Here is a 115,343-nt window from a genome sequence, read left to right on the forward strand (position 1 = left end):
CTGTCCTTGACAGTTCCAGGCGGCAGTGAATGGGTGCGGTGGCGGCCATTGCGATCGAGCAGCAAGCGCTCGAGCGCATCTGGCGCCACCTTCCTGTACCAGACCCAGTTGAAGCGCCGCTCGCCAGCATTCGTCGCCCCGTCCTCGCCCGGCACCAGGTACGCGAGCGCGGAATGTCCCGGGCTCTGCTGAAACGTGAAGCGCTCACGCAGCTTGTGCGCCGCTGCTTCCGGAAGTTCCGGTTCGGGCACGAGGCCTCGCCATGCCACGTATCCTGCATACGCAGGCGCCACTTCGGGCAATACGCTCTTGCGTACGGTCGAACTCGGACCATCGGCAGCAATCAGCAGATCTGCGCTTTCAGTGTGACCGCTCGAAAACCGCGCGATGACCTGTTCGCCATCGACTACATGACTCGTAAAGGCATCGCCTGATCGAATTGACTCGGGCGCCAGCGCATCTTTCAAGGTCGTGTAAAGCAGGTTCCACGACGTCTGCGTCTGCGGCATATGAAACTGTTCAAGCACGCGGCCGTCGCGGTCGAGGTACACGCGATCTTCGGAGTCAACGCCCAGCCTTTCGGGAGGCTTGATACCTGCAAAGCGAAAAGCGGCAAGGACATCCGGCTGCAGCACGATACCACCGCCGCGGCTATCTAGCTGGTTCGGTGACTGCTCAAAGACAGTGGCGTCCCAACCAATGGAACGAAGCGCGGCCGCTGTAAAAAGTCCACCCAGCGAGCCGCCAATCACAATCGCGCGACGTCTGTCAGGTGCTCTCATGATAGGGCTCCGGTGCGATTGGCTTTCAAGTTCGGATGACCGGCGAGGCACGCCGCACGATTGAAACTGGGAGCAACGAAACGCGACATCGCTTGCATTACGCCATCCTTGGAATAAGGTTGCCGCAAGCTTAAACGTTGCGCCCCTTAAGTAGAATAGGGTCCATTCGCAAGGCGGCGTTGCGCTGAGCGCAACCGACCACACTTGTCAGAGGGTTTAATGGATCAACTGCTAGCGCTGCGAATGCTGCTTGAAGTGGCCGAAACTGGCGGCTTCTCCAAGGCAGCGCAGCGTCTTGGCATTGCTACCTCGTCCGTGACCCGGACCATGGACGCCCTTGAGTCTTCGCTGGGCGCTGCGTTGCTGACGCGTACTTCCCGCCGTGTGACGTTGGCCGACACCGGCACGGCCAACGTTTAGCAAGTTTATAAGATCCTCGATGATCTCGCTGAAGCCGACTACGGCGGGTTCGACATCGGCATTCCCTTAAGTATTTTTAAGGGATGTGCCAAGGACTTTCAGTACTTGAACTCCTAAAGTCCAGTCTCGTTCTCAGCAAAGTCGCGCAAGCGGTCTTAGTCGAACTCCCATTCGATACCGCTTGAACGGCCGCTGTTTCTTTTCCCGGACACAGGAGTTTTTCCATGGCCTTCGAATTACTAACGCCCGATTCATGCGCTGTCGCCCTTATCGACTATCAGCCGCAAATGTTCTTTGGCACGGCATCGCATGAACGCACCACCATTCTGCACAACGTTCAGGCGATCGCGAAGGCTGCGAAACTCTTCCAGGTGCCGACGATCCTGAGCACGGTTGCAGCCAAGACGTTCAGCGGCGACATGGTTCCGGAAGTCCAGTCAGTGTTCCCTGAATACACGCCGATCGACCGCACGTCGATGAACTCGTGGGAAGACAGCAATTTCCGCAAGGCGATCGAGGCAACCGGCCGCAAGAAGATCGTGGTCGCCGGACTGTGGACGGAGGTCTGTGTCTCGTTCCCGACGATCCAGATGATCAACGACGGCTACGAAGTCTATGTGCCGACCGATGCCTGCGGCGACGTCTCGCACGAGGCGCATGAGCGCGCAGTGCAGCGCATCATCCAGGCAGGAGCGGTGCCCATGACGTCGCTTCAGTTCATGTTCGAACTGCAACGCGACTGGGGCCGCACGGCAACGTATGAAGGCTGCATGGACATTCTGAAAGAGCACAGCTCCTACGGCATCGGCGTGCGGTACGCAAAGTCGATCCTGGGCGCACACGCGAGCGAAGCGGGCTAATCCGTGTCACGGCACGCCGGTCACGAACCGGCGTGCCGTGACGAGTCACACGATTAAATAATAAGGATTACTGGTTAAAAGATCCGCCATTCGAGTCGCGGCCGGATGCGCCGCGCTCGTTCGAGTCGAGCGTTCGGCGATTAATGCGCTGGCGCGTGGCCGGTTCAGTGCCCATTCAAGGAATACCATGTCTACTTCAGCCGATAAGCCAACGCCTCCCGATTCAATTTTCTTTAACGGGAAGATTGCGACACAGGACGAGAAGCGCTCGTTCGCAGACTCGATAGCGGTTGCCAGCGGGCGCGTTATCGCGACCGGCTCCCGCGATGAAATCATGCGCCTTGCGACGGACGCGACTCGCTGCATCGACCTGCAGGGCCGCACGGTTATTCCGGGCCTGAACGATAGCCACCTCCACGTTATCCGCGGCGGTCTCAACTTCAATATGGAGTTGCGTTGGGACGGCGTGCCGTCACTGGCCGACGCGCTCGACATGCTGCGCAAGCAAGTTGCCCGTACGCCTGCGCCGCAATGGGTTCGCGTGGTAGGTGGATGGAACGAATTTCAGTTTGCCGAGAAGCGCGCCCCTACGCTCGATGAAATCAACGCCATCGCGCCGGACACGCCGGTGTTCATCCTGCATCTCTATGACAGCGCATTGCTCAACGCTGCCGCGTTGCGTGCGGTGGGCTATACCAAGGACACGCCGAATCCGCCGGGCGGCGAGATCCAGCGTGACAAGCGCGGCAATCCCACGGGCATGCTGATCGCGCGCCCGAACGCCGGCTTGCTCTATGCAACGCTGGCCAAGGGACCGAAGCTCGCCCACGACGACCAGGTGAATTCAACGCGCCATTTCATGCGCGAATTGAACCGGCTCGGCGTGACCAGCACTATAGATGCGGGCGGCGGCTATCAGGCTTATCCCGACGACTACGCGGTGATCATGGACCTGGCGAAGCGCGGCGAGCTCACCGTGCGTATCGCCTATAACCTGTTCACGCAGAATGCCAAGAAGGAAATCGACGACTTCGCCAAGTGGGTCAAGATGACGAAACCGGGCGAGGGCGACGACTTCCTGCGCGTGAACGGCGCGGGCGAAATGCTGGTGTTCTCGGCCGCCGATTTCGAAGACTTCCTCGAGCCGCGTCCGGACTTGCCCGATTCGCTTGAAGAAGAGCTGGAGGCGGTTGTCCGTCTGCTCGTGGCGAATCGCTGGCCGTTCCGGCTGCATGCCACCTACGATGAATCGATCAACCGGTTCCTCAACGTATTCGAGCGCGTCAACGCGGACATTCCCTTTAGTGGCCTCCGATGGTTCTTCGACCACTGCGAAACCGTGACGGACCGAAACATAGAGCGGATTCGTTTGCTTGGCGGTGGTATCGCGGTTCAGCACAGGATGGCGTTTCAGGGCGAATACTTTATGCATCAGTATGGCGAAGAAGCCGTCAGGCGCACGCCGCCGATCCGTCGCATGCTCGATATGGGCGTGCCGGTTGGCGCAGGCACCGACGCCACGCGCGTCGCCAGCTTCAACCCCTTTGTTTCGCTTTACTGGATGGTGTCGGGCAAGACTGTGGGCGGCACGCAGATGTACTCGGCCGAAAACCGCCTTGACCGTATGGAAGCGCTGCGCCGTTATACCGTCGGCAGCGCATGGTTCTCGAGCGAAGACGATCGCAAGGGCGCACTAGTCCCAGGCGCCTTCGCGGATTTCGTTGCACTTAGCGACGACTATTTCAGCGTCGACGAAACACAGATCAAGTATCTGAACTCGGTCATGACGGTGGTCAACGGTAGCGTGGTTTACGCCGATGAAGAATTCAAGCCGCTCGCACCGCCTGACTTGCCGGTCAGCCCGTCATGGTCGCCAGTCGCCGAATTCGGTGGTTATAGTCGCTTCAAGCCGACGGCCGTTGCGTGTGTTGATGGCTGCGTGAACCTGTGCGGTGTGCATGCTCACGCTCACGGATGGGCATGGCGAAAGAATGTTCCCGTCAGCGATGCCAACGGGTTCTGGGGCGCGTTGGGTTGCAGCTGCTTTGCGTTCTAGCGCGACCGGCGCAAACCGCAAGCCCGGCCCAACACGCATTATTCAAGAGGTAAAACTCGTGACAACGCTCACCACTTCCGACGGCACCCAGCTCTATTACAAGGATTGGGGCTCCGGTCAACCGATCATCTTGATTCATGCCTGGCCGCTCAACGCCGACATGTGGGAATACCAGATGCATTTTCTGGCATCGAATGGTTATCGCGTGATCGCGTATGACCGCCGGGGCTTCGGCCGTTCGAGCCAGCCGTGGGGCGGCTACGACTACGACTCGTTTGCCGACGACCTGAACGAACTGATTGAGGCGCTTGAGCTTCGTGACGTCATTCTCGCCGGCTTCTCCATGGGCGGCGGCGAAGTCGCGCGTTATATCGGACGGCATGGTTCAAGGCGTATCGCCAAGGCCGCATTGATCAGCTCAGTCACGCCATTGATGATTCGACGCGACGATCACCCCGAAGGCGCGCCGCCAGAAATATTCGATGGAATTCGTGCAGGTATCCTGACCGATCGCTCTGATTTCCTCGATAAATTCGGTCCGCTCTTGACTGGTAGCAATCAGGAAGGATCCACGGTCAGCAAGCCGATGCTCGACTGGACCCTGGCGATGGGACTTCAGGCGGGTATCAAGGGAACGCTCGATTGCATCGCTGCTTTTTCGGAAACGGACTTTCGCCCGGACCTGAAAAAATTCGATGTGCCCACGCTCGTGATTCACGGTAGCGGCGACGCAGTCGTCAGCTTCGAGGTCACCGGCAAAGCGGCTGCTGCCCTGATTACAGGCGCGCAATTCAAGGTCTATGAAGGCGCGCCGCACGCGCTCTACTTCACTCATAAAGATCGTCTCAACGAAGACTTGCTCGCCTTCGCCAGATCGTAAAAAAGGCACCGGACGCACGGAAAAGCCATCTGGATGGTTTTTCAGGAGACAAACGATGAGTAAGACCGTCGCGGGAATTGCGGTGCCCGACAGCCCGATGGCTCGAGCGGCGACCGAGCTGGTTCGCGACGTCGAGTCGGAACTGTTGTTCCATCACTCATCGCGCGTGTTTCTCTTCGGTGCGCTGAGCGGTGAGCAAAAGGCACTGAGGTTCGATTCGGAGCTTCTGTATATAGGTGCGATGTTTCATGACATCGGATTGACCGACGCGCATCGTCACTCGCACGACCGGTTCGAAGTCGATGGCGCGAATGCGGCCCGGCAATTCCTTCGCGGCTACTGCATCGCCGAGCAGGATATTGCGGATGTGTGGGACGCCATCGCGCTTCATACGACGCCGGGCATCGCGCAGCATAAGCAGCCGGTTGTGGCGCTGGTGACGAGGGGCGTGGAGGTGGATGTGCTCGGTCTGCACTTCGACGAGTTCACCGCGCAGCAGCGCGAGGAAGTCGTGAAAGCGCATCCGCGAGAGGAGGGGTTCAAGAGAAAGATCATCGAGTGTTTCGGGTTGGGCATGGCGCATCGGCCGGCATCGACATACGGAACCGTTCACGCCGATGTCATGGACCGCGTCGACCCGAAGTATCGGCGGCTTAATTATTGCGGGCTCATCCTGGGCTCGGACTGGCCGGATTAGCAAGAGAGACGGTCATTGTTATCACAAGGCGGCTGCTCGCAAGCCGCTTGCAAACTACAGGCACGATCATGTCTTATTTGATTTCATTGGGCGTCGGGTTCGCAGTTGGCCTGGTTTACTGGTTGTTGAAAGTCCAGTCGCCCGCACCGCCGCTCATAGCCCTTGCGGGTTTGCTCGGCATGGTGCTCGGTGAGCACACGATCCCGGTCGTCAAGGCGCAGTTCTTCACGACGGCATCGGCATCGGCCGCGCAAGCCACGCAGCCCGTTCAACTCGTGTCCGATAAACCCGGCGGCGATATTGCGGGTCGCAAAGAGACACAGTGATGCCTCCCGCATAGAGCCGCTTTCATTGCTTATCGGCGGCGCACAAGAGGTTTTTTATTTCAGGAAACGCAATGCCAAACCGATCACTTTCCCGCATCTTCCTGGCGACCAGTCTGGCCGCCGTTCTTCTTGGTAGCTTAAGCGCGGCGGAACCGGTGCTCGCTGCGGCGGAACTCGTCGAGTCGGCGAGCGACGTAAGCACGATCCGGGGCGCAACGCCGAATGTGGCGGTCGGATCGCAGTACGACACGACCCACGTCTATGTCGCATCGGAAAATCTAGATGCGTTCGTCAACAGTATCATTGCGACCTTTGGCGGCAAGGCATCGCAGCGAGCGGTCTTTACGGTGACGCCAACTCCAAGCAAAACCGCGTCGCAATATGTGCAGACGCCGGCGGGCATGCTGTCCGTATTCGGCTTCGAAACGCCGATCCCTTATCCGTTCGGCAGCGAGCGCACCGGGTACCTGGTAACCGACATCGACCAGGCGGTGAAGGCAGCGCGTGCTGCGGGCGCGGACGTGCTGGTGGATACGTTCAATGACCCCATCGGCAAGGACGCAGTGATCCAGTGGCCAGGCGGTCTCACCATGCAACTCTACTGGCATACGAGAGCGCCGGACTATGCGCCCTTGCATACGGTGCCGGACAACCGCGTGTACGTATCGCGATATGAGGCCAACAACTTTGTGCGTCGATGGCTGCATTTTTCGCACGGCAAGGTGGTCTCCGATAACCGTCATGCCGACGCTGGCGTGATTGGCCGCCCCGGCGAAACCGTGCGTGAGATTCGCATCAATTCAACGTTTGGCCGCATGCTGGTTTTCGTCACCGATGGCAAGCTGCCTTTCCCGTTCGGACGCGAGACGACCGGCTACGCAGTCGACGATCTTCCACAGACTCTGGAGAAGGCGCAGGCCTCGGGTGCGAAGGTGCTTTATCCCGCCTATAAGAGCTCGACGGGGCAGACAGCGATGGTCGAATTCCCCGGTGGATATATTGCTGAAATTCATGACGGCCAGCAATGAGGCAGCCGTGAAAACGACCGATCGAACAGCGCGGTGCAAGCGACTCCGGGCGTGGGCGTTGAGTACGGGATTGGCGATCTCTCTTCCCGTTTCAGCCGCCGAGACCGCTACTGGCGGCGCAGATGACACGAACGCGTCGGTCACGACCCCTACAGCCGCCGCATGTCAACGGCCCGAGATCAAGTTCAACAGATGGCAGGAGGACTGGTCGGTCCTCGCGAATCCGTGCGTCCCTAAAAAGCCGCTGGATTCGCTGAAATACATTCCGCTCTTCGGCAACCCTGAAGCGTATATCTCGTTGGGTGCGGTCATACGCGAACGCCTGGAGATCAACGACGCGCCGCTCTTCGGCACCGGCACGGGTCGCGACGATACGTATGTGTTGCAGCGTCTCGAAGTACATGCCGATGTCCACCTCGGCCCGCATGTCCAGTTTTTCACCCAGTTTGAAGATGCACGTCCATTCGGCAAGGACAGCGTTACGCCCGTCGATAAAAACCCGCTGGATCTGCGCCAGGCGTTCGTTGCTATTACCGAGCCGCTCGGTCCGGGTCAGGTCAAGTTTCGGGTCGGCCGCCAGGAGATGGCATTCGATTTGCAGCGGTTCATCTCCGTGCGTGACGGCCCGAACGTGCGACAGGCGTTCGACGCGGTCTGGGGCGACTATGAGACCGGTCCGTGGCGCTGGATAGCGTATGCGACCCAGCCGGTTCAGTATCGTGATGTCGATTCATTCGACGACGTGTCGAACCGCCACCTGACCTTCAGCGGTGTGCGCGTGGAGCGCCAGGGTGTCGGTCCCGGTGACCTGTCGGCGTATTACTCGCGCTACAACCGCACCAACGCGCGCTTTCTCGATGCCTCAGGCGATGAACATCGCGACGTCTTCGATGCTCGATACGCCGGCAATGTCCAGCCCTTCGACTGGGACGTCGAGGGCATGTATCAATCGGGTCATGTGGGCAACAGCACGATTGGCGCATGGGCGATCGGCTCGCTGGCCGGTTATACGTTGGCCGCACTACCATGGACGCCGCGAATTGGCATGCAGATCGATGCCGCTTCAGGCGACAAGCATCCCGGCGATGGCCGGGTCGGGACCTTCAATCCGCTGTTTCCCAACGGTTATTACTTCGCGCTGGCCGGCTACACCGGGTACTCGAACCTGATCCACATCAAGCCGTCGATCACGCTCAAGCCGAACAAGAAACTCACGCTGCTGGCTGCCGTCGGTCTTCAGTGGCGCGAGACGACCGCCGACGCAGTGTATGGACAAGCCTCAGCGGTCGTGCCGAATACGGCTGGACATGGCAACAGCTGGACGGGTTTCTACACGCAGGTGCGTGCCGATTGGCAAGTCGATGCCAACCTGGTCGCGTCCGTAGAAGCGGTGCATTTCCAGGTAGGCGACGCGATCCGCCAGGCTGGCGGAAGCAATGCCGATTACGTAGGCGTCGAAATGAAATTTGGCTGGTGAACGGCGCTTTTCAGGCAACCCGTTCGCAGCGGATGACTCGTGTCAGGCCCGGCCTAGCGGGTTGCTTCCAAAGCGAATCGACAACACCGCGTCAAAAGGCACCATTGCTCAAGCGTTTTCTCGAGTGCCAACTTAAATAGCTAACGTCATGGACAAGATGACTAAGCGGATTCAAAACTATTTTCGAGGGCTCGCGGCCGTATTAAGTCTTGATGACACGACTAGAACTAAGCATGCCTCTTCGAATAATCAACGCATTTATGTTCAAAATTTTTGGTGCTAATGTTCAAATCTATTGACGCATTAACATGGCGTCTAACTTAGACTATGGTCATAGATCAAACGATCAGCATTCGCGGAGGACGGATTCGTCTACCCAGGAGCCGGGCCACCATGCGCTCTTGATGGCGGCCCTGTCTGACGCGACGCGGGTTCCGGCCAGCAACCCGTGCATGATTCGCGCAACCCATTCTCTGGAGCCTTCCCGGTAATGATTCAGATCGGCGGACTTCGGGTGCATCTCGACAACAGGGAAATCTCGCGTGACGGAAAGCCTGTCAGGATCGGGAGTCGCGCGTTCGATATTCTCGAACTGCTGATCGCAGGTAACGGTGCGCTCGTCACCAAGAAGCAGATCCTTGATAGCGTGTGGCCAGACAGCGTGGTCGAAGAGAACAATCTGCAAGTGCATATGTCGGCCCTGCGCAAGCTTCTCGGCAACGAACGCGAACTGATCAAAACGGTTCCCGGCCGGGGGTATCGATTGGTTACCACGCAGTCGGCTTGCGAAGTGAATGCGGCTATAGCCGAAAGTTTCAGCGTCGACGTTCCCAATAATCTGCCCGCTTATTCGTCCACGCTGATCGGCCGCGACGAAGCCATTGCCGACATCTCCGCGGCGCTGCAGACAGCACGGCTCTTGACGCTCGTTGGCTCGGGCGGCATTGGCAAGACGCGGCTCAGCATAGAAGTGGCGCGCGGTTTGTCACGTCGATTTCCCGATGGTATCTACCTGGTGTCGCTGGCGTCCGCAACTGACGCCCAGTCCGTCATCGACCTGTTCTGCAAGGTGCTTGGCGTCAAGGCGACCAATGGCGGCGCTAGCCTTGCGAAAATTGCTGATGTACTTGGCGAACGCCGCGTACTGATCGTTCTGGACAATTGCGAGCATGTCCTGAAAGCCGCCGCGGAACTCGTCGAAACGATTCTCCAGGACAATGGCCAGACACATATCCTCGCCACTAGCCGCGAGGCGTTGCGCTTGCCACAGGAAAGCCAGTTCACCGTGGCAACGCTGCAATTCCCGACTCAATGCAGTCAGAGCCACGAGGTCTTGCAATGCAGCGCCGTCAAGCTCTTCATGGCGCGCGCCCGTGCAGTCGATCCGAATTTTTCGTCCGACGCGCAAAGCATCGCGTTGACCGGAACGGTATGCCGGCGGCTCGACGGGATCCCGCTTGCCATCGAACTAGCGGCGGCGCGGGCCGCCGTGCTGGGCATCCAGACGCTGGCCGCGCATCTGGACGACCGCTTCCGGATGCTGACCGGCGGCCACAGGACTGCGTTGCCACGCCATCAAACCTTGAAGGCGACGCTCGACTGGAGCTATGCGTTACTCGACGAAGACGAGAAGGTCATCTTGCGCCGGCTAGGTATCTTCGTGAACGGCTTCACGCTGTCGGGCGCCATCGCGGTCATGGGCGAAGACTGGTTGCAGGAAGGCAGGGTGATCGACGCGCTTAGCGGGCTGGCCGCCAAATCGCTGATCGTCTTCGACCACGATGTCTGCGAGCGGCGGTATTGGCTGCTCGAGACCACGCGTGCGTACGCGTTGCAGAAGCTCGATGACCACGGTGAATATCGGCTGGCCGCGCTGCATCACGTTCGTTACCTGTCAGGGCTTCTTGATCGCACCGATACGAACTGCGAGCGTGCAAGCGGGGAGTGGCCGGTGGCGTTGACCGACAAGCTCGACGATATCCGCGCCGGTCTGCGATGGGCTTTTTCGCCGAAAGGCGACAACGCGATAAGCGTCGAATTTGCGGCACGCGCCGTTTATTATTTTTTCGACGCGTCGCTTGTCGACGAGTGTTGCGAGTGGGCGCAACGCGGGTTGGCCGCACTCATTGCCAACCCGCGAACGAGCAGTTCGCTTGTCCATCAGCGGATGCGCCTTCTGGCTGCTTATGCCGCGGGACTGGTTTATATCAACGGTCCGGACAAGCGGACGCGCGACATCTGGTCGGAAGTCTTATCGACGGCGATCACGCTGGGGAATCGGGAGTATGAGGCGCGAGCGTTGTGGGGGTTGTGGAACGCAGCACAGTATTGCGGCGCAATTCGCGAGGCGACGGGGTTTGCGCAACGATTCCATGCACTTGCCGCCGACTTGGGGCATGCGACCAATACGATCCTCGGTGAGCGGTTGATTGGGATATCGAAGCATTATGCGGGATATCAGACGGAGGCCTTTGCTCACCTCAGCGAGATGCTAACGCGCTATGACCGCGCGCAACATCGGCTGGCGATGCTTGGGTCGTCGATCGATCACCGCGTCGTGACTCAGGCCACAATGGCGCGGATACTCTGGTTGCAGGGCGAGCGGGACACCGCGCTGGCGCTGTCGGAACAAGCGCTGTCGAGCGCGCGCGGTGAGGGTCATGACATGGCCGCGTGCTACGTGCTGGTCGAGTCTGCTATTCCGTTAGCGTTGCTCTCGGGCAAGCGCGAGCGTGCGAAGGTGGCGATCTCGTTGTTATCGGTGATTGCGAGCCGGGCCGGGCTCACGATCTGGCAGGTAAGCGCACGTTGTTATGACGCGTATCTATCGGCGGAAAGTGACGGAAGTCCGGCGCGCTTGCGTGAGTTTTGCAAGGCGCTACACGAACTGGAGAAGATCGGTCTCATGGCCCACGCCGGCATGCTTTACGGCGGTTACGCGATGGCTCTGGCTAAAGCGGGCCGTATTGCGGAAGGCCTTCAAGTGGTCGAGCGTGCGTTGGCCCATTGCGATGAAGTCGGCGAGCATTGGTACTGCGGCGAGCTTCGGCGGCTCCAGGGCGAATTGCTGCTCATGGAGCAAGAGTTTGGCAATGCCAAGGGCGACGCCCAGGCGTGCTTCAATGCGGCAATGGAAGAGGCGCTGCTGCAAGGATCGCGATCGTTCCAGTTGCGGGCAGCAACCAGCATTGCGAGCCTTTGGCAAGCGTCGGACCGGGCACGCGATATTGCCGATTTCTTGATGCCGGTCTGTTCGCAGATGTCGGAGGGGCTTGATTTCGATGACTACGACGTCGCGACTTCGTTGCTTAGCCAGGCCTCGGCAATTGAGCGCGACAGGGATGAGTCTAATTGCGAGTCTGTTTAAGCACTCGCACGAAGAGATTAATCAACTGCGTAAGAGCAGCTGCTGCGCGAGCTTGACGATCAGGTCGGGATGATCAAGTTGTTCGACCCACCAGCGTAGCGCGCTCCCCGCTTCGTCCTTGCGCCATGCGAGATAGAACTGCGTCACTTCGCGCATTCCTGTGACCTTTTTCCTGATCAGCTTGCCCCGGTTGATCGCCCCTGCAGCCAGGCACTCGGGAATGGTGCCGGCCGCGATGCCACGCAGTTGAGCGGTCAGTTTCGCGTCGAGCGTGGGAACGGTCAGCACTTCCTGATCCGGTGCAATGGCAATGCTACGCCGCGAGAGTTCTCTCGATGTATCACCAATCGCCACCGCCCTGTATTGCGCCACGGTTTCAAGGCTGAGGGGTTCCGGCATGGAGGCGAGCGGGTGGTTAGGTTCAACCACGAAAACATGGTGCAAGGACCCAATGGGCTTGGCGATCAGATTGGGGATATGTGGTGGATCGCCTGCTGCTCCAACAATCAGGTCCGCGCGGCGAGTGATCAATGCATCCCATGAGCCGCCTAGTACCTCCTTGGTCAGAAACAGCTTGGTATCCATATGCAGATCGTAGAATCCACTTACATGATCCCATAGAAAATCGAAGGGAATGATCTCGTCGATCCCCACGCGCAGTTCAGCTTCCCAGCCTTGTTGAATGCGTTTAGCCTTGCGTTCCAGATCGTCTGCTGCGCGCAACAGACGCCGGCCCTCTTCGACTACCACGCGCCCTGTATGCGTCAGTTGCGCACGGCGGTTGGTGCGATCGAACAATTCGACCCCAAGGTCTTCTTCGAGTTTTTGTACTAAGTAGGTAAGCGCCGAGGGTACGCGATGAAGCGTCTCGGCGGCTTTAGCAAAGGTGCCGGTCCTGTCCACCGCGTCGAGTACTTGCAGGACTTCAAAGGAGAGCTTCATGAGATCGATTCCTGCCGCAAGCTGAATACGAAAGGCCTCATGTTAGCCGACGCGCGCCTCTTCTAGTTATGTTCAATTTTCGCGCGGTCGATCTGAGCGAACGAACAATGGGAGCAAGCGGTGGCGTGGGCTGGGAGGTCTACACAAAAAAGTGGGCGTAGCGCGATATAAAATCGCGCTACGCCCACTCAGTTTTTGCGTTTCTGCTTAGCGAATCCTATGGCTTGTTAGAACGGCCACATGCCGAAACCACCGCGCTGTCCCTGGTCGCCACCCTGATTGTGATCATGATCGCCGTCGGTATCGAAGCGGAACGAACTGAACAGGTCGCCAATGGCCGGTTGATTCGTGGGCACGTACGGATTGGACGCGAGTTGAACCGGGTTCGGCAGGTTATCGCGGCTTCGATCCGTGATCGGGTTCAGGCGCCAGTTACGTTCGATGAATTTTACGATCGAGGCGTGATCCGAGTAGTCGTGAATCACGCGGCCACCTCGCGAAAACGGCGACACTACGATCATCGGAATGCGCGGGCCATCGCCGAAGAAATCGACCGGCTGGATATAGCCGGAATCGTAGTAACCACCCCCTTCATCGGTCGTGACAAAGATCGCCGTCGATGCCCAAAGCTTGGGATTCTGCTGCACCGTATCGATCAGCTTGTGAACGAATCCTTCGTAAAGACCGAACTTCGAAGACTCAGGATGGCCATCCAGTAATCCACCCGGTTTGACGAACGATACCGCCGGCAATGTGCCGTTGGCGATGTCCGTGTAGAGATCGCTTGTATCCTGCAAGTGCGCCTTCACGATCGCCGGATTCTTCATGATGTTCGTTTCATACAGGAACGGATTGCAGATGTTGCAATACACGCTCGTGGGCGACTTGGCGACAAAGGTGTTCCATCCTTCGCCGTAGTATTTCCAGGAGACGTTCTTCTCAAGCAGGGTGTCGCCGATCGTGCGCACGGGCGAAGGCGGAATGGTAAAGGTACTGGTATTGACCGAGCCGTCGCCGTTGTACCCAGGGTTGTAGTTATTCAGCAGGTAGTAGGTGTTGGCCGCGCAATTCGCCTTGGGGTGGTAGGACAGATTGTCGAGGTAATGCCGTACTGCGCCAACGCCAGGCTGATTGACATCCGAGCAATTGCTGTACGTCCCGCCCGAATAACCGTCCTGCGTATACCAGTTGTTAGTGCCCGCTTGCGGGTGCGGGTTTTCAATCTCGTTAGCAGGCGGTGTTGCCACATTGCCGTTGGCATCGGTGTAGTAGAGCGCGTCTGCCGTTCCGACCATGATGCTGTTGGCACCCGTGCCGCCCATCACCGGCTGGTGATAGTTGTCGCTGATCGTGTAGTGGCGGGCGAGCTCGTTGAAGTAGGGCATGTCGCCCGTATTGACGTTGTAATAGCCCAGCGCGGTAGAGCCTTCACCGGTCGTCTCGTCCGTGAAGTTCGCGGGCCGCGCTTTGCCGTTCGAACCAGCGCCCACCGACGTTTCAACCCACGCGAACAGGTCCATCTTGCAGCCGCTGGGATTCTCTGCGGTCGCGTGCGAAACGCTGCAATCGGACTGTTGCCAGTTCTGATAGAAGCGGTGAACGGGGCTGTTAATGTATTGGTCGTAGTCGGGGCCGACCCGCGAAATCTGGTAAGGGCCGTTCGGCAAGTTGTAGGTATTCGCGCCAAAGCGCGTGTCCACGACTTGCTGCGGCAGACCGCTTGCACCGGTAGTCAGGTGTATCACGTCCTGCGCTTCCAGCACGGCGCCTTCAGCTGCCTGTGCGGCGGCTAGCGTGGCGAACGGCGGCGGGTTCGTATCGCTTGCGGACGTCGTCGTGAAGCCCGTGTTCGGCGCCGGCAGAACGGTATAGGGTTTCTTCGATCCGGGACTCATCTCGAACCGACTGGTATTGGTCGCGCTTGCGGTGTTTTGCGCGGCGAGCGAAAAGTTCGGACCTGGCTTGCCATCCGCCGTGATGATGCCCTTGGAAAGCAGGTTCGAAACAAACTGTCCGTTGCGCGGCTTATAGGCGCCGAATACGTGATCGAAAGTGCGGTTCTCACCGACGATGACGATCACATGCTTGATCGGCGATGCAGTCAACGTTGACGCATCAGGGGTCTGGGACTGGCTTTCCGCAAGCGATGGAAAAATCACGCCCGCTATGGTCAGAGCAAAGGCACTGCCGAGAAGACAGCTTCGTACCACCGGTTTTGCCAACTGCTGGCTCATTCGTTGCATGGAACTCTCCTGAACATAAAACGGTTGCGAGGGCTCGCGATGTCTTACGCAATCTCCTCGTGTCTTACCGCGCATTACACGGAGAGAACTTAGAGAGATCCAATGACGGATTGAGGACGCGGACAAGTCGCGCGCGTGCTATTCATGTGACCCGGCTGACGAATGAATTTGTAATATCTTTCATTAAGCAAACTTTCGAGGTTCACCTCGCGCGACCGGCGAGGAGCCGACAAATCAGTTTTTCTGAATTGAATCGCCGGCATTTCGCATTGAGCGCCTGGGGTGAGAAACCTGGAAGGAATCACATCCAACAAGCCAAGGAGTTCAGTGATGGAAGCCGCACAAGGCACAACGTGTGACCGTGCCACTATAGACACCGACACTCCCAGACCCGAGAACGATGCAGACCAATTCCACACCTGGCACTGGCACGCTTAAGCAAATCCCCCGTGGCATCTGGATGCTCGGTTTCGTCAGTATGTTCATGGACATATCGTCGGAAATCATTCACAGCTTGTTGCCCATGTTCCTGGTAACAAGCCTGGGTGCGAGCGCGATGATGGTGGGCCTGATTGAGGGTGTCGCGGAGGCGACGACGCCCCTCGTGAAAATTTTCTCCGGCGCTCTTAGCGACTACCTTCGCAACCGGAAATGGCTTGCTGTCATCGGTTATGGCATGGGTGCGTTGAGCAAGCCCTTGTTCGCGCTCGCACCTACGGCCGGCATTGTGCTGACGGCGCGTGTCGCGGACCGAATTGGCAAAGGCGTGAGGGGTGCGCCGCGCGATGCGCTTGTGGCAGATATCACGCCACCCCATCTTCGAGGCGCCGCGTACGGCTTACGGCAGGCGCTCGACACAGTCGGTGCATTTCTTGGGCCGTTGCTTGCCGTCGTACTGATGCTGCTATGGGCGGATAACTTTCGTCTCGTGTTCTGGGTCGCTGTCATTCCCGGCCTTATCGCCGTTGCCCTGCTGATATTCGGCATCAAGGAGCCGGAGCACCGTACGACCGCGAAGCGCGTCAATCCGCTGAGGCTCGACAACCTGAAGAAGTTGACTCGCCAATACTGGTGGGTGGTGTTCATCGGCGCGGTGTTCACGCTTGCACGGTTCAGCGAGGCCTTCCTCGTCCTGCGGGCGATGCAAGGCGGCATCCCGATAGCCCTCGTACCGCTCGTCATGGTGGCGATGAACCTTGTGTATTCGATATCGGCCTATCCCTTTGGAAAACTGGCCGACTCCATGAGCCATACCAGACTGCTCGCCATCGGTCTCGTGGTGCTTATCGCGGCGGATCTCGTGCTTGCGCATGGAAACCATTGGTCGGTCGTATTGCTGGGTGTTGCGCTATGGGGATTGCACATGGGGCTGACGCAAGGTCTTCTCGCAACCATGGTCGCGCATACCGCGCCCACGGACCTGAAAGGCACCGCGTTCGGCTTCTTCAACCTGATGAGCGGCGTGGCGATGTTGATTACAAGCGTCGTCGCAGGCGAGCTCTGGGACCGCATGGGGGCTGCGGCAACTTTCTACGCCGGTGCGGGGTTTTGCTTGCTGACGCTGTGTGTCCTGGCTATTGGCCGAGGGGTGCAGGGAAAGAGCGCCGCCTGAGCGGCGCATTGGACGACGATTCTGCAACCTGGCTTCAATCCGGCGCCAACTCCGGAGATTCACGCTGCAGTTTGGCTTGTCGCCGCGACCGGTCGTTTATCACCTGATGGCGTCGATGATCAGTCATCTTCTTCCATCCGCGAATTTCGTCGAGAGTACGGAAGCACCCGACGCACATCTTGGTCTTGCCATCGAATGCGCACACATCGATGCAAGGCGACTTGACCGCCACGGGTCAGGCCACCGAGTGAGCGGGTTGCACTTCAACGGTGACATGCGACAGGCCCTTGAAGCGCTTAAGCGCCGCATGATAAAAGCGCGAGTCATGCTGCGACTCGTTGGTTGCAACCGACACCACCGCGCTCATATGGCCAGGCCCCACGCGCCACACGTGCAGGTCGACAACCTTGTCGCCACGGTCCTCGATAGCATGACGAACATTCTCCGCCATACGCCGGTCGGAGCTCATGTCGAGCAGGATCGCGCCAGTGTCCCGCATCAAGCCGTAAGACCAGTTTGCAATCACCAGCGCACCGATGACGCCAGCGAGCGGGTCCATCCAAAGCCAGCCAAACGCGCGTGCGAGTACGAGGCCGATGATAGCCAGCACAGAGACCGCCGCATCCGCTATCACGTGGATGTACGCGGACCGGATGTTGTGGTCGCGAGTCGCTGCGTCATGCGCGTCAGCGTGGTGCTCATGTTCTTCGAACTCGATTTCGTGCTCGCCATCCGCTAGCCGAACGATGGCTTTGAATGCGTGCGGCTCAGGAATGTCTTGCATCGATTCCAGATAGCCGCCACGGTTCGCCAGTTCGAATACCTGCCGGGCACCGTCTGGCCGGATAGTCGTGACGGACGCGGTCGAGGCGTCCAGCCGTGAATCCCCGGTGGCCGGCGTAATCCGGAAAACTGGCGGTACGCCGTCCTCAAAGATGGAAACGGCGAACACACCGGCGGGAGCAAATATCTTTTGAGCCTCATCTTCATGAGCGTGGCCGTCATGTTCATCGCCGTGGCTATGTCCATGACTGTGCCCGTGAGACCCACCGCTCAAAAGCCACACGCTCGCAATGTTGACCAACAGGCCGAGCACGGCGATAGGAATCGCTTCGCCGAAATGGATGGGTACCGGGGAAAGAAAGCGGGAAATAGCCTCGTAACCGATCAGCAGTGCAATCATGGCCAGCACGATGGCGCTCGTGAATCCCGCCAGATCGCCAAGCTTGCCCGTGCCGAACACGAAACGGGAGTCGCTCGCATGCTTGCGTGCATAGGTATAAGCCAGTGCTGCAATCAGCATGGCGCCCGCGTGAGTCGACATGTGCAGGCCGTCGGCGACGAGTGCCAAAGACCCGAACAGACTCCCGCCGACGATCTCGAGAAGCATCATTGCGCTGCATAAGCCGATGACAGCCCAGGTTTTGCGCTCGTTGCTTTCATGGCCGGCACCAAGAAAGATGTGGTCGTGTCCAGCGCCGAAGGCGGCGTTTGTGAAATCACTCATGTTTGGCTCTACTTGAAATAACTGTGGACGACTTCGATGAGCTGCTCGGTCGCGCTGCCGGCCGGATCTTCGTCAGTGTCGGTATCGACGAGGTGATTCCGGATGTGGTCCTCGAGCACTACGGCGAGCAGCCCATTCATCGCTCCCCGGCAACTTGTTATCCGCTGCAGGACATCTGAACAGCCGTGCTCCTCGTCGAGTGCACGCTCGATGGCTTCAACCTGGCCCTTGATGCGGCGAACCCTGTTGAGAAGCTTTTGTTTTTCCTGAATCGTGTGGCTCATGTCGTTTCCCTTTATACCCAGGGGGAGTATATCTCGTTTATTAAATCTATATAGGGGAGAGGGGTATTGCGGTTTGCCACCTGAGCGAACGCGTTAAGAAGGGTGTTCAGAACACAATGAACGTCAACCCGGCGGTCAGAATCACGACCGCCCACGACGGCATGCGCCACCAGGTCAAAAGCAATAAGGCAAGGACCGCGAGCGCGAAGTCATTTGCTCCATGCACCGCGCTGATCCATACGGGGTCATACAGCGCAGCGAGCAAGATGCCGACTACCGCGGCATTGATTCCGGCCATCGCCCGGCGCATTGACGTAAAGGCCCGAAGCGTGCCCCATAGCGGCAGAGCTGCTCCAACCAGCAAGAAAGAGGGCAGGAAGATAGCGACCGTCGCCAGCGCCGCACCGACGGGCCCGGATGGCGTTCCCTTCCCAACAGCACCCAGAAACGCCGCGAAGGTAAAGAGCGGGCCCGGGATGGCCTGCGCAGCGCCATAGCCGACCAGGAATTCGTTCGTCGATACCCAGCCGCGTGGCACTACGACCGCCTGCAATAACGGCAGGACCACGTGGCCGCCGCCGAAAACTAGTGAACCCACCCGGAAGAAGCCGGAAAACAGTTCAAGCGCGTAGCTAGGGAATAGCGCCGACAGGACTGGCAGTCCAAACAACAAGACCAAAAAAGCCACGATGCACACGCCGGCCTCTGCTCTTGTCCCGGGCATGCCGAGGGGTGCATCGGGCACCTCGGTCGAGATTTTCAGCAGCACGGCACCGCTCAATCCCGCTAGAAGAATTGCAACGATCTGCCCATACGTTGCGCCCAGAGCCACTACGAGGGCGGTTGAAACGACTGCTATCGACGCTCGCGTCTTGTCGGGGCAAAGTGCTCTCCCCATCGACCACACCGCTTGGGCAACTACTGCAACGGCGGCCAGTTTGAGGCCGTGCAAGAGGCGCCCGGAAAACGCGGTATCAAGATGCGCATAACCGTAGGCGAACGCGACCAGCAGGACGACCGACGGAAGCGTGAAACCGAACCATGCAGCGAGTGCGCCTCGCACCCCTCCGCGCATCCGCCCGATGGCTATTCCCACCTGGCTGCTTCCCGGGCCCGGAAGGAACTGGCATAACGCGACGATATCGCTGTAGGTATGCTCGTCGAGCCATCCGCGCCGCTTGACGAATTCGTCGCGGAAATATCCAAGATGAGCGGCCGGTCCGCCAAACGATGTGAGGCCTAGTCTGAGAAAAATCAGAAACAAGGTCCACGACGACGTTCGAGTTGACGCCTTAGCTGAGAGGTCAGGAAGCAATTTATCCATCGAGCTTCGTTCTAAGCTGAAATGTTGCGATTAAAGTGAGGTGGGCTCATGCTCCAACTACCAGGCCCCGGAAGTAAAACATCCATTTATGTCCTTCAGACGATGGATATCACCACGGTCTGTTGCAAGACATTGCGCTTGGCCATGTTAATGGGTATGCCCAGGGTCCGTCTGACGAGTCAATAGAAAAACAGAATTGTCCCGGCTTGCTGCGCCTGGAACCTTGTCCGGTAAGTTGGATTACGTGCGGGCGATGACGCTAACCGCGTGCCCGAACGCTGATTGCGTTCTGTTTGAGTTTCTGATATCGGTCGACCATGTAAATCGAGCGGCTCAATAGCGCGTCAGCGCTGCTGAAAGCTTGTATCAAACTTCAATTCCTGGAGTTGGAAAATGCCACACCGCAGAGGCACGCCTGTATTTGAACGCTTAGGCGGGAACGGTTCGAATTACTAACTTGCCGGCGGATGCCAACGTCACTCTTCAAGGCTCAAACGTGTCATGAAGTTCGTTGAACTCGCTCGTGGCGCCCAGAAACCGAGAGCTCTGCTCTTGCTACCGCATACATGGCAGTCGCACGCAAGCTGGGTTTGACGATGGGCATCGACATTGCACGCGGCCCAGGTCAGAACGCGTTTTATGTTCAAGTCGGCAGCGCCTGGCGCTAAGACTTTAGCCGCATCAAGGCACTTGCATTCCACGGGCTGGCCAATGAAAAACCACTCGAATCGAGCAAGCCTGCATGTCGTCTTGTTTGCAACGTGCTTCGTGATCGCTCAAGGAAGCCGGGCAGCGTCTGTCGATCTTCCCGGTGTGCTGCCTAGCATGGCGGGTGGGGGTGTAGGGTCTACGACGGACTATGCTGGCGCCAGGGACCGCTTTGTTGGCGCGGTCCCCGGGGTGCGGTATGTGACCGATGGAGGACGGCTGTTCGAGCTGTATGGACCGTATGCCCAGTTCGATTTTGGCGGGCTCACGGGGCTGCAATACGGTCCGGCCGTAGCGCTCCGTCTGGGAAGAAACAACGTTGATGACCCGGTCGTTTCTCAGATCCACGAAGTACATACTACCGTGGAGGTAGGCGGGTTCGTGGGCTACGAGTGCGATAATCAAGGAGCGGTCCCGTACCGCTTGCGGGGCTCCGTGACAGTCATGACCAACGCGGGCATCGTTTATACGGGGGCACGGGTGTCAGTGAACGGCAGCCTCTGGTTTCCGTTGCGTCAACAAGTCTTCGTGGGCGCCGGGGTTGGCGCGAGTTGGGTGAGCCAGGGATTCAATCAGGCGTATTACGGCGTAACGGAGCAGGACTCCGCACGTAGCGGCCTGCCTGCTTTCAGCCCTTCCGGCGGACTTGAGCAGATGACCGGCTGGCTTGCTGCGATTTACCAGTTCGACAAACATTGGTTCGGCGGAGCGCTGGTCTACTACCAGCGTCTGTCAGGCTCAGCGGCTGATAGCCCAATCGTCACCCAGCACGGTAACCGGAATCAGATCACCTATGGGGTGGGAGTCGCGTATGCGTTCAAGTGACCTGCCAGGTCACTTGAACGCGGGCGGTTAAAACCATCCTTCAACGATTTCGCAATTGGATGGCATCCCCACGCATCGAGCGGCGTCATCTACATCGATTTCGTTCAGGATGACTCGTACTGCCTGAAGCGGCCAGCCGTGCGTAACGACAAGCACGGTTTCCGGGCTGCTCAGCTTCAGGTCGGCGATCAGCGATTGAACGCGCGCGAGCAATCCCATGAACGGTTCTCCGTCCGCGGTAGCGGTAGTAGCCGGCGCATGAGCGATGAATCGCTGAAATTCGTCACCCGACTTCTCTTCGAATGCGGTACCGACCCGGTTTTCGTTGGCTAGCCGATTAACGACTTGGGGCACCTTCAGTACCTCGTTGGCTAACCATGCGGTCTGGCGCGCGCGCAGAAATTCCGAGGTTACGATGAGCTCGATTTTTTCATCTTGAAGGCGCTCGCCTAAGGCCCTGCCTTGAGCCTCTCCCTTCTCCGTCAGATAAAAGCTGGTGCGAGGATTGCTGTTGCAAACACCACGGACGTTACACGGATATTCACCGTGCCGCGCGAAGATGATGCGCTTGGACGCGGTGCTAGGTTCGGACAACCAGTTTTTTTCGGACATGGTGTGAGAAGGTACGGGGACTTTGATCCAATTGTATCAATCCGAAATTCGTCTGCAGGTGATGTAACCAGAACTTAGCTCGTGCGCAAGGCTGAGTGCGAGTGAAGATCAACCACGCGCATGCCGCGCGGACACTTCTTGCAGGTCCAGGTCGTGCTCGAGGACATGAAGCATCTCGTCATGAATTGCCCCCGAACGGTGCATACGGAGCAACTCCCCGCGTCCAGCGGCGATGGCAGCCAGGACGACATCGTAATGACTGACACGTTCTTCATGTGGAAAGTCCGTCCGCTCTCTGTACGCTTTGGTGATTGTCGCCCGGTAACTGTATTGTTCGAGAAGCCGCGGGTGAATCACCTTCCCATCAGTGTCACGTACGAGCGGCTCAATAGCGGCCAGTTGAGCCGCCTCGAGTCTTGCCCATGCTTGTGGTTCCGTCAGATGTTGGGCGCCGGTATCCGAACTGCGGTCGGGATTGATCCATTCAATCAAAAGGCCAATGGTCGCTCCTTGCAGCAGCACGGTCACAAGGATGACGGCAAACGACGCGACAAGGATTAAATCCCGCCCGGGCAGCGCCTCTGGAAGCGACAGTGCAATCGCGAGCGTGACTACGCCGCGCATGCCCGCCCAACTCATTATGGTTGCCGTGCGCCAATCCAGAATGGCATTCCCGCGACCGGCTATGTGGCGCCATGACGTGTTGAGCAATTCGGTAGCGAAGACCCATACGAAGCGTGATAGAACCACCGCACCAAGCACAGCCGCCACGGCTGGTGCCAGTGTGGAAAGTGCATCATCGGCGCCGCCTGACCGGGCGATGACACCTCGGAGAGATAGCCCGATCAATATGAATACGAGCGCTTCGAGAAGAAAGACAATGACTTGCCAGAATGCCGTGCCGCGCATGCGAACGGTAGCGCTCAAGACTTCATGTTGATACCAGCCCAATGTCAGACCGGCCGTCACCGTCGCGATTACACCGGAGACGCCGAGCATTTCGCCAACAATGTAGCTCACCCATGCCGTCAGTACGCTGGTGGTGATGATGAGATAGTCGTCAGCAAGGCAGCGGACGATTTGCACGATCAAATAACCTGCGATGCCACCGACCACCACGCCTCCCAGGCCGAGGATGGCAAAGCTCGCGGCAGCATGCCCGATGCTAAACGTTCCGGTGAGCGCCGCCGCAACGGCGAAGCGAACCAGCACGAGGCCGGCCGCATCGTTGAGCAAGCTTTCTCCCTCTAGAAGGACCATCAGTTTGCGTGGCAGCGCGAGGCGTTCGAGCACGGCCTTGGCAGCAACGGCATCGGGTGGCGACACGATGGCACCGAGGGCAAAGCAGACAGCCCACGGCAGGCCGGGGACAACAAGATGAGTGACCACCCCGACTGCGAGTGTTGTGAATGCAACGGCACCGATGGCGAGTAGCAGGATGCCACCGAGATTGCGCTTGAGCTCTTCCCACACTGAGAAGTAGGCACCGTCCATGAGAAGCGGCGGCAGGAACACGACAATCACCAGGTCCGGGTCCAGGTGGACAGGGGGAAGACCCGGCACGAATGCCATGGCAATCCCACCCACCAGCAGCGCGGCAGCCGGTGGCAACCGGAGACGCTTGGCTAGCAACTGCAAACCGATCATGACGATTAGCGAGAGCAGGACGAGTTTGAATGCGGAGACAGAGGACATGGATTTACCTACGGAGCGTCGATTAAGCCAAGCTTACTAGAGCAGCGAGTCGTTAGAAATTCAGGTGTATCGAACCGGTCATCGTTACTTGAGACATGGCTTGTGTGTCGGTTTCCCAAGTTGCAGTGAGTGTTCTAAACACTCTCCCGGACTATGAATCCATGGGCGCATTATCATGGACCGAGTCGAGAGCGCTATCCCTTGCTTTAGGGTTGGCTAGCCCCTGTTCCACTCGGCGAAGCAGGCGGAGTAGTCACCTCGGCATCCGAGCCGCTCTCCTCGGACGTTTCCGTGCACGGACCTTCGTTGAGCGCACAGATCTTCACTCGAATGCTTCCCTGGTTTTTCGAGTAGGCCCATCGTGCATCGTTGGCGAAGCAATATAAATATCCCGACGTTGGTGCTGTGATGGTTGTACCCATCCCGATTCGAAAGTAGCGAGGCTCAGGAGGGGTGCCTCCTATGGTTGGCTGCGCCGGATAGGCGATGGCGCCGCATAGTTCGAACCAGTTCGCCTCGGTAACGCGCTTGAAGCGAGTGAGGAATCGCTGGACAAAGTTGCCCCTTGTCCCTTCTGCGCCGCAAGCACGACGCCAGTCAAGCCACGACTGTCCTTCCATCACTTGAAACTGGTAGCTAACGCCCTCTTGCATGAAGATGCCGGTCCAGTTCCACAAGGGGTTCGCAAAGATGCGTACCTCCAGGTCGTTCACCGGGTCAACATGTGGCCGGTAGGGAGCTTGAGCAATGGGCGGGTTGGCCTGTCTCGCTAACGCCAGGGTTGATATCGATTCCGACCCGCGACGAGAATCCTGCTTCAGGCATGGAAAAGAACGCGGCCGAAAACCAACCCTTCGATAGAAACTGGTGAGGGAGTTGTGCAGGACCCCGTGCATTGCGGCAGATAACACCTGGTCCGCTTTCGGCAACTGCTCGAGCATCTGCGACCGGAACGTGGCTCCGCACAATTGCACCTCGGATAACATCCACTGGAGCGTCGCGTTTGAGAGTTCTGTTTCTTTGTAGCCACCGCCTACGTCGGCATGCACGCCGGGAAACCAGACCTGGGAAACCCGTGCGTCGTCGGTCCCATCCTCCGGCGTCCAGAGCGTTGGAAAGAAATTGTTTCTTTGTTCGTCGATAGCCAGAGCCTGAACTGCACGCTCGACTTCAGGAGCCAGGGTCGTGTCGTGGAACTGGTATTGGTTCTTGAGGAAGCCAAACGGGTTCAGTGCTTCTGGAATGCCTAGCGCGCCGACTGTCTCCCATACGCCGAGGAAGCGGATGCGGGGAGGTTCTCCATGCATGGCACGGAAATTCGCTTGCCGTTGTGCGTTCACTTCTATTTTCGGATCGAGCCGATAAAGCGTCCAGGCTTGTCTGACCAACGACCAGTCGGCGCCGCGCGGAAGCCCGCAGTGATGCAACATACCCACAAGGCTGCGCGCGGTGAAGGCTCCCCTGGAAAATCCGACAATATAAATTTCTGAATCGGCTTCGCAATGGTCGGATAGCCACTTATAGGCGGTCCGGATGTCGCGTGACAGTCCCACACCAAGCGCGCCATCTATCAGCCGCCGGAGCCGGCTTTCGTTTGCACCTACGCCCGCATGGTAATACTTGAGCTGTTCTCCGCCATCGCCGTTGATGTCGCTCACCGCGTTGAAGAATCGCACAACGTTCGTCGGAACCGGCACGCCCTGGAATTCGTCGCTATCTGAATTCCAGGTCCCATCACAGCAGACGAATAGCCGTTTCATTTATCGACTTCCTTGTAGCGATGAGTTATGCCGCTCTGCTAAACCATGTCCTGAGGTCGCGATTCCGGGTCCGCCCGCAGTCGCTTCACTACAAATGTGCGTGCAGGAATGCCGATATCTCGCTCTCCATCTTGCGATGAACGGATGCCCGATCAACTCCCGTTGCATCTTTGCAGATGAGCTGAGCTTGGTCCGCGATCGCATCCGGGCATGGATCGACAAACACGAAATGGCTTCCCGGTACCACGACTTGCTGAGGCGGGTTGGGTAACCCGGCCGCGACCGCCAAGGCGTTATGTTGAGCATTCAGGTAAGCGTCATCGTCGGGGCGATACAGAAGCGTCGGAATGCGCACCGATGCCAAGCCGGCAGCATCGAACATCACTGCTAGCGGGTCCATCAGGACAAGCGCTTTCAGGCGAGGCTCGGCGGGTGGCTGCCAGGCGATCAGATCGACTGGCGGACTAGCGTCGCCTGCTGCGTGCCGGGCGCATGACGCCACGTCGTCGTGTGACCGGCAATAGGTGTCCGCGTAGGCGAAATTGGGCCGTGCGCCCGCGAGAATGAGCGCGGTATATCCACCTGCCGAGTACCCGATCATGCCAATGCGCGCCGTATCGGCGTGTTGGGCGAATCTCGGATCCGCCAATGCTGCGTCGAGCGCTTCTTTCGCCTGGCGGGGCCGATCCTCGAGGATCTGGCTGGGCGTCGTAGCTTCCGGGTGACCCGATGCATCGCCGATGTGAGTAGGAAGGATCACGATGAAGCCGTCGCGGGCCAGGCGAGTAGCCAGGTCACGGTGACTGAAAGGAGCACCACGGTGACCGTGCGATATCAGGACAACGGGAAAACGCTGACCCTCCGCGACGGGTGCGTTGAGGCTGGCGGCTATAGGGAAAGGCCCGGCTTTCCAGGCGACTTCCTGTGTATCGGACGGATAGAAGATGACCGTATCGAATGGCGCAGTCGCGTCTGGGACGGTGAGACGAGCGACACCCGCGTGATAGGACTGGGGTGCTGCCGAGGCAGTGAACACCGACCCGATCAAGATGAGCGCGAGGATAAACAGGCGCATGGCAGACGGCCTCTTTTTATATCGTCGGGAGCCGCGCGTGCTTCGGTCGGGCAGGCACTCAGCGGTTGCGTAGCGTTTTCCGGATATTCTCGACTTCGTTCCGAGAGGGACGAAGCGAAAAATAGCATATTGGGAATGCCTTTAGAGAATCTGATATCCGTGGCCTGGAGAAATACGTGTTGGCCCCTTGTAAGTAAGCGATAACCCTTGCGTTATTCGCGCCTCACACGCCGCTGGCAAGATACGTGTGGGTGGTCGCGTTGCAAAGAGCAGTTGAGTAGGTTCCGCGCTTAGCCCGACACCGACGCTTTGGCAGAACAGGGGGGACGCAAAACACTCAATCGATTAGCGTCCTACACTATAAAGGAGCGTTCATCCAAGCGAGGAACCCATGACGCCTTCGCCCAAACTCGTGTTCATTACCATAACTGGGACCGTTGTTTATCTTGGACTCGCGGTTCTTGGCTGGGGTGGCTTTGCTGCTTTCTTCTCCCATCCCGCGCTGACCGTCGTCGCTATTGCAACGCTGGTTATGTCGGTCGTTGCGAGCTTCAGTAGCGGCAACCTGAGCTCCGGTGAACGTGAGGACCGTGACAACCGCTGGGTCATCGCCGCCTTAGCCGTGATAGGGCTGCTGGAAGCGTATCTGCCGGCCTACACGGATCGAAAGGGATTCTGGACCCTCGACGGCGATAGCGTCCGCTGGATTGGCGTCGTGTTGTTCATCTTCGGTGGCGCGCTGCGGATATTGCCAGTCTTCATACTCGGCCACCGGTTCAGCGGGCTGGTCGCCATCCAGCCCGGCCATACGCTCGTCACGACCGGCACCTATGGCGTCATCCGCCACCCCAGCTATCTTGGTTTGCTCGTCAATGCGCTGGGGTGGGCCTTCGCCTTTCGGTCCGGGGTCGGCGTGCTACTTACGGTGCTCACGATTCCGCCGCTCATTGCGCGCATAAACTCGGAGGAAGCGCTGCTGCATGCGCAGTTCGGCGCCGAATACGATGCATACCGCGCCCGTACGTCGCGATTGATTCCGGGGGTGTACTAAGAAGCTTAGAGATCGCCCTGAAAAGCCTCGTAGCGCGCGAGCAGACGTTTGGCGTTATTGCGGTCGGGCGCGTCGATCCACGCGCTTGTATCGGCATACGGCCCTTGCGTGTCATAAGCAGCCAGTGTCGCTCGCGCGCTCGCCGCAGCGTCGCTCGACGGCGTCAAAGCGCGATTGACCGCGTCCACGTGTTCGACAAACACCACGCACTTCGATGTAAATCCTAGTTGGGCCGCCAGATCCAACTCTGCGGCAAGCACGCCAGTGGATCGATAAGTACAAGGCAGGTCGATCGCTACGCAATCAGCGGCAATGCATTCGATGAGAAACCGGCTGCGTGCATAGAGCAGTTCCCGGCCCTCAGGCGTGCGGCGTGCGCCTAGATTCGCTGCGAGATCTTCTACGGCGAGCATGCAGCATCGAATGCGCGGACTCACGTTCAATAACGCGTTGAGAGCGACCAGACCCTTTGCGGATTCGATAGTCGGAACAATCTCCGTCGTCCCATGCCCGATCCCGTGGATGCGTTCGAACTCGCTGAGCGCCGCATCCAGCGCGACGAGTTGATCCGTCGTCTCGGTGTGGGGCAGGAAGACCGCATGCGGGGCGCCGGGCATGATGCCTTCAAGGTCGGCCTGGCCATCGTTTTCCAGCTTGTTGATGCGTACGGCGCCGATCAATCCGAGCCGTTCGGTCTCACGCAGCATTGCGACGATCCGCTCTCGTGCCATGGGCCGATCTTCAGGCGCGGTCATTTCCTCGAGATCGGCAACAATGGCGTCCGCGCCGCTTGCGAGTGCGGTTGTGTGGCTGCTGGCATCGGCGCCGGGAACGAAAAGCCATGCGCGCCGCAACGCGGGTGCTAGAAAAGGGCGTGGGGTTTTCATGTCGGTTTTCTCATGGCCTGAGCGCATCAGAATGAGGATGCGGGAACAGATGCGCCAAGCCACTTCTTCTCGATCTGGTCGATGGAGCCATCTTTGCGGGCGTCGTCGAGTGCGGTATTCAATTCGTCTCTTAGCGGCCCTTCGCCCTTGTTCACGGCAATGTGCATCGGCGAGTCGAGCAGACGGATTTTTTGGTCGATCGATGTTTGCGGATGCATCGCGCGAACGCGTGCAGCCACGTCTCCGCCTAACGAGATCAGTTGAGTCTGACCCGCGAGATACGCGGAAATTGCGCCACTTTGATCGTCGAAGCGCTTGATCGTCGTATTGACTGGCGCGACTTTCGTGAGGCTGATGTCTTCGTTGGTCCCGCCCGCAGTCGCAACCGACTTGCCGCCCAGGTCGGCCGCCTGCTTGATCTCTACGGTCTTGGGACCGAACACGGCGATGTAGTAGGGCGCATAGGCCTGCGTGAAATCGAGGACCTTATCGCGCGCCGGCGTTTGTCCGACTGACATCAGCAGATCGACCTTGTGATCGGCGAGATACGCCAGCCGGTTAGTGCCGGTCACAGGTACGAGCTCTGCGCGCGCGCCGAGTTTTTTCGCAAGCACTGCAGCCAGGTCCACGTCGATGCCACGTGGCTTCATGTCCGCGCCGATCGATCCGAATGGCGGGTAATCCTGGAACACACCGATTTTCACCACCTTGTTTTGCTTGATGTCGCCGAGCGAATCGGCTTGGGCGGAGGGGAGGGCGCCAAGCGCCGCGGATGAGATAAGCAGCGCCAATGCCATGCAACGTGCAACGGAGGAGGGCAGGCTAAACGCTTTCATGATGAAGTCCTTGTCAATGTCGGAGCGTGGAGTGGAAGTGCTGGTCTTAAGCCATAGCTTTATCGGGAATACAAAATGATTAGTCTAATTTCTAATATTTATTTTAAGTATAATTTTCATGGATGATGGAGCAGCCGAATGCAACAGCCGAGGTTAGCAATGAGCAATGAACGGTCCGATACCTACTTGAATGATCGGCTCGACTGGAATCTACTGCGGACATTTCTCGCCATAGCGCGGGAGCGCAGCGTGAGTCGTGCGGCTACGCGGCTGCATTTGACGCAGCCTGCAGTGAGTCAGGCGCTGCGTCGCCTTGAGGATCAGCTTGGCATGCGGTTGGTCGATCGCCATGGGCCGCGCATAGAAGTGACGCAGGCGGGCATTGAAGTGCAACAGATCGCCGAAGATGTGTACGGCACGATCTCGCGGCTTTCGCTGGCCAAGGTCGACGGCGATCACGACATCTCCGGTGTCGTCCGGCTGAATACTGTGAGCGGCATTGATTTCCCCGCTTATGACAGTTTCCTTGCCGAATTCCATCGCGACTATCCGCGCATTGAGCTCGAGAGCCAGGAGATGCGCAGCGCCGACGTGGTCAGCAGTTTGCAGCAGAAGGCTGCAACGCTCGGGCTTACACCGCGCCGGACCTTGCCCAAGAAGGTCGAGAGCCGCGTGTTCCTGCGGCAGCGTTATGCGCTTTTTTGCGGGCGTCATCATCCGTTGTTCGGGCGCACGGACCTGCGCACCTCGGATCTTGTCAGCGAGAAATTCGTGTCTTTCACGGGCGACAAGGTAGGCGATCACATGTCGCCGCTTACGTTCTTTCGTGACGAGATGGGTTTCACCGAACGTGTGATCGGATCGTCGTCGAGCATGTGGGAAGTGAAGCGGTTCATATTCGCCGGATTCGGGATTGGTTGTCTCCCGGAGCACGTGGTCCGCGAGGACATCGTGCAGGGGCGTTTTCAGCGCTTACCGCCGGATGAGGGCGTGGCCGATCTGGACGTGCATCTTCTCTGGTCGATCGACCGGAAGTTCAGTGCCGCCGAGACCGCCTTTCTGGATGCGTTGCACGGGTTTATCGACAGGGAGACCGGTGCGGTGGTTTAGAGGGGTTTCGGCAGAACCCCGAGCACCGGCTCTAATACCCTTGTGCCACATCAACCACGTTATGCAAAGCCTCACCCTTCACCAAGCGCCTGACGTTTTCCGCTACCTGTAGCCCGATCGTATCCGGGCTCGCGACCGACGCCATATGCGGGGTCACGATCATGTTCTTCGCCCGCCAGAACGAATCCCCTCGCGGTAGCGGCTCATTTGGAAAAACATCGACAATGGCGCCGCTAATCCGCTCCTCATTCAACGCGCTGAGCAGATCCCCCGGTACCAGATGTTCCCCTCGTCCCACGTGAATCAGCTTCGCGCCGGGACGCAATGCATCGAACGTGCGCGCATTCAGGATGCCGCGCGTTTCATCCGTCAGCGGTAACAGGCACACAAGAATCTCGGTGCCTTGCAGGAAGGGTTCAAGCCCTTGCGACCCTTCAAATGTTTCGATGCCCGCAAGGTCTCTCGCCCGGCGTGCCCACCCTCGTACAGCGAAACCACGCCGATGAAGGTCGGTCGCCACGCGGCTGCCAATCTCGCCAAGCCCCATCACGCCCACCGAACACGTGGACGGATCTCGCTGCTCGGGACGAAACCAGTTCTCGTCACGCTGGTTCGATATGACGCGATCAAGTTGCCGATGAAAATGCAATACGCCCCATGTAACGAACTCGCTCATGCCGCGAGCATGCCGCGGATCGACAACGCGGCACACGGGCACGCCCGGCAGGCTGGGATCGGTCAGTATGTTGTCGACGCCGGCAGCAATGCTGTGCACAAGACGCAGCTTCGGCAGCGCCGCAATGGCGCCAACCGGTGGATTCCAGCAGACGGCCACTTCAGCGTCGGCTGCGTCCTCGCGGCCATGCAGCGTGACTTCAAGTTCAGGCGCCGCGCGAAGAATGGCCGGTGCAAGGTGCGACAGGTCGAAGTCGCGGCTAATGAGTACTAGTTTGGTCATTGATCGGGTCGATGGCAGGTCTTGCATACGCAGGCGTCATGCAGATGCAGTGGCAAGAGTCAGCAACGGTAGTCGGATGCGGGATCGGCAATCAGGCGCAACGCGGCACGCCACGCCATGTCCATGATCTCCGTGGATTCTTCGCGGTTGAACTGGCTAGCGGTTAGTTCGCATACTTCTGCTGACGGAATACGCAGCTTTGTGCCGCCGGCAAGCGCCTGAATTTGTGCCTGACAAGCGCGTTCGAGAAAGTATATTTCATGGAATGCCTCGGCAACCGTCGCCCCCGCAGCGAGCAGGCCGTGGTTGCGCAGGATCATTGCCTTGTTGGGACCGAGATCGCGTACCAGACGCTCACGCTCGCCAAGATTCAACGCAATGCCCTCATAGTCGTGGTAGCCGAGCTTGCCGTAGAACTTGAGCGCATGCTGACTGATCGGCAACAGGCCATGCTCTTGCACCGATACAGCCGTGCCAGCTGCCGTATGAGTGTGAACGACAAAACCAAGGTCTTCGCGTGCCATGTGAATGGCCGAATGAATCGTGAAGCCGGCCGCATTCACGCGAAAGCGTTCGGGCTCGGCGGCGGCGCGTTCATCGATGACTTGGCCCAGGTGATCGATCTTGACCAGATCCGAAGCGCGCATCTCGTGGAACAAAACACCGTAGCGATTAATCAGGAACGTCGGCGTGGCGCCGGGCAAACGCGCCGTGATGTGCGTGTCGATCATGTCCGTCATGCGGAAATGGGCAGTGAGCCGGTACAGCGCTGCGAGGTCCGAGCGGACCTGCCATTCGTCGGTGTCGAACATGGCCGGGTCCGCAATGGGAAGCGGGTTTTGCATTGCTTGCATGCTTGAGATCTCTCAGGTTCGTGCTCAGTGATGGGGCGTAGTGTTCGTCGAACGGAAAGCATTCGTCAAATTCCCTGTCCTTATCCTCATCATCAATTCAGCTGATGCTTGCATATGTCATCGCTGCCGCCTGAGCCACAACGCCGTTGCGGAAGTATTAGCTCCGCTGATACTGACAATGCAAAAACGCGATTGTACGAACGATTTTTGACGCTCGATAAGTCAGTATCCCCTCTCGCTCGCCGGACATGGAACGGCGTGCGAGCTATTTTCGAGAAAGGCAAAGATCATGAAGGCAGCGGCCCCCGGCAGGCAACCCGTCCGCGCAGCGTTTGCGGCTTTTATCGGCACGACCGTCGAGTTCTACGACTTCTACACCTACGCTACGGCCGCCGCGCTCGTGCTGGGCGACGTGTTCTTCCCGAGCAGCAATCATTTCATCAGCACGCTCGCTTCGTTCGGCACGTTCGCGGTCGGCTTCATTGCGCGCCCTCTGAGCGGCGCTGTCTTCGGACACCTGGGGGACAAGCTCGGCCGCAAGAAAATGCTGTTGCTGACCATGTTCCTGATGGGCGTGGCGACGACCGGCATCGGCTTGCTGCCGTCCTATGCAACCGCCGGCATCTGGGCGCCGGTCATGCTGATCGTGCTGCGCATCGTGCAGGGTATCGCCGTTGGCGGTGAATGGGGCGGCGCCGTGCTGATGTCGAGCGAACACGCTCCGGAAGGGCGCAAGACCTTCTTCGCATCGTTCCCGCAAATGGGCAGTCCCGCGGGCCTGATCCTTTCCCTGATTTCTTTCCGGCTGGTAACGTCGCTTAATCACGACGATTTCATCTCCTGGGGTTGGCGCTTGCCGTTCCTCGCGAGCTTCGTGCTGCTCGCAGCCGGTCTTGTGATTCGCTCCGGTGTCAATGAATCGCCCGAGTTCGAGGAGATGAAGGGCTCGGACGAAATGGTGCAATCGCCCGTGAAGGAAGTGCTCAAGTCGCATTGGGTGCCGATCCTTTTTGCAGCCGCTGCAACGACTATCGGTTCTGCGGGATTCTTCTTCACCAACACGTTCATGATTTCGTACGTGACGGTTTATCTGCATATGTCGAAGTCGCTGATCCTCGACTGCCTGTTTGTCGTCACCGTTATTCAGCTTCTCTCGCAGCCAGTCTCGGCGATGCTGGCCGAGCGCTTCGGCGACGCCCGTTTCCTCACCGCCGCCGCGTTGCTCTCGATGCTCACGCCGTATCCCATGTTCCTGCTCGTCAATACAGGAAATCCGGTGGCGATCGTTGCCGGTATTGCGTTTTCGGTGGTCGTATTGTCGGCTATCTATGCGGTTATCGCGGGTTTCATGACCTATGCCTTTCCCAGGCATCTGCGCTATTCCGGCATCTCGATTGCGTACCAGCTCTGCGCGACGATTGCCGGAGGCACGACACCTATAATCGGGACGATGATCGCGCAGCGTTTCCAGGGTCAATGGGTGCCGCTTGCACTTTTCTTTACGATCCTGTCGGCGGTGTCCCTGATTGGAATTCGGGGTCTGGCGCGTCTTCAGCATGGACGCCGCGAGAGCGATTTGCTGCAAGCGGAATCCCTTGGGACGCTATGAGCGCAAGTGACTGGACGTTGGTGACCCGTTGAAAGCCTTAAGCCATCTTCGGTTGACGGGGCAATTGCAACGGGAAGTTTCCGCGAGCAGGGTTTAGGCAGCGCGAGGGCGCGCACGCATTGCGAGAATGTAACCGTGTAACGTCGTGAAAAATGGCTGTAGCGCAAATGCCGATTTGGCTCTCTAGGATGCATGACACGCAAACCGTTGCGGCATTCATGCAAGGAGATTCTCATGCTCAGCCCTCACGAGTTATCGACACTGCTTCTGATCCAGCACTCACCGTCACAGGTGGAACCACGCTGTTCTGACGTGGCGAGTCTCGAACACGAGCACCTCGTGCGGATTGAGGCGAGCACGAATGGTCAGGCCATGCCGCGCCTGACCTCGCAAGGCTCCGAGTTATTGCAACAGTTGCACCGGTTCTGCACGCGTCAGTTCGCCGATTACCGGTAACCGATCACCGATCACGACAGCAGCCCGGTTCGCTACTGACCAGCGCCGTCCTGCGTCATCACGAGTGCATGTGCGGCAGCGAGAATCGACTGCGCCAGTTCGCGATCATCCACTGCGCGCGCCAGCGTGATCGCACCCACGATAGTGGCCACTACCCCCAGCCCCACCGTTTCGCTGCCGCTACCCGCCGCTTGCGTCAACTGATCTGCAAGCTGCCGCAAGTGCGTGGTGTAAAGCGCCTTTACGTCCGCAGTCGAATGCGCTGTATCGCCGGCGAGCGAGCATAGCGCACATCCCGTGCCCGGATTCTCCGCGTGAGCATGATGCAGATAGGCATCGGCGATCGCTTGAAACCATGTCTCGGACTGCCCAGCCGCGCGTGCCATCACGCGTTTCTCACCTTGCGTCAAGGCCTGTTCGAGCGCGGCGACGATCAACGCATCGCGCGACGGAAAATGGCCATAGAACGCCCCATGCGTCAGCCCCGCGCTGCGCATGCAGTCGGCCACACCCAACGCCTCGAGGCCGTGTTCGCGAATCTGCCGTGCCGCCGTGTCCAGCACACGTTGCCTGCTCTCGGCCTTCTGCGCCTGTGAGTAACCCATCCAACCCTCGCTTGACAATCTGCATGATGAGGATAATACTGAAAATGTGGATTATGTTCAACATTCAGATGAAGAGCGTGGTCGATACACCCGATGCATCTTTTCAGCCGCGGTCGCGCGGTACCCAACACAGGAGAATCACTCATGCGTTTCACAGACAAGACTGCTCTGATTACGGGCGGCAATAGCGGTATCGGTTTTGCCACAGCGAGGTTGTTGATTGCTGAAGGCGCCCGCGTGGCTATCACAGGGCGGGATCGCGCGAAGCTCGACGCAGCGGTGTCAGAGCTTGGCGCAAATGCGCTCGCGATTCACGCGGATCTCGACGACCCTGCTGCAATCGATTCGATGATCAAGCAAGTGAGCGATGCCTTCGGTTCGCTCGATATCGTGTTTGCCAACGCGGGAGTTTCAGGGCCGACGCCGCTGGGCGGCACCACAGCCGCGGCGTTCGAAGCAATTCTTCGCACCAACCTTACGGCGGTCTTTCTCACGGTCCAGGCGGCGCTGCCGCTGATGTCGGCGGGGGGATCGATAGTGCTCAACGGTTCGGTCATGCGTGAGCTCGGCAGTGCGGGATCGGCTGCGTATTCGGCATCCAAGGCCGGTGTCACCGGCATGGCGAAAGTGTTTGCCACCGAGCTTGTGCAACGGGGTATTCGCGTGAACACGGTGATACCCGGTGCAACACGCACGCCGATCTGGACGCGTGGCGCACGCGCGGGCGCGACGCTCGACGGCACGGAAGAAAGGTTGTCGCCGACTATTCCGATGGGACGCCTCGCTGCCGCTGAAGAAGTCGCCGAGGCGGTGGCGTTCCTTGCGTCGAAGGGTGCATCCGGGATTACGGCGGCCGAAATTGTTGTCGATGGCGGGACCATCGGTGCACCGTGGGGCGCTCCAGCGCTTCGCAGAGGCTAAGACCGCTCCTTGCTCCGGCGTGGCGCGCGCAAGGGCGTGGCCGCGCTGTATGACGGGCACAGCAGGCGCGCCTAGCGTTCCCGCAATGTTTCCGATGGCGACTCGCCGAACATCGCCTTGTAGACCATCGCGAAACGCCCGAGATGCGCAAATCCGCAATCGAGCGCAATTTCAGAGACACGCACATCCGATGGCGCCGCGCGCAGTGCATCGCGCGCGCGTTCCAGGCGCAGTTGCCGCACATATTGCATCGGGCTCACGCCGCGAAATTGCTGGAAGCCGTCGCGCAACGTGCGAGCCGGGACGCCGGCGGCGCCGGCAATATCGAGTAACTCCAGCGGCTCGCTGCAATGCGCTTCGATGAACGCTTCCGCGCGCTTCACAAAGCCGGGCGACACCGGCGAACGCTTCGACGCGAAGCCCGTATCCATGCCGTTGTCCACGTGACCCGTGGCGAACAGATCGATCAGCAAACTTTCCAGTTGCGTCGCCACGTGCGGGTTGCTGCGCGCACACGCGAGCAATTCGGGTGAACTCGCCACCAGTTGCAATTGTTGCATCCAGCCGCGTAAATGCGAGCCACCCACCGGCACGAGCGAGGCAAAATGCGGCATGCCTTGACCCGCTTGCGCGTTCAGCGCGACGGGATCGATACGCAGCACGAACTGCTCGCAGCCGGGCGACAGCAGTGCGTCGAAAGGCTGCCCCGGCGCACATAAAACGCCTTGGTCACGGTTCACGAGCATGGAACGTCCCATCGTGCGGACTTCGGCGTTGCCAGTCACGCAAAACATCAGCAGGTAATAACCGTCCACCGCCTTGACGTCTACGCGCATGGCGTCGCCGAACGCGATCGTGCCGAGACCCAGGCCGCCGAGCTTCACGAAATCCATGTGCGAACGGCCGCGGCCCGAGCCCATGGGCACGAGCGCATGCGGCTGCATCACGCGCGAGATCAGTTCGCGGGTTTCATCGAGGTCGGTCGATTCGAATAATCGATAGCCCCGCAACGCGTCAGCACGAAAGGTGGCTGGAGACATGGACGGTTCCGTTCGGTGAAAACAATCACGACGATAGTAAGCCAACCTGGCCGCTACACCGTAGGCGGTCGTAGCACAACGCCGGGTGAAAAGCTGCCGGAAATGGATAACGGAGCCTGCGCGCAGCCGTTATCGGATAGACCCGCTATTTTGGCGCTCCAAAAATCGCTTCACACCCAATCCCCCACAAAAGGAGAGATCGCCGTGGAAACGAACGCGATAAACGCCCTGGACGCACAGGATGGAAGGGCTGAATTCCCCCTTCGTCCGATGAACCCGCTTGACTCCGATGCGGTAACTTTTCCCCATGACGACGGCTCGCGCGTGCCGTACAAGGTCTTCAGCTCGCAGGCGGTGTACGAGCGCGAGCAGGAGCGGATCTATCGCGGACCGACCTGGAATTTCTTGGCGCTGGAAGCCGAGATTCCGAATCCGGGCGATTTCAAAAGCACCTTTGTCGGCGATACACCCGTGGTCGTCACGCGCAACGACGATGGCTCGCTGGCGGCGTGGGTCAACCGCTGCGCGCATCGCGGCGCGTCTGTGTGCAGGAAGTCTCGTGGCAATGCAAGCTCGCATACGTGCGTGTATCACCAGTGGAGTTTCGACAAAAGCGGCAACCTCCTGGGCGTCCCGTTTCGCCGGGGACAAAAAGGCATGACCGGCATGCCCGCCGATTTCGATCCGAAAAATCACAGCCTGAGAAAGCTTCGCGTGGAGAGTTATCGCGGCCTGGTGTTCGCGACCTTCAGCGAAACGGTCGGTCCCTTGCCGGACTATCTGGGTGCGGAAATGCGGCCCTGGATTGATCGTATCTTTCATAAACCGATTGAATATCTCGGCTGCACGCGCCAGTTTTCAAAGTCGAACTGGAAGCTTTATTTCGAGAACGTGAAGGATCCGTATCACGCGAGCATGCTGCATCTGTTCCATACGACATTCAACATCTTTCGTGTGGGCATGAAGGCACGTTCAATACCCGACGCAACGCACGGACTGCACAGCATCATCACCGTGACGAAGACGGGCGAGGACACATCGGCTGCGTACAAGCAGCAGAACATTCGTTCCTTCGACGAAGGTTTCGCGCTGGAAGACGATTCCATCCTCGGCCTGATTTCCGAATACGAAGAAGACACGACCAATCATATCCAGCCGATCTTCCCGCAACTCGTGATCCAGCAGATTCACAACACGCTGGTCGCGCGGCAGTTGCTGCCCAAAGGACCCAACAGCTTCGAGCTGATTTTCCACTTCTTCGGCTATACCGACGACACCCCCGAGATGCGCGAGTTGCGCATCAAGCAGGCGAATCTGGTCGGGCCGGCAGGCTATATATCGATGGAAGACACGGAAGCAACCGAGCTGGTTCAGCGCGGCACGATCCGCGACGCAGGCGCCACGTCGGTGATCGAGATGTCGCGTGGTAATCCAGACCAGCAGGATACGGTCATCACCGAAAGCCTGATCCGAAAATTCTGGGTGGGCTACCAGAAGCTGATGGGTTATTGAACGATGGAGACGGTGAACATCATGGACGATATGACGCTGTGGTTCCAACTGCACGTGCTGCAGGACCAGTACATCAACACGCTGGACAACGATCGCCTGGAAGCATGGCCGACGCTCTTCACGGAGGATTGTCTCTACGAGATCGTGCCGAAGGAAAACGCCGACATGGGCCTGCCCATCGGCATCATCTACTGCAATAACCAGAAGATGCTGCGTGACCGTGTGGTGTCGTTGCGCAACGCCAATATCTTCGAGGAACACAGTTACCGGCACATGACGTCGGGGCTCTGCGTGGTGGCGGAGAAAGACGGTGTGATCGAGACGGAAAGCAATTATGTAGTGATCCAGACGCGCACGAACGGTGAGTCGAATGTGTATCAGGCGGGTAAGTACTACGACAAGGTGGTGCGTACCGACGCTGGTTTGCGTTACCAGTCGAAGCGCGTGATCTACGACACTTCGCGCGTGCAGACACTGCTCGCCACACCGATCTGATGGAGGCCACAATGAACCAATCGGCTCACGCGTGGCATCCGGTAGGCGCGCTTGATGACTTCGAAGAAGGTGAACCGGTCGCGGTCGTTGCGGGCAATAAACCCATAGCGGTTTTCCGTCTGGGCGACGATGTATTCGCGCTGCACGATCTCTGCACGCATGGTCACGCGCGTCTTTCAGAGGGTTTCGTAGAGGACGGTTGTGTCGAATGTCCTTTGCATCAGGGGCTCGTGGACATTCGTACGGGCGCGCCGCAGTGTGCGCCCATTGTGGAAGCGGTCCGCACCTATCCGGTTCGCATCAACGAGGGCAGCGTCGAGATCTATGTTGAATGACGCGTATGTGATCGTTGGCGCGGGACATGCCGCGCGACGTGCAGCCGAAACGCTTCGGCAGAAGGCGCCGGAGGGTCGCATCCTGATGATCGGCGAGGAGGCGGAACTGCCTTACGACCGGCCGGTGTTATCGAAGGATGCGTTGCTTGGGGCCGAAGGTGAGCAACGCGCTTTTATCCACGACGCAAGCTGGTACGCGGAGCAGCGTATCGAGATGCGGCTCGGCGTTCGAGTAGCGGCGATCGATCGTGCGGAGCAGTGCGTGCATCTCAGCGATGGTGTGCGGATCGGTTATCACCGTTTACTGATTGCGACCGGATCGCGTGTGCGCCGTTTTAGCGGACCGGTCGATGAGGGCGTGAAGCTGCATTACGTTCGTACCGTAGCCGATGCCCGTGGGCTGCGCGAAGCGCTTGTACCGGGCGCTAGAGTCGCGGTGCTGGGAGGTGGGTTTATCGGGCTGGAGGTGGCAGCGTCGGCGGTATCGCGTGGCTGCAAGGTTACCGTGATCGAACCGGCAAGCCGCTTGTTACAGCGGTCCATGCCGCCCGAGGTCGCTTCGTTCATGCTCGGTTTGCATCGGCAGCACGGCGTGGATATGCAACTCGAGACCGCGCCGGTAGCGATAAACAAAACGGCCGAAGGCGGCGCGCTGATCAAAACCGATCGCGGCAACGTGGCTGCGGACGTGGTGGTGATCGGCATAGGCGTACTGCCTAACGTGGAGCTTGCCGTATCCGCGGGATTGATCGTCGATAACGGCATTGTGGTGGATGAACACTGCCGTACCACCGATCCGCTGATCTTCGCGGCGGGCGAGGTGACGAATCATTTCAATGCGCTACTCGGCCGGCATGTGCGCGTGGAGTCGTGGCAAGTCGCTGAGAATCAGCCTGCCATAGCGGCCGCGAACATGCTGGGCCACGAGGAACGTTATGCCGAGATGCCGTGGCTTTGGTCTGATCAATACGACTGCAATCTGCAGACACTGGGCGTTTTTGCGGCGCATCAGTCGATAGTTACGCGGGGCGATCCGGAAGGGGACGCGTTCTGCATGCTGGGGCTGGGCGCGGACAACAGGCTCGAGGCCGCGGTGACGGTAAATTGCGGCCGGGAAGTCGCAGTGTGCCGGCGGTTGATGGCCGCAGGCAAGGTACTGGACCACGCTGATCTCGCTGACCCGAACACACCGCTTAAGGGGTTGCTCAAATAGCGGTTCGTTTCGGCTGAGTGAGCGGGTTCGCGCTGAAGTGAAAGCTTATTGTTAAAGCTTAAGGAGCGCGCGCGTATGATCTACGTCTGGAAGTTTCTGGAGCGGTGAAGGGCAAGTGGCGGATCGCTATCCACTACCCACCTGCCGCGAACAAACTGGACGTAGAGGAGAGATTCAACGCATGAAGTTTGACACTGTCGTGGTGGGCGCGGGCATTGTGGGTGTTTCGATTGCTATTCATCTGCAGAAGCGTGGCCGCTCCGTCGCGCTCGTGGACCGTAAGCTTCCGGGTCTGGAAACCTCGTTCGGCAACGCAGGGCTGCTGCAGCGCGAGGGCGTCTATCCCTACGCGCTCCCCCGCGACATTGGCACGCTGATGCACTACGCCCGCAACGTGTCGATCGATGTTCATTACCACCGCGATGCACTGCCCGGACTTGCGCCGTTCCTCTGGGCATATTGGCGCAATTCGGAGCCTGCGCGCCATGCCGCCATCGCGCGTCAGTACGCCACCCTGATCGAACATTGCGTGACCGAGCACGAGATCCTCGCGCAGGAAGCGGGTGTCGAAGCGTTGCTGCGGCCAACGGGTTGGATCAAGGTTTTTCACACCGCGGCCGCTCAGGACGAAGAGTTGCGCGACGCCGAGCGGTGGCATCGTGAGTTCGGGGTGCACTACAACGCACTCGATCCGGTGAAGTTGCAAATAGCCGAGCCGCATCTCGACCGCTCGCTCGTGGGCGGCCTGCATTACACGGACGCGGTGTCGGTCACTGATCCGGGCGCGCTGGTCGCGGGCTACGCGGCGTACTTCGAGCGTTTGGGCGGACGCTTCCTGATGGGCGACGCGACATCGCTTGAAGCAGAGGGCGATGGCTGGCGCGTCATGACGCAAGACGGTCCGGTGAGCGCGTCGTCGGCGGTGATCGCGTTGGGGCCGTGGGCTAAAGACGTTACCTCGGCGCTGGGTTACCGGTTGCCGCTTGCGGTCAAGCGCGGTTACCACATGCACTACGCACCGCAACCCGGGACGGTGTTGAATCATCCGGTGCTGGATGTGGATAACGGCTTCCTGCTCGCACCCATGGCACGAGGCATTCGACTGACAACGGGCGTCGAACTGGCGGATCGCGATGCGCCGAAGACCCCTGTGCAACTGATGCGTGCCGAGCCCGTGGCACGTTCGCTGTTCCCGCTAGGCGAGCGGGTAGATGACGAGCCGTGGATGGGCAGGCGCCCGTGTACGCCCGACATGATGCCGATTATCGGCCCCGCGCCGCGTCACAAGACGATGTGGTTTGCGTTCGGACATGCGCATCACGGGTTGACGCTCGGCGCGGTGACCGGGCGGCTTATCGCCGCCATGATGACGGGGGAAGAACCGCTCGTCGATGTCACGCCATTCAGGGCCGACCGGTTTGACGCGGGTTGAAGGCGGGTTGAATGCGTGCTCTGAAAATTTGTCGATAGAGCCGTAGAATCGGTCAGGCGCAATCGTCCCCACCCTCATCCTGCCAACGCCAATGAACACTACTGCTACCGAGAACCACGCGAACCAACCCGAGATCTGGCTGATCCGTCATGGTGAAACCGAATGGAGCCTATCCGGCCAGCACACGGGCCGCACTGACATTCCGCTGACAGACCACGGCCGTGCACAAGCCCGAACGCTTCGGCCCGTGCTCGCGGCCCAGCCTTTCGATCTGGTGCTGCGCAGTCCGATGAGCCGTGCCCGCGATACCTGCGCCGAAGCGGGTCTCGGTGGTCAGGCAGAAGAAGAGCCGCGCCTGAGCGAATGGGACTACGGTATCTACGAAGGCCGCAAAACGAAGGACATTCGCGCAGAAGATCCCGACTGGTCGGTGTGGACTTCGCCGATACCGCAAGGCGAGAGCGTCGAAGAAATTCAGGCGCGGGCAGAGTCCCTGATCCAGCGGCTGCTTGCCACGAACGGGCGCATCGCGCTGTTTTCGCACGCGCATTTCCTGCGTGTGCTCGGTGGCTGCTGGATGGCGGACTCAGCAGTGCTGGGGGCGCATTTGCTACTCGATACCGCGTCAGTCAGCGTGCTTGGTTTCGATCGGGAAACAAGGGCGCTCAAGCAGTGGAACGTGTGTTATCCACAGTCGTAGAGCGGGGTGTAGAGGCTAGAACAAATCCTCGTGCCGGTAATTCACCAGGATCTCCGCGACGCTCGCCGTATTCGGCATCGCGATGGTGTTCGCTATCAGCAAGGCCAGGTCCTCAGGCTGTGTTAGCGCCTGAGGTTCGAGGCCGGCTATCCCTGCTGCCATGTCCGTGTTCACGAAGCCGGGACAGATCGCGGTCGCGCGAATGCCGTCGTCCCAGCCGGCTCGCCGCACAGCATGATTCAACGCGATCACCGCATGCTTGGACATTTGATAACCTGCGTTCAGGTTCTTCACCCGTTTTCCCGATAACGACGCAATCTGCACAACGCGCGCATCGCCGGGTTTGCGCAGGTGCGGCAACGCCGCCTGGATCAGACGGAAGGGCGCCTTCACGTTGATATCGAGTGTCTCTTCCAGCAGTTCGTCGGTGCCTTCCTCGAGCGTGATGTGCGTGCAGACTCCCGCGTTGCTGATCAAGACATCGATACCGCCAAAATGCTCGACGGTCGCATCGACCCAGCGGCGTCCGCTTAGCGGATCGCGCGCTTCATAAGCGAACGTGAAAGCATCGAATGGAATCTGCGCCGACGAAGGATCACGCATCCCCAGCGACAACCGATAACCACGCCTGTGCAATTCCGTCGCCACTGCGAGGCCGATGCCGCGATTCGCGCCGGAGATCATCGCTACCTTGTTCACTATCGAGATCCTTAAAAGCCCGCGTCGATAACAATCTTCGTGCCGTCACTGAAACGGCTTAGCCGGAACAGGTGTGGATCGACCAGCGGCTTGTCGTTGGTGACCAGATCCGCCATCAGCTTCCCCGCGGCTGGACCAATGCCAAAACCATGCCCCGAAAACCCCGTGCCGATGAAAAGTCCCGGCACGCTTTCGACGCCCGATATCACGGGAATCGCATCCGGCGTGACGTCCATGAGACCTGCCCAGCGCTGCGCGATGCGCGCGCCGCTCAGGTGCGGAAAGACCTTTACGAACTCACGCAAGCCGGCATCGGTATAAGCTGAAATGGGCTCGGGATCGAGTGTGCGGACGTCCTCGAAGGCAGTCCGTTTATCGAGTGCCCAATGACGCGGCCGACGTAGTTCATCGAAGAAACGCGCGCCCATTCCAACCCTCAACGCGCCCAGTTGACTCTTCAGTGCGGGGATATATTTGGGCAACAGACGGAAGCTGTCGGGCGTGATATCCGTGTACGTACGAAAGCCGAACGCAATCGTATAACCGCCGTCCGAGCGCTTGCGGAACGCGAATTCCTTATTGCTTGCGCTCACTGCGGGGCCACCTTCAATGGGTGCTGTCCGCAACACGGAAGCCTTCACCATCAACTGCGGCACGTTGATATCCAGGTTCCCGCAGAACAGCCGCGACCAAGCGCCTCCTGCGACTACGACGCTCTTGCAGCGAATCGTACCCAGCTCGGTGACGACAGCGCTGACTCGGCCCGCGCTTGTTTCTACACCACGCACCGCGCAGGGCGTCAGGATTTTCACGCCGCGTTTGCGCAGCGCATTCGCTATTGCCGGCGCGGCTTTCTGCGGTTCGGCGCGGCCATCGCCTGGCGTGTACAAGCCGCCTTTGAATGCCTTCGTCGCGCCCGGCAGCAACCCGGCGACGGTCTTGGGATCGACTTCGCGGGTATCGAATGCATCGCGGCCAGCCAACGCTCGTGCCTTCTCTAGCCACACGCGATGACCTTCCATTTTCGTGTCGTCATTAGCCATGTACAGGATGCCGCACTGCTTGAAACCGGTATCGATGCCGAGCGTCTGGTCGAGCGTCCGCCACAGCTTCAGGCTTTCGATACTCAGCTCGAACTCGCGCATGTCGCGATGCGTGACACGCACCCAGCCCCAGTTGCGGCTGGATTGCTCGCCCGCTATATGCCCCTTCTCGCATACCGCGACACGCAAGCCTTTATCGCTCAGATACAGCGCCGTACTTACGCCGATGATCCCGCCGCCTACCACGACGACATCCACTTCGTCCGGCAGGGTGGTGTCGTCGGCGACGGTCTCGACTGGTGGTCCCATACGGTGTTATTCCCTGGCTTTAGTTGTGTTGTTCAGCCATGCCCGCGCGGGCTGCTGCGGCCTGGCGCTTAAGCTGCTTGCGAGTGGTGGCGCTTGCGCCGCCGTAACGCGGATTTGAATGCCGGTTAGTCCAGCGGTCGATATGATTGATTGCATGCGTGAGCGGCACGGTAATCAGCAAGTAGACGAGGCCGGCCGCGACTAGCGGCGACAGGTTAGCCGTGTTCACCGACGTGTTCTGTCCAATCGTGAACAGGTCGCGCTGCGAGGTCAGCAAGCCGAGAAAATAAACGAGGCTTGAATCCTTGACGATCGAAATGAACTGGTTCGCAAGCGCGGGCAGGATGCGCCGGACGCCTTGCGGCACGATCACATGACGCATGGCGGTCCAGTACGTCATGCCAAGCGCCTGACACGCGGAGAGCTGCCCCTTGCCCACGCTCTGAATACCCGAGCGAAAAATTTCCGCTATATACGCCGATGAAATCAGCCCGAGCGCCACGATGGCAAGCGGATACGGATTCGGGCCGAAGATCGACAGCCCGACCGGCGCGAGTCCTTGCCCCACGAGCAGGATCACAAGCGCCGCGGGCAAACCGCGAAAGACCTCGACGAACACGCGCGCCGGCACTTCGAGCCAGCGCATGTGCGACACCGCCATCAACGCCAGCACCATGCCCGCGATGATCCCGAGCAAGGTCGAAAACAGCGACAGCACGAGCGTGTTGACGAGCCCCGTTTCGAGCAGCGCAGGCAGCGATCCCGTGAGCAACTGCCAGTCGAGGAAGTTCTGCAGGAATGCGTTCATGGCGCTCTCCGAATCATGTCGGCGGAAATTCAGCTGCCGGTTTTCATCTCGTACGGCGGCAGGCTGGCGGGCTTCGGATAGCCGGGATGGAACTGCGTGTACAGCTTTATCCAGGTGCCGTCGGCCACCAGTTCGTTAAGCGTCTTGTTGACCGCCGCTTCGAGCTTGGCGTTACCCTTGCGCATCGGGAAACCGGCAGGCAGGTTGACGGCCGATATATCCAGCCGGTCCGTAATGTTCAACTGCGGATACTTGCTTTGCAGACCGTCGACGAGCGATTTATCGATGAAAAAACCATCGATGTATTTTGAACGCATGGAGAGGAAGCCTGCGTTCAGATTAGGAAAACGCACGATCTGCGCGCCCGGCAGGTAGCTGTCCGAATACGTATCTTCAATCGTACCTTGCACCACGCCGATACGCTTGTCCTTCACCGAGGCCTTGTCGCTGGTGATCGGGCTATCGGGCAAGGTCGCCACGCTAAGCAGACCCGTGAGATAGCCCTCGGAGAAATCGACCATCTTCAGCCGGTCCTTCGTGATCGAAATCGATCCGGCGGCAAGGTCGATCTGCTGGTTCGACACGCTTGGCAGCAAGCCGCTGAAGTCCTGCGCGCGGAAGTCGACGCTTAAGCCCAGCTTGGCTCCAATAGCACGCAGCAGTTCCACGTCGAAGCCCGTCATCTTGCCGTCGTCGATGTAGGAATAGGGCTTGTTATTGGCGTCCACGCCCGCCATCAGCTTGCCCGGCGCAAGCGTGCCGAGATCATCGGCATACGCGCTGGTCGCGGCCATCAACGAGAGGGGAACGACGATGGAAACGAGCCTGAGAAAGTGTCGAAACCGCATGATGGTTGCTCCAGGAAGACAGCGGTGGATTGAAAGTAAAGCGTTATTGCTAAGACAACGCGCCGCGCACGCGTCCGTTCCAGCAGTCGTCGAGCTGATACAGCGCAGCACCCACCGGCACGATCAAGGTGCTGGCCATGCCGCCCGGACTCAGCGGAAACGGACCTTCGCCGAACGCGCCGGGTACGGCATCGAGACCCAGCAGGGTTCTCGCAATGCGCTGCCCGAGGTAAGTCATCAACGCAACGCCATTGCCGTTGCAGCCGAGCGCGTAAAACACGCCGTCGCGCTCGCCGATGTGCGCGAGCTTGTCGCCGGTCATCGCAACGTATCCTTTCCATGCATGCGTGATACGCACGTCGCGCAAGGCGGGCCAGAGTTGCACCATTTTTGCGTGCAGGATCCGCGCCGCCGCCCGTTCGCCGATTTCGCGAAACGAGGGTCGCGAGCCGAATAACATGCGCGTGCCGTCAGGAGAGGGACGCGTATAAAACAGGTTGCGCTTGGAGTCGCTAATCATGCGGCGGCCTGGATTCAATACCTCCATCAGTCCCGGCGGCAGGGGTTCCGTTGCGATCTGATAGCTCGCCACCGGCAGCACGCGACGCGAGAAAAACGGCAGCAAGCGCCCCGTATAACCGTTGGTCGCAACCAGCACTTGCCCGGCGTCGATCTTGCCGCGCGCTGTATGTACACGGAAGCGCGTGCCAGTCCGTTCAATCCGCTCCACTGCCGCGTGCGAGTGCAGGCTTGCGCCGCACCGCCGCGCGAGCTCGCGTAGCGCACGGTGATATTTCGCCGTATGCAGCCCGCCGTATTCATCCACGAGAATGCCGCCGTAGTAATAGTCCGAGCCGACCATCACACGTTGTTCCGCACGCGTCACCACATGCGCCGTCACGCCGGTTTTCTCGCGCAGCAGGTCGCCTTGCCGGCGCAGCCGCTCGAAATGACCGGGTGTGAAGGCACCAAAAAAGCGGCCTGTTATCTGCAGGTCGGCGTCGAGCGCTTCATCGGCTATCAGGCGCTTCAGGTAGTCGAAGCTCGCCGTCGATTCCGCCATCAAGCGGCCCAGCCGTTCCGCCGATACGCCGCGAATCGCATCGGTCAGGGCCAGTTTCTGCCCGCTCGACACCATGCCGCCGCTGCGCGTGCTGCCGCCCGCGCCGATCTCGGCGGCATCCAGTACCGCCACCGATGCACCTTGCCGCGCCGCTTCCGCCGCCGCCGATAACCCGCAATAGCCGCTGCCCACAATCACCAGATCCACGCTTGGCGGTAGCGCGACGCGCGACGTTTCGGGTGGTGCCGCGTCCCACCAATAGGGCGCGAGGCGGAAGTCATCGTGGAAAAGCAGTGCGTCGGCTCGCATGGTTCGCTGGGAATGGCTAGTCGGCAATCAGTTCAGGAACGAGTCTAGGAGCGCCGCCGTCATCCGGTCAAATACGGCCAAAAACGTCTGCTATTCATTTTTGATATGACAAGCTTGGGCGTCGGCTAAGGAAATCGGAGGGAGGCACACACATGAATCAGAAGCAAATCGAAGCGTTCAGGCTGGTGATGCTGCGTGGATCGATGACCGCCGCAGCCGAAGAGCTCGGCACCTCGCAGCCCAGCATCAGCCGCCTGATCGGGGAGCTGGAAGCGTCGACAGGACTTGCGCTTTTCACGCGCAATGGCGGCCGGATTCAGGCCACCGATGCAGGCAGCGCGTTCTACCGCGAGGTCGACCGTAGTTTCGTCGGACTCGAGAAGCTCGCGCATTCGGCGCGCGAGATACGCCAGTTCGGCAGTGGCCGGCTGCGTTTGGTGGCGGTGCCGGTGTTGGCATTATCGTTCGTACCCCTTGTGATCGAGCGTTTCCTGGCGGCGTATCCGCGTATCGCGGTGTCGCTGGAAATGCGTAGCGAAGGCACGATCCAGCGCTGGGCATCGTCTGCGTATTGCGATGTCGGTTTTGCCACCACCACGCCCGACGCGTTCGGCGTGACGAGTGCGGAGTTGTATCGGCTAGCTGGGGTGTGTGCGCTGCCCGCGAAACATCCGCTCACGGCGCGCGAGCGGATACATGCGCGTGACTTGAGGGGTCAGAGCCTCATCCTGCCCTCATATGCCGACGACACACGCTCGTCGCTCGATCGCGCGTTGCGGCAGGCCGGCGCGAACCAGATGCCGATCATTGAGACGCCGTACGGCGCGACCATTTGCGCGATGGTCGCGCGTGGTTTGGGCGTGGGTGTAGTGAATCCGCTTGCCATGTCCGATACCAATCCGTCGCGCATCGTATTCCGGCCGTTCTCGCCGGATGTGATGTTTCGCGGTTTCACGGTTTGTCCTCAATTGCAGCATCCGAACCCGCTGGTAAAGGCTTTCCTCGACCTCACGAACGAAACGATGACGATAGAAACGGCGCGTTTGCGAGGTCTCCCCGCAGCCGTCTGACGTGTCGAAGTGCGTGAGATTGAAAAGATGGGTCGCAAGGCGGTCGAGACGAACTCGCCCGGCTGATGGACGGCTGCTGAAAGGCCGCGCGCTGAGGGGACAAGTGACACGAGGTGGTGCGGGATATTAGAGGCAACGTGCGGCGGCCACGCTCCATCATCCACCGCACGACCATCGCAAGCGCTTACTTCGGCGCGCCTGCCTGACGTTTGGGATCGGCCTTCATGAACGCCGGATGCTGGTCGCACGCAGTCATGATCCGGTCGATAGTCGGTACGTCAGGGATCGTGATCTTGAACACCCGTGTTATCGCGACAATGCTTGCGAGGCAAATGTCCGCCATCGTGGGTTCATCGCCGTGACAGAACGTGCCCGTTTCCGGTGCGCTTGCCAGACGCTGTTCAACCGCGGCCAGTCCCGCGCCGAGCCAGCGGATTTGCCAAGCGCGCCAGGCGGCGGCGTCGAATCCGCCCGTTTCCTGCAGATATTTTTTCACGCGCGGCACGATCAGCGGATGGGTATCGGCAGCACACATCGATGCAATCGACCGCACGCGTGCGCGACCGTATAAATCGCTTGGCAGCAACGGCGGCGAGGGCTGGAGTTCGTCCAGGAATTCGAGGATGGCCAGCGATTGCGTGAGCGGTTCGTGGCCGTCCTGAACCAACGCGGGAATTGACCCTAGCGGACTGATTTTCAGGAATTCCGCTCCGCGTTGCTCACCCGCGTCGAGATCGATGTTCTGTTCGTGTGCGCTCAGGCCTTTCAAATTAAGCGCGACGCGTACGCGAAACGCGGCGGACGAGCGCCAGAACGCGAAGAGTTCGAATTGTGCTTGCTCTGACATGAGGGTTCTTCCTTTGTGGTGGAGGCAGCGGGGAAGTTGGCTTAGTTGTCGACTCTCAACTATGCATCAAAGTTCTCTACACCGCGTCCACAACTTGGATGTTCCTCATGTCACTAAGGTCACTAAGGTTAAAAATGCCAATGCCCGGCGAACTCAAGTTCGCCGGGCATTGGTTTTCTGCTAAGCCAAGCTTCAGCTGTTATTAATTATGGGAATAGGTCGAGCGTGCATCGTTAGCTTGAGCGCGTTCGCCCGATTGCGTGGTGGTGCTTTTCACGCCGCCATACGCGCTTGTGTTGGCATCGTTATTCGATGCTTTTTCCGCTGCGAGGGTTTGCGCGCTTTGGCCGCGTTGCGAAGCAGGTGCGCCGACCAGCGGGTTGTACGACGGTGCCGGACCATAACCGCTGCTAGCGAATGCCGGTGCTGCAAAGGCGGCGGAAACAGCGACTAACAACGCTGCAATAAGGGTCTTGTTCATGATGTGCTCCGATGCGTATAAGTGACTTCATTCATGGGCTACGCAGCGGTCCTGCTGGTTGGTGCGCTGCGTCGATGGAATGGAGTATATGCGCGCACTATCGAAATATTGTACCGATAGAGGGGAATAGTGAATCCGTGCGAAATGAACAATCGGACGGGGTTTTCGTTCGCACTCGGGGTTCTGTTTGGTGGGGTTTTGGGGCGTAGTGGTCGGGGTTGGTGCCGGGTTGCTGCTGCTCAGGTTAGCGGTTGGCTTAAGTTAGCTGATTTCTTTATCACTGTTAGCCACTTTGCGTGGCCGCCCGTCATTTCTTTGTCCAAAGCGACAAAGAAACGAAGCAAAGAAAGCGCTTTCAAACCATGGGCAAGTTAGTGTCCCTAGCGTGCAGGCTAGAAGTTTCTGGCACCTGATAGCACGGTGCTCGCCAGACTGAAGAATGTTTGAACCCCTCCTTCTCGCGAATCCTGACACGAACACGCTTCGCCCCAACGCTCTCGGGCAAGCACCGCACCCCACGGACCATGACGGCCTCACGTGTGCTGGTTGCCTCATTTCCTGGTGGGTTGGCTACGTGGACTGCGAGGTTGTTTCTTGAGGTTGTTTCTTGAGGTTGTTTCTTGAGGTTGTTTCTTGAGGTGGTTGTACGCGGATAGCGCGGGGTGAACCTGTGGCAGGTTCAGTCACTGGTGGCGAAGCGTGTGGGTATCCGTGTTCGGAGAGGTCGGGCTTCAAACATCCTCCAGTCTGGCGAGCACCGTGCTATCAGGTGCCAGAAACTTCTAGCCTGCACGCTAGGGACACTAGCTAGCCGATTGTTGAGAGGCGTTTTCTTTGCTTCTGTTTCTTTTTCGCCGTCGGAAAAAGAAATGAAGTGCCGCCACGCACAGTGGCTAATAGTGGTAAAAAATATAGCTCACTCACGCAGACCACTAACACCGAAAGCAGCAACCCGGCATTAACCCCGACCGCTAAGCCAAAACCCCTAACCACCCCGCGCGGGAAGCTCCTTTAACTCCACGTCCGGCGCAACCGTATTTCCCGCAGCCGCGCCAGGAACATTAACGACGGATTGCTCTAGCCGGTTGCTGTCCTTGCTCGCTAGCGCAGCGCAATCTCCCATCGGCAAGCGCTTAACGACGGAATACGCCACCAGCATCGCCATCGTGCCGAAGATGGCATTGCCGGCAGCCTGTCCGATCATCACACCGACGGGACCATGCCGCATCCCGGCCGCAACAAACGGCACCGTGCCGATAGTCGCGCGCCCCCAGTTGAACAGCGTCGACAACAACGGACGATCGAGATTATTGAACGTCGCGTTCGCGACAAACTGGCAGCCGACGAACGCATAACTCGCCACCAGCCACGAACAGAACGCCGTGATAATGACGGCCGTGTCGCCGCGAGCCGAGAAGGCGCGGATCAAGCCGCCCTGAGCCAGCGCCAGCACGATCCACGCAAGCGCCACCGTCAGCAGCACGAACACCAGGCTGTTGCGAACGGTCTCGCGGATACGGTCCGCGCGGCCCGCGCCGAGATTCTGGGCAATGATCGGCCCGACCGCGCCGGTCAGCGCATAGATCACCGCAAAGGCCACGGGCGTGATGCGGTCGATGGTCGCTTGCCCCGCGACGGCCGCCGCGCCGAAGCTGGCCATCGCGTGCGTGACGTATGCGCTGGCAACGGGCGTCGCGAGGTTGGTCAGCACGGCGGGTAGCGCAACCTTCATGACCGGCTGGCTGTTGGACCACAAGCGAGCAACGCGAACACGGCCAATGAGATCGTTGACCCGGATCGCACCATACAGGCCGACAAGCGCAAGCGCGACGCGCGCGATATCGTTCGATATGGCCGCACCCGTCAGCCCAAGATGGAACCCGAAGATCAGGATCGGATCGAGGATCGCGGTCACGACCGCGGCGGTCAGCGTGACGGTCATCGCTCGCCGGGCGTCGCCGACAGAACGCATCAGCGCGGCTGTACACATGCCGATGGAGAGGAACACGTACGTGGGCGCGGTGATCATCAGGAAGCTGCGGCTCAGCACGCGCGTTTCGCCCGCAGCGCCGAGCGCGTTGAGGATCGGGTCCAGGAAGAGCAACGTGGCGGCGCTCAGCACCATGGTGACTAGCATCATCAACACAAGACTTGCCGACGCCACCTGCCGCGCTTTCGTTCGCTGGCCTGCACCGAGAAGCCGCGCGACGGTGGCGCTGACGCCTATCGTCATGCCGATGGAAATGGCCGTGTGGAAGAAGTTGATGGTCCCGGCGAATCCCACCGCTGCGGCGACCGACGTGTCGCCGAGCAGCGATACATAGAAGAGATTGGCGAGATCGACAGCGAATACGGCCATCAATCCGATCGCGCCTGTTCCTGCCATGACAACGACATGCCGCAAGGTCGAGCCGTGTACGAAGCGGGCGGAGTCAACCTGGCGTTTTGATGTCATGGCGGAGCACGGAGTCGCGGTGGGCGAATGATCGCATGAATAATCCTGGTTTTCGCTCGATGCGAAGCGATAGTCGAAACGAGCGCTGCGTTCAACCTGTCTTTCGGAAACGATCACCCGCGTGCGTTGCCCGCATCACCATCCGAGGCCGATCGATCGCCTACAATGTTCTTGCGGCTGTGCGCTGGCCCAAGACATTGCGCTGATGTTTCGGGAACGCAATTTGCGCACTGGCCGCATGAACCGGCGAACGCGCCGCTTCACAACGTCGTTCACTACGTCGACCAAGGGATATACATCATGAGCATCTTCGGCACTATCCTGAGCAAGATTTTCCCTTCAAGCCATCCGGCGAATACAGCGCCTGCCGATCCGGCCGCGCCTGCTGCAACTGATACAACGGATGCAACCTCGGCACCTGAAGCAAGCGCACCGGCCGCGGCACCAGAACCGGTGGATGTCGAAGCGGTCCTGGCCGACATGCAGGCGAATACGTCGGAGCAATTGAACTGGCGGACGTCGATTGTCGATCTGATGAAATTACTGGGTCTCGACAGCAGCCTTTCCGCACGCAAGGAACTGGCGGGCGAGCTGCACTATACGGGCGACACCAACGATTCCGCATCGATGAACATCTGGTTGCACAAAGCCGTGATGGAGCAGCTTGCGGCCAATGGCGGGAAGGTGCCGGACAGCCTGAAGAACTAAGCTTCGCGTCGCCCTTGCGGCGACGGCTGGCACGCGTGTGCTTGGGCAGCAGATGTCGCACGACAGCACGCGTGCCAGCAAGGTTGTGCGACCGCCTGGTCATGCCCTTGTCACATTGCTTTTTTATGACGCCGTGCCCTGCAACGAGTACCGTTATTTTTCCAGCTTCAGCGCCTTGGCATATCCCGTCAGTTCAAGATAACCGTGACCCAGGGTTTTACCGTCACGACTCACCGCTACCGCTCCCTCCCAATACACCGCGCCCGTCGACTGGCTGGAGTCGAGTTCCTGATCGTCCATCAACGGATCGAGGCGCCATGTGAGCGCACCGGTCCCGAGCTTCTCCGATACCGGGTAAGACGTGCCGGTGCGTGGCGAGCGCCAGGTTCGAAGCGGCGTGAAATCGACTTGCCCCGCATCGAAAACGGTCACGCGACCGTTGGTTTCGCGAAGCGCCGCGTGTGACCAGACGGTGCCGCCATTTCGTCCGCGTACCTTGAATGCCATCAGCGCCGAGCCGTCGGACAGATTGGCGCCGAGCCAGTCCCATCCCGCTGCATCGGCGCTAAGCACCGTGCTCGACCACTCATGATCCAGCCATGCCGAGCCGGTGACTGCCGTGTCAAGTCCGGCTTTATCGCTTGAGTGAGAAACGCGTGTGACCTTACCGCTCACTCGCAATTGCGGTTCGCTGTAGTAATAGCTCGCTTGTGCCGCCAGCGGACCTTTTCGCGAGTAACCTTTGTCGCCTTGCAGCAGCGGTTCCTGAGTCGGCGTGAGCGACAGGTTCAGCGTGAAATCAGCGGCATTCACGGTCACGGTGTAATTTCCATCGGCGGCTCGCACGAGTTGCCATGCATCAAGCTTGACGTCCGTGTTGTCGGTCTTTGCATACGCGAGACCGAAACCCTGACGCGCAATCTTCTGGTCGTGCACGAGTCGTCCCAGCGAGGGATCGCTAAGCGCTGCATGAGCGATGATCAACTGCGACGGTGCAAATGCGCCCGCGTCCGCTGGATCATGTTCGGTCGCCGAGCGAAAGAACGTGATCTGGAAACCGAGCGGTTTGCCGTCCGGTTGATTGAGCCAACCCGTTGCATACCACCATTCGGTGCGAAAGGCCGGATGTGCGCCGGTATCGTGCGCGAAGACAAGCGGATGATCGGGCGTGACGGCGGCGAACTCCGTCGCCATGGACGGTGTATTCGCCAGGCTGCAAACGCCCGCTACCATAAGCCATCGCCACGCCTGGCTTAACAATGTTCGAAGACCACGCATTACCAGTCCTCCTTGACGGCACGCACCGCATCGATCGATACCGCCTTGCGCCCTGCAACCACAGCTGTCGCACATGACGAGATCAGCATCACCAGCGCAACCGTGCTCAACACAGACCATGGGATATGCATCGACATGCTCCAGTGGAACGACTGCGGATTGACGACGAAGACCAGCACGAGACTGATTGCCCAGCCGAGGATAAATCCCACTGCAATCCCGAGCGCAGTCAGCATACCGCCCTCAGCCGCGAGGATGACCAGCACCTGACGACGCGTCACACCAACGTGCCGCAGCATGCCGAACTCCCGCGCGCGAGCGAGTGTTTGCGCGGAGAATGTGGCCGCCACGCCGAACAGCCCGATCACGATCGCCACCGCTTCCAGCAGATAGGTCACCGCGAAGCTCCGGTCGAAAATCGTTAGCGTCCGGGCGCGGATGTCGCCGGGTTGAGCAAACTCCATCGCGGTGCCGAAGGGCAGTTTTCGCAGGCTCGCAATGACACTTTCTACGCTTGCGCCGCGCTTGATCGTGACGGCTACGTCGGTGGCTCCTGTATCACCCGTCAAGCGTCTGTAGTCGGCAAGGCGCAACTGGATCGCGCCGGTTTGCCGCACATAGTCGCGCCAAATGCCTGCCACAACGAACGTCCCGCCAGACGCGCCAATGGATAACCGAAGCCGTTGTCCAAGCCTGTACTGATACAAATCGACCATTGCCTCCGACACCCAGATCGGTGTCTCGCCGTCGTTCAGGGTTGATGGTGGAAGCACTGGGCCGGTCATCTGCATCAATGCACCGGGATCGGCTGCGTCGATGTCGCGCGCTAGCAAGGCCACGGCCGGACGCGCAGGATCGAGCGTGAGATGGGACGTGCGGGTGAACGCAGCGTTCTTTACGCCTGGAGTCGCAGCGAGCGCCGCTTGTTCGTCAGGACTCAGACCGCCGGTGTCGCCATTGGGCGCGACACGAACGTATAGATCGGCGGACAGGAGATGGGTCAGCCACTCATCCACCGACACACGGAAACTCGCGACCATGATGGCCATCGCGACGATCAGCGCAAAGCTCGACAGAACGCCGCCCATGGCGATGGATGCCTGCCCCGGGGCATTCGCGAGCCGGGCGAGCGCCAACGTGGTGGTGGCGCGCGTACGGCGTTTCGTACGCCGGCGGCTGAGCGCGGTGAACACGATCGCCGTGCAACGCGGCATCAGCGCGATACCGCCGATCAGCAACAGCGCGACGGCGAGATAACCGAGGATGGGGACATCGAATAGCGGTGGCAAGAGCGCCAGTATTCCCGCAACAGCGAGGCAAGCAAGCGCAGGCCAGGGCGTTGCCAGCCTTGCCAGCGCGCCTTCTTCACTGCCGGCTTTGAGCGCGGCGGCTGGCCTTGCCCGCGCCGCCTCCAGCGCCGGTACGAGACTGCCGAGCACCGAGACGCCGACGCCCAACGCGAGAAACACCGCGCTTGCAACGGGCTCGAAGCCGACATGAGGCTGCACGCCCGGAAAGTAGCCGCCGCCAAGGTCGCTGCCGAAGAAACGCAGTGCGACGCTCGACAGCGCATAACCCAGTGCCAGACCGAGTACGGAACCGATCACCCCGAGAAGCGCCCCTTCCATCAGGATCTGGCGTAGAAGCTGACCGCGTGTAAAACCCAATACGCGAAGCATCGCGAACTGCGCGCGGCGCCGGACGACCGCTAACGCTTGCGTCGAGAATACGAGGAACGCGCCGGTAAAAAGGGCCACGAGCGCGAGCACATTCATGTTGATGCGATAAGCGCGCGACAAGCGATCGGTCCGGCTTTCATCGTCACGCGTTTCGGCTACGACCAGTTGACTGCCAAGCCGCTCTTGCAGCTCGCGTTTGAAGCGATCCCGATCGACGCCGCGCTCGAGTTGCAGGTCGACGCGCGAGAGTTTCCCTTCAAGACCGAAACGCCACTGAGCGGCGGCAATGTCCATCACCGCAATACGTTGACCGGGCCGTGTCCTGACGATGCCGCCCGCTACCCGAAATTGCACGGTCGACGTGCCGCTACGCAGCGCGACATGCTCGCCGGGTGCTGCGTGAAGCCACTGTTGCGCTGCGGGCGAGAGGAAGATGGCGTCGTCGGAAAGGGTATCGAGCGGACGCTGCGCCGAAGGCACACCGATCAGTTCCGGCGTGATACGGCTTGCCCTGAAGACGTCGATGCCAAGCACTTTCAACGCGGCGCTCTGGCCGGGCACGGTCACATCCAGGTCTAGTACGGGGCTGGCCAAAGCCACGCCCGCTTCCGTTGCAAGACGCGGGTACCAGCTTTCATCGAAGTGTGGCTGCGCACCGCGCACCTGTAAGTCAGCCTCGCCGGAGAGACTCTTGGCCGCCGCGGAGAACTCGTTGAATGCAGCGCTGTTGATGAGCTGCACGGCATAACCGAGCGCCACGCCCAGCGCGATCGTAGCGATGGCCACTATCGCGCGAGCCGGATGACTGCGCCACTCCGCACCTAGCAGCCAACGCGCGAGGAGCCGGCTACCTGCAATACGCCGGGAGGATTGCGTCACGGGCTTATTCACCGGCATGCAGGCCATGCTCGCTCAGGATAAGGATCCGGTCCGCACTGGCCGCCGCGGCCATGGAGTGGGTGACCATGATCGCGGCGGCGCCGTTCGCCTTGATCTCTGCACGGAACAACGAGAGCACTTCATGCGCGGTATCGGGGTCCAGGTTGCCCGTCGGTTCGTCGGCCAGGATCAGCGTGGGCCGGTGCACGAGCGCGCGTGCGATGGCGACACGCTGCAGTTCTCCGCCGGAGAGTTGCCGCGGAAAGTCGTCGCCGCGACCGCCCAGACCAACTGCCTCCAGCAAGTCGAGCGCGCGGGACGGGGCGGTGTTGTTGAGCAGCAATGGCAGCGCGACATTCTGAACCAGCGTCAGATGCGGCAGGACGTGAAATGCCTGGAATACGAAGCCGAGTTTTTGCCGGCGAAGGCGGGTGGCGGCGTCATCGTCGAGACTCGAGATGGACGTACCGTCGATCAGCACCTCGCCGCTGTCGGCGGTATCGAGGCCCGCGATCAGGTTCAAAAGCGTCGACTTGCCGACGCCCGAGTCGCCCATGACCGCGACAAACTCCCCGGGATCGAGTGCGAAGTCGAGACTTGCCAGCAGCACGCGGCCTGCGCCGTAGGCTTTGCTCAAGCCGCGACATTCGAGTGCGGGAGGAACGTCATTGTCGCGGAGGGTCATGAGAATCGGGTCGTCAATGAGTTGAACTGGCTTGCAGCCCTCTACTGTGACAGAGAAGTGCCGCACGCGTGCAGGACGGCAATCCTGCAGTCCATCGTCATTCGTAGTCCGAGAACCGCGACTCGGGCGCAGCTGGCGAAGGCAGCGGCGTATAGCCGGGAATGCTCGCGCGGAATTGTGAGGACAGTCCGTTATCGACTTTCGTCAGCCCTTTGAGTTGAAGCTGTAACAACACGCGGGTCGCGCTGCTGGCTACGCTCGTTGTGGTGGACACGTTGGTGTATTTTTGCACCGCCAGGCTGAGCGACCAGCAGTCTGCGTCGTACTGAACGCCGAGCAGCCCCGCCACAAGGTGATGAGCGACTATGTCGAAATTGGCCTGGCCCACGGCGTAAAGCCTGCGGCTCAGCGGCCATTGTCCTGACGCGACAATCTGGTTCTCCGCCTCGTTCTCGAGGTCCTCGTCGGCACGTGTATACCGGTAGGCAAGGCTGACCACCTCACGATCCGCCGGCTTCCAGGTGAAGCCGGAGGTCGTCCGGTCGAACCGGTCATGCTGCTCGTCGTACTGGACCGCCTGCTCGGTCGAGAAGCCGGCGCCGATCTTGATTGACCCTCCAACAATGATGTCGGTGCCGCGGACATCGGTCACGGATTCGCCCGACTCCAGCACGACTTGCGGATTGGTGAAATAGTATTCCTGCGCGATCACGAAGCGGGCGCGTTCGTCTCCGGTAGCCTGGTTGATGAACCGTGTCGTCACAGCAGCAGTGAGCCGGTTCAGGTCGGCGACCCGGTCGCCGCCGACGAAGGTGTTGTCGGTGAAAATCTGCGCCAGTCCAAAGTCCTCCTCGCCTGTGTCGAAGACCGGTGCGAAGGTCTGGTTCCGGTAGGGCGTATAGACGTAGTACAGCCGGGGTTCCAGCGTCTGGATATAGTCCGTCCCGAACAGGCGCACGCTGCGTTCGAACACGAGCCCGGAGTCCAGGCTGAAGGTGGGCACATTGAACGAGAAGTTATTTGGCTGCCCCGTCGGCGCGCCGCTTCCGATTGAGGTCAGGTCGTACGCAACGTAGTGCCACTGAACCTTTGGCGTAATGAACCATCCCGGCCCGGACAGCGGATAGCTGACAAACGGATTGAACGTGAAGCGGCTGCCTTCAGTGGAGTCGGCGGTCGAAATGCTGAACCGCGTGACGTCCGCCTCGGCGCCGAAATCAAATCCGCCGGCATTGTACTTGGCGTACTTGACGTCGAGTTCCGGGTCGCGATTGTAGGGCGGCGACGTACTGAACGACTGCCAGCGCTGGACGCGTGCGAGCACTGACCATGGACCGTTGTTATAGGTCACGCCCGCTTCCTGCTGGAAGATGTCCTGCCCGTTGACCAGCGAAGCGTTATTGGCGCTCAGGTCCGTCGTGACGTTGACGTCCGACACACTCGAATAATTGATGTACGCGCCGAAACCGTCACCGAAGTTCTGATTGTGCTGGATGTTGATCGAATAGCGGTTGGTCTTGGTGATCGCGTCGCTGGGCAGATACGAGATGGTCGCGGTGCCCGAATACGTGGGCGTCAGATAGCGAAAATTCGTTGTCAGCATGACGCCCCGTTTGGACATGATGCGTGGTGTCAACGTCAGGTCATAGTTCGGCGCAATGTTGAAATAATACGGGAGGGTAAGGTCGAATCCATTCGTTGAACTCAGTGAAAAAGTCGGCGGAAGGAGGCCGCTCTGGCGATTCCCGGACAACGGAAACGACAACCACGGGCTGGCGAAGATAGGCACGCCTTGGAAGAACAGTACGCCGTTGTGGGCGATGCCTTCGTCCGATCCCTGGTCCATGTCGAAACGCGAAGCCTTGAGGTACCAGGCTGGATCGTCTTCGCATTGGCACGCGGTGTAAGTGCCGTGATGCACGACTGAACGCTCGTTATCGATCAGGTCGATGCGCTCGGCACTACCCGAGCCACCCGTCAGATGGAAGTGGTAGGTCGGCGTTGTCATGGTGCCCTCGTTGGCATCGACATGCAGATGGGCTTCCGGACCGGTGAAGACGTCGTAGCCGTCGACCACATGCACGTGGCCGTACGCATCGGCTACGTTACGGTCGACGTCGTAGTGGACAGCGTCGCCCTTCACAAGGGTCGCATCGCGCCGTATCTCGCCGCTGCCCTTGAGCGACATGTCGCGATCCTCATCGCCATTCGTCGAATCGCCGATACCGAACACCGCGGGCGACGAGTTTGCCGGCAACGGATGTTCTGTGACTTCAGGCGCGAATCGCAGGCCCCAGGGCGGTTCGATCGATTCGGCCTGTGATGCCGCGCCGCTTAATTGCGCGCGAGCGGGCGAAGGCGCGAGGAACAGGGCGATCGCCGCTGCGACGGCGATATGACGCATGCACGGCGTGAACCCGATGGGTGTTTCTGCGGAAACCACGGGTTAGAACGACGTGCCGATCTGGAATTGGAACATTTGATACTGGTCACCCGAGTGGCGCACGATCGGGAAGCCGACGTCCAGCTTGAGCGGCCCGATGGGTGAGATCCACTCGAGCCCCGCGCCATAGCTGTAGCGCAAACCGTTGGCGCCGACGCTGTTGCCTTCGTTGCCCCAGACATTGCCGCCGTCAACGAAGGTGAACACCCGCAGCGTCCGGTCGTACCCGGTGCCCGGCAGGGGGAACGTCATTTCAATATTTCCGACGACCATCTTCGAGCCGCCGATGGGGTCGTTGGTCGTGGCGTCGCGCGGTCCGAGCGAACCGGATTCGTAGCCCCGCACCGAGCCAATACCGCCAGCGTAGTAGTTCTTGAAGATCGGATAGGCCTGGCCGCTTATGCCGTGACCGTAACCGGCCTGGAAATTCAGTCCGAGAATAAAGCCTCTCGCCGGCGTGTAATAGTACTGAGCCTGGATATCTGATTTGTAGTACTCGGTATTTCCCAGTGGCGTTCCGAGCTCTGCATTGGTCTGGAGGAAGTAGCCTTTGCTCGGTATCAGCGCGCTGTCGCGTGCGTCGTGCGACCAGGCCGCGGTCACGGGATAGTTGTTCACCACGCGCCCGAAATCGGCCACATAGTTCAGGTAGCTTTGTGGCGTTGACGAGTCCGTATTGAAACGGTCCTGTTCGAAGCCGGCACCAAAATAAACCACATCCGATTCGGAGAAGGGAATGCCGAACTTCAGATCCGCTCCGACCGACGTGATTCGAAAACTCGTATCGTTGAAGTTATAGAGCGGATAGGTGGTTTTGTAGTACACGTCGGTAATGCGCTTGATACCATCGATCGTAAAGTAGGGGTCGGTCTGGGTCACCGCCAAAGTCCGGTACGTCTGTGCCGTATTCACGTTGACGGCCAGCGTGGTGCCGGAGCCGAACACGTTTTCCTGCGACACACCGGCCGACAGCACGACCTTGTCGCTCGAATCGTAGCCGGCGCCCAGCGTGATCGCGCCCGTTGGTTTCTCTTCCACCTTGATGTCCACGTCGACCTCGTCGTTGGTGCCTGGGACGGGGGTCGTGGTTACCTCAGTGTTCGTGAAATAGCCTAGGCGATCGATCCGCTCCTTCGAGAGCTTGAGACGGGCGCTGTCGAACCATGAACTTTCGATCTGGCGCATCTCGCGACGGATCACTTCGTCGCGCGTGCGCGTATTACCTTCAATATTCACGCGACGCACATACACGCGGCGCCCCGGATCGACCTGCAGCGTGATCGCGACAGTGTGATGGACCTGATCGATCCCCGGCTGGGCATTGACCTGCGCGAACGCGTAGCCATATTCGCCCAGCTTGTCGACTACTGCCTGGGTCATGGCTTTCAGTTTTTCAGCCGAGAAACGGTCACCAGCGTGAATAGAGATAAGCTTTTTTAGTTCGGCGTCTCGATCGAGCAGATTGCCGGCAAGCTGGATGCTTGAAATGGTGTATGGCTCACCCTCGTGAATGGTGACGGTCAGGTACATGTCCTTCTTGTCGGGCGAGATCGACACTTGCGTGGAGTCGATGTTGAACTCGAGATACCCGCGGTTCAGGTAATACGAGCGAACGTTCTCCAGATCCCCCGTCAGCTTGTCCTTCGCATACAGGTCGTTCTTCGTGTACCACGAGAACCAGTTAGGGGTCGACAATTGCATTTCATCGAGCAGTGTCTGGCTGCTGGCGATCTGATTGCCTATGAAGTTGATCTGGCGAATCTTCGCGCTCGGACCTTCCGTCACGGAGAACAAAATGGATACGCGGTTGCGGTCGATCGGCGTGACCGTCGTAGTCACGTCGGCGGCGTAATAGCCCCGTGTCAGGTATTGACGCTTCAGTTCCTGTTCGGCTTTGCTGACAAGGGCCTTGTCGTAAGTGCTGCCTTGCGACAGGCCGACCGAATGCAATGCTTTGGTCAGGTTGTCCTTGTCGAACTCGTGAATACCGGCGAAGTCGATTGACGAGACGGCGGCGCGCTCCTGTACTTTCACGACGACCACGTCACCCTGCGTCTCGACCCGGACGTCGTCGAAGAAGCCGGTTGCATAGAGTGCGCGAATGGTTTCCGACGCTTTATCGTCCGAGAAGACGTCACCTCGTTTGAGCGGAACGTAGGCGAAGACCGACCCGGCCTCGATGCGCTTCAGGCCATCTATCTGTATATCCTTGATGACAAAGCTGCTGGTCGCGGCAAACACGGTCGGCGCAATGAACGCATTCAATGCGATGGCGGCAACTGAGTGAGCGGTGCGTAAGTTTCGGAAGTTAAATTTCATTGGATGGTCTTGACGAGCATATCGGCCCGAATGTGTTGCTCTGCTATCCGTGTCGTCGTATCGGACGTGATCGGTGCCGCTTCTGGCCTGAACTCACTGTTTCGGGCCGCTCACGAACTGCGCTGCATTAGCGGATTACTGCAAGGGGCCGCTGGCGTGCGTCGGAATCTGAACGAGTCGTGCTGCGGCTATGAGCGCGTCGACCATGGGGGGGATTTGCTCTCGGGGAAGACAGAATGAAATATCCGCACCGCCCTGAAGGCGGAACGTGAGGACCAGGCTTTTGCCGTTATCGATAGCGCCAAGTTCCCATCCTTCGCAGCCCATCGCGAAGTTAATGTGCGGCGTTGGCCGAAGCATGCGTTCCGACTGCATGATCGCGGCGGGCAGCACTGCGAGCAGTTCCCGGAACACTGAGTAGTGGAACGTAAGCGTGGATTGCTCGCTATGCACCACCATATGTTTACCGTCGGATTCCAGTTCGATCCGGTCGATTGAAGTAACGCGCACCGGCCCGGGCGGATCGTCCTTGTCGATGCTTTCCGCCTGAACCGGGCTGCGCTGGGAGTCAACCTTGTCTTTCACTAGAGGCATATTTTGTAATCCTTATTATTGTGTAAGGTATTGACAGAATTGGCAGCGACCTGGGGTCAAGCTAGCTACCTTGCTGTTCTATTACAGACCGAAAATCCGCCGTTACCGGGTGCCATTTCGCCGGAAGGCGGCTGGCTTCCTGACGGCATCGCGGAAAAAAGCCACGCGATCTCGTCCTGTCGACGCGGTCACGAGGATCTCTGAAAACAGTGGCGTTGAACTGGCTCGCAAAACCGCTGCAAGAACTGGTGCGGAAAGAATATGTTTCATCATGGTTGCTGCCCTCGCGTGCAAGTCGCTAGACGAGTCACTAAAGTAGCCCGCAATGTGACTCGGTGCGTTACGGCTTCGTTACCGTATTTCTCACCGGAAATAGGGGATGGTTTGGCGAGCTGGCCTGGTGGTGTAGAAGAACGCCGGGTGTAAGACAGTCGCTCAGGCTTGCCGGGCAAGCTTCCGATCAGGTTTGTTGCGATGCTCGAGCGTCTCTTTCACGCGTGAGAAAGGAGCGCCAAGACGGCATGCCGATGGAAACAGAGTTTCTGCTAAGAGACAGAGTGAAATGATTGGTGAGGACTTGGTGCGGTTCGCTTGGTCGGCTGAGCGACCGGTTCCGCTTCATCATCACGATCTCATACTTATGTTTCATTTTGTTTTAACCATAGCGCAATTATGGTGGTGTTAACTACGGAATAGCATGGAGTTGATCGGGTATCTCGTATTCGCATCAAGCGTATGAGACCGTCTAACTTCATCGTGAATCGATGGAACCATGACCCTTTGTCCCTTTGCATAAACGGCTGCCGTGCCGCGTTTTATGCATCCCCAAGATGTTCCAGAATATTCCCCACCATGACCGGAACGTACGTGGCGACCTGCTGATCGTGTCTCGCATCTTGTCAATCGTTGCACGGCTTAACCCGCGCACGCCTTTCCAGAGAACCGTTTACCGGGTAATAACTTGCACTCAGGCTCGCTGCCTGATGCAAACCATCGCGTTACTTTTTTTACTCGGCGCAACGCTTGGTAACGAGGCTTGTTGTCTGCTTCCAACGGCCCTGGGAAAACACTGCTGTTTAATGGTGCCCGTCTAATCGACGCACGGCGACGTCGATTAGTACGTGCAGCGATGCACGTTTATCTGACGAGACACGCGGAGTTTGTGGCCCTTGGTAATGGGCAAGCAGACCGCGTTGCTCAATCGTATTTTCGGAGAATTGAAATGAAGAAATCCCTTCTTGCTCTCGGTGTCATGGGCACCTTCGCCGGAGCGGCACACGCTCAGAACAGCGTGACCCTCTATGGCCTGATCGACGCAGGCATCACCTATACAAACAACCAAAGCGGTTCCAAGAACGTTCAGGCGACCAGCGGCCAGGTCAATGGCAGCCGATGGGGCCTGCGTGGCTCTGAAGACCTGGGCGGCGGCCTCAAGGCCATCTTCACGTTGGAGAATGGCTTTAATATCGACACTGGCAAGTTCGGCCAGAACGGCGCTGAGTTCGGCCGTCAGGCGTTCGTCGGTTTGTCGAGTAACCAGTACGGTGCGGTCACCCTCGGCCGGCAGTACGACTCGGTTGTCGACTATCTCGGCCCGCTCGCGCTGACGGGCACGCAGTTCGGCGGTACGCAGGCTGCTCACCCGTTTGACAACGACAACCTCGACAACTCCTTCCGCATCAACAACTCGGTCAAGTACCAGAGCGTCAACTATGGCGGTCTCAAGGTCGGCGGCCTGTATGGTTTCTCGAACGCCGCGGGTGGTTTCTCCGACAACCGTGCATACAGCCTTGGCACATCGTATAACTACGGTCCTTTGAATGTTGCTGCCAGCTACATGCAGCTCAACAGTGGGGGCTCGACCCTGAACACATCCGGCGCGGTGACCACCGACGCTACGTTCTTGGCGGGCCGCCAACGCACCTACGGCGCGGGCCTTAGCTATGCATTCGGCGCTGCAACCGTCGGTTTTGTGTTCTCTCAAACGCACCTGGATAACGCGACGGCCATTGGCGCATCCGCTGCAGGTTCAGCAAGTAACCTCACGCTGACGAACGGCAGCGCGCGGTTTACGAACTATGAAGTGAACGGCCGCTACAACTTCACGCCGGCATGGACGTTGTCGGGTGCTTATACGTTTACGGACGCAAAGATCGACGGCGTCAGCCCGAAATACAACCAGGTCACCCTGCAGACCGCATACGCATTGTCCAAGCGTACCGACGTTTATCTGCAAGGCGTGTATCAGCACGTGAGCGGTACGGGTGATTCTGGCCTGACCGCCGATATCAACGGTTTGACAGCGTCTTCCACCAATAGCCAGGTTGCTGCAACGATCGGTCTGCGTCACCGCTTCTAAGCGAATGAATGCGGCCTTTGATATCGTGAGCCGGAAGGCCGCGACTTAGCGCTTAAGCTTAGTGAGAGGTTCAATGAGCCGGGGAAGTTCTTCCCGGCTTTTTTATTTCCAGTCTGCGTTTAATCGAAGACGGGACGAAAGAAGCTGCGCTCGTAGCTGACGATGCATCGCGTTTCTTCGGCATATTTGAATGCTGCCTGGCATTCCGGGTCGCCCTGAGATTGTTGACGGTAGCTTTCATAAGCCGACAAACTCGGAAATGAAAACAACGCCAGCGCGACATTGTTAGCGCCTTCCGAAGGCAAGAAATAACCATGATGCTGGCCCCCGAATTTCTCGACTAGCGGGATCCACATCTTGCCGTAGGTTTCGAATTCCTTGAGTCTGGACGGTTCGATAATGTAGCGAAGGTAGCAGGTAATCATGGCGTGTTCTTCAGGGAGAGGTTTGATCGGATAATATCGCAATCGGTCGGTCGACTCGCACTAACCGCCTGGACAAGCCGCTCAGGTAAGCTATGACGTAAACGCTAGATCGATCGGCGCTGCTGTAGCGTCAATGTCAACTATTGCGCATCGCAAAGGCGGTGGCGCGGGCGCCTTAGCGCCATACAACCGGGACTCCCGATGAGCAACAGTTCGTTGCCTGCACCTTCTGCCGCTCGCTGGCTGCCTTACATAGTCGCGGGAACATTTTTCATGGAGTATCTGGACACCACCGTCATTGCGACCGCGTTGCCGCAGATGGCTCATTCGTTCGGTGTCGGCCCGAACGCGCTGAGCATTGGGATGACGGCCTACATGCTCGCGCTGGCCATCTTCATTCCGGTTAGCGGCTGGGTGGCCGACCGCGTTGGTTCGCGTACGGTGTTCTTTAGCGCGATCGTCGTCTTCGTGATTGCTTCGGTGTTGTGCGGCTTGTCGAACTCGGTCGCGGAGTTCACGGCGGCGCGTTTGCTGCAGGGTGCAGGCGGCGCGATGATGGTGCCGGTGGGGCGTCTTATCGTGGTCCGCAGTACGGAGAAAAGCCGCCTCATGCAGGCTATCTCTACTATTACCTGGCCTGCGATTGCAGCCCCGGTCGTGGGGCCACCTGTCGGCGGTTTCATCACTACATACGCGTCGTGGCGCTGGATTTTCCTGTTGAACGTGCCCTTCGGAATCTGCGCGCTGATTGCCGTCGCCATGCTTGTTCCGAACTTGCGCGGCGCTGAGCGCAAGCCACTCGATGTGATTGGCCTCGTGCTGAGCGGCGCGGCCCTGACGGCGATTCTGTACGGTGCGGAACTGGCCAGCCAACCCAACAGCAATCCATGGATTGCCGGCGGCGTAGTCCTTGCCGGCCTGGCGATCGGCTTCGCCGCGGTTCGCTACGCGGCGGGTCATCCGCATCCGTTGATCGATTTTTCGACACTGAAGATTCCGACGTATTCGGTGACGGTCCTGACCGGTTCCCTAACGCGTATTGGCATTGGCGCCGTGCCGTATTTAATGCCGCTCCTGTTCCAGATCGGTTTCGGTCTTTCCGCTTTCAAGTCAGGCCTTTTGTTACTTGCCAGTGCCCTTGGAAATCTCGGCATGAAAGCGCTGACCACGCGCATTCTGCGGCGCTTTGGCTTCAGGTACGTCTCGATAGTCGCGGTCGCGACCGCCGGAATATTCACGATCATATGCGGCCTGCTTACGCCTCTTTCGCCGCTGGCATGGGTATTGATCGTGGTTTTCGTCTATGGCGTGGCGCGGTCCATGCAATTTTCTTTGCTCGCGACGCTTGCTTACGCGGACGTGGGCGCTCCGCAGATGAGTGCCGCGAGCACGTTATGGAGTGCGGCCGCACAGATGACAATAGGGCTCGGTATTGCCTATGGCGCCGTGGCCTTGCGGGCTGCCGCGCTTATCAACGGTGAGACGGCGAGTGCAGAAGGTATGCATTTCTCGCTCGACGACTTCCAGCTCGCGTTCCTGTTCGCTGGCTTGCTGACGCTGCTGTCCGTCTGGGGTTACTTCAAGGTTGCCCGGGATGCCGGGCAGAGTGTGGGCGGCGGATCGATGCGGCAGAACGCATCGCAGTAGCGCGTTAAGCCCGACGTACAGCGGAGAATGATCTCAGGCATGACTAGCGAAATCGATGCACCCGCATGGCTGTCCTTGGCTTTCGCCGAGCGTGGCGTCCGGCCCTTCGGACCGGGCGAAAGTAATCCGCGTATTGTCGAATATAACGGCCACACCAATCTGGCCGGCTACGACGACAAGATCTCGTGGTGCTCGTCGTTCCTGAACTGGTGCCTCGCGAATACCGGCCACCGCGGCACGGGATCGGCCCTCGCACGTTCCTGGCTCGAGTGGGGACGAGCCCTCGAAGCGCCGGTGGTCGGGTGCATCGTTGTATTGTTTCGAGACGATCCTGCTGGCTGGAAGGGGCACGTCGGCTTTTATCTTCGCCATGACGCTGAAGCCATTTACCTGTTCGGCGGCAATCAGTTGGGGGAAGTCCGCGAAAATAGCTATCCGCTAACCTCGGTGCTGGGTTACCGGTGGCCTGAATCAATCTGATATTTTCTGCACGGCCAGCTTCTCAATACGTGCATGACTCTGCGTCACGCTCATGCGGGATCGTGGCAGCACACGCAGATCTTGTTTCCGTCCGGGTCGCGAAAGTACGCTCCGTAGTAATGCGGGTGATATTCGGGCCGCAAACCGGGTGGGCCATCGCACTGGCCTCCGTTTGCCAGCGCCTTTGCATGGCAGCGATCGACGATGTCACGATCGGGTGCAAGAAGGGCGACCATCTGTCCATTGCCGGGGCTGGCAGCGTTTCCATCGAACGGGGTTCCGATCAGGAACAAAGGGCGTGGCGCATCGGCTGCGACCCAGCCAGCCCAAGGCCTGTCTTTTTCGCGGAACTTCAATAGCAGCCGCAACGCTTCCATGATCGGTGAGTAGAAACGGAAGGCGCGATCAAAGTCGGTGACCCCTATAAAGACATGTGAAAACATCTGGCCGTTCCTTTGTTAAGCGGTGGGTAAGCAGTAAGTAAACGCAACGCCATCATGATGTCGCCAGTGCTGGGCGCTTGCAAGCCGTGAGATAAGCTCCACCGAGCGTGGCTTTGCCGTAGCCGCAGCCGTTATCAATCAAGCCGAACCTGTTCAAGCGCCGGCCGGCCTCGTTGCACGCACGAGAAAAGCTTCCACGCAGCCAAACACTACGAGTGGAGCGATAGCGCCGGCAGGTCCCGCAATCTCATAGCCGATCCTCGCGCAGACATAAAGGAGGACCAGCATGCTTTGCATCATGCCGGGAGCGCCAATGGCGCGATGCTGCGACCCATAGTGGTATCCAATCCAGAAAGCGAAACGCGTAGCGATCCACACCACGGTGGTCGCGGCAACCGCGCGCATCGAGTGTCCGTCGGAACAGTAGAAGGCCAGCGCGAACAGGCCGGGGACAAACAGCACAAGTTGTTCGAGCGTGTGCTGGAGATAGCGAAGGTTGATCGTCATTCGACGCGTTTCATAACCCGACAACGGGTCGATGGCGGGCGAGCGCAAGCGTTCATGCGCGACTGCTTCAATGCCCGAGAGGAAGCAGAAAAGGATCGCAATGCAGCAGCATTTGAGAGCGAACATGAGGCGGGCGAGCGTATCTTCCATGCCGCTAAGCGGCGGCAGGAAATAGTAGACGCCGAGCCACAAAGCGATAGTGACGGGAAACGCGATCGCTATCTCCGCAAACAAGGTCGATTGGTGCCGGCGAATAATATCGCCCGCGCCTGTTATTCCAAGGGCTTTCTTCATGGTTGCCTCCCCGAGGCCAGGTTGGTCCACTGAAGTTAGCATAGGGACTTTTGACGGCGCGTCAACGCGGCGGAACCCGCGGTCGAGCGCTGTTGGCGAGTTGCACAAGACGCTCAAGTTTCGAGGCTAAGCCGTTTCCCGATCTACCTATTCAGACGGCAACCCGACGCTTCAAGCCAGGCTTTCGCTGCGCCGGCTTGCGCACGCCGGCGGCCAGGTCCGCCACGTCGACGCATTGACCTTCGGCCCATGTGTTTCGAAGCGTGGAACGCAAAGCGCGAAGGTCGTCACGTTGCGATCGCAGCGTAGCCATCATCTGCTCGATTTCATCGAGGCGCGTATCCAGCCGGTCTAGCAGTTCCGCTTGCGGAAAGCCCTTGTTATTTGCAAAGACACTTCGCATGGCGTCGAGAGAGAAGCCCAGGTTTTGCGCCATTTGAATGACGAGAAGCCGTTCTAATACGACCTCCGAATAGACCCGATAACCATTGGCGCCGCGCTCGACGGGCGGCAGCAAACCGCTTTGTTCGTAGAAGCGGATAGCTGAAGGCGCCATGGCGGTTTTGGCCGCTAGTTCACCGATCTTCATTTCGCTTGACCTTCAAGTTAACTTGAAACTTAGTATAAGGACTTTCCATTGCTGGCTGCGCGTAATCATGACTTCATCCTTATTTTCTCCACTGGATCTGCCCAACGGAACCCGCGTGCCAAATCGTCTCGCCAAGGCCGCCATGGAAGAAAACATGGCTGGCCCAGGGCAGTTGCCCGGCGCTGCCCTCCAGGGGCTTTATCGGGCCTGGGGCACCGGCGGCGCAGGGCTGATCATTACGGGCAATGTCATGGTCGATGGACGTGCATTGACCGGACCCGGTGGTGTCGTGCTCGAGGCGGACACGCCGCTTGGCGAATTTATCGAATGGGCTCGTGCGGCGCGTCAGGGCGGCGCGCAGGTCTGGATGCAAATAAATCATCCTGGGCGGCAGGTTCGCGCTGCAATGCGCGGCAAGGTCTGGGCACCGTCGGCGGTTGCGCTGGATCTCGGCAAACACAGCAAACTCTTCGGTCAACCGGAATCCATGTCGGAAGCCGACATTCACGAGACGGTCGGCCGCTTCGCCGCGACGGCGCTCGCGGCAGAGCGGGCCGGTTTCACTGGCGTCGAGATTCATGCCGCACACGGCTATCTGCTGTCCCAGTTTTTATCGCCGCTCACCAACCGTCGCGACGATGCGTGGGGTGGCAGCCTCGCCAACCGTGCTCGTTTGCTGCTCGATATCGTGCGTGCGGTGCGAGCGTGCGTATCACCCGATTTTTGTGTGGCGGTGAAGCTCAACTCCGCCGATTTCCAGCGCGGAGGTTTCTCGGCGGAGGACGCGCGGCAAGTGATCCTGTGGTTGAACGAACTGCCCGTCGATCTTGTCGAGTTATCCGGCGGCAGCTACGAAAGCCCGGCGATGCAGGGCGAGGCCGCCGACGGCAGGACGCTGGCCCGCGAAGCCTATTTTCTCGAGTTCGCCAAAGAACTCGCGACTGTCGCCCGGATGCCGGTCATGACCACGGGCGGCATTCGCCGCCGGGCAGTGGCGGAACAGGTGGTGGCGAGCGGGGTTGCGATGGTGGGCATTGCAACAGCTTTTGCGCACGTTCCCGATTTGCCTAAGCGCTGGCTTTCGGACGACGAATCAACGGTACAGGACCCGCAGGTGACATGGAAGGACCGGGCCTTGGCCGCGCTTGCCCGCATGGCAGTGATAAAACGCCGCTTACGCGCGCTCGGCGCAGGACACGCAGCGTACCGGCAATACTCGCCGGTCCTGAGTCTGGTCATCGACCAATTGCGTATGCAGAGGCTGACGCGGCGGTATAGACGCTGGCAGCAGCGTGGCTGAACTGGCAACGTCGACTCTTTGCGCCGCTTTCAACAAGCTCCACTACTCCCCGATAGATCAGTGATCCTGAGCATATCGATTTGGGACGACGCGATAGACACATCGCTGGGCGCCGGCGAGAAGGTGCTGCTCGCGCGTTGCCGTGGCGTCTTCTCCGATCACCTCTTGAAACAACCGCAATTCCGAGCGGCAAAACCCCTGGCAGGTGCGCGCGGCGGCGCAGATCGGGCAGTGGTCTTCAATCAGCAGCCAGTCGTGGCCGTCGCGTTCCACCCGCGCCATGTAACCCTCGTCGGTGCGTAGCGCAGCGAGCCGTTTCAGTCGCTCCGGCAAGGTCCTGCCCGCGCGGGCCGCGGCATAGAACGCCCGCGAATCTGCCTCGCGCTGCGCGATCAGACGATCCATCCCGTCCTCACCGAATAGTTGCCGGATCGACCCGATCAACTGCACGGTCAGTTGCGCATGCGTGTCTGGAAATCTGCGGTTGCCCGCCTCCGTCAGCCCCCAGTTCTGGCGAGGCCTCCCAACGCCGGCTATGGCCTCCTGCTGGCCTTCGATCAACCCCGATGCCGCCAACTTCTGCACCTGCTGGCGAGCGGCCTCAGGAGTCATGTCGAAGGCTTGCGCAAGGGTCGCGGTAGAGGCTGGCCCCTTCGTCTTGATGAAAAACAGGATGCGATCCGCGGTCGACGATAGACTCGAATTATCCAAGTTAATCCTTGTGTAAGTTGACGCATCAACCTAATATGCAAGTCATTGTTTTGATATTAGGCCTTAGCGGCCTTACTGTCGAGGAAAGCCAATGCCTGCCGCCGATACTACCCACGCCTCCGATCAACTGTCCGCGGGTCAGCCGGGCACCGCCGCCTGGAGCGACTTGCTGCGGGGCAAGAACGGCTTCCTTGCGTTAGCTCTGACTGGTGGCGTGGCGCTTTACGCGGTCAACGTACATATTGTCTCGACCGTGTTGCCGTCGGTGGTGCGGGACATCGGCGGACTCGATTTCTACGCCTGGAATACAACGTTGTTCGAGGTGGCTTCCATCGTCGGTGCAGCTTTGTCCGTGCGGGTGCTGGCCGCGTTCGGGCCACGCGGCGCCTATCTCGCGGCGCTCGTTGTATTCGCACTGGGTTCGGCCGCTTGCGCGTCCGCTACGTCCATGCCCTGGATGCTGGCCGGGCGCAGCGTGCAGGGTCTGGGTGGCGGAACCCTGGGCGCCTTGAGTTATGCGTTGATCCGGCTCGTGTTCGCACCGGCGCTGTGGCCGCGCGCGGTGGCGCTGATATCGGGAATGTGGGGCGTAGCCACGCTTTGCGGACCGGCTGTGGGTGGCCTGTTCGCCGAGGCGGGGCATCGGCGCTGGGCCTTCTGGACGCTATTGCCGCTGTCCGTCCTGCAGGCGCTGCTGGTAACGGCGCAGTTGAAGCCGCATTCCAGGGCACCGTCTGCAGACAGCGCGGCTAGCGTTCCGGGTCTGCAGATCGCATTGCTTGCAAGCTCGGTTCTGGCCGTGGCGGCAGGCAGCTTATCAACAGAGCTGGTCTGGCAAGCAGCCGGCGTTGCAGCAGGCCTGGTGCTGGGAGCCGCGGCTGTTGCGTGGGACCGGCGGGCGGCGGTGCGGTTATTACCCCATGACGCAACGGCACTCGGCACACCGCTTGGTGCTGTCTATGCGAGCGTGGCCTTGTTGCTGGTCGGCACCACCACGGAAATCTTCGTGCCTTATTTTCTGCAGACGCTGCACGGCCATACGCCGCTGGCAGCGGGTTACCTGACGGCAGCAATGGCGGGTGGATGGAGCCTCGGTTCACTGCTTGAGGGCCGGGGCGCAGCTCGCCTGTTACGCGCCGGTCCTGCGCTGTGCATGCTCAGCCTGCTTGCGTTGTCGGTACTGATGCCGCTTGGTGCCGGGTTGCCGCCAAGCCTGCGCGTACTGTCATGCGGCCTCGCGCTGGCCGGTGTCGGCGCAGGGGTGGGCATCGGCTGGCCGCATCTGCTGACGCGCGTGTTGACATTGGCGCGGCCGGCTGAGGGCGAGATCGCTTCGGCTGCAATCACGACCGTGCAGCTCTATGGCATGGCGATAGGCGCGGCCGTCGCAGGACTGGTAGCGAATGCAGCGGGGCTTCTAAGTCCCGGCGGTGTTGCGGGTGCGCAATCTGCCGCTGCGTGGTTGTTCGCCAGCTTTGCCTTGGCGCCTGCACGGGTGGTTTTGCTGACTCGTCGAATTGCAAAGACGGGTAGTTGATGCCAGTTTGCATGCTTGAGCAGCAAGCCGATCTCGCGCGATTTCTCTGGATAGTGAAGCGCACCCATAGTCGACGCATGTTCATGACACGAAGCTGACAAACCTTTCGATTCCGCTTGGCGGTGACGATCTTAATGATGTAAAAAATATTACGCGGTCCAAGCGCTTTCGCTTTAGAGATGTAACACGGCATAAGCCTTAGCCGGAGATCGACTGATGGTTGATATGCTCCTTACAGATATTAATTAAGCGGCTCGAATGACATGCGACGTGGGGCGAGCGGTGTTAGCAATCAAACTTCTCCATGCCAGGTAAGCCCTGGCTTTCACAACTTAGCCTTCGATTCCCTGTAACAGTTGCGCCATCGTTTGAAACCGAATGTATGTAATGTGAAATGTGTCATCCACCGGTGCCAAGGCCGCGTTAGACAGGCGTGTCTCAGGTTGAAGCTTGACCTGACAAACTGAAAACTACCGGAGATTGCACCCATGAAGGTAAGCTTGCGCCGAACCCATGCAGCCGTACTTTCTGCCATTGCATTGTTAGCGGGGGTTTCAATTCCCGGATGGGCTCAATCTGTCCCGTCACCTACAGCGCAGGTTGCAACGGCTGGTGACCCCCCAGGCCGCGTCGCGCGTCTTAACTACTTCGACGGCAGCGTGACCATGGAGCCCGCTGGTGCGACCGACTGGTCTTACGCTCAACTGAACCGTCCGCTCACGACCGGCGATCAATTATGGGTAGACAGCGGCGCGCGTGGCGAACTGCATGTTGGATCGACGGCGCTGCGGCTGGGTCAGCAGACGGCGTTGAGCATGGTCAATATCGACGACCGGAATTTGCAGTTGAAGGTAACGCAAGGCACGCTCTCAACGCGTGTCCGTACGCTGCCGGCCGGGCAGACCATCGAAATAGATACACCTAACGTCGCCATGCAGGCGTCGAGCCCGGGTGAATTTCGTGTCGATGTTGCGCCCGACGGCAATTCAACCACGGTGACGTTGCGCGGAGGCACGGCCACACTTTACGGCGCCGGCGGTGCGTTGCAGATGACTGCGGGCCAGCAGATCACGTTCACTGGCGTGAATCTCCAGCAACAGGCCGGCGGACCGGCACCCGGTCCCGACGGCTTCGATCAATGGGTGGCGAATCGCGATCGTGCGGAAGATGCTTCGGCATCCGCACGATATGTGTCGCGGGAGATTCCCGGTTACGAGGATCTGGATGCGAACGGCACATGGCGCAGTGATCCGAATTACGGCGAGGTCTGGGTTCCGACCGTCGCGGTGTCCGCGCAATGGGCGCCTTATCACGAGGGCCATTGGACGTGGATTGCACCGTGGGGCTGGACCTGGATAGATGACGCTCCCTGGGGGTTCGCGCCTTTCCACTATGGTCGCTGGGCGCATCTCGACGATGCATGGGCGTGGGTGCCGGGGCCGGTGGTGGTCGCGCAGCCGGTGTATGCGCCGGCGCTGGTGGCATTCGTTGGTGGAGGGGGCGGTGGTTCGCACTGGGGTGTCGACCTGGCGATAGGCGGTGCCGTGGGCGCGGGGGTGGCGTGGTTTGCGCTGGGTCCGCATGAACCGTGGCATCCGGGATCCGGTTATAGCCCGAGCTATTACAACCGGGTCAACAACGTGAACATCACGAATGTGCACAACACGACCATCGTCAACAACATCACGAACATTCACAACACCTATATCAATCAGCGAGTGCCCGGCGCCATTACGGCCGTGCCCGCAAACACGTTCGTGCATGGCGAGCCGGTAGCACGGGCATCGCACGTCCTGACGGCGCAACAGATTGACCGGGCGCAGGTCGGGGCGGGTGCGCCCGGCATCGCGCCGGTACGCGGCAGCTTCACGGGCGGAATGCGACCCGCCGATATCGGTGCGCCCGCGCTGGCCGCACAACGGCAAGTCGTGGCTACCCGTGCGCCGGTCGTGCCGGCTGCATACCGGGACACACTTGCACAACGCTTTGCCAGCAGCGGCGGGCGTATCGCAGGCGCCGGTGAGCCGATCGTGCGCACGACTGTACCTGCATCCTTCGTGCGCCCGTTGAACCAAGGTGCGCCTGCGTCGCCGCAAGGCTATCGTCTGGTGAACAGAACGCAAGCGCGTCCGGTTCAAGTGCAAGGCGCGCCGGCCGGGAACATTCAAGCGAACGTGCCACGCGAGGAAGCGCGCGCGCCGCAAGCTCCGCATGCTGCCGAAGCCATGCAACAGCATGCGCCTTTAGCCGCTGAAAATGGCGCGCCGCGTGCGCCTTTGGCCGCTCAAAATAGTGCGCCGCGTGCGCCGGCGGAAAACGTTGGCCACGAGCCCGCAGTACATGCCCCGCGTCTTGCCCAGAACGAACCCCAGGGTGTTCGGCAAGAGCAACAACCGCAACCGCAACAAGCGCACGCGCCGAATGCCCAGCAACAGCATGCCGCGCCGCAAGTGGCGCCGCGTGGCGACGAACATCCGGTGCAGCACGCGCACCCTGTCGCGCAGCCGGTATCGCAGCCGGTACCGCATGTAGAAAGGCCTCAGCCTGCTCGTCCGCCGGTTCAGCAGGAAGCGCATCGGGCGGAGCCGCCGCATCCACGGCCGGAGGCTCATCCGCCCGCACAGAAGGAAGAGCATCCGAAGTGAGCTTGTAACGTTCCTATGGGGTTGGCCGTCGGTCTTGCTCGTCTCGGCGAGCATGATTGACGGCTTGCAGGAGCGCGCAGGTATACCAGTGAATTCCTTAGTCGCTAAAGCCGACGGGTTTTTTGTCTTCCCGCCAAGCGCTGCGATAATCCCGGACATCCTGGTAAGAAGCGATTGCATCAAGCCATCGCTATCACCCGTCCTTGTCTTGCGGGAACCGGCACTAAACCCCACTTGCTATGCGAATAACGAGTCTTAACGGCGGAAACCTGATCTATGTCGAATGAACACGCCCCTCATGAGCATGCGGTTGAACATGCAGCGCATGCGGGCGATCCGCTCTCTCGATGGGTGGCCGTTTTTACCGCCATTCTTGCAGCGATATCGGGTCTTTTGCACTACGAGGAAGGTGTCCTGCAAACGAAGTCCTTGCTGTTCAAGAACGACGCCGTGCTGCTACAAAGCAAAACGAGTGACGAATGGAATCTTTATCAGGCGCAATCCAGCAAGGGACACCTGATGGAGCTCGCTGCCGAGTTGTCCGGTCCGGAAAAGCAGGCGTACTACCGCGACCAGATCGCCAAATACGAGCAGCGAAAGAAAGAGATCCAGGCCAAGGCTCATGATATGGAAAAGCAGGTAGAGGAAGCGAACCTGCAATCCGAGCGCAAGGAGCATCCGCAACACATGTTCGGTCAGGCGCTTGCGTTAATCAACGTGGCGATTTCGCTAGCGGCTATTACGTCGCTCACGAGCAGTCGCAAGTTGTTCGTGCTTGCGGGCTTGGCGGGCGTCGCGGGAATTGGCGTGTCGATTGCCGCGTTCCTGAATATCTGAACCGATACGCCTGGTTCACCGCTTGGCCTGGCGCTTCGCTAGGTCCCTGGGCACGTCATGGCGCGATGGTTCAGGTCCTGGTGTTCGACACTAAACGCCGCATTGATCTTGTCCGCACTTTGCGTGAGGCGCAGCACGTAAATGCTGTCGTAATCCGCACTCGCCCAATGGGGTACGCTTGCCGGGTCGCCGCCGGCGTCGCTAACGATCTGGCGGGCGAGTGCCTCAATGATCTTGTGTTCCCAGGCGACAACGACCAGGCTGCTTTTGTATTGAGGCGCCAGCAAGGTCGTACGCAGATCATCGGTTTTGGAAAAACCAATCGATGCGTTCACGGGCAGACCAAAGTAAATAGCGGTCGGCTCGATTGTCGCTAGCGGGCGAACATAGTCGTACTTCGTGCCGCTATCGTTTTTTTGCTTGGCCGGATCGGGCGCGAAGATGAAGTTGGGTTTTCCGTACTTTCCCTTAATGACTTGCGGCAAGGCAAGCGCACGATTCAGACCTTGGCAACTCAATTGACCGAGCCCGGCAGCGGGTTTTTCCCCGTGTCGAACCATGACGATTGTCTCGACAGTATCGCCAGCGGCGTATGCCGGTATCGACCCGAGCGTCGTCATGGCGAGCATTAGCGATAGACCCCTGAACCGCGGGCGGCTGCAATTTTTCATGAACGGTCCAGCCATGTGGCGTGTGAGCCGCGATTCTAGCAATTCCGGGCCCGGCATCCCCGATCACCGCTTCACTGCCAGATAAGCACGGCTCAGGGCCGGCCGGCTATGCACCCACAATCGCGATCGAAGCCACGACGGCGGCCGGTCACGCACTTCCAGCCGATAAATCGAACGTTCGCTGGCTTGCTCTTGCCCGCGAACATTCGGACCCATCTCGCACGTGTAGAAGTGCCGAAAGCCCGTTTCGCGAGCAACTCGCCGGTAGTCGTCGTCGTAGTAGCCTTGAGGCCAGCAAAGATGGTCTGAGGCCCCGCCCAAACGCGTCTCGAGTGCCGCACGTGCAGCGAGCAGGTCGCGCTTCAACGCCACACATTTCTCTTCGCGGTTGGGCGCAACTTTATCCCAGCGCACATGGCTATGCGTGTGGCTATGAAATTCGAAGGTGCCGGCGTGACGCATCGCATCAATCTCGGACCATCGCAGGATTGCGCGATCAGCTTCCCCGTTCTCGATAGCCCGTTCGCCTTCGTGATGATTCAGCAACTCAGGAAGTTCATCGCCTAAGTGCGCGTGAGCGCGTGGTGCTCCATCGCCCGGCCAGCTCGTGACCAGAAAGCACAAGGCGGTAAAACCGTGCCGCTGCAGCACCGGATGGGCATGGACCCAGTTGTCGAGATAACCGTCGTCGAAGGTCAGGACCACTGACTTCGCCGGCAACGACGCCCCGGCCAGATACGCGCTCAATTGATTGGCGCCCACCGTCCGGTAACCCGCTTGAGCGAGATAGGCCATCTGAGCCGCAAAGTGATCGGGCGAGACCGTGATCATTCCCGGCGAGGTGCTGATGTGGTGATACATCAGCACAGGAACCGTATTCGCTTGCCGTCTCACGCCTGGGGCCGCCGTTCGCAAATGCCGCGCCAGTAGAAGTCGATGGTTTCGTCGGCCATGCCGTCGACCGTGAAGCTGGCATCGGTCAGAAGGCGTCCCGCCACGCCGAGCTGCGCGCGCAGTCTCGGGTTATCGATCAGGCGGCCAATGGCCGCTCGCAAGGCCGGGATGTCATGCGGCGGCACGAGCAGGCCGTTCACGTTGTGCGTGATCAGTTCAGGCACGCCGTCGACGTCCGTGCCGATGACCGGCAAGCCTGCCGCCATCGCTTCAATATAGGACTGACCCAGTGCTTCCTGATGCGTCGGCAGCACGAAGAAATCGCAGCCCCGCAGCACGTTCGGGATGTCCGTGCGAAAGCCCAGCAGATGGATACGATCGCCAAGCCCGAATCCGTCGACGATGTTCTTGATCTTGTCGAACCATGGCCCGTCGCCGGCCATCACAACATGCAGGTTCGGACGTTCCGCGAGCATGGGCCGGACTGCGTCGATCAGATCCTCATGACCCTTCTTATCGCGCACGATGGCCACCATGCCCGCGATGATCGCGTCGGCACCGAGCCCGAGTTCCATACGCAACGTGGAATGCGAAAGGGCTTCGGGTTTGACGATACCGTCGTAGATCGTTTCGACGCGGCTCTTCGATACTCCCGCTGAAATCAGGTATTCCCGCACGTGGCGACTCACCGCAATGACGCGATGCGGAATCCACGTATAGGTGGCAAGCGAGCTGATAGGCAAGGCGAGGTGCCGCGTGCGGACCACCAGCGGCGTGCGGGCGAGCCGGCCGGCGGTTCCCGCAACGATGCTGTCGTGGCCGCTATGTGTGTTGAGCACGTCGAATTTTCGGCGCGAAAGCAATGCCTTGACGGCCAGCATGGACAAGACGTCTGCGCCGCCTTTCATCCGCGCGTGGTGGACGGTGAAACCCTCCTCCTGGGCGCGCACGCCGAGGCGAGCGTCCTCAGGGCAGACGACTTCCACGGCATGGCCACGGGCGCGCAATACGATCATCTCCTTGAGCGTCCTGTGTTCCTGCCCGCCCCAGCCTCTAGAGGACTCGCTATGCAGTATTCGTAGTGCTTTCATCTGTTTCACGACCTTCCGGCGGTCCGTAAACGTTCTGTAGTGGTCGTAATATATAGTAATAATCCGCGTAAATCGTAGGTGAATTTAAAAAAACGTTCGCGGGAATCTTACGGGTGCAATCGGGTCGCATCGCGTTAGCTGAAGCCGTTGAACGCGGTCTGTTAGCCCCGCGGCAGTTGACTTATTGCACGTGGAATTGCAAACGTTTGCGAGAAAATCGAGAGAGTTTTTTTGATGTCATCTCGATCGAGGGGGCCTGAAAGCAGTTGACAACCGGCCTTCACATTCCTTCGGACTTGGAACGGAATGTTTTTTCCTTGCGGCATAGGCGAAAGGTCCGGTAAGGCATATGACAGGCGAATCTGCAGGGGAGAACTTCAGTGGCGACCCGAATCGCGCGGGCCCCCGCGCCAAGGGACGCAAATTTTGGTGCGCAGATATATATGCATTATGTATGGCAACCGACGATAGAATATATTTTTCATTCCACTCGGCGCTTTGTACCCTGTGCCCGTTTCTAGTTCATCAAGTCGCCACGCCAGGCAAAATCACTTGGGTTCTTAGCTTGTCAGGAGCGTTGAATGTTTCTACATCGGCCGCGTTGTCTTCGGTTGTGCTTGTCGTTTGCGGCCATCTGCTGTCTCTCCGGCGCCCCTGTTTTGGGACGTGAAATAGCGCTGCATCACTCGTCGGCTGATGATGGCCTTGTAGAAGATCTGCCTCTGCAAGGCGGAGGTTTGCAGCGCGTTCTATATTCCCCTGCCAGGCACGACACAAAAGGCATCATCGTCATGTTCCCGGGGGGCACCGGAGAGATCGACATCGAGAAGAGTGGACACGTCAAAAACGCGAAGAATTTTGTGGTGCGCTCGGACGATCTTTGGCGTGAACGAGGTTATGGCATCGTTCTGGTCGACGCTCTCGAACACCAGTCCATGCGAGGGCAGCGCAGTAGCGCTGCGTACGCAGAGCTAACGAAAAGGATCATTGAGTTTGCGCACAGGCAGGCGAATGTCCCGGTATGGGTACTCGGTACGAGTCAAGGGTCCATTGCCGCCATGAACGCTGCGTCCCACGCAGGAGGAACGCAGCTTGCCGGCTTGATCCTGACCGAGTCCGTGTCCATTCTCGGTGGATCTCACGAAACGGTTTTCGATGCACATCCTGAAGATGTGCACGTTCCTTCGCTTGTTGTCGCGAACGTAGATGATCGTTGCAAGGTCGCGCCGCCCTCGATGGCGCAGTCAATCGCGCAAGCTATTCGCCATGCGCCAACTACAGTCTTGACCGTCAGCGGAGGCGAGCAACGTTCCCGGGATGACTGTGCCTCCTTATCTCCGCACGGCTACTATGGAATAGAAGAAAAGGTTGTCGATGACATCGTGGACTGGATGCAGAAAACGCAAAACCGGCCGTGATTTGAAGGGTTATCGGTAACGAGCAGGACGTTCGTCAATTGGTTTGCTCGCCCAAGCGAAGGACGTAGCGCACGGCCACGCTCAAGGCTGCGGGCTGGCTCTAAACAGGGAAGGTCTATTGTCTGGCGTTGCATTAAGATTGAGACCCTTAAGAGCAAACTTGCAGCCAATGATCCCCGACGCTTCCCGTTTTATCCAACCAACGCTGACAGGTCCCACCATCGAACTTCGTCCCTTGGAGCAAGCTCATCAAAAGGCTCTGGTCGATGCTGCGGCAGACGGTGAATTGTGGAATATGAAGGTGACGGTCGTTCCCGGCCCCGAGACGGTCGGACAGTACATTGCTGCTGCGCTGGCAGGACAACAGGCCGGAACGGTGATGCCGTTCGTCATTGTCAAGCGTGAGACTGGGCAGATTGTTGGTAGCACCCGGTTCTGGAAGATTGATCGCGCTAATAGAAAGCTCGAAATCGGTCACTCGTGGCTCAGTGCCGCGGTGCAACGGTCGGGTGTCAATACTGAGGCGAAGTACCTTCTTCTGACTCATGCGTTCGAATCCATGAACGCCGTACGCGTTCAATTCACCACTGACGAACTAAACGAAAAGTCGAGAGCGGCGATCTTGCGCATTGGCGCGAAGCAGGAAGGGATCGTCCGGCACGAGCGCATCATGCCCGACGGCCGCAAGCGCAACTCGGTCCGGTTCAGCATCATCGATTCCGAGTGGCCAGAGATAAAAACATTGCTGCAGCAGAAGATGAAAGCACGATAAGCCGGCCGGCAAACGACCGCTTGCGCAGTGCAGCAAAACGGGCCTTTGTTTCATTTCAAAGTCTTCTTCCAATAATGTTTGTCTGAAAGAAAATAGTAAGAATTCTTTCGTTCACAGATTAAGTGACCACATTAATCGCCTCTAAAAAATTAATCAGACAAAATGAGTCGGTTATATTTACCAATAATATTAACAAAAGGTAACATCATACGATTCCGATTGGTTAAATAAGTAATTATTCGTTTTCGCGCAGTTATTTGAGGACAAAATTCCACATTTCGGCTCATTATGGGATAAGAGGCTTTCGTCGCATATCGTGTGAGGAACTATTACTTATTTCTAAGTCTTTTCCAACGTTACACGAATGAAACGTTTTTTTGCGAATATAATTCGTCCATCAAAGCAGTCTGTAACTAATACCAGTCCGTCGCGAGACTTCTTCTGCATCGGGAACATTTGCGTGACGTGGAATTGAACATTGGTTCGAGGCGGTTGTTTTGCGCGAACACTTGGCTGGTGGTTATGGCGACGCAGCATTGAGACAGCCTGCTTTGATCGACAAGTTGTCCCGACGACGCGACGTCTCCGGTCAGGCCGCGCTAGTAGCGCTGTGAACGGCCATGAACCATATCTCCAGGGGCGACGGCGGAGCAATCGGTCAAGGCTCGGATAAGTATCAAGGTTGCGCTGATCGGCCAGAACTCTGCCGGCTTTTGCGTATATGGAAATGATTTTACTGATCATATAAATAGGTATGCAAACTACTGGCATGAAATGAACGATCGCTGCACTCCCGGCAATATGGCATGCGTCATGCTGACAACCGTCCCGTGAAGGTTTCATGAAACCTCTGGGCGTCGGATGACCGCGCTCGCGGCCCGGCTGTAGTCGTACGCGTGACAGCAGGACGTTGTTGCCTGGCCGGATTTCGAGCAAGCGTCTCAGCGCGGTAAGTCCCATGGATCTTGTCTTTGTGACCGCAGCATGTCGGGCGGCATGAATTCGGTATTAATTAGGATGACAGATTATATGAAAGGTTATTTCCTGTAATTTAGCCGGTTCTCCATACACGAGAGTCTGGGTTAGCCGGGAATCCGCGGAGTCAAAGGTACGTCCGGCATTGGCATGTCGGAGGGCGCCGTTCCTGCAGCACGATAGCGATCAGCACCATCCCCGGGTCAAATCTCTCTGCTCTACAAAAAGCGCGAACGCGGGACGACTTCGGTCGATCTTGATGATCCTCGGGGAAAACTCTTGTATCAGCACAACACGGACGATGATGAAACATTTAAGACTACTTCCGATTTCGGTTGCAACGATGCTCGCTGTCTTCGGCGTCGGCAATGCCCAGGCGCAAAGCAGCACGATCACTGTTAGCGGCGTGAAATACACGTTCTGCGGGAGTGAGAACGATAACTGTACGTTTTCCGGCAAGGGATCCGTGGTGTTCGGCTCAGTTCCGCCTAACTCGCCGACCACCATGCTGACGAGCCCGAGCAGCTTCACGAACGGGGTCGGCTGTTATGTAGGCGCTGTCTCGCAGACCGATCCGGCATTCGGTTACGGAAAATCGTGCTGGGTCAGCCTGGCGTCCACCACCACGCCGGTGACAACGACCCCCGTCACGACGACGCCAACCACGACGACGCCGACCACGACGACGCCGACCACGACGACGCCGACCACGACGACGCCGACCACGACGACGCCAACCACGACGACGCCGACCACGACGACGCCAACCACCACGACGCCGACCACCGCCACGCCGACCTCGGCCATCTCATGCGGCTCGCCGACACAAGCGTCAGGCGGCACGGCCAATGGATTGATCAGCGCCGACACGCTGACAACCGACGGCACGCGCATCTTCGCGAATAACACACCGTTCAAAGTAGCGGTCACGACCAACGCGCCAGGCGCGGACACTGTCATCTGGTCGGTTGCCGACGCGAACGGCGCGATCAAGACGCAGGGTAGCTTCGCCGTGAAGTCCGGTGTGCAGACCAGCACGATGTCATGCACGTCGACATGGTCCGGCTACGGCGCGATCACTGCCACGTTGCGATCCAACGGCGGCACGTTGCCGAACATGGGCACGCGCCCGACGGGTATCGCAACGTTCGGTGTGTTGCCCAACCTGTCACCTGTCCTCGGCACGGTGACGTATGCGCACCAGGACCAGCATCGGTTCGGCATGCAGGGTTTCAACGGCAACATCGCCGCGTTGCACGCTCTGGGAATTTCCTGGACCATCGACGACCGCGAAGTGTCGGCCATGGAGCCGAACGGCCCCAACACCTATACGCCGAGCGTTAGCGACCTGGACCCGTTCTACAAGTCCAATCCTGACCAGATGCGCATTGTGCGTCTTGACGGACTGCCGGCATGGGATTCGAAGACAGGTCAGTTCAACGACAGCTTCTATGCGCCGTCGAACATGACTGAATTCCAGAACTTCATGGGTAGGGTGGGTACCGACACGAGCCTGATCCGTGCCGCCAATTATCCGAACCAGAAGAACAACTACTACCAGGTGACCTGGGAGCCAAGCAACGGATGGGCGGACAGCGCGACGAATTTCGTCGCGATGTACAAGGCCGCTTATCAGGGCTTGCACTCGACCGATCCGAACGCCATCGTGATGGGCCCTGCCAACCCCTTCCCGGCCAATTGCACCACTGCTTGCTCGACGGGCTACCTGCAGACCTACGGCGCGCTCGGCTTGTGGAACTACATCGACGCGGTAGCGACGCACGGTTACTGGAATGCCGGTACCTATCCGGCCCACCCGCCTGAATTGCAGGACTCGGACCCGGACCCGGCAAATCAGGCCAATGCGCTCGACAACCAGTTGATTCAGTTGCGTGCCATGATGCAAGCCGGCAAGCCGAACATGAAGTTGTTCGCCACCGAGGCGGGTACCAGCTACGATCCGGGCATCAACTACGGACCTACGTCGCCGTCGCAGAATCAGTTGTTTGCTCAAGCTGCCGTCGGCGTGCGCTCCCACATCATCATGATCGGTGGCGGCGCGCAGGTGACCACGCTTTTCTACGGTTCGGACTATCCCGGCGAGACTGGCTACGGCACGTTCTTCGACCTGAACGATGCTCAGGGTGCGTTCGGTGCATCGAACCTGTCACCAAAGCCTGAAGCACTTGCGTTCGCCACGATGACCCGGGCGCTTGACGGCACCAATACGCTTGGCCGCGTAACGGGTGCTCCCGCCGGAACATTCGCCTATGCGTTCCAGCAGCTCGGTAACGGCAAGGTGGTGACGGCCGCGTGGGCACACAGCAATGCGCAGTGGCCGGCATCGGGGGGGCTCTATAGCCAGACCTACTCGACCAGCTACTCGCTTCAGGTGGACACTGCCGGCACGTCGGGCAACGTGACGAAGATCGATGGTTACGGCAACGTCAGCACGCTTCCCTATACCAACGGGAAAGTAACGCTGACACTCACCGAGGTGCCGCAATACATCGTCTCGAGTAATGCGACGGTCGCCAAGGCCAACGCAACGGTGCCGGTCGGGTACATGGGTCAGTAACACTCTGGCTGCTTGACGCGCCGCTGACGGAAGCGGCGCGTCAACAAGACAACGAATGCCTCGCGGTCAAACGCGAGGCATTCGTTTATGTATTGCGTACGTTACGCAAGCACACTTTCGGCCGGCACGTAGCTATAACCGAGGGCACGTGCGACGGCCTTGTAAGTGACCTGTCCCTCGCACACGTTCAAGCCGGCCCGCAAATGGGGATCCTGCGACAGCGCACGCCGCCAGCCTTTATCCGCGATCGCCAAGGCATGACCGATAGTCGCGTTCGTGAGTGCGAACGTCGATGTTCGCGCAACTGCACCCGGCATGTTGGCAACGCAGTAGTGCACGACATTGTCCACGACGAAAGTCGGATCTGTATGGGTCGTGGGCCGCGAGGTCGCGAAGCAGCCACCCTGATCGATTGCGACATCGACAACAACGGCGCCTGGCTTCATATGCGAAATCATGTCGCGGGTAACGAGCTTCGGCGCGGCGGCACCGGGGATGAGCACACCGCCAATCAGAAGATCGGCAGCGAGCGCCGAGTCCTCGATCGTCTGCGCGTTCGAGCATAGCGTGGTGACGCGGTTGCCATAGATCAGATCCAGTGCGCGCAGACGATCGAGGTTCTTGTCGATGATCGTGACACGCGCGCCCATGCCCACCGCGATCTGCAACGCGTTCGTCCCGACCACGCCGGCGCCGATGATCACCACGTGTGCGGGCGCCACACCGGGAACACCGCCGAGCAGCAAGGCCATTCCTCCCTTCGATTTTTCCAGATGCGCCGCGCCAGCCTGGATCGACATGCGACCCGCGACCTCGCTCATCGGCGCAAGCAACGGCAAGCCGCCACCCGGGCCGGTGATCGTTTCGTAAGCAATACAGACCGCCTTGGAGTCGATCAAGGCTCGCGTCTGCGCCGGGTCCGGCGCCAAATGCAGGTACGTGTAGAGGATCTGGCCCGCGCGCAACATCGCGCATTCGGCGGGCTGCGGTTCCTTGACCTTGATGATCATCTCGGCGCCCGCAAAGACCTCTTGCGGCGTGTCGACCACAGTGGCGCCCGCAGCCTTGTAGGCATCGTCCGACAAACCGATCTCCGCGCCCGCCGCTGTCTGGACGACAACCTCATGCCCGTGAGACACCAGTTCGCGAACGCCCGCAGGCGTCAGCCCGACCCGATATTCGTGGTTCTTGATTTCTTTCGGCAGACCGATACGCATGATGGAACTTTCCTCCTGAAATGACCGCTTGCCAGCGTCCGCTGCCATCGATCGCCAAGCGAACCCTCACACCCGGACCCGCAGCGATAACCCGCCGCAGGAGATTGCGTGGGTTGTGTCGAGCTGTATGTCTTGCCGATGGCTGTGCGTAGCTCATTGTCTTCATCCGGAATTGCGGGCAGTGGATGCATCGAGTGCTACTGCCGATTCAAGATACCGTCCAGTGTGATCGCAAACCGATGTCCTAGGACGATGAAACAGACCGGGGTTTTCCATGAGATGAGCGATGGCGTTTGTCTATTGCAAAAACATAGCTAACCATTCGCAGCGAGGGCTTCTTCGCCGCTCATTCTCGTGATGCAGGGACTGTAAGCGCCTTTGCGTTAAGCGCATGTTGTGCGTGCGCCAGGCGCTTAGTGGTCCATTGCACTGTCATTGCCAGGACTGCTGCTTCGACGAATGCTAAAAGAGTCGCTTGTCTGGGCAGCGTAAAGATGAGGCAGAGACAGAAAGCGGCGAATGAGAACCGGCCGAGGACCATGCCTCGCAAAAGCGACACCACGAAGTCGGGGCCGTGCGCTCGGTGAGAAGAGACAGAAAGCACGATCCCCAGTAACGGAAACACCGCGAGAAGCCCGCTCCATTTCGCGCCTAGCGCAGACGACAGCGTGGTGACTGCGACTGTTAGCGCCGCACCGGCAAACATGCGTCCAAGGAGATCGTTACGGCTAAGCGCTGCAATCCTGGCAACGGCATTGCTGCGGGGAAGAAACGTTTGTCCAAACGCGACAGCAATAAGCGCAGCCACGATGGCCCACGCCGGCGACGCCGGCATTGAAGCCAGTCCTATGGCTGCGACAAGCCAGCCTCCCAATCCAGCCGCCAGGGCGAATGGCCATTGCCGGGATCGGCAAGTCCATGCATAAGCGAAGTTGAACGCCTCGGAGGCCAGTATGGCGGACAGCGACAAGGTAGCCGCGTGTGCTCCGAAAACCGGTCCGTGGTCCAGGACCAGAAGGAACAGGATCGGCCCGGCAACAAAGGGCAATCCGGCAAGCCAGCCGGCGATGGCGGGACCCCACCATTTACCCGACATCGAAACAACGAGAAGGAAGAACGGGACCAGCGTCAGCTTTAGCGCGAGCATGGCAAACCAGGCGGATTTAAAACCGGATCGTACACGAATCTGTGGTTAGTAGTCGGGGGGCACCAACCCAACACCACTCACACCGGCAGCCCCAAAACCCGTCCACCGGTGCGAGCGAAAAACCGACCTACATCCCTTAGCCGATTACTGGAGAGTGGCCATCCGCAAGCTTAGAAAAGATGCTGAATCCCGGCGTACGCACCCGACTGACTATGGCCTGGAAGCGGATTGTCGGTGCTGGTCGAGTCGCCAAAGGCGTTGGCGTTCAAGCCGAAGTTTGCATGAGCGCTGTTCCGTGCGGTCGCAATCTGGAAGTCGAGCAATGTACGTTTGGTCAGGTTGTAGGTGCCACCGATCGTATAGATGGTCGCATTCCCGCCGCCATTGTTTGCATTGACGTGATACACCGCGCCTATAAGTGCGGCCGCAGGCGTGGCTTGCCATGTCACGCCGCCCCATTCTTGCTGCGTGGTCGTGATGCCGCCGGACTTGGCGCCTGAACTCGAATGCGATTGCTGATAGACCGCCTGGATCTTGAATTTCCCCAAGAACACATTAACGCCGCCGAAGTATTCGCGGGAGAAATTGAATACGTCGTCCAGTGTTCCATTAGCGGCGTCGCGCCATTCGTCGTAGATCGCGCGGATCTGGAAAACAGGCTGCGTGTAGGTCAACTGGATCGCGTCCGCGCGGCCTTGTCCGGTAGAGCCATTGCCGTTCCAGTTGGTCGCGTTAGACAGCGCGTATTGCCCGCTGACGTCAAAACCCGCGAAGGTAGGCGACTGGTACGAGATGTTGTTGCTTGTGTGATTCCAGTTCCGGCCGCGAACCAGTGACGCGGATGACCAGTTGCTTTGGCCAAAGGGGTCGAAGTCCCAGACACCGTTTGACAGGAAAAGCTCTTTGCCAAGCAGCACCGTACCAAAGCGGTCATTGGCAATTCCCACCGTGGCATACCGGTCGAACAAGCCGTTGTTTGAGGGGCCTTGCCCGGTCATGGTGTTGAATGCGCCTTCGAGGTGGAATACGACCTTGTTGCCTCCACCAATATCCTCGACGCCCTTTATGCCCCAGAGACTCGTTCCCCAATCTCCGCTTTCCGCCTTGAAGCGGTGACTGCTACCCGTCGATGCTCCCGTCACGGGGTTCTGTCCTGTGGGTACGCCCGTCATATACTCCACGCCAGCGTCTATACGCCCATACAGTGTCACACTGCTTTGAGCGCGTGCGCTCCCTGCGCCGGCTGCCAGCAGGGATGCCAGCGCAACGGCCTTGAGCTTGTTCATGTCTCCTCCAATGTCAAATTGACTGCGTAGCCGGTTTAGCCGGCACTTTGTCTTACGCAGCGGTCGTCATGTTCTTTGCATTTATCGTGCTTGAAAAAATGTAAAAAAGCCCCGGATCTCTTGGGCAAATCCGGAGCTGGCCGTGGAGGCAGGGGGAGGATTTTCCCCCACGGGTGAAAATGTTTATCTCAACGGGGATGGTTGTTTAGAAGAGCGCAACGAAGCCATCACTCCGCTGCACGCTAAAGGTAATCAAACTTCAGCTTCAGATAAATGCCGGTCAAACGAATAGATATTTTCTAAGTTGCGAATAATCGTAACGGGAGCTGCTTGACGTTAGGCGAACCCGCTGGGCAAACCAGGCGATCTCTTCAGGTGATCACGCATTGGATGGCGTGATCGACGCTAAGTCTGCACTAAGCCTAATGCTTAAGCTTAAGGCAGCGCAGGAGGGAATCTTTTCTTGCCTGCCGGCCGCAACTGCGGTGTCGACTTCGCTTGACGCAAGCCCGCCTCAATCGATAAAGCCGCACCAACGATCAATCCTTCTGCCATCGCCTAAAAAAAACTCGGGGTTATGTAACCCGCTGCGTGAAGTCGCCGAACTAGCATGTGGGTCCCCCGTTATCATCCGGCATCGCGTCAGCGTCCGACTTTTTTTACAAATGCCTTTCTAATAAAAGCGTCAAGAGATGGATATCAACTTTGAGTGCACGATGTGCGGCAAGTGCTGCCACGATCTCAAGCTACCGCTGAGCGTTGACGAAGCACTGGTATGGCTTGCGCGCGGCGGCGATGTCCAGTTTCTCTGCGACGCTGTTCCGTGGCCCGAGGAACCCGCGGCGGATAATCTGCAGGCGCAGCATAAGCGGCGCCGGTCGTTCGCCGCGTCGAGCGGCGACATGCCGGTCCGGGTCGTGGTGGTTCTGGCCGCGTCGTTCGAGGGCGCGTGTCCGCATTTGCAAGCGAATATGAGTTGTGGCGTGTACGAGCAGCGCCCGACTGTCTGCCGGATCTATCCTGCGGAAATCAACCCGTTCATCGAATTGAAGCCGGAGCAAAAGGAATGTCCGCCGGAAGCGTGGTCGGCAGACAAGCCGCTGCTGATGAGGGCGCAGCAGGTAGTAGACGCCGGGACCTTCGCCCTGATTGCAAAATCGCGGGCGGCGGATGTTAGCGACGCCGGCATTAAAGCGCGCGCATGCGCGAATCTGGAAATCGATGCTGCTGCACTGGCTAACGAGGGCCTGGTGATTTATTCACCGCCTGTTGCCTTGGCGATAGCCGCGTTGGAACGTGCTCGTGAGCAGGGTGATGAGAGCGACGACACACTGCAGTGGAAGGTCGTATCGAACCGGCGCGAAACGGTGGACACACTTGCGTCGATAGGCGCAACAGGTGTCCACTACGTGAAGGCAGATGCACCGGCGTTCGATTATCTCGGCTTCTTTCCCGCCTCGGCGTGATCGGCAATCGATGTGGGCCTGCTGATCAATCAAGCCGGTCTTGACGATCCTGTCCACAACCAACGCTAAGTCGTACTCGCTTGCGGCGCAGCAGAGTGGCTACGCTGGAACGCACTGGAGAGAGCACGCAGCACCGGCAATAAAAAAGTGAGCGCACCAGCCGGGCGAGCGCTAAACATCTTGTTCGTGACGGCCCGCAAAGCTCATGGTGGAGGAGGATCGCTCGGGGCATCCTGTGTGGTGGTATCCGCGGCCAGCGCGTTGCGGAACCCGGACAAGCGCTGCTGGTAATTTTCGCCATCGCCGTAGGCAAGAAACCCTTGAACCCGCGCTGGGGCGCCCAGTATTTTGCGAGCATGCTTGATGGGACACCAGTATTGCTCGGTACGCGCGGCAATCTCGGTTCCATAAGCAAGCAGGCCGTTGGCATACGCGCAGTACGCGCAATTGAACTTCTCCATGAAGTTCAGGTAGCTCAGGTGCCACCGGTCCATCACGATGTAGTCCGAACGCTTGACCTTGTTGATCCTGTACACGGGAAAGCAGATGGCTTGATACACCGTCAAGCCGAGGTCGAGGAACAACAACGGCAAGATCAGTCCATAGATGACCGGCGCGACCGCGACGGTGGGCGGACGGCTCTTGACGAGCCAGCGCAGCAGTCCCGTCTTCGATCGCCGGTGTGCTTCCCTGACGGTGTGGTCGAATTTGATCCGCTTACCGTCAAGGTGGTAGAACAATGGCACTTCAGCCCGATGCAAAACGGCTCTCAGTTCATCTTCCAGTACGTTTATTTGCGCCATCAGTTGCCGCACTTTCTCGTCCACATGACCTCCGTGGCTGTTGGATACGACGTGCCCGGTTTGGAGAGGCGGCATAACCCGGGCTATCTTTAAGTCATATCAACAGACCACCAGCAAAAATCGTTCCGGGTAGAGAAAAATGCGAGGGGTATCGCGCGTTCGATCAGGGACCCCTGCTATCCAGGTCGCATCGCTGTAGGCGAAATAGTCGCTGTTCCCGGCCGCTGCACCAGTGCCGGGAAGCGCGCGGGTATCCGAGGTCATCGCTGCGATGAGTGACATGCCTCTCCGCTTCCGCCAATCCGCGAACATGGTGGTTCGATTCGCAGCGCTCGATGCGCTACTTTGGCGCTTTCATCACGGTACGCGCTCGCAGGCACTCAGGCGGCTTCAAGACGTACACGCGTGCGGAAGGCCGTTGGCGACATGTTGAGTCGCTTACGAAAAACCTTGGCTAGCCGCGCACCACTGCCCATGCCACTGCGACGGGCGATCTTGTCGATCGGCAGGTCACTTTCCCTCAGCAACTGACAGGTACGATGTAACCGGGCGCACAGCAAGTACTCAGACGGCGTCATGCCCATCTCCTCACGGAACCGCCGCAGGAAGTTGCGCTTGCTCATTGCTACGGCCTGAGCGGCATCGGCTACGGAGATCAGGCGCTCGCAGTTCTTCGTCAGCCACTCTGCAGAAGCATGAATCTTCCCACTGCCCCTTGACCCGGGAATGGGGGACTCAAGATGAACCTGCCCGGCACGGCCATTCAACTGGACGCGTGATGTCCACGGTTGAGCCACCGCGGAACTGGAATGGGTGCCGGCGAACGGCGATACGCTTGCCAGCGCTTTACGTTGTTCCACGCCGTACTGCGTGACGGACGCAGGGTGCGGACCGGCTCGAGGTGCAAGTACCAGTCGTACGTTATAGATACGACCATCTGCACCCTCTGGCGACGGCATCTCGTTGATCACATGCAACACGCCAGTGATCGTATTCGGCACGCTGCCCGAAGCGCCATGTGCCAAGTCCTGGAAGAACACGATGCCGACTTGCGTGGCCGCAACGTTACAGTTGTGGTCTTGCCAGCTCTCGCCGAGGCCCAGCAGGTACAGATTGCGTTCAGCGTCGCCCATACAGCCTCCTGACAGGATTGCTTTCCATTGCGTCGGTGGAGACTTTCCGCACCGACTTTGCAATTGATGCAAGGTAATAAAAGAAATAATAAGGGCTTGCCGCCAAGGTAAAGCGTCATGTAGAAGTCGTCGATGCGACTGCTATTTGGAAATTGATAGCAGTTGTCAAATCCGGCTTCAAAAACGGCGATCCTATTTATTGGTTTTCAACTGTGCGCTATCGAACACTCAATTAAACTTTGGTCTCCGCATTGCAATCTTCGACAACATCGTGGCCCCGTGGAGGGCGTTTTTTCAACGGCTGCCAGGCGTGCCTGGAGCCGACGATATGGGTGTTCGTGATGACTCATTTAGGCTCCGCAAGATTCTGCGACCGGTGCCAGATGGCGGAAGAGCCTTGCCGTCAGGACCGCAACGCTCTCACTGCTGCGTTTCATACGATCACTACGGAAGCGCGAAGCGCCCTCGAATCCACACTTTGGGACGTTCCGCTGAGATAGTTCGATGCGACGATGTTCGGACAACTGCGCCGCCAAACGAAAGACGGCAACGCTGCAAGTCCCGAGCAACCTGACATTAGTGTTGATAATACATCTTTAAAATTCTGTCTAAGCAAGTGAATAGATTTTGACAACAATTTTTAGCGGCGGATAACCCAATTATTGCTCAGACTTTGACACATAATCTTAATATGATTCGCGAAGAGATAAGGATATGAACTTAGAAATATTGAAATTTACGTGAAATGTCAGGGCACACGCAAAAGATCGGGATGCCGAACTTGTCGCAAGAGACGCCATAGGAAAGCTGCGACTTGTCGGATGGGTCATCAGGCAGACAAAGTACGCGACAGTGCAAACCAGTCCATGCCCGACGCAAACGTTTCACGTCCACATCTCATCGTCACAGACCCCGGTGATGTCCCGAAGACCGTACAGGCGAAGCATCGAACGCAGCATGAGTGTTAGGTGCCGGGTTGGTAGTCGCGTCGCACCGCTGCGCCTGGCGTAACTTGTTTATCGAAGCGTCCTCGCCCGATATCCAGTCCATCGATATCAAGAGTGGTCCGTGGCCCACCGATGTTGGTCAGATCGAGAACTCCCTTATAGGCGGCATCGGCGATTACGTTTTCGCTGTGGGCAGCTCAGGATTTTCGCTGGGCAGGTGTCGTAAATGATTAAGCATGACGAATCAAAGTTGACCGTGAGGACTTGCCATTGAGATGACAAATGGCAGCGGCTGTTCCTCACGCGCCAACATCTTGTCCGCATCGGTCAAGCCGATTGCGTCATTAATTCGGGTGCGTATTATCGGAAGCGTCAAACGAGCCCAAAGGATTCGAATGGTGTGAACGCGAGTGTTTGCAAGGGCGCGACCTTGCGCTAGCGCTCAGTAGTGGTATTGACACGGGACGGTTCGAAGCAGTGTTTCACCAATGTGACCGCTACCCGCTGTAGTGGTTGAGTTCGTTGAGTTTCAATGGTGCGAGCACAGCCGAACTAGTCAGCATGGTTGCTCCGGACTTGTCCTTCGTGGTGTTGCCGGCGGAAAACGCGCCCAGCATCCCGGGGATGGTGATCCTGGCCGGAGCCGTGCTTGGAACGCGTGTGCTCGCCGTGTCAACGCTTATCGCACGCTGTCGAGAATCGCCTTTCAGTTCAGTTCATCAACATGCTCAGTCGAGTGCTCTGGCCGGAATTTTCCAGGCAATACGGAGATAAGGCCGACGAGACCATGCGCGAACTATATTGCTGCGGCACCGTGGCTTCGTCAGGCGGCGCGACGGTGCTCTCTTTCATGGGTCCGTTCTTGATCCCGTGGCGGACATACGGGGAGATTGCCTGCATCCCCGGGTTCTTCAATCTTCTCATGGTTGTTACCGCACTCTCAAGGTCCTACCAGGTTGGCTTGATCTTGCTTGCCACGGTCAACAAGCTTGCCGGCTTGTCGATCGTCTACATCAGCGCGTCTTTGTCAAGTATTGGTGCGGCGTTTCTCGCCCGTAAACATGTCGGGGATCGACGGCGCAACCGTCGCCATGGTTCTCACGGAGGGTGTGTGGCCCGCACGTGCAACTTCTGCTTCAAAGGATTTTTCGATGAGCATGACCCTATGCGAACAACCGCCCTGGCACTGCCGTGATCGACATGCGTCTCGCTGTGAAGGACGCCTCGGCTATTTGTACCGAAGACTCGAACGGCATCACGGACAGGATCCTTTCACCGCTTAACAAGGTGGCAAACAAGCATGCAGATGCGACATCTTTCTTTAAAAGCCCCCAGCGCTACCGGCCTGGTGAGTCTAGGGCTGGTTCTCAATCTGTTTTTGATGCGCCCGGCTGCGCTCGGTGAAACTTACACGTCGATAGGCATAGCGCTCGCGTTGCCACTCACCGGTTTGCATGTGCTGCACAATATGAGGAAAACGCGGTACTCCAACCCGGCTATCCGCTGGGACGTCGCGACACTGCTCGGCTTGCTTGGCGTCTACTGGCTGTACATCTGCCCAATCTCGATCGTCTTCGAGATGTCAGAGCTTGACTGGATGTTCAAGGAGTTCATGGCCACGATTGTAGTCACGCTGGCTTATGGTGCGTTCCTCATGGATGAGGAGGCTAACCGCACATTTTTCAGGACGTTGTGTACGGTCATAGCCGTGCTCGGACTATCCAGCGTGGTTACCGTCGTGCTCTCGACGATACTTGGGAGCAAGGAATCGCTGTTCTTGTTCACGGTCGCGGTGAAGGGCTACACCGAAGTCACGCTGCATCAGCAGACCACCACCGGCGCTATTTATTTCCCGTTCTCCATGCTTTATGGGGACTTTGTTTCAGGCTCGGTGAAACTCGACCGCTATTGCGGGTTCTTTCGTGAGGCGGGCATCTATCAGGCAGTGGCCTGCTTTTGTCTCGCCTACGAAGCCTTCACGCGGCGTTCGAAGATTGTTATGTTCGGTCTTGCCGGTGGGACGATCTGCGCGTTCTCATCGCTAGGGATCGTTTTGCTCGTGATGACCGTGGGCGCCATCGCCCTGTTCTCAGGCACGCGCGTTCGTGCATGGCGCGTAGTGCTGACCGCGGTGATGATCGGCCTTGTTTATCCCGTCTCCATGTACACGCCCTACATTGGTCTGGAGGATAAAGCCGTTACGCATGGAGCGTCGTTGTCCGACCGCTCGGAGTCGATCAAACGGGGCCTCGAAGGTGTGCGTCAAAATCCGTTTGGCAACGGGCTCTACTCGAGCCTTGCCAAGAACGACGGCATTTGCCTGGTCGCCGAATTGGGCATGATCGGCTTGTTTGGATTCGCCTGTCAGGTGCTTTTGTTGTCCGGCTTGAGGCTTGGACCTGGCATGAACTGGAAGAAGGTCGCAGCATGTGCCCCGTTATTGATCACCGCGCTGATCTCACAGCCGATCGCGGGCGCGCCGATGATGTACGTAATCGGTATGGTGTTCGTGCCGCAGATGATCCCGCGACGCAAGATCAAGATGCCGCGCAGAATAGCCGGTTTTCGCGGCTTTCGGGAATCGGTCAACCTGTTTGCACCCTCAGGCGTCGCCCATCAATCGGTGGACAACCCGTTGGCTTCGCCGCCAGTGGTGAACTCCTGAACTCCTGACCCGCTGATCACTTGACTACGTTCTGGCCCGCTACGCTGTCCTTCGACAGGCGCAGTGGGGCGGGGCAGTTTGCGATCGTGTTGCCGAACACGGTAGATGCCGCCACCGCATTGATACCCTGCGCGAAGCCTGCCACATAGTTGCCTGTGACCGTGGTGTTGGTGGTGCCGGGGTCCGGCAGCAAGATGCCGATCGTCTCGCCATGCGTAATCGATCCCTGCACGTGATTGGCCATGATGACGGCGCGCATGGCGGGCCGTGCGTCGTGGCTCACGCTCGGATCGACGCCGAACTGAATGCCGTTGTTGGCGGCGAGCGCAGTTACGACGTTCGCGCTCACCGTCACCGCGCCGCTGGCGTCCTCAATATGAAGTGTCCCGTTCGCGCTCGCCGTATTCGACGTCACCGTATTCCCGTACACCACCAGTTCTGTCACATGCGCCACGTTGAGCGGCAGATCGAGATGCAGGCGCTGCGGCGTGATCGTGTTGCCTTCTATCACCACGTTTGAGCACATGATGTGCGGCGTATTCACGCCGATCGTTGCATCGATACACGTGTTGCCGCGGATGTGAATGTGTCGCGAAGGCTCTCCGAGCGGATTCTTGCGGACGTTCTTGTCCAACCCGTCCTGGTTGTTGACCTGGACGCCGTACGAGCACTGCTCGAACTGATTGTCCAGCACGTAAAAGCCGTTCAGACCTGTGCCGAGGACCCACAGCCCGAAGATGTTCGACTGCAGCTTCGACGGTTCCGTCGTGCGCGCCATGACGCGATTGCCAAAGAAGCGCTGATTGGAGGCGTTGTCGCACGCATTGAGAATCCCGTACATCGTGGTCTTTCCGAGGTTGGACAGATCGAAGACGAGTCCGGTCACGAATGTATCCGTGCCGCCCCATTCGAAAGCGCAACTGGTGCTGTGGTCACCATTCACGGTACTAATCAGCGTCGCGCCTTCGCCGATGGTCGAGACGTCGCGTGCATAGATGCTGCCGTTGGCACAGTATCGACGACCGCGTAGAAATACGGTGCGACTGGTCGTGTTGCGCACGGTTTTCGGGTCGCGCATGTAGGCGTACATGCTGTTGAACGCGTCGGTGTCGTCGGTCTTGCCGTCGGCTTTGGCGCCGAACATCATTGGAGTAATGACCGGCGGCTCCCGCTTGAGGGCTTCGCGCGAGAGCGATGGAATCTCAGGCGTGACGGACGCGGCAGACGCAAGGCGTCCAGCAATGCCGGCCGCACTGAAGAGGGCGGTGTTGATGAGCAAACGGCGTCGCGAGCGTCCTGGATGGTTCATCGAATGATCGGTGGGCAAAGCAGTCCCGAGAGCAGTCGGGACGAAGTATGAAAATGGAAATCAGATGTTAATGGATAACGAACCTGAACGGCCGCTTCATTCAGTAAGTCGCAATGCCCGATGTCCAGGCAGGTCAATCAGGCTTTGCGGTGATGGCGCATTTACGCCGCGCCTTCAGGCAGCGCCGCAAGTTGCGTGACCGGAGAGATGACAATAACCACTAACTGGATGGCAAAAGCCACGGTCGACATCAGCAGGCACGCGCTCACGCCGGCCTGTGTTGCGAGGGCTGCGCCAAGCAACGCGCCAACGGGACGCGCTCCATAGGTTGCGGTGCTCATGATGGCCGACACTCTGCCGAGCATGGTGTGGGGCGTGATCGCCTGGCGCAGCGTCGTTGATCCGATCGTCCACAGTATCGGCCCAGCGCCGAGCAAGAAGAAGCTCATGCAAACCATCCATACGTGGGGAAAGAATAGGGTTGCGCTCATCAGCACAGAGGCCAGGAGGCCGCATAGCGGACCGATCACGAGTGTCCGGCCGAAGCAGATTCGCCGCGACACTTCTGGTCCCGCCAGCGCGCCGGCCACCATGCCCGCGCCATAGGCCGCCAGACTTACCCCGATCACAGCCGACGACATGTGCAGATGATGTGCGGCGTAGGCCACGTAGACCGCCTGCAAGACGAAATAGCCGAGGTTGAAGAAAACTGCGGTCAGAAGAATGGGGCGAAGCAACGGGTCGCGACATACAAAGGCGGCGCCCTCGCGCACCTCGGCGAGGAAATGCCGGCCGGTCCTGGGTAGATGCGCCGAGACTGGCAAGGTACGCAGCAGCGCGACGGCGAAGGCCGACAGGATGGTCGCCAACGCGTACGCCCAACCCGCGCCCGCGGACCCGACTATCACCCCGCCGATCGCAGGCCCTGCGGAGTACGCAACGCTTCTTGCCAGTTCGATACGACTGTTCGCCGCGGGTAGCGCCGCGCGAGGCACCAGTGAAGGAACGAGCGACGGTGCTGCGACGCTGTCAGCGACCGTACCCGACGCGCCGATGAAACCGCAGACGGCAAGCAACGGCAACGTGAGCAGATGGGCTTCGATGAGCACGAGGATCGCGATCATCGCCAGTACGCGAACGGCCTCTGCGCTTGCCATCAGTCCGCGTCGCGAGTGGCGGTCGGCATAGACGCCCATCGGCAGTGAGAGCAGCAGGAACGGCAAGGTCTGAGCCGTTTGCAACAGGCCGGTTTGCGCGGCGCTTGCGCCCAGCACGAACACTGCAACGAGCGGCGCGGCAGCGAGACTGATTTGCTCGGCGGATTGCGCCAGCAGATTCGACCAGGCCAGACGGCGGAATGCCGGTGGGAGAGTGACGCGCTGATTTGAAGAGGGGTGCATGACTCGGGGCTCCTTGGGAGGTGTCCCGTTCATCATCGTGTGTGGGGCCGTGTGAAGCGCCCCGGATCTTGCGCTTACGTTCAGCCAGGCGTCGCTAACGGTCTTGCTGTGAATTCTTCAAGCTTCGGCGCGTTCTTCGCATCGATCATTTCGAGAATAACCCTTAGTGATAGTCGTCTTCCAATTGATGTCGTACGGCTATAACTGTCACCGTGTCGCTATCGTCTATTTCGAATAGCGCGACATATCCGGATCGGCCAAAAGGGATAATGAGTTCCCGTAGAAAGGGAAGGTTCGGCTGAGCCTTTCGACAGGTAAAGGGTGAGGCGCGAAGCGTGCCGATGCCCTCGTACACAGCCTTAAGAGCGCGTTCGGCGAGCGACACGTCTGTGGTATCGCGTGTGAGGATGAGGTCGTAAAGTCGTTCGAGATCGTCTGCCGCACTGCCGGTAAAGCGTATTTCGAACGTCATCTGCGCGTCTTGCTCCGCGCTTTCGCGGCGTCGAGCCGCTTGCTCAATCGAGAAAGCACTTCGTCAGCCGAGATGTAGTCGCCGCTGCGCTTCGCGTCGTCACGAGACGCAAGTCCTCGAGCAACGAACTCGCTATGATGCTGCCGGCGCAAGATATTCTCGCGGATCGCCTGTTCGACGAAACCGGAGAGGCTCTCACCTTCCTGCAAGACGCTTTCGGCAGCCTCGCGCAACTCTGGCTCGACCCGCACTGACGGGAAAGTAGCTGTTTTCATGATTCACGCTCCTTGTATCGCAATTGCGATACATTGTCGTGCTTTTCCGGGTTGAGCGCAAGCGAACCTGATTTTCACAAAATGAACGCCTCTCAAACCTTCCCTCGCCAGGGCACCAACCGCCGCTCCAGTGCGCGCATGCCGAGATCGAAGGTCCACGCGATCAAACCGATCAACACAATCCCCATCACCACGACGTCGGTGCGCAAGAAGCTCGATGCGTTCAGCACCATCTGCCCGAGCCCTGCCGTCGCCGCCACCATTTCGGCCGCGACCAGCGTGGTCCAGCCAAAGCCGATAGCGATCCGCAAGCCGGTCAATATTTCGGGCAACGCGGCCGGCAGCACGACGAAACGCACGACCTGTGCGAAGCTCCCGCCCAGCGAATACGCGGCGTTGACCTGCTCCGCGGTAGCGCTTCGGGCACCTGCCCGTGCCGCCATCGCGATAGGCGCGAAGCACGCGAGATAGATCACGATCAGCTTTGCGGTTTCATCGATGCCGAACCAGATCACGACCAGCGGCAAATATGCGAGCGGCGGCAGCGGCCGATAAAATTCCAGCGGCGGATCAAGCAGGCCACGCGCGATCCGGCTTACCCCCATCAGGATGCCGATGGGCACAGCCGTCACGCTCGCCAGGGCGAACGCGCCGAACACTCGAATGGCGCTCCACAGCAAATGTTCGGACAGCGGCAGACCACCTTGAATACGGCCATTCCATGCGTCGGTGAACGCGCTCCACACCGCTTGCGGCGAGGGCAGAAACAGCGGCGGCACCCAATGAAAAAACGTCGCGGCCCACCATAGCGCGGCGATCGTTGCCACCGACACCACGCTCAACGTCACGGTCGGACCTTCACCCGGCAGTCCGCGCCGCGGTTTGCGACGACGCTTGGGCTGAGGCACGGCGACAGCGGACGGCAGCGAGTCGATTGAGCTCATCGGAGCACCTCCTGCAGGGCAGCGTGTGATCCGCCATGCAGTCGCCGGACGAGCCGCTCGCGCCATTCGATAAACGCGGGCGATGACTTCACCGCACGCGCATCGCGCGATTCGAGAAACTGCCGCGCGAACGACAACGCGTGGCTTTCCGCGATCCGGCCGGGACCGGGTGTCATCAGGACCAGGCGCGTTGCGAGGAACAACGCTTCTTCCACGCTATGCGTGATGAAGAAGATGGTTTTGCGGGTCCTGCCCCAGACATCGAGTACGAGTTCCTGCATGGTCTCGCGAGTGAGTGCGTCCAGTGCGCCCATCGGTTCATCCATCAGCAGCACCTGTGGATCGCTGGCAAGAGCCCGCGCGATACCCACGCGCTGCTGCATGCCGCCCGAAAGCGCATAGACCCGCGCGTTGGCGTGCTTTTCCAGTCCCACCAAGGCCAGCGTTTCGCGCGCGATCTCACGACGCCTTGCTCGCCCGACGCCCCGGAAATGAAGTCCGAGCGCAACGTTGTCGATCACATCGAGCCACGGCATCAGCGCATATTTCTGAAACACGACGCCGCGTTCGGCACCGGGTCCGACGATCGGTTCATCGTTCAGACGCGCCTCGCCGGCCGTCGGATCGATGAAACCCGCGAGACAGTTCAGCAGCGTTGTCTTGCCGCATCCGGAGGCGCCGAGCGCAACGACGAACTCGCCGCTGTCGATCTGCAGATCGACACCTTCCAGCGCGGCGCTCGCCGTGCCTTCATAGGTCACGCCGAGGCCGCGAATATCCAGTGTGCTCATCGCGAGGCTTGCTGTACGAAGCGTGGGTCGACGCCCACCGAATAATCGGGCAGCACGTTCTGGATCGTGCCCTGGGCTTTCAGGAAGGCTGCCGTGGCTGCCAGCGACTTCGCCGCACCCGACTGAGCGCCGCCGCCAAGCCAGGCCGGCGAGGCCTGTTCTGTGAGCGTCGGGAAGCCATAAAGCGCGAGACTCGCGGGCACGTCGGCGGCCGTCGCGCCCGATTCCTTCGCCACGCCTTCGACTTCCTTCGACCCGGCTGTCCACGCAGATTTGTTGTCGCGATACTGCGCGTCGGTGACGGCGAGCACCTTGACGAGGCCCGTCACGAACGCGCCGTTATCCTGGGCAAACTTGCGGCTGACAGCGAAACCGTCGAAGGTGGCCTTGCCGGTTTCCTTCGCGACTTCACCCGATGTGATCAGCACCTTGCCGTTCTTCTTGACCTTCGCCAGCACCGGGTCCCAGATATAGGTAGCGTCGATATCTCCGCGTTCCCACGCCGCGGCCACTTCGGGCGGCCGCAGGTTCAGGATCTTCACCGTCGACGGATCGACGCCGGCATGTTCCAGCGCGACGAGCGCATGGAAGTGGGAGGTCGAGACGAACGGCAAGCCGATCTTCTTGCCCTTGAGATCGCTTAGCTTCGTCACACCCGAGCCGTCGCGGGCAACGAGCGCTTCGGCGTCGTTGATGTTGTCGAGGATCCAGAACAAGGAGATGTCCACGCCTTGCGAGAGGCCGGCCGCGATCGGGCTGGAGCCGGCTTCGCCGAGTTGAATCGACCCGGATGCCAGCGCGCGAATCACGTCGGCGCCGCTGCCAAGCTTGCGATAAGTCACCTTGTAGCCGGTCGCCTTTTCGACCGCGCCGGTCACCTGCGCGTAGCGCCACGGTACGACCATGTCCTGGTAACCGATCACGACTTCACGCGACTGAGCGTGAGCGACGCTTGCGGCCACAGCGAGGAGCGCGACGCCGGCGGACGCGCGCAAGGAGGAGAAAAAGCGTTTCATCGGAAGCCCCGGTTCAAGTGTGTCTCGTGAAAGGGTTCCGACTATAAGCAATCCGCGCTCAGGCGGTTAGAAGCATTCGTGCATTGCAAATGACGTTGCTGGAGCGTTGCTTTACACGTGGTGTCGGAAGCGTTCGAGCCCACGCCTACGCCGTTCTCAGGCGCTTCTCGAACGAGCGCGTAAGCCATGAAATCGGGTAACAGTAGGCAAAGAAAATCACCAGCGTCGCGACGTAGGTCAGCACTGTAAAGCTGCCGCGTGCGACGGTGCTGCTGGCGATCTGGGCGGTGTCGAGCAGATCGTGGATGCCGACCAGAGAAGACAGCGCGGTGCCCATGGTGATGATGGCGTACACGTTCATCCACGGCGGCAACATGCGGCGCACGCATTGCGGCACGACTATTTTTCCGAGGATTTGCCAGCGGGAAAACGCCAGCGAGGCTGCCGCTTCCCATTGCGCGGACGGGATGGACGCCACCGCGCCGCGAAACACTTCCGCGATATTCGCGCTGGCCGGCAGAGCGAGACCAAGCGTCACTTTCAGCCAGTCGGGAAACGGCGCGGTGATGCCAAACGCATGGATCTCGAAGGGGAAAACATAGGTGGTGAAGTAGATCAGCACGAGCCACGGTGCATTGCGAAACGCGACAATCCACAACCGCGCCAGCCGACCCGCGAGAGATGTCGACATTGCGAGCGCGCCCGCGAGCAACCCGATCACCGTGCCTATGAAAATCGCGCCGATGCTGATGAGCACGTTCATCGCAAAGCCGTGCGCCAATGCCGGCGCCCATTCGACAAAACGCGCGAGCGTCTCGCGGCGCGAGCCCGCTTCGGGGGCAAGCGACCACAACAACGCGCCCGCCACGAGCACGCCGAGCACGCCATAAACGCCAGGCGGCAAACGCATGACGGCGAACTTGCCTGCGGCGGCAGCGGAATCAGTAGCCATAACCGGGGATCCTGTAACGACGCTCGAGCCAGCGTCCGGCCAGCGTGACCAGCCACGTGAGCACACCGAAGAACGCAAGAATCAGCAGCATCAACGCGAGCACGTTGTCGCGCTGGGTCCAGATCATGATGGACTCATAGGTGACGTCGCCGACCGCGATAGCCGATGCCACCGCCGAGGCCTTCACCAGTTCCACCATGTTGTTGACCAGCGCGGGGAGGGCCGCGCGCAACGCAAGCGGCAGTTCGATGCGCCAGAAACGCGTTGCCCGGCTGAGCCCGAGCGAGGCCGCGCCCTCGAGCGTTTGCGAAGGCAGTGCGTCGAATCCGGCACGCAACGCTTCGGCGTGAAATGCCGCCTTGTGCAGCGACAAGACGAGCACGACCCAGAAGAACGGCTTGAGCGGATTGTCGATACTGCGAGCACGCAGCCATTGCGTGATCAGCATGTTCAGCACGAGAAACGCGCAGTAGAGCTGCACCAGCGTGGGTGTATTGCGGGTGACTTCAATGAACCCGCGCGCCAGCCCTGCGACCAGCTGGTTACGGCCCCGTAATGCGAGCAGCAACACGAGTCCTGCAACTGCGCTGGCCGTCATGGTCGAAACAATGATCTCGATGCTCACGCCCAGGCCCTGCACGAACGGTACGCGTTCGTAGTCGTCGAGCAGGAAGCAGTAGTCGAGCCCGAGACGTGCTGTCGCTGTGATGAAGCCATGCAGCAGCGCATCCATCTCAGTTCTCCGCGGGCAATTGCCGATGCCACTCGGCGAGCGCGGGCGAGGGCGGATTGAGACCGTTCTTCGCTTCTGTCGCAATGAACCAGCCGTTGCGATGCAGATCGCGCACGAACGTGTCCAGTTTCGTGGTGGTATCGTGTTCGCCCTGACGCACCCAGATCACCGATGGTGCGGGTTCTATTTCAGGTTGCAGGGTACGGTAGTCGCGCCACTCGGGATCGCTCTGCAACAATGGATAAAGCAGCGGTGCAGCGTCATGAACGGCAGCCACGCAACTCCCGCCGCGCAACGCGAGCAGCGACTGGGACGAGCCTGGAAATGCCCGCGGGATCGCGCCGTATCTCTCGACTATTGGGCGGATATAGCTGCTGCCCTGCGAGATGCACACTGGCTTGCCGCGCAGATCTTCCCAGCGCGCAATACCGCTCGTTTTTAGCGTGATTGCTGTGCCGCCTACCCGGTAATACGGCGTGGCGACATGGTCCAAAATTTCCCCGCGCTGCGCGTTGTACTCCATGTTCGCAATCAGGATGTCGACCTTGCCCTGTTGAAGGAACTGGACGCGCGTGGACGGCAACACGGACACTAGCTGCACCTTCGCGCCTAGCCGTTTGCCCAGTTCGTTGGCGAGATCGACATTAAAGCCACGGGGTTGCTGCGTCGCAGGATCGAGTGAACCGAACGGACTGCCGCCGATCATCACGCCAACCGTGATTTCATGGCGCGAGTTGATCCTGTCGAGGGTGGTATCGGCGTGCGCAGTAAAGGAGGCTCCCAGCACGGCGACCGTCAGCAGACGGCGGAGGTTCGTCAGAGTCATAGCGGTGAATAGCAGCAGAAGAGCCTTACAGAATAGGTAAGCGCCAGCGCATCGCCAAGGAAGCGAATCTGCTAAGCAAATCATCGAACGAGTGGAATAAGACTGGAATAAAGCGTGCCATGTGCTTGGCGGATCGTTAGCAAACCGGCTGCTATCGATTCGACGAATGCTTGGTTATCGAAAAGGCGCGCGGTTCTTAGAATCTCCGCTCCTGCATGCTTTCGTGCGCTTTTGAAGGAACCCCGGATGACTCAGTTGATTCTTTCGAAACGTGCGTACAAAACTTCCGCGAAAACGCCTGGGGAGGTCGCATGAATCGACTAGCGCTTGCGCTCAATCCGCTTCAGGACACGACACCGGTTGCGCATGCGCCAGCACGCCAGGGTGTTGCCAGGAACACGGACCCCGTGCTTGTGTCGCTGCGAGATGTCCACCTCTCTTACGGTGAAGTACCGGTGCTCAAGGGCATCGATCTATGTGTGCGGCGCGGTGAGGCCGTCTCCATCATCGGACCATCGGGCTCGGGTAAATCGACGCTGCTGCGTGTCATCAACGGCCTCATCGCTCCACAGCAAGGCGAGGTGCTGGTCGACGGAATCGATGTCCGCGCGCAGCGCACCGACGCGCAGAAGATCGCGTTGCGCAAGCGCATTGGCTTCGTGTTCCAGCAGTACAACCTGTTCCCGCACCTGAGCGTGCTTGCCAACCTGACCATTGCGCCCATGAGCGTGCTCGGCCGCAGCCGCGCCGAGGCCGAGCACGACGCACACGCGCTGCTGGCGAAGGTGCGGCTGGCTGACAAGGCGCAGGCATATCCCGGCGAACTGTCCGGTGGCCAGCAGCAGCGCGTCGCCATTGCCCGGACACTCGCCATGCGTCCCGATCTGATTCTCTTCGATGAAGTGACATCGGCGCTCGACCCGGAAACGGTCGGCGAGGTGCTTACGGTGATTGGCGAACTCGTAGACGACGGCCAGACCTGCGTGCTGGTCACGCATGAAATGCGCTTTGCTGAAGACGTCAGCGACGAAGTGTTTTTCACAGAAGGCGGCGTGATTGTCGAGCATGGCGCGCCGTCGCAGATTTTCGGTGCACCGGAGAACGACCGCACGCGCCTGTTCCTGCAACGCGCACGCGGCGACGACCGGCGCGCACTGCGAAAACGCTCGCGAGGCAGCCCAGCGCTCGCTCTGGCCACACCCTGATTCTTTACTAACCGATCCCACCATGACCGTAACTTCGAATCAACTTGGCGAACGCCAGGCCGCCGTCACCGCATTGCTTGACGATGTACGCGATATTGTTGCCAAAGAGGGCGTGACACGCGCTGCGCTCGACGCGATCAGTGAGCGCCTGCAAGGACTTGCTGCGCGCAACGCCGCGTTGTTTTCCGCCGGAGATTTCCCGCCGCCGCAAGCGGGTAGCGGCGATACGTCGACGCGATACCGGCTGAATCCCGGTGAGGACGGTTTCGCGTTGTATCTGAACTCGCTGCTGCCCGGCAAGACCACTATTCCGCATAACCACGATACGTGGGCGGTCATCGCGGCGCTCGAGGGCGAAGAGCTGAATCGCGTCTACAAGCGTACCGATGACGGCACGGACCCTGAACACGCCACGCTCGATGTAGAGCGCGAAATCGTGGTGCGTCCGGGTACGCCGATCGCGTTCCTGCCCGACGACATTCACAGCATCCACGTGACGGGCGCTGCACCCACGTTGCATTTCCATCTCTACGGACGGCCGCTCGAAACGCTCTCGGGTCGCCTCGGTTACGAAATCGACACGGGGCGTGTGGTGCGCTACAACGCGACCCACCTGCAGCGCGGCACCCAGGCGGTCGGCTGATGAGTCCGCCGCCGCTGCGAAAATCCACGCGCCTGATGCGTGCCGGCGCACCCTCGTTCAGCGATGGCTCCGCGCCTGTCAACGTACCGGTAGAGCGCACGAGCACGGTGCGTTTCGAGAGCACGTCGAGCCACGCGGCGCTGCATAAACGGCGCGAGGCGGGTGAGGCAGTCAGCACCTATGGACGGCATGGCACGCAAACGCACCGGGCACTGGAAGCGGCCATTGGTGAGCTGGAAGGTGCGCGCGATGTCCTGCTCGCGCCTTCAGGTCTGTCGGCAATCTCGCTGGTGTTCATCGGCTTGTTGTCGCCCGGCGATCATGTGCTCGTGCACGATGGCGTTTATGGACCCGTGCGCGAACGGATTGAACCCTTGCTGACGCGCCTGGGCGTTACCTTCGGCTACTTCAGCGCAGCAGAGGGTTTGCCGCATAAGCAGCTTCAAGCGAACACGCGCCTGATCTATACAGAGTCGCCGAGTTCGTTCTTATACGAGATTATCGATCTTCCCGCGCTGGCGAACTTCGCGCATGAGCAAGGCGTGCTGCTCGCGGCCGATAACACATGGGGCGCGGGTTTGCTTTATCAGCCGCTGGCGCTAGGGGCCGATATCTCCGTCCAGGCCGTCACCAAATATCTCGGCGGTCACTCGGACCTGATGCAAGGTGCGGTATCCATAGCTGATGCAGTAATCGGACAGCGCTTGCGAGAGACGCATGAGGCACTGGGCCTGAGCATCAGCGCAGACGATGCGTACCTTGCATTGCGCGGCATCCGTACGTTGCCCGTACGCCTCGCGCAACATGCGCGCGGCGCGTTTGCAGTCGCGTCCTATCTGCAACGCGTGCGCCCGGTCACGCGCGTATTTCATCCGGCGTTGGCCACCGATCCCGGGCACGCCTTGTGGTCGCGCGATTTCCACGGCGCGAATGGACTTGTTTCGTTCGCGTTGCGCGATGCCGATACCAGCCGTGCCGCTGCTTTCGTCGACGCCTTACAGCTATTCAGCATCGGCGCGTCGTGGGGCGGTTATGAAAGCCTCGCGCTGATCGCACCGCCGCGGCGCTTGCGGTCCCATACCTACTGGCAGGGGCAGGAAGCCGTGATCCGGCTGCATATCGGCCTGGAAGATGCGGACGATCTCATCCTCGACCTCGCACAAGCGTTTCGCAGCGTGCTGTCCTGAACGTTGGCCACCTCTCATCGCGATCCTATTCCAATGACCTCAATTCGAAACGACGTGGCTATCGTCGATGCTTCCATCGTCCGTGCCTGGCTCAACGACGAAACTGAAATCGCCTTCCTCGATGTACGCGAAGCAGGGCAGTTCGGCGAAGGGCATCCGTTCTTTGCGACCCCGTTGCCTTACAGCCGGCTCGAAATAGATGCACCGCGACTCGTGCCGGGGCTGGATACGCGGATCGTGCTGCTAGACGATGGCACGCAGGCCGAAAACGAAGGCGTAGCAGTACTCGCAGGACATCGTCTGCACGCCCTCGGCTACACCAACGTCTCTGTACTGCGCGACGGCGCCGGCGGCTGGCAGGCGGCCGGTTATACCCTGTTTAAAGGGGTGAATCTTCCATCGAAGACCTTCGGCGAGTTGGTCGAACACGCCTGCGAGACGCCACATCTGTCGCCTGAAGAACTCGCCGCTCTGATCGAAGAAGGAAAGATGCACGCGTTGTTCGATGGACGCACCCTCGATGAACACAGGAAGATGACGATTCCCGGCGCGATTCCCGTGCCGAACGGAGAACTCGCCTACCGGATCGGAACGCTGGTGGCCGATCCTGCTACGCCGATCGTGATTCATTGCGCAGGCCGCACGCGCAGCATTATCGGTGCGCAGACGCTGCGCAATCTCGGTGTGCCGAATCCGGTCATTGCGCTGGAAAATGGCACGCAAGGCTGGGCGCTCGCCGGTCTCACGCTCGAACACGGGAGCGAGCGCCGTTATCCGGAGGCTCTGGACGAAGCGGCCATCGCCGACGCCCGGTCGCAAGCGGCCACGCTTGCTGCGCGCTTCAGGATTGTGACGCTGGATGCCGCAGCCGCGCAAGCATGGCTTGCTGATCCACGCCGGACGACCTTTCTGCTCGACGTCCGCACGCCCGAGGAATTTGCCCGCGACGGCCTGCCGAACATTACCCACGCACCGGGAGGACAACTGGTGCAGGCGACCGACCAGACCATCGGCGTCCGGCGTGCCCGCGTATTGCTGGTCGACTACGATGGCGTGCGCGCGCCCGTGATCGCTTCATGGCTGGTGCAATTGGGTTTTGAAACCGCACTGGTCGATGCCGCCGATGCAATCGCGCTGCACGTCGCCAGGCAAATTGCGCCGCTGAAGTCGTCCTTGCCGCAACTCGGCGTGACCGCGTTGCGCGAAGCCGCGACGGGCCATGTGCATTTGATCGACTTGCGGCCGAGCGCTGCGTACAGGCGGGAACATGCTGCCGGCGCGCACTGGTCGATTCGCCCGCGGCTCGCGAACACGCTGGCCGAGCTCGGAGCCAAACCAGGCGACACGTTGCTGTTATTCGCAGACGAACCAACTGTCGCAAGCATCGCGGCAATCGACCTGCGCACGCTGGGTTTCACCTCGCTCTATCTCGCAGGCGATGGCCTCGACACCTGGAAAAAAGCGGGCTTGCCGCTGGTATCGACGCCCGATCTTCCTGCCGATGCAGCGCGTATCGACTACCTGTTTTTCGTCCACGACCGTCACGATGGCAACCTCGACGCTGCGCGCCGGTATCTCGACTGGGAGACCGGCCTGATCGCGCAATGTGCACCGGACGAACTCGCTGTTTTCCGCATCGATGCACCCACTCCTGACCGTTCCAGCCGATGAAATTACGCTCTGCCGCCTCTTTGAGTTTTACCTTGATTGCGCTGGCACTCTCGCAAGCTGCTCACGCCGATGCCACCCTCGACCGGATCAAGTCACGCGGTACGTTGACCGTCGGAGTCGTGCTCGACGGTACTTACGGTTCACTCGATCCGCAGACCCGCAAGCCGGTCGGCTACAACGTAGAACTTGCGGAAGACCTTGCCCGGCGTCTCGGCGTGAAGTTCGAAGCGGTGGAAGTCACGCCGCCGAATCGCGTGCAATTCCTGCAGCAGGGCAAGGTCGATGCGCTGATCGCGAGCATGCAGTACACCAAGGAACGCGACGAGATATTGAGCTATGTGCCCACGCCGTTCGAGGAGATCGGCGGCTCGGCGATGGTTCGCAAGGGAGCAGGCATTCGCGACTGGAGCGATCTGCGCGACAAGCCCGTATGCGTCTCGCAGGGAAGCAACTACACGCGGCCGCTGATCGAACAATACGGTGCACAGGTCAAGGGTTTCAAAGGCATGCCGGAAGCGCTGCTTGCGCTGCGCGGCGGGACTTGCGTGGCGTCGGTTCACGTCACGCCGGGCATTCAGGCGCGGCTCGCCAATACCTCGGGCGAGTGGCAGGACTACGAGTCGCCGATGCCCAATCAACTGATTCCGTCGCCCTCGGTGATCTGGGTGCGCAAGGGCGAAACGGACACGGTCGCTGCGCTGGACAAGATCGTGAAGGAGTGGCACCGGAGTGGCTTTCTCATCGATGAAGGCAACAAGTGGCACATGCCGCCCTCACAGCAACTGCTTGCGTGGCACCGGGAGTATTCGGCGAAGTGAGAAGATGAGGAGGGCCGGTCACGTAGGACTGGCCCTCCTCACATGCTTAGAACTTTGCGCGGATACCGCTGAAGATAGCGACTTGCCGGTTAGTCGATGAAGCCGTTCCCGCATCCGCAATCGCGGCGATCTTGCTATAGCCGCTGCCCACGCGGGTAGACGCATCGCCCGAAGCCAACTGATACACGCCCGAGAGATACAACTCGGTACGCTTCGACAGCGCATAGTCGACACCCAGCGTGAACTGATGCCAGCGCGGTTTGAGCGTGGCGCCCCCCGTTCCGGGCAGACCATTAGCGCGGCCATCGGTAAAGGTGTACACGCCGATCAGCGTGACCGCGCTCGTTGCCAGATAACGCAGGTTGGCGTCGTAGTTGTTGAACTTGCGCGACGAGCCGTCGTTGTAGTCGAGTTGCGTATGGCTGAAGGCGAAGCCTGCCGTGGCCTTGCCGATTACGTAGTTCGCTCCGCCGACCGCGATCTGTTGGCGCTGTACGCCGCCATTGAGGCCGTAGAAGAGCGCACCGCTGTAGTCGTCCCCGGTGGTGGTGGTCGCGCCGCCTACTGCGCCGCTTGTGTTCGACGTGCCGTCGGGATGATTCAGCACGACATAACCCGCGCCGGCCGACAGCGGCCCTGCTGCGTAGTTCGCCGCCACGCCCCACGCGCGGTTGTTGCTGAAGCCCTGGCCCGAGCCGTTGTTCGCCTGATTGCTGAACGCATACAGCGTGTCGAGCGTAAAGCCTGCTATAGGGTCGCTGCGGAATTTGACCGCGTTGTTGATGCGGAAGGTCTGATTCAGGTTGTCGTTGTCGCCTACGTGCGTGGCCGGCGACCAGAAGCCCGAGCCCGCATATTGCGCCACGAGATCCGCCAGCGGCTCGTACTGACGACCAAGGGTTACTGTGCCAATACCTGTCTTCGCAAGGCCTACGAACGCTTGCCGGCCAAACTCGCGGCCGCCTTGTCCAAGCGTGCCGTCGTTCGGACGAAAACCATTTTCCAGCGTGAAGACCGCCTTGAGGCCATCGCCCAGGTCTTCGGCGCCTTTGAGGCCCCAGCGGCTGCCGCTCAGCTTGCCGCTGGTCTGCTGGAAGTTCTTCGCACCCTTCTGATTATTGGTGTAGGTCAGCCCGGCATCGACTATTCCGTACAGCGTGACCGAGCTTTGCGCCTGCGAAAGTGCGGGGGCGATAACCAGCATGCCAGTGGCGCCGGCGAGTACGACTCGTTTCATTGTTGTCCTCTTGTTCCAGGTGGTTTTAACGAATTTTTCGGACCCCGATATTAGGGTTTCGCGACGCCAGACTGAACGATGAATTTAAACTTCGTAATACAGATGATCGTGATTTGTAATACACGTTGGCGGTGATTTGAAAATGAGGTGTAAGCCCGGTATTCCCGGCCGTTCGATAAAAAGCGTCTAAGCAAGGCCGACATCGTCTGAACAATCATGCAATCGATAAAGCACGTGGCCTCATAACGATATTGCAAACGAATAATTGTTAAGAGGACGAAGCGTCGTTAGTCTTGACTGTTGTAGTGCGGCAAAACCGTGCTTCGATGCGTGCGCATCGAGCGTCTTTTAACGTAACGAGGGTCTTCCGATCCATGTCCGGCACTCCTCATTTCGACCCGGCCTCCGGGCACTCTGGCATCGCGTTTCAGCCGCATGTGGCTGTGCGGACGAAAGCCGCCCGCGTTGTCGCGACGTCCACTCGCGAGCCAGCCCGGAGTTTGCTGCCAACGTGGCTAGCCGCCCTGGCGTGGGTCGCCGGTGCGGGTTTTACGCGCTGGTGGCCTGACGCGGACGAGTGGCCCTACACAGACTACCTCCTTGTCCTCAAGCTGGCGCTGGCGGTCACTGCATTACTGATAGGCGTGGCGGCGCGCAGAAGCCTCTTGACGCGTCAAGCCGATGCACCTCCATCACGCGCCGAACGCTGGCTCACGGCCATGCCGTGGCTCGTTGCGCTCGCGGTTGGTGTGACCGCGTGGGAAGTACTGACCGCAAAACTCGAATGGCTGCCGCGGCCGTTTTTTGCTCCGCCGCAGGCGTTGATCGCCGTCTTTTTCGACGACTTTCCGCGCCTCGGTTCAAGTGTCGTTCATTCATTCGGATTGCTTGCTTATGGCTATGTGATCGGTGCGGTGGCGGGTTTTGTGACGGGAGTCGGCATCGGCTGGTCGCGGGCAGTGGGTTATTGGTTACATCCGGTGTTGCGGCTGATCGGTCCGTTGCCCGCCACCGCCTGGTTGCCACTGGCGTTCTTTTTCTTTCCATCCAGCTTCAGCGCCAGTGTGTTCCTGATTGCGCTCGCCACCGGCTTCCCCGTGGCGGTGCTCACGTGGTCGGGCGTGGCGGGCGTCAACAGCACGTACTACGACATCGCCCGCACGCTTGGCGCACGGCCTGATTTCCTGATCCTGAAGGTCGCAATACCGGCGGCATTGCCGTCCGTGTTCGTCGGATTGTTCATGGGACTGGGCGCGTCGTTTTCCGTGCTGATCGTGGCGGAAATGATGGGCGTAAAAGCTGGCCTCGGCTGGTATTTGCAATGGGCACAGGGATGGGCGGCTTATTCGAACATGTATGCGGCGCTGCTGGTGATGGCGCTGATGTGCTCGGGCCTGATCACACTGCTGTTCCGCTTCCGGGACCGGTTGCTCGCCTGGCAAAAGGGATTGTTGAAATGGTAAGTACGCGAGGTGTTGCACAGGCAACGGCAGCAGGCGCACGTATCGACGTCAGCGAAGTCAGCCACCGGTTTTCGCTGCACGGCGCGGCGCTCCCCGTTCTCGACGACGTCAGCTTCTCTGTCGCCCCGGGTGAATTCGTCGCGTTGCTCGGACCCAGCGGGTGCGGCAAGTCGACCTTGCTGCGACTGGTTGCGGGACTCGATGCGCCTGCGCTTGGGACGGTGTCCTCGAACGGCGTGGCCATACGCGGGCCGCACCCGTCGCGGGTTGTTGTGTTCCAGGACCCGACCTTGTATCCGTGGCGCACGGTACGCGCCAACGTCGGTCTGGGACCCGAGGCACAGCGAAAGCGTAAGCGGTTTCCGTGGAGCAAAGCCCGGCAGGTATCGCCCCTTCCGGAAGGCACGCGTTCGGCAGAGCAACGTATCGACGCCGCGTTGCAACTTGTCGGTCTGACTGACTTCGCTGCCGCCTATCCGCATCAGTTGTCTGGAGGCATGGCGCAGCGTGTTGCACTGGCGCGGGCGCTCGTCAACGATCCCGAGTTGCTCGTGCTCGATGAACCGTTCGGCAAGCTTGATTCCCTCACGCGGCTGCGCATGCAAGGCGAGCTGGTGAAGTTGTGGCTGGATGCGCGCTTCTCGGTCCTGCTGGTGACGCACGATGTGGAAGAGGCGCTGTTTCTCGCAAACCGGGTGATTGTTTTCAGCGAGCGCCCGGCGCGCATTACGGCGGAAGTGCGCAATGACGCGCCGTATCCGCGTCATCGTGACGATCCGAAGCTGGTTGAATTGCGGCGCGAAGTGCTCGCGTTACTTGGCTTGGTCGCGTGAGTTGCTACGCCAATCACATCAATAACAAACGACCCGTGGAGAATGTCAAATGAATCGTCCTGATGCCGATGCCGGCGAAAATGCTGCTGCGCCGGAGAACACTTCGCGCCGTGCGTGGCTGCGCAAGACCGCGTGGACTGCGGGCGCAGCAGCGCTTGGCGGTGCATCGTTCGGGCTTGCCGGACTGCCTGCCCGTGCCGACGATAGCCGGTTAAAACAGCTGAAGTTATCGTGGAATGCAGGCGCGATCTGCACGGCGCCGGTGCCGGTGGCCGTCAAGCAAGGTTTCTTCGGCAAGCGTGGGCTGGACGTCGAGCTGATCAACTTTGCCGGGTCGACGGACCAGTTGCTCGAAGCTATTGCGACGGGCAAGTCGGACGCGGGCGTTGGGATGGCGCTGCGCTGGATCAAGCCGCTCGAACAGGGCTTCGATGTCAAGCTCACCGCTGGCATTCACGGCGGCTGCATGCGGTTGCTCGCCACGCGCAGCTCGGCAATCGTCGATCTACCCGGCTTGCGCGGCAAGATAGTGGGCGTCAGCGACATGGCCAGTCCCACCAAGAATTTTTTCGCCATCACGCTGAAGAAGCTTGGTATCGATCCGGACAGTGAGGTTCGCTGGCGCCAGTATCCTGTCAACCTGCTGGGCGAGGCGTTGAAAAAGGGCGAGGTCCATGCGATTGCGGACGGCGATCCGACTATCTGGATGCTGCGTGAATCGGATCATCTCTACGAGGTGTCGAACAACCTCTGCGGCGAATATCAGACGCGTGTTTGCTGCGTGCTCGGCGTGCGCGGGACGCTGGTGAGGAAGGATCGCGCCACGGCGCAGGCGTTGACGCAGGCCTTGCTGGACGCAACGGAATGGACGGCGAACCATCCGGCGGAGGCGGCGACTATCTTTGCGCAGTACGCGCCGCAAGCGGACGTGGGGCAACTGACGGCCATGCTCAGGAGCCACACGGACCATCATCATCCGACGGGGGACGCGTTCAGGAAGGAGATCGCTCTCTATGCCGACGATTTGAAGACCGTGGGCGTATTGAACGGCAGCACGGATTCGAACCGCTTCGCGAGCCGGGTGTTCTCGGATGTATTGGTCTAGGTTTTTTCGTTCGCACTCGGGGTTCTGTTTGGTGGGGTTTTGGGGTTAGTGGTCGGGGGGGATGCCGGGTTGCTGCTGCTCAGGTTAGCGGTTGATTTAAGTTAGATACTATGTAAGGGGCCATCGAAAGTAAGCTCCCTGGAGTAAAACGAGAATTCTGACACTCGTTTTTCGAAAGGAGCATGCAAATGGACGCGCCTAACACGGCCCTTCAAGGGCAACATATAACGATCGTCGGCCGGCTGTACGTTGCCTTCGAATTGGGCGATAAGAGCTGGAAGCTGTCACTGGGCGACGGTGTGCGCGCGCCGAGTCGGTGTACGGTGGTGGCCGGCGATACGGCGGCGGTCCTGAGCGCGATCTCGAAGGCCAAAGCCCGCTGCCATCTGGGCACTGATGCTCCCGTGCGCAGTTGCTATGAGGCCGGGCGAGACGGCTTTTGGCTGCACCGCTGGCTGAGCGGACAAGGGGTCGCCAACCTCGTAGTTGACCCGGCCAGTATCGAAGTGAATCGGCGGGCACGCCGTGCGAAGACGGACCGGCTCGACAGCGACAAGCTGCTGTCGATGCTGATGCGCTACCACGCGGGTGAACGGCGGGTGTGGGCGGTCGCGC

The 115,343-nt window shown here is 59.5% G+C and carries 102 protein-coding genes and 1 pseudogene (2 of these 103 cut by a window edge); 46 read left to right on the top strand and 57 right to left on the bottom strand.

Annotated features, from left to right (window positions below; all coding sequences use genetic code 11):
- On the bottom strand, positions 1–782 hold the 5' portion of the coding sequence (locus EOS_RS23845) for an FAD binding domain-containing protein (RefSeq protein WP_047849176.1). The gene continues 367 nt to the left of window position 1, outside the view; the window shows 782 of its 1,149 coding nt (coding positions 1–782); the start codon lies at positions 780–782; its stop codon lies off the left edge, out of view.
- Positions 783–1,001: 219 nt separating this feature from the next.
- On the opposite strand from EOS_RS23845, the pseudogene EOS_RS23850 reads away from it, so the two are divergent.
- From EOS_RS23850 to EOS_RS23890, 9 genes and pseudogenes are all read left to right on the top strand, one after another.
- Positions 1,002–1,262 (top strand): annotated as a pseudogene (locus tag EOS_RS23850) (helix-turn-helix domain-containing protein); the annotation flags it as partial.
- Between the two features lie 164 nt (positions 1,263–1,426).
- Positions 1,427–2,062, top strand: a complete 636-nt coding sequence (locus EOS_RS23855) for a hydrolase (protein WP_047849178.1) — start codon at positions 1,427–1,429, stop codon at positions 2,060–2,062.
- Positions 2,063–2,249: 187 nt separating this feature from the next.
- Positions 2,250–4,118, top strand: a complete 1,869-nt coding sequence (locus EOS_RS23860) for an amidohydrolase (RefSeq protein WP_047849179.1) — start codon at positions 2,250–2,252, stop codon at positions 4,116–4,118.
- Positions 4,119–4,176: 58 nt separating this feature from the next.
- Positions 4,177–4,998, top strand: coding sequence for an alpha/beta fold hydrolase (locus EOS_RS23865; RefSeq protein ID WP_047849302.1), 822 nt, complete (start codon positions 4,177–4,179; stop codon positions 4,996–4,998).
- A gap of 55 nt (positions 4,999–5,053) precedes the next feature.
- Positions 5,054–5,695 (top strand): HD domain-containing protein, encoded by a 642-nt coding sequence (locus EOS_RS23870; RefSeq protein WP_047849180.1) that lies wholly within the window; start codon positions 5,054–5,056, stop codon positions 5,693–5,695.
- Positions 5,696–5,763: 68 nt separating this feature from the next.
- A complete protein-coding gene (locus tag EOS_RS45965) occupies positions 5,764–6,021 on the top strand; it encodes a DUF1427 family protein (protein WP_047849181.1) in 258 nt (85 codons plus the stop codon).
- A 71-nt stretch (positions 6,022–6,092) separates the two neighbouring features.
- On the top strand, positions 6,093–7,049 hold the full coding sequence (locus EOS_RS23880) for a glyoxalase (RefSeq protein WP_047849182.1): 957 nt from the start codon (positions 6,093–6,095) through the stop codon (positions 7,047–7,049).
- Positions 7,033–8,526 (top strand): alginate export family protein, encoded by a 1,494-nt coding sequence (locus tag EOS_RS23885; protein ID WP_047849183.1) that lies wholly within the window; start codon positions 7,033–7,035, stop codon positions 8,524–8,526. Before EOS_RS23880 ends, EOS_RS23885 begins: the two co-directional genes overlap by 17 nt.
- Positions 8,527–9,016: 490 nt before the next feature.
- Positions 9,017–11,893 (top strand): winged helix-turn-helix domain-containing protein, encoded by a 2,877-nt coding sequence (locus tag EOS_RS23890; RefSeq protein ID WP_047849184.1) that lies wholly within the window; start codon positions 9,017–9,019, stop codon positions 11,891–11,893.
- 21 nt (positions 11,894–11,914) lie between these two features.
- On the opposite strand, the gene EOS_RS23895 is transcribed toward EOS_RS23890, so the two are convergent.
- Together EOS_RS23895 and EOS_RS23900 are read right to left on the bottom strand one after the other, a co-directional pair.
- Entirely contained in the window at positions 11,915–12,835 is a 921-nt protein-coding gene (locus EOS_RS23895; RefSeq protein ID WP_047849185.1) for a LysR substrate-binding domain-containing protein, read from the bottom strand.
- Between the two features lie 227 nt (positions 12,836–13,062).
- Positions 13,063–15,078, bottom strand: coding sequence for an alkaline phosphatase family protein (locus EOS_RS23900; protein ID WP_082163495.1), 2,016 nt, complete (start codon positions 15,076–15,078; stop codon positions 13,063–13,065).
- Between the two features lie 400 nt (positions 15,079–15,478).
- Here EOS_RS23900 and EOS_RS23905 point away from each other — a divergent pair, with 400 nt between their 5' ends.
- Entirely contained in the window at positions 15,479–16,690 is a 1,212-nt protein-coding gene (locus tag EOS_RS23905; RefSeq protein ID WP_047849186.1) for an MFS transporter, read from the top strand.
- A gap of 34 nt (positions 16,691–16,724) precedes the next feature.
- On the opposite strand, the gene EOS_RS23910 is transcribed toward EOS_RS23905, so the two are convergent.
- The 4 genes from EOS_RS23910 to chrA all read right to left on the bottom strand — a co-directional run bounded on the left by EOS_RS23910 (position 16,725) and on the right by chrA (position 19,805).
- Positions 16,725–16,922, bottom strand: a complete 198-nt coding sequence (locus EOS_RS23910) for a DUF1289 domain-containing protein (protein WP_047849187.1) — start codon at positions 16,920–16,922, stop codon at positions 16,725–16,727.
- Positions 16,923–16,925: 3 nt separating this feature from the next.
- Positions 16,926–18,197 carry a CDF family Co(II)/Ni(II) efflux transporter DmeF gene (dmeF, locus tag EOS_RS23915; protein WP_047849188.1) on the bottom strand — a complete coding sequence of 424 codons (1,272 nt, stop codon included), beginning with the start codon at positions 18,195–18,197 and terminating at the stop codon, positions 16,926–16,928.
- Positions 18,198–18,205: 8 nt separating this feature from the next.
- Complete coding sequence (locus EOS_RS23920; protein ID WP_047849189.1) at positions 18,206–18,481, bottom strand: metal/formaldehyde-sensitive transcriptional repressor; 276 nt, start codon at positions 18,479–18,481, stop codon at positions 18,206–18,208.
- A 106-nt stretch (positions 18,482–18,587) separates the two neighbouring features.
- On the bottom strand, positions 18,588–19,805 hold the full coding sequence (chrA, locus tag EOS_RS23925; RefSeq protein WP_047849190.1) for a chromate efflux transporter: 1,218 nt from the start codon (positions 19,803–19,805) through the stop codon (positions 18,588–18,590).
- Positions 19,806–20,516: 711 nt separating this feature from the next.
- On the opposite strand from chrA, the gene EOS_RS23930 reads away from it, so the two are divergent.
- Complete coding sequence (locus EOS_RS23930; protein ID WP_053064023.1) at positions 20,517–21,338, top strand: MipA/OmpV family protein; 822 nt, start codon at positions 20,517–20,519, stop codon at positions 21,336–21,338.
- A 27-nt stretch (positions 21,339–21,365) separates the two neighbouring features.
- On the opposite strand, the gene EOS_RS23935 is transcribed toward EOS_RS23930, so the two are convergent.
- From EOS_RS23935 to EOS_RS23950, 4 genes are all read right to left on the bottom strand, one after another.
- Positions 21,366–21,950: a histidine phosphatase family protein gene (locus tag EOS_RS23935; RefSeq protein ID WP_047849191.1), complete on the bottom strand. Its 585-nt coding sequence runs from the start codon at positions 21,948–21,950 to the stop codon at positions 21,366–21,368.
- A gap of 108 nt (positions 21,951–22,058) precedes the next feature.
- Positions 22,059–23,645 (bottom strand): Na+/H+ antiporter, encoded by a 1,587-nt coding sequence (locus EOS_RS23940; protein ID WP_047849192.1) that lies wholly within the window; start codon positions 23,643–23,645, stop codon positions 22,059–22,061.
- Between the two features lie 206 nt (positions 23,646–23,851).
- Entirely contained in the window at positions 23,852–25,405 is a 1,554-nt protein-coding gene (locus EOS_RS23945; protein ID WP_047849193.1) for a DUF2235 domain-containing protein, read from the bottom strand.
- Positions 25,406–25,493: 88 nt separating this feature from the next.
- Positions 25,494–26,480, bottom strand: coding sequence for an alpha/beta hydrolase family protein (locus tag EOS_RS23950; protein ID WP_047849194.1), 987 nt, complete (start codon positions 26,478–26,480; stop codon positions 25,494–25,496).
- A gap of 391 nt (positions 26,481–26,871) precedes the next feature.
- Here EOS_RS23950 and EOS_RS23955 point away from each other — a divergent pair, with 391 nt between their 5' ends.
- A complete protein-coding gene (locus EOS_RS23955) occupies positions 26,872–27,531 on the top strand; it encodes a methyltransferase family protein (protein WP_047849195.1) in 660 nt (219 codons plus the stop codon).
- Between the two features lie 5 nt (positions 27,532–27,536).
- On the opposite strand, the gene EOS_RS23960 is transcribed toward EOS_RS23955, so the two are convergent.
- Both EOS_RS23960 and EOS_RS23965 read right to left on the bottom strand, forming a co-directional pair.
- Entirely contained in the window at positions 27,537–28,418 is an 882-nt protein-coding gene (locus EOS_RS23960; RefSeq protein WP_047849196.1) for an HpcH/HpaI aldolase/citrate lyase family protein, read from the bottom strand.
- A 26-nt stretch (positions 28,419–28,444) separates the two neighbouring features.
- Positions 28,445–29,254: a transporter substrate-binding domain-containing protein gene (locus EOS_RS23965; protein WP_047849197.1), complete on the bottom strand. Its 810-nt coding sequence runs from the start codon at positions 29,252–29,254 to the stop codon at positions 28,445–28,447.
- A gap of 159 nt (positions 29,255–29,413) precedes the next feature.
- Between EOS_RS23965 and EOS_RS23970 the strand changes: the two genes are divergently transcribed.
- Entirely contained in the window at positions 29,414–30,364 is a 951-nt protein-coding gene (locus EOS_RS23970) for a LysR family transcriptional regulator (protein WP_047849198.1), read from the top strand.
- A 31-nt stretch (positions 30,365–30,395) separates the two neighbouring features.
- Here EOS_RS23970 and EOS_RS23975 read toward each other — a convergent pair whose 3' ends face one another.
- Positions 30,396–31,322 (bottom strand): 2-hydroxyacid dehydrogenase, encoded by a 927-nt coding sequence (locus EOS_RS23975; RefSeq protein ID WP_047849199.1) that lies wholly within the window; start codon positions 31,320–31,322, stop codon positions 30,396–30,398.
- 59 nt (positions 31,323–31,381) lie between these two features.
- Entirely contained in the window at positions 31,382–32,167 is a 786-nt protein-coding gene (locus EOS_RS23980) for a class II aldolase/adducin family protein (RefSeq protein ID WP_047849305.1), read from the bottom strand.
- Positions 32,168–32,465: 298 nt separating this feature from the next.
- Between EOS_RS23980 and EOS_RS23985 the strand changes: the two genes are divergently transcribed.
- Together EOS_RS23985 and EOS_RS23990 are read left to right on the top strand one after the other, a co-directional pair.
- Positions 32,466–33,785, top strand: a complete 1,320-nt coding sequence (locus EOS_RS23985) for an MFS transporter (RefSeq protein WP_047849200.1) — start codon at positions 32,466–32,468, stop codon at positions 33,783–33,785.
- Between the two features lie 234 nt (positions 33,786–34,019).
- Positions 34,020–34,241, top strand: a complete 222-nt coding sequence (locus EOS_RS23990) for a hypothetical protein (RefSeq protein ID WP_047849201.1) — start codon at positions 34,020–34,022, stop codon at positions 34,239–34,241.
- A 32-nt stretch (positions 34,242–34,273) separates the two neighbouring features.
- Here the strand turns inward: EOS_RS23990 and EOS_RS23995 are convergent, their stop codons facing one another.
- Positions 34,274–34,846 (bottom strand): TetR/AcrR family transcriptional regulator, encoded by a 573-nt coding sequence (locus EOS_RS23995; protein WP_047849202.1) that lies wholly within the window; start codon positions 34,844–34,846, stop codon positions 34,274–34,276.
- 144 nt (positions 34,847–34,990) lie between these two features.
- On the opposite strand from EOS_RS23995, the gene EOS_RS24000 reads away from it, so the two are divergent.
- Positions 34,991–35,767, top strand: coding sequence for an SDR family NAD(P)-dependent oxidoreductase (locus tag EOS_RS24000; protein WP_047849203.1), 777 nt, complete (start codon positions 34,991–34,993; stop codon positions 35,765–35,767).
- 71 nt (positions 35,768–35,838) lie between these two features.
- On the opposite strand, the gene andR is transcribed toward EOS_RS24000, so the two are convergent.
- On the bottom strand, positions 35,839–36,807 hold the full coding sequence (andR, locus tag EOS_RS24005) for an anthranilate 1,2-dioxygenase regulatory protein AndR (RefSeq protein WP_047849204.1): 969 nt from the start codon (positions 36,805–36,807) through the stop codon (positions 35,839–35,841).
- Between the two features lie 270 nt (positions 36,808–37,077).
- Here andR and andAc point away from each other — a divergent pair, with 270 nt between their 5' ends.
- The 6 genes from andAc to EOS_RS24035 all read left to right on the top strand — a co-directional run bounded on the left by andAc (position 37,078) and on the right by EOS_RS24035 (position 42,494).
- A complete protein-coding gene (andAc, locus tag EOS_RS24010) occupies positions 37,078–38,319 on the top strand; it encodes an anthranilate 1,2-dioxygenase large subunit AndAc (protein ID WP_047849205.1) in 1,242 nt (413 codons plus the stop codon).
- 21 nt (positions 38,320–38,340) lie between these two features.
- Complete coding sequence (gene andAd / locus EOS_RS24015; protein WP_407639177.1) at positions 38,341–38,814, top strand: anthranilate 1,2-dioxygenase small subunit AndAd; 474 nt, start codon at positions 38,341–38,343, stop codon at positions 38,812–38,814.
- Between the two features lie 11 nt (positions 38,815–38,825).
- Entirely contained in the window at positions 38,826–39,149 is a 324-nt protein-coding gene (gene andAb / locus EOS_RS24020) for an anthranilate 1,2-dioxygenase ferredoxin subunit AndAb (RefSeq protein ID WP_235442941.1), read from the top strand.
- Positions 39,139–40,362, top strand: a complete 1,224-nt coding sequence (gene andAa, locus EOS_RS24025) for an anthranilate 1,2-dioxygenase system ferredoxin--NAD(+) reductase (protein ID WP_047849306.1) — start codon at positions 39,139–39,141, stop codon at positions 40,360–40,362. The genes andAb and andAa overlap by 11 nt, the downstream gene beginning before the upstream one ends.
- 181 nt (positions 40,363–40,543) lie before the next feature.
- Positions 40,544–41,794 (top strand): NAD(P)/FAD-dependent oxidoreductase, encoded by a 1,251-nt coding sequence (locus EOS_RS24030; protein ID WP_047849208.1) that lies wholly within the window; start codon positions 40,544–40,546, stop codon positions 41,792–41,794.
- Positions 41,795–41,885: 91 nt separating this feature from the next.
- Positions 41,886–42,494: a histidine phosphatase family protein gene (locus EOS_RS24035; protein WP_047849209.1), complete on the top strand. Its 609-nt coding sequence runs from the start codon at positions 41,886–41,888 to the stop codon at positions 42,492–42,494.
- Positions 42,495–42,509: 15 nt separating this feature from the next.
- On the opposite strand, the gene EOS_RS24040 is transcribed toward EOS_RS24035, so the two are convergent.
- Genes EOS_RS24040 through EOS_RS24060 form a run of 5 tightly spaced genes read right to left on the bottom strand, consistent with a single transcriptional unit; the run spans position 42,510 to position 47,573 of the window.
- Positions 42,510–43,193 (bottom strand): SDR family NAD(P)-dependent oxidoreductase, encoded by a 684-nt coding sequence (locus tag EOS_RS24040; RefSeq protein ID WP_047849210.1) that lies wholly within the window; start codon positions 43,191–43,193, stop codon positions 42,510–42,512.
- Positions 43,194–43,204: 11 nt separating this feature from the next.
- Complete coding sequence (locus tag EOS_RS24045) at positions 43,205–44,545, bottom strand: NAD(P)/FAD-dependent oxidoreductase (protein ID WP_047849211.1); 1,341 nt, start codon at positions 44,543–44,545, stop codon at positions 43,205–43,207.
- 19 nt (positions 44,546–44,564) lie between these two features.
- Complete coding sequence (locus EOS_RS24050) at positions 44,565–45,353, bottom strand: amino acid ABC transporter permease (protein WP_047849212.1); 789 nt, start codon at positions 45,351–45,353, stop codon at positions 44,565–44,567.
- A gap of 29 nt (positions 45,354–45,382) precedes the next feature.
- Positions 45,383–46,201, bottom strand: coding sequence for a substrate-binding periplasmic protein (locus EOS_RS24055; RefSeq protein WP_047849213.1), 819 nt, complete (start codon positions 46,199–46,201; stop codon positions 45,383–45,385).
- A 49-nt stretch (positions 46,202–46,250) separates the two neighbouring features.
- Entirely contained in the window at positions 46,251–47,573 is a 1,323-nt protein-coding gene (locus tag EOS_RS24060) for an NAD(P)/FAD-dependent oxidoreductase (RefSeq protein WP_047849214.1), read from the bottom strand.
- Between the two features lie 152 nt (positions 47,574–47,725).
- On the opposite strand from EOS_RS24060, the gene EOS_RS24065 reads away from it, so the two are divergent.
- On the top strand, positions 47,726–48,643 hold the full coding sequence (locus tag EOS_RS24065) for a LysR substrate-binding domain-containing protein (protein ID WP_047849215.1): 918 nt from the start codon (positions 47,726–47,728) through the stop codon (positions 48,641–48,643).
- A gap of 184 nt (positions 48,644–48,827) precedes the next feature.
- Here EOS_RS24065 and maiA read toward each other — a convergent pair whose 3' ends face one another.
- From maiA to EOS_RS24080, 3 genes are all read right to left on the bottom strand, one after another.
- On the bottom strand, positions 48,828–49,490 hold the full coding sequence (gene maiA, locus EOS_RS24070; RefSeq protein WP_047849216.1) for a maleylacetoacetate isomerase: 663 nt from the start codon (positions 49,488–49,490) through the stop codon (positions 48,828–48,830).
- A 202-nt stretch (positions 49,491–49,692) separates the two neighbouring features.
- Positions 49,693–49,971 (bottom strand): hypothetical protein, encoded by a 279-nt coding sequence (locus EOS_RS24075; protein ID WP_047849217.1) that lies wholly within the window; start codon positions 49,969–49,971, stop codon positions 49,693–49,695.
- Positions 49,972–50,956: 985 nt separating this feature from the next.
- The gene (locus EOS_RS24080; protein WP_047849307.1) at positions 50,957–52,426 is read right to left on the bottom strand and encodes an MATE family efflux transporter; all 1,470 of its coding nucleotides are present in this window, start codon (positions 52,424–52,426) and stop codon (positions 50,957–50,959) included.
- A 300-nt stretch (positions 52,427–52,726) separates the two neighbouring features.
- Here EOS_RS24080 and EOS_RS24085 point away from each other — a divergent pair, with 300 nt between their 5' ends.
- On the top strand, positions 52,727–53,134 hold the full coding sequence (locus EOS_RS24085) for a DUF3597 domain-containing protein (protein WP_047849308.1): 408 nt from the start codon (positions 52,727–52,729) through the stop codon (positions 53,132–53,134).
- Positions 53,135–53,287: 153 nt separating this feature from the next.
- On the opposite strand, the gene EOS_RS24090 is transcribed toward EOS_RS24085, so the two are convergent.
- The 6 genes from EOS_RS24090 to EOS_RS24115 all read right to left on the bottom strand — a co-directional run bounded on the left by EOS_RS24090 (position 53,288) and on the right by EOS_RS24115 (position 63,011).
- On the bottom strand, positions 53,288–54,367 hold the full coding sequence (locus EOS_RS24090; protein ID WP_235442950.1) for a lipocalin-like domain-containing protein: 1,080 nt from the start codon (positions 54,365–54,367) through the stop codon (positions 53,288–53,290).
- Between the two features lie 44 nt (positions 54,368–54,411).
- The gene (locus tag EOS_RS24095; protein WP_407639178.1) at positions 54,412–56,970 is read right to left on the bottom strand and encodes an FtsX-like permease family protein; all 2,559 of its coding nucleotides are present in this window, start codon (positions 56,968–56,970) and stop codon (positions 54,412–54,414) included.
- Between the two features lie 4 nt (positions 56,971–56,974).
- The gene (locus EOS_RS24100) at positions 56,975–57,655 is read right to left on the bottom strand and encodes an ABC transporter ATP-binding protein (RefSeq protein ID WP_047849218.1); all 681 of its coding nucleotides are present in this window, start codon (positions 57,653–57,655) and stop codon (positions 56,975–56,977) included.
- Between the two features lie 97 nt (positions 57,656–57,752).
- Positions 57,753–60,059 carry an LPS-assembly protein LptD gene (locus EOS_RS24105; protein ID WP_047849219.1) on the bottom strand — a complete coding sequence of 769 codons (2,307 nt, stop codon included), beginning with the start codon at positions 60,057–60,059 and terminating at the stop codon, positions 57,753–57,755.
- Positions 60,060–60,101: 42 nt separating this feature from the next.
- Positions 60,102–62,417: an outer membrane protein assembly factor BamA gene (gene bamA, locus EOS_RS24110; protein WP_047849220.1), complete on the bottom strand. Its 2,316-nt coding sequence runs from the start codon at positions 62,415–62,417 to the stop codon at positions 60,102–60,104.
- Between the two features lie 135 nt (positions 62,418–62,552).
- Positions 62,553–63,011, bottom strand: a complete 459-nt coding sequence (locus EOS_RS24115; protein WP_053064024.1) for a hypothetical protein — start codon at positions 63,009–63,011, stop codon at positions 62,553–62,555.
- Between the two features lie 1,222 nt (positions 63,012–64,233).
- Between EOS_RS24115 and EOS_RS24120 the strand changes: the two genes are divergently transcribed.
- Positions 64,234–65,370, top strand: a complete 1,137-nt coding sequence (locus EOS_RS24120) for a porin (protein ID WP_047849221.1) — start codon at positions 64,234–64,236, stop codon at positions 65,368–65,370.
- Positions 65,371–65,489: 119 nt separating this feature from the next.
- Here the strand turns inward: EOS_RS24120 and EOS_RS24125 are convergent, their stop codons facing one another.
- Positions 65,490–65,795 carry an NIPSNAP family protein gene (locus tag EOS_RS24125; protein WP_047849222.1) on the bottom strand — a complete coding sequence of 102 codons (306 nt, stop codon included), beginning with the start codon at positions 65,793–65,795 and terminating at the stop codon, positions 65,490–65,492.
- 201 nt (positions 65,796–65,996) lie between these two features.
- Here EOS_RS24125 and EOS_RS24130 point away from each other — a divergent pair, with 201 nt between their 5' ends.
- Both EOS_RS24130 and EOS_RS24135 read left to right on the top strand, forming a co-directional pair.
- Positions 65,997–67,442 carry an MFS transporter gene (locus tag EOS_RS24130; RefSeq protein ID WP_047849223.1) on the top strand — a complete coding sequence of 482 codons (1,446 nt, stop codon included), beginning with the start codon at positions 65,997–65,999 and terminating at the stop codon, positions 67,440–67,442.
- Between the two features lie 39 nt (positions 67,443–67,481).
- Positions 67,482–67,922 carry a TIGR02594 family protein gene (locus EOS_RS24135; protein ID WP_087881990.1) on the top strand — a complete coding sequence of 147 codons (441 nt, stop codon included), beginning with the start codon at positions 67,482–67,484 and terminating at the stop codon, positions 67,920–67,922.
- A gap of 50 nt (positions 67,923–67,972) precedes the next feature.
- Here EOS_RS24135 and EOS_RS24140 read toward each other — a convergent pair whose 3' ends face one another.
- The 3 genes from EOS_RS24140 to EOS_RS24150 form a co-directional block, all read right to left on the bottom strand.
- Positions 67,973–68,365, bottom strand: coding sequence for a VOC family protein (locus EOS_RS24140; protein WP_047849225.1), 393 nt, complete (start codon positions 68,363–68,365; stop codon positions 67,973–67,975).
- Positions 68,366–68,518: 153 nt separating this feature from the next.
- Positions 68,519–69,166, bottom strand: coding sequence for an MAPEG family protein (locus EOS_RS43655; protein ID WP_053064025.1), 648 nt, complete (start codon positions 69,164–69,166; stop codon positions 68,519–68,521).
- Between the two features lie 151 nt (positions 69,167–69,317).
- Positions 69,318–69,755: a MerR family transcriptional regulator gene (locus EOS_RS24150; RefSeq protein WP_047849226.1), complete on the bottom strand. Its 438-nt coding sequence runs from the start codon at positions 69,753–69,755 to the stop codon at positions 69,318–69,320.
- Between the two features lie 67 nt (positions 69,756–69,822).
- Between EOS_RS24150 and EOS_RS24155 the strand changes: the two genes are divergently transcribed.
- Positions 69,823–71,055 carry an NADH:flavin oxidoreductase/NADH oxidase family protein gene (locus tag EOS_RS24155; protein ID WP_047849227.1) on the top strand — a complete coding sequence of 411 codons (1,233 nt, stop codon included), beginning with the start codon at positions 69,823–69,825 and terminating at the stop codon, positions 71,053–71,055.
- A gap of 57 nt (positions 71,056–71,112) precedes the next feature.
- On the opposite strand, the gene EOS_RS24160 is transcribed toward EOS_RS24155, so the two are convergent.
- Positions 71,113–71,766 (bottom strand): helix-turn-helix transcriptional regulator, encoded by a 654-nt coding sequence (locus tag EOS_RS24160; RefSeq protein WP_047849228.1) that lies wholly within the window; start codon positions 71,764–71,766, stop codon positions 71,113–71,115.
- A gap of 91 nt (positions 71,767–71,857) precedes the next feature.
- On the opposite strand from EOS_RS24160, the gene EOS_RS24165 reads away from it, so the two are divergent.
- The 3 genes from EOS_RS24165 (at position 71,858) to EOS_RS24175 (ending at position 76,785) form a co-directional block, all read left to right on the top strand.
- A complete protein-coding gene (locus EOS_RS24165) occupies positions 71,858–73,303 on the top strand; it encodes an MFS transporter (RefSeq protein WP_047849229.1) in 1,446 nt (481 codons plus the stop codon).
- A gap of 488 nt (positions 73,304–73,791) precedes the next feature.
- On the top strand, positions 73,792–75,948 hold the full coding sequence (locus EOS_RS24170) for a DUF6600 domain-containing protein (protein WP_152693168.1): 2,157 nt from the start codon (positions 73,792–73,794) through the stop codon (positions 75,946–75,948).
- A 276-nt stretch (positions 75,949–76,224) separates the two neighbouring features.
- Complete coding sequence (locus EOS_RS24175; RefSeq protein WP_047849230.1) at positions 76,225–76,785, top strand: DUF4337 domain-containing protein; 561 nt, start codon at positions 76,225–76,227, stop codon at positions 76,783–76,785.
- 38 nt (positions 76,786–76,823) lie between these two features.
- Here the strand turns inward: EOS_RS24175 and EOS_RS24180 are convergent, their stop codons facing one another.
- From EOS_RS24180 to EOS_RS24190, 3 genes are all read right to left on the bottom strand, one after another.
- On the bottom strand, positions 76,824–77,345 hold the full coding sequence (locus tag EOS_RS24180; protein ID WP_235442942.1) for a histidine phosphatase family protein: 522 nt from the start codon (positions 77,343–77,345) through the stop codon (positions 76,824–76,826).
- A gap of 174 nt (positions 77,346–77,519) precedes the next feature.
- On the bottom strand, positions 77,520–78,317 hold the full coding sequence (locus EOS_RS24185; protein WP_047849231.1) for a polysaccharide deacetylase family protein: 798 nt from the start codon (positions 78,315–78,317) through the stop codon (positions 77,520–77,522).
- A gap of 29 nt (positions 78,318–78,346) precedes the next feature.
- A complete protein-coding gene (locus tag EOS_RS24190; protein WP_047849232.1) occupies positions 78,347–79,441 on the bottom strand; it encodes a glycosyltransferase family 4 protein in 1,095 nt (364 codons plus the stop codon).
- A 659-nt stretch (positions 79,442–80,100) separates the two neighbouring features.
- Between EOS_RS24190 and EOS_RS24195 the strand changes: the two genes are divergently transcribed.
- Positions 80,101–80,859, top strand: coding sequence for an alpha/beta hydrolase (locus EOS_RS24195; protein ID WP_200908694.1), 759 nt, complete (start codon positions 80,101–80,103; stop codon positions 80,857–80,859).
- Between the two features lie 169 nt (positions 80,860–81,028).
- A complete protein-coding gene (locus EOS_RS24200) occupies positions 81,029–81,631 on the top strand; it encodes a GNAT family N-acetyltransferase (protein WP_047849233.1) in 603 nt (200 codons plus the stop codon).
- Positions 81,632–82,792: 1,161 nt separating this feature from the next.
- Here the strand turns inward: EOS_RS24200 and EOS_RS48265 are convergent.
- On the bottom strand, positions 82,793–83,137 hold the full coding sequence (locus EOS_RS48265; RefSeq protein ID WP_047849234.1) for a hypothetical protein: 345 nt from the start codon (positions 83,135–83,137) through the stop codon (positions 82,793–82,795).
- Between EOS_RS48265 and EOS_RS24215 the strand changes: the two genes are divergently transcribed.
- On the top strand, positions 83,112–85,184 hold the full coding sequence (locus tag EOS_RS24215; RefSeq protein ID WP_407639181.1) for a glycoside hydrolase family protein: 2,073 nt from the start codon (positions 83,112–83,114) through the stop codon (positions 85,182–85,184). The two genes, EOS_RS48265 and EOS_RS24215, sit on opposite strands and share 26 nt — an antisense overlap.
- A 101-nt stretch (positions 85,185–85,285) precedes the next feature.
- On the opposite strand, the gene ald is transcribed toward EOS_RS24215, so the two are convergent.
- The 3 genes from ald to EOS_RS24230 all read right to left on the bottom strand — a co-directional run bounded on the left by ald (position 85,286) and on the right by EOS_RS24230 (position 88,834).
- Positions 85,286–86,401 carry an alanine dehydrogenase gene (gene ald, locus EOS_RS24220; protein WP_047849316.1) on the bottom strand — a complete coding sequence of 372 codons (1,116 nt, stop codon included), beginning with the start codon at positions 86,399–86,401 and terminating at the stop codon, positions 85,286–85,288.
- A 346-nt stretch (positions 86,402–86,747) separates the two neighbouring features.
- Positions 86,748–87,548, bottom strand: coding sequence for a hypothetical protein (locus EOS_RS24225; RefSeq protein ID WP_047849237.1), 801 nt, complete (start codon positions 87,546–87,548; stop codon positions 86,748–86,750).
- Positions 87,549–87,718: 170 nt separating this feature from the next.
- Positions 87,719–88,834, bottom strand: a complete 1,116-nt coding sequence (locus EOS_RS24230) for a porin (RefSeq protein ID WP_047849238.1) — start codon at positions 88,832–88,834, stop codon at positions 87,719–87,721.
- A 692-nt stretch (positions 88,835–89,526) separates the two neighbouring features.
- Between EOS_RS24230 and EOS_RS24235 the strand changes: the two genes are divergently transcribed.
- Positions 89,527–90,300, top strand: a complete 774-nt coding sequence (locus EOS_RS24235; protein WP_047849239.1) for a YkgJ family cysteine cluster protein — start codon at positions 89,527–89,529, stop codon at positions 90,298–90,300.
- A gap of 203 nt (positions 90,301–90,503) precedes the next feature.
- Here EOS_RS24235 and EOS_RS24240 read toward each other — a convergent pair whose 3' ends face one another.
- The 3 genes from EOS_RS24240 to EOS_RS49000 all read right to left on the bottom strand — a co-directional run bounded on the left by EOS_RS24240 (position 90,504) and on the right by EOS_RS49000 (position 92,236).
- Positions 90,504–91,127 carry a hypothetical protein gene (locus tag EOS_RS24240; protein ID WP_047849240.1) on the bottom strand — a complete coding sequence of 208 codons (624 nt, stop codon included), beginning with the start codon at positions 91,125–91,127 and terminating at the stop codon, positions 90,504–90,506.
- A 75-nt stretch (positions 91,128–91,202) separates the two neighbouring features.
- Positions 91,203–91,385: a hypothetical protein gene (locus tag EOS_RS24245; protein WP_152693169.1), complete on the bottom strand. Its 183-nt coding sequence runs from the start codon at positions 91,383–91,385 to the stop codon at positions 91,203–91,205.
- 98 nt (positions 91,386–91,483) lie between these two features.
- Positions 91,484–92,236: a helix-turn-helix domain-containing protein gene (locus EOS_RS49000; protein ID WP_053064027.1), complete on the bottom strand. Its 753-nt coding sequence runs from the start codon at positions 92,234–92,236 to the stop codon at positions 91,484–91,486.
- A 1,596-nt stretch (positions 92,237–93,832) separates the two neighbouring features.
- On the opposite strand from EOS_RS49000, the gene EOS_RS24255 reads away from it, so the two are divergent.
- A complete protein-coding gene (locus EOS_RS24255; RefSeq protein ID WP_152693170.1) occupies positions 93,833–94,378 on the top strand; it encodes a hypothetical protein in 546 nt (181 codons plus the stop codon).
- Positions 94,379–94,483: 105 nt separating this feature from the next.
- Positions 94,484–95,848, top strand: coding sequence for a hypothetical protein (locus tag EOS_RS24260; protein WP_047849243.1), 1,365 nt, complete (start codon positions 94,484–94,486; stop codon positions 95,846–95,848).
- Positions 95,849–95,864: 16 nt separating this feature from the next.
- On the opposite strand, the gene EOS_RS24265 is transcribed toward EOS_RS24260, so the two are convergent.
- From EOS_RS24265 to EOS_RS24310, 10 genes are all read right to left on the bottom strand, one after another.
- Positions 95,865–97,157: a hypothetical protein gene (locus tag EOS_RS24265; protein WP_047849244.1), complete on the bottom strand. Its 1,293-nt coding sequence runs from the start codon at positions 97,155–97,157 to the stop codon at positions 95,865–95,867.
- 161 nt (positions 97,158–97,318) lie between these two features.
- On the bottom strand, positions 97,319–98,557 hold the full coding sequence (locus EOS_RS24270) for an MFS transporter (protein WP_047849245.1): 1,239 nt from the start codon (positions 98,555–98,557) through the stop codon (positions 97,319–97,321).
- 163 nt (positions 98,558–98,720) lie between these two features.
- Positions 98,721–99,029 carry a type II toxin-antitoxin system RelE/ParE family toxin gene (locus EOS_RS24275; protein ID WP_047849246.1) on the bottom strand — a complete coding sequence of 103 codons (309 nt, stop codon included), beginning with the start codon at positions 99,027–99,029 and terminating at the stop codon, positions 98,721–98,723.
- Positions 99,026–99,304, bottom strand: a complete 279-nt coding sequence (locus EOS_RS24280; RefSeq protein ID WP_047849247.1) for a YlcI/YnfO family protein — start codon at positions 99,302–99,304, stop codon at positions 99,026–99,028. Before EOS_RS24280 ends, EOS_RS24275 begins: the two co-directional genes overlap by 4 nt.
- A 92-nt stretch (positions 99,305–99,396) precedes the next feature.
- Positions 99,397–100,248, bottom strand: a complete 852-nt coding sequence (locus EOS_RS24285) for an ABC transporter permease subunit (protein WP_047849248.1) — start codon at positions 100,246–100,248, stop codon at positions 99,397–99,399.
- A complete protein-coding gene (locus tag EOS_RS24290) occupies positions 100,245–101,039 on the bottom strand; it encodes a taurine ABC transporter ATP-binding protein (protein WP_047849249.1) in 795 nt (264 codons plus the stop codon). Before EOS_RS24290 ends, EOS_RS24285 begins: the two co-directional genes overlap by 4 nt.
- A complete protein-coding gene (gene tauA, locus EOS_RS24295; RefSeq protein ID WP_047849250.1) occupies positions 101,036–102,055 on the bottom strand; it encodes a taurine ABC transporter substrate-binding protein in 1,020 nt (339 codons plus the stop codon). Before tauA ends, EOS_RS24290 begins: the two co-directional genes overlap by 4 nt.
- 145 nt (positions 102,056–102,200) lie before the next feature.
- The gene (locus EOS_RS24300; protein WP_047849251.1) at positions 102,201–103,007 is read right to left on the bottom strand and encodes an amino acid ABC transporter permease; all 807 of its coding nucleotides are present in this window, start codon (positions 103,005–103,007) and stop codon (positions 102,201–102,203) included.
- On the bottom strand, positions 102,997–103,740 hold the full coding sequence (locus EOS_RS24305) for an ABC transporter permease subunit (protein ID WP_047849252.1): 744 nt from the start codon (positions 103,738–103,740) through the stop codon (positions 102,997–102,999). The genes EOS_RS24300 and EOS_RS24305 overlap by 11 nt, the downstream gene beginning before the upstream one ends.
- Before the next feature lies 1 nt (position 103,741).
- A complete protein-coding gene (locus EOS_RS24310; protein WP_047849253.1) occupies positions 103,742–104,566 on the bottom strand; it encodes a transporter substrate-binding domain-containing protein in 825 nt (274 codons plus the stop codon).
- Positions 104,567–104,877: 311 nt separating this feature from the next.
- On the opposite strand from EOS_RS24310, the gene EOS_RS24315 reads away from it, so the two are divergent.
- The 5 genes from EOS_RS24315 to EOS_RS24335 are packed head-to-tail and all read left to right on the top strand — an operon-like array spanning position 104,878 to position 110,090.
- On the top strand, positions 104,878–105,771 hold the full coding sequence (locus tag EOS_RS24315; protein ID WP_082163498.1) for an amino acid ABC transporter ATP-binding protein: 894 nt from the start codon (positions 104,878–104,880) through the stop codon (positions 105,769–105,771).
- Between the two features lie 22 nt (positions 105,772–105,793).
- On the top strand, positions 105,794–106,414 hold the full coding sequence (locus EOS_RS24320) for a cysteine dioxygenase family protein (protein ID WP_047849254.1): 621 nt from the start codon (positions 105,794–105,796) through the stop codon (positions 106,412–106,414).
- Positions 106,414–107,601, top strand: coding sequence for a trans-sulfuration enzyme family protein (locus tag EOS_RS24325; protein ID WP_047849255.1), 1,188 nt, complete (start codon positions 106,414–106,416; stop codon positions 107,599–107,601). Before EOS_RS24320 ends, EOS_RS24325 begins: the two co-directional genes overlap by 1 nt.
- Positions 107,602–107,634: 33 nt before the next feature.
- The gene (locus EOS_RS24330) at positions 107,635–109,272 is read left to right on the top strand and encodes a rhodanese-like domain-containing protein (RefSeq protein WP_200908696.1); all 1,638 of its coding nucleotides are present in this window, start codon (positions 107,635–107,637) and stop codon (positions 109,270–109,272) included.
- Entirely contained in the window at positions 109,269–110,090 is an 822-nt protein-coding gene (locus EOS_RS24335) for a transporter substrate-binding domain-containing protein (RefSeq protein WP_047849256.1), read from the top strand. Before EOS_RS24330 ends, EOS_RS24335 begins: the two co-directional genes overlap by 4 nt.
- 46 nt (positions 110,091–110,136) lie before the next feature.
- Here the strand turns inward: EOS_RS24335 and EOS_RS24340 are convergent, their stop codons facing one another.
- The gene (locus tag EOS_RS24340) at positions 110,137–111,327 is read right to left on the bottom strand and encodes a porin (RefSeq protein ID WP_047849257.1); all 1,191 of its coding nucleotides are present in this window, start codon (positions 111,325–111,327) and stop codon (positions 110,137–110,139) included.
- 374 nt (positions 111,328–111,701) lie between these two features.
- Between EOS_RS24340 and EOS_RS24345 the strand changes: the two genes are divergently transcribed.
- The 4 genes from EOS_RS24345 to EOS_RS24360 all read left to right on the top strand — a co-directional run.
- Positions 111,702–112,790, top strand: a complete 1,089-nt coding sequence (locus EOS_RS24345) for an ABC transporter permease (RefSeq protein ID WP_082163499.1) — start codon at positions 111,702–111,704, stop codon at positions 112,788–112,790.
- On the top strand, positions 112,784–113,623 hold the full coding sequence (locus tag EOS_RS24350) for an ABC transporter ATP-binding protein (RefSeq protein WP_047849258.1): 840 nt from the start codon (positions 112,784–112,786) through the stop codon (positions 113,621–113,623). The genes EOS_RS24345 and EOS_RS24350 overlap by 7 nt, the downstream gene beginning before the upstream one ends.
- A gap of 49 nt (positions 113,624–113,672) precedes the next feature.
- Positions 113,673–114,728, top strand: coding sequence for an ABC transporter substrate-binding protein (locus EOS_RS24355; protein WP_047849259.1), 1,056 nt, complete (start codon positions 113,673–113,675; stop codon positions 114,726–114,728).
- A 188-nt stretch (positions 114,729–114,916) separates the two neighbouring features.
- Positions 114,917–115,343 carry the 5' portion of an IS110 family RNA-guided transposase gene (locus tag EOS_RS24360; RefSeq protein ID WP_047849260.1) on the top strand. The gene runs 725 nt beyond the window's last position, so only the first 427 of its 1,152 coding nucleotides appear in the window; it begins with the start codon at positions 114,917–114,919; its stop codon lies beyond the right edge, outside the window.

It is taken from the genome of Caballeronia mineralivorans PML1(12) (genome assembly GCF_001028175.1).
Lineage (GTDB): Bacteria > Pseudomonadota > Gammaproteobacteria > Burkholderiales > Burkholderiaceae > Caballeronia > Caballeronia mineralivorans.

What these genes read in the sequence shown, in the direction of transcription:
- EOS_RS23855 (WP_047849178.1), top strand. Translation starts at nt 1,427, where the DNA reads ATGGCCTTCGAATTACTAACGCCCGATTCATGCGCTGTCGCCCTTATC.
- EOS_RS23860 (WP_047849179.1), top strand. Translation starts at nt 2,250, where the DNA reads ATGTCTACTTCAGCCGATAAGCCAACGCCTCCCGATTCAATTTTCTTT.
- EOS_RS23870 (WP_047849180.1), top strand. Translation starts at nt 5,054, where the DNA reads ATGAGTAAGACCGTCGCGGGAATTGCGGTGCCCGACAGCCCGATGGCT.
- EOS_RS45965 (WP_047849181.1), top strand. Translation starts at nt 5,764, where the DNA reads ATGTCTTATTTGATTTCATTGGGCGTCGGGTTCGCAGTTGGCCTGGTT.
- EOS_RS23880 (WP_047849182.1), top strand. Translation starts at nt 6,093, where the DNA reads ATGCCAAACCGATCACTTTCCCGCATCTTCCTGGCGACCAGTCTGGCC.
- EOS_RS23885 (WP_047849183.1), top strand. Translation starts at nt 7,033, where the DNA reads ATGACGGCCAGCAATGAGGCAGCCGTGAAAACGACCGATCGAACAGCG.
- EOS_RS23890 (WP_047849184.1), top strand. Translation starts at nt 9,017, where the DNA reads ATGATTCAGATCGGCGGACTTCGGGTGCATCTCGACAACAGGGAAATC.
- EOS_RS23895 (WP_047849185.1), bottom strand. Translation starts at nt 12,835, where the DNA reads ATGAAGCTCTCCTTTGAAGTCCTGCAAGTACTCGACGCGGTGGACAGG.
- EOS_RS23900 (WP_082163495.1), bottom strand. Translation starts at nt 15,078, where the DNA reads ATGCAACGAATGAGCCAGCAGTTGGCAAAACCGGTGGTACGAAGCTGT.
- EOS_RS23905 (WP_047849186.1), top strand. Translation starts at nt 15,479, where the DNA reads ATGCAGACCAATTCCACACCTGGCACTGGCACGCTTAAGCAAATCCCC.
- dmeF (WP_047849188.1), bottom strand. Translation starts at nt 18,197, where the DNA reads ATGAGTGATTTCACAAACGCCGCCTTCGGCGCTGGACACGACCACATC.
- EOS_RS23920 (WP_047849189.1), bottom strand. Translation starts at nt 18,481, where the DNA reads ATGAGCCACACGATTCAGGAAAAACAAAAGCTTCTCAACAGGGTTCGC.
- chrA (WP_047849190.1), bottom strand. Translation starts at nt 19,805, where the DNA reads ATGGATAAATTGCTTCCTGACCTCTCAGCTAAGGCGTCAACTCGAACG.
- EOS_RS23930 (WP_053064023.1), top strand. Translation starts at nt 20,517, where the DNA reads ATGAAAAACCACTCGAATCGAGCAAGCCTGCATGTCGTCTTGTTTGCA.
- EOS_RS23935 (WP_047849191.1), bottom strand. Translation starts at nt 21,950, where the DNA reads ATGTCCGAAAAAAACTGGTTGTCCGAACCTAGCACCGCGTCCAAGCGC.
- EOS_RS23940 (WP_047849192.1), bottom strand. Translation starts at nt 23,645, where the DNA reads ATGTCCTCTGTCTCCGCATTCAAACTCGTCCTGCTCTCGCTAATCGTC.
- EOS_RS23945 (WP_047849193.1), bottom strand. Translation starts at nt 25,405, where the DNA reads ATGAAACGGCTATTCGTCTGCTGTGATGGGACCTGGAATTCAGATAGC.
- EOS_RS23950 (WP_047849194.1), bottom strand. Translation starts at nt 26,480, where the DNA reads ATGCGCCTGTTTATCCTCGCGCTCATCTTGATCGGGTCGGTGTTCACT.
- EOS_RS23955 (WP_047849195.1), top strand. Translation starts at nt 26,872, where the DNA reads ATGACGCCTTCGCCCAAACTCGTGTTCATTACCATAACTGGGACCGTT.
- EOS_RS23960 (WP_047849196.1), bottom strand. Translation starts at nt 28,418, where the DNA reads ATGAAAACCCCACGCCCTTTTCTAGCACCCGCGTTGCGGCGCGCATGG.
- EOS_RS23965 (WP_047849197.1), bottom strand. Translation starts at nt 29,254, where the DNA reads ATGAAAGCGTTTAGCCTGCCCTCCTCCGTTGCACGTTGCATGGCATTG.
- EOS_RS23970 (WP_047849198.1), top strand. Translation starts at nt 29,414, where the DNA reads ATGAGCAATGAACGGTCCGATACCTACTTGAATGATCGGCTCGACTGG.
- EOS_RS23975 (WP_047849199.1), bottom strand. Translation starts at nt 31,322, where the DNA reads ATGACCAAACTAGTACTCATTAGCCGCGACTTCGACCTGTCGCACCTT.
- EOS_RS23980 (WP_047849305.1), bottom strand. Translation starts at nt 32,167, where the DNA reads ATGCAAAACCCGCTTCCCATTGCGGACCCGGCCATGTTCGACACCGAC.
- EOS_RS23985 (WP_047849200.1), top strand. Translation starts at nt 32,466, where the DNA reads ATGAAGGCAGCGGCCCCCGGCAGGCAACCCGTCCGCGCAGCGTTTGCG.
- EOS_RS23990 (WP_047849201.1), top strand. Translation starts at nt 34,020, where the DNA reads ATGCTCAGCCCTCACGAGTTATCGACACTGCTTCTGATCCAGCACTCA.
- EOS_RS23995 (WP_047849202.1), bottom strand. Translation starts at nt 34,846, where the DNA reads ATGGGTTACTCACAGGCGCAGAAGGCCGAGAGCAGGCAACGTGTGCTG.
- EOS_RS24000 (WP_047849203.1), top strand. Translation starts at nt 34,991, where the DNA reads ATGCGTTTCACAGACAAGACTGCTCTGATTACGGGCGGCAATAGCGGT.
- andR (WP_047849204.1), bottom strand. Translation starts at nt 36,807, where the DNA reads ATGTCTCCAGCCACCTTTCGTGCTGACGCGTTGCGGGGCTATCGATTA.
- andAc (WP_047849205.1), top strand. Translation starts at nt 37,078, where the DNA reads ATGAACCCGCTTGACTCCGATGCGGTAACTTTTCCCCATGACGACGGC.
- andAd (WP_407639177.1), top strand. Translation starts at nt 38,341, where the DNA reads ATGGACGATATGACGCTGTGGTTCCAACTGCACGTGCTGCAGGACCAG.
- andAb (WP_235442941.1), top strand. Translation starts at nt 38,826, where the DNA reads ATGAACCAATCGGCTCACGCGTGGCATCCGGTAGGCGCGCTTGATGAC.
- andAa (WP_047849306.1), top strand. Translation starts at nt 39,139, where the DNA reads ATGTTGAATGACGCGTATGTGATCGTTGGCGCGGGACATGCCGCGCGA.
- EOS_RS24030 (WP_047849208.1), top strand. Translation starts at nt 40,544, where the DNA reads ATGAAGTTTGACACTGTCGTGGTGGGCGCGGGCATTGTGGGTGTTTCG.
- EOS_RS24035 (WP_047849209.1), top strand. Translation starts at nt 41,886, where the DNA reads ATGAACACTACTGCTACCGAGAACCACGCGAACCAACCCGAGATCTGG.
- EOS_RS24045 (WP_047849211.1), bottom strand. Translation starts at nt 44,545, where the DNA reads ATGGGACCACCAGTCGAGACCGTCGCCGACGACACCACCCTGCCGGAC.
- EOS_RS24050 (WP_047849212.1), bottom strand. Translation starts at nt 45,353, where the DNA reads ATGAACGCATTCCTGCAGAACTTCCTCGACTGGCAGTTGCTCACGGGA.
- EOS_RS24055 (WP_047849213.1), bottom strand. Translation starts at nt 46,201, where the DNA reads ATGCGGTTTCGACACTTTCTCAGGCTCGTTTCCATCGTCGTTCCCCTC.
- EOS_RS24060 (WP_047849214.1), bottom strand. Translation starts at nt 47,573, where the DNA reads ATGCGAGCCGACGCACTGCTTTTCCACGATGACTTCCGCCTCGCGCCC.
- EOS_RS24065 (WP_047849215.1), top strand. Translation starts at nt 47,726, where the DNA reads ATGAATCAGAAGCAAATCGAAGCGTTCAGGCTGGTGATGCTGCGTGGA.
- maiA (WP_047849216.1), bottom strand. Translation starts at nt 49,490, where the DNA reads ATGTCAGAGCAAGCACAATTCGAACTCTTCGCGTTCTGGCGCTCGTCC.
- EOS_RS24075 (WP_047849217.1), bottom strand. Translation starts at nt 49,971, where the DNA reads ATGAACAAGACCCTTATTGCAGCGTTGTTAGTCGCTGTTTCCGCCGCC.
- EOS_RS24080 (WP_047849307.1), bottom strand. Translation starts at nt 52,426, where the DNA reads ATGACATCAAAACGCCAGGTTGACTCCGCCCGCTTCGTACACGGCTCG.
- EOS_RS24085 (WP_047849308.1), top strand. Translation starts at nt 52,727, where the DNA reads ATGAGCATCTTCGGCACTATCCTGAGCAAGATTTTCCCTTCAAGCCAT.
- EOS_RS24090 (WP_235442950.1), bottom strand. Translation starts at nt 54,367, where the DNA reads ATGGTAGCGGGCGTTTGCAGCCTGGCGAATACACCGTCCATGGCGACG.
- EOS_RS24100 (WP_047849218.1), bottom strand. Translation starts at nt 57,655, where the DNA reads ATGACCCTCCGCGACAATGACGTTCCTCCCGCACTCGAATGTCGCGGC.
- EOS_RS24105 (WP_047849219.1), bottom strand. Translation starts at nt 60,059, where the DNA reads ATGCGTCATATCGCCGTCGCAGCGGCGATCGCCCTGTTCCTCGCGCCT.
- bamA (WP_047849220.1), bottom strand. Translation starts at nt 62,417, where the DNA reads ATGAAATTTAACTTCCGAAACTTACGCACCGCTCACTCAGTTGCCGCC.
- EOS_RS24115 (WP_053064024.1), bottom strand. Translation starts at nt 63,011, where the DNA reads ATGCCTCTAGTGAAAGACAAGGTTGACTCCCAGCGCAGCCCGGTTCAG.
- EOS_RS24120 (WP_047849221.1), top strand. Translation starts at nt 64,234, where the DNA reads ATGAAGAAATCCCTTCTTGCTCTCGGTGTCATGGGCACCTTCGCCGGA.
- EOS_RS24125 (WP_047849222.1), bottom strand. Translation starts at nt 65,795, where the DNA reads ATGATTACCTGCTACCTTCGCTACATTATCGAACCGTCCAGACTCAAG.
- EOS_RS24130 (WP_047849223.1), top strand. Translation starts at nt 65,997, where the DNA reads ATGAGCAACAGTTCGTTGCCTGCACCTTCTGCCGCTCGCTGGCTGCCT.
- EOS_RS24135 (WP_087881990.1), top strand. Translation starts at nt 67,482, where the DNA reads ATGACTAGCGAAATCGATGCACCCGCATGGCTGTCCTTGGCTTTCGCC.
- EOS_RS24140 (WP_047849225.1), bottom strand. Translation starts at nt 68,365, where the DNA reads ATGTTTTCACATGTCTTTATAGGGGTCACCGACTTTGATCGCGCCTTC.
- EOS_RS43655 (WP_053064025.1), bottom strand. Translation starts at nt 69,166, where the DNA reads ATGAAGAAAGCCCTTGGAATAACAGGCGCGGGCGATATTATTCGCCGG.
- EOS_RS24150 (WP_047849226.1), bottom strand. Translation starts at nt 69,755, where the DNA reads ATGAAGATCGGTGAACTAGCGGCCAAAACCGCCATGGCGCCTTCAGCT.
- EOS_RS24155 (WP_047849227.1), top strand. Translation starts at nt 69,823, where the DNA reads ATGACTTCATCCTTATTTTCTCCACTGGATCTGCCCAACGGAACCCGC.
- EOS_RS24165 (WP_047849229.1), top strand. Translation starts at nt 71,858, where the DNA reads ATGCCTGCCGCCGATACTACCCACGCCTCCGATCAACTGTCCGCGGGT.
- EOS_RS24170 (WP_152693168.1), top strand. Translation starts at nt 73,792, where the DNA reads ATGAAGGTAAGCTTGCGCCGAACCCATGCAGCCGTACTTTCTGCCATT.
- EOS_RS24175 (WP_047849230.1), top strand. Translation starts at nt 76,225, where the DNA reads ATGTCGAATGAACACGCCCCTCATGAGCATGCGGTTGAACATGCAGCG.
- EOS_RS24180 (WP_235442942.1), bottom strand. Translation starts at nt 77,345, where the DNA reads ATGGTTCGACACGGGGAAAAACCCGCTGCCGGGCTCGGTCAATTGAGT.
- EOS_RS24185 (WP_047849231.1), bottom strand. Translation starts at nt 78,317, where the DNA reads ATGTATCACCACATCAGCACCTCGCCGGGAATGATCACGGTCTCGCCC.
- EOS_RS24190 (WP_047849232.1), bottom strand. Translation starts at nt 79,441, where the DNA reads ATGAAAGCACTACGAATACTGCATAGCGAGTCCTCTAGAGGCTGGGGC.
- EOS_RS24200 (WP_047849233.1), top strand. Translation starts at nt 81,029, where the DNA reads ATGATCCCCGACGCTTCCCGTTTTATCCAACCAACGCTGACAGGTCCC.
- EOS_RS24215 (WP_407639181.1), top strand. Translation starts at nt 83,112, where the DNA reads ATGCTGACGAGCCCGAGCAGCTTCACGAACGGGGTCGGCTGTTATGTA.
- ald (WP_047849316.1), bottom strand. Translation starts at nt 86,401, where the DNA reads ATGCGTATCGGTCTGCCGAAAGAAATCAAGAACCACGAATATCGGGTC.
- EOS_RS24225 (WP_047849237.1), bottom strand. Translation starts at nt 87,548, where the DNA reads ATGCTCGCGCTAAAGCTGACGCTGGTCCCGTTCTTCCTTCTCGTTGTT.
- EOS_RS24230 (WP_047849238.1), bottom strand. Translation starts at nt 88,834, where the DNA reads ATGAACAAGCTCAAGGCCGTTGCGCTGGCATCCCTGCTGGCAGCCGGC.
- EOS_RS24235 (WP_047849239.1), top strand. Translation starts at nt 89,527, where the DNA reads ATGGATATCAACTTTGAGTGCACGATGTGCGGCAAGTGCTGCCACGAT.
- EOS_RS24245 (WP_152693169.1), bottom strand. Translation starts at nt 91,385, where the DNA reads ATGTCACTCATCGCAGCGATGACCTCGGATACCCGCGCGCTTCCCGGC.
- EOS_RS49000 (WP_053064027.1), bottom strand. Translation starts at nt 92,236, where the DNA reads ATGGGCGACGCTGAACGCAATCTGTACCTGCTGGGCCTCGGCGAGAGC.
- EOS_RS24260 (WP_047849243.1), top strand. Translation starts at nt 94,484, where the DNA reads ATGCAGATGCGACATCTTTCTTTAAAAGCCCCCAGCGCTACCGGCCTG.
- EOS_RS24265 (WP_047849244.1), bottom strand. Translation starts at nt 97,157, where the DNA reads ATGAACCATCCAGGACGCTCGCGACGCCGTTTGCTCATCAACACCGCC.
- EOS_RS24270 (WP_047849245.1), bottom strand. Translation starts at nt 98,557, where the DNA reads ATGCACCCCTCTTCAAATCAGCGCGTCACTCTCCCACCGGCATTCCGC.
- EOS_RS24275 (WP_047849246.1), bottom strand. Translation starts at nt 99,029, where the DNA reads ATGACGTTCGAAATACGCTTTACCGGCAGTGCGGCAGACGATCTCGAA.
- EOS_RS24280 (WP_047849247.1), bottom strand. Translation starts at nt 99,304, where the DNA reads ATGAAAACAGCTACTTTCCCGTCAGTGCGGGTCGAGCCAGAGTTGCGC.
- EOS_RS24285 (WP_047849248.1), bottom strand. Translation starts at nt 100,248, where the DNA reads ATGAGCTCAATCGACTCGCTGCCGTCCGCTGTCGCCGTGCCTCAGCCC.
- EOS_RS24290 (WP_047849249.1), bottom strand. Translation starts at nt 101,039, where the DNA reads ATGAGCACACTGGATATTCGCGGCCTCGGCGTGACCTATGAAGGCACG.
- tauA (WP_047849250.1), bottom strand. Translation starts at nt 102,055, where the DNA reads ATGAAACGCTTTTTCTCCTCCTTGCGCGCGTCCGCCGGCGTCGCGCTC.
- EOS_RS24300 (WP_047849251.1), bottom strand. Translation starts at nt 103,007, where the DNA reads ATGGCTACTGATTCCGCTGCCGCCGCAGGCAAGTTCGCCGTCATGCGT.
- EOS_RS24305 (WP_047849252.1), bottom strand. Translation starts at nt 103,740, where the DNA reads ATGGATGCGCTGCTGCATGGCTTCATCACAGCGACAGCACGTCTCGGG.
- EOS_RS24310 (WP_047849253.1), bottom strand. Translation starts at nt 104,566, where the DNA reads ATGACTCTGACGAACCTCCGCCGTCTGCTGACGGTCGCCGTGCTGGGA.
- EOS_RS24315 (WP_082163498.1), top strand. Translation starts at nt 104,878, where the DNA reads ATGAATCGACTAGCGCTTGCGCTCAATCCGCTTCAGGACACGACACCG.
- EOS_RS24320 (WP_047849254.1), top strand. Translation starts at nt 105,794, where the DNA reads ATGACCGTAACTTCGAATCAACTTGGCGAACGCCAGGCCGCCGTCACC.
- EOS_RS24325 (WP_047849255.1), top strand. Translation starts at nt 106,414, where the DNA reads ATGAGTCCGCCGCCGCTGCGAAAATCCACGCGCCTGATGCGTGCCGGC.
- EOS_RS24330 (WP_200908696.1), top strand. Translation starts at nt 107,635, where the DNA reads ATGACCTCAATTCGAAACGACGTGGCTATCGTCGATGCTTCCATCGTC.
- EOS_RS24335 (WP_047849256.1), top strand. Translation starts at nt 109,269, where the DNA reads ATGAAATTACGCTCTGCCGCCTCTTTGAGTTTTACCTTGATTGCGCTG.
- EOS_RS24340 (WP_047849257.1), bottom strand. Translation starts at nt 111,327, where the DNA reads ATGAAACGAGTCGTACTCGCCGGCGCCACTGGCATGCTGGTTATCGCC.
- EOS_RS24345 (WP_082163499.1), top strand. Translation starts at nt 111,702, where the DNA reads ATGTCCGGCACTCCTCATTTCGACCCGGCCTCCGGGCACTCTGGCATC.
- EOS_RS24350 (WP_047849258.1), top strand. Translation starts at nt 112,784, where the DNA reads ATGGTAAGTACGCGAGGTGTTGCACAGGCAACGGCAGCAGGCGCACGT.
- EOS_RS24355 (WP_047849259.1), top strand. Translation starts at nt 113,673, where the DNA reads ATGAATCGTCCTGATGCCGATGCCGGCGAAAATGCTGCTGCGCCGGAG.